The organism is Streptomyces vinaceus, from assembly GCF_008704935.1.
Classification (GTDB): Bacteria; Actinomycetota; Actinomycetes; order Streptomycetales; family Streptomycetaceae; genus Streptomyces; species Streptomyces vinaceus.
Window position 1 is genome coordinate 3,250,125 of sequence record NZ_CP023692.1, and the last position, 112,894, is coordinate 3,363,018.

At 72.2% G+C, this 112,894-nt stretch carries 101 protein-coding genes and 1 pseudogene (1 of these 102 running past the window's edge); 56 read left to right on the forward strand and 46 right to left on the reverse strand.

The features are described 5' to 3' along the window. Window positions 1–10 precede the first annotated feature (10 nt). Complete coding sequence (locus CP980_RS14410) at window positions 11–880, forward strand: helix-turn-helix domain-containing protein (RefSeq protein ID WP_150528319.1); 870 nt, start codon at window positions 11–13, stop codon at window positions 878–880. Then, window positions 877–1,122, forward strand: coding sequence for a DUF397 domain-containing protein (locus tag CP980_RS14415; protein ID WP_150528320.1), 246 nt, complete (start codon window positions 877–879; stop codon window positions 1,120–1,122). Before CP980_RS14410 ends, CP980_RS14415 begins: the two co-directional genes overlap by 4 nt. 347 nt (window positions 1,123–1,469) lie before the next feature. Here the strand turns inward: CP980_RS14415 and CP980_RS14420 are convergent, their stop codons facing one another. The 3 genes from CP980_RS14420 to CP980_RS14430 form a co-directional block, all read right to left on the reverse strand. Next, on the reverse strand, window positions 1,470–2,333 hold the full coding sequence (locus CP980_RS14420; protein WP_150528321.1) for an AraC family transcriptional regulator: 864 nt from the start codon (window positions 2,331–2,333) through the stop codon (window positions 1,470–1,472). A 490-nt stretch (window positions 2,334–2,823) separates the two neighbouring features. After that, window positions 2,824–3,504: an alpha/beta fold hydrolase gene (locus CP980_RS14425; RefSeq protein WP_132759672.1), complete on the reverse strand. Its 681-nt coding sequence runs from the start codon at window positions 3,502–3,504 to the stop codon at window positions 2,824–2,826. Window positions 3,505–3,544: 40 nt separating this feature from the next. Further along, window positions 3,545–5,284 (reverse strand): AMP-dependent synthetase/ligase, encoded by a 1,740-nt coding sequence (locus CP980_RS14430; RefSeq protein ID WP_150528322.1) that lies wholly within the window; start codon window positions 5,282–5,284, stop codon window positions 3,545–3,547. Window positions 5,285–5,431: 147 nt separating this feature from the next. On the opposite strand from CP980_RS14430, the gene CP980_RS14435 reads away from it, so the two are divergent. The 3 genes from CP980_RS14435 to CP980_RS14445 all read left to right on the forward strand — a co-directional run bounded on the left by CP980_RS14435 (window position 5,432) and on the right by CP980_RS14445 (window position 8,589). Continuing rightward, window positions 5,432–6,442, forward strand: a complete 1,011-nt coding sequence (locus tag CP980_RS14435; protein WP_132759670.1) for an AraC family transcriptional regulator — start codon at window positions 5,432–5,434, stop codon at window positions 6,440–6,442. A 137-nt stretch (window positions 6,443–6,579) separates the two neighbouring features. Then, the gene (locus tag CP980_RS14440) at window positions 6,580–7,725 is read left to right on the forward strand and encodes a lipase family protein (RefSeq protein WP_132759669.1); all 1,146 of its coding nucleotides are present in this window, start codon (window positions 6,580–6,582) and stop codon (window positions 7,723–7,725) included. Between the two features lie 66 nt (window positions 7,726–7,791). Then, window positions 7,792–8,589 (forward strand): maleylpyruvate isomerase family mycothiol-dependent enzyme, encoded by a 798-nt coding sequence (locus tag CP980_RS14445; RefSeq protein WP_150528323.1) that lies wholly within the window; start codon window positions 7,792–7,794, stop codon window positions 8,587–8,589. Between the two features lie 105 nt (window positions 8,590–8,694). Here CP980_RS14445 and CP980_RS14450 read toward each other — a convergent pair whose 3' ends face one another. Next, window positions 8,695–9,126 carry a MarR family winged helix-turn-helix transcriptional regulator gene (locus tag CP980_RS14450; RefSeq protein WP_132759668.1) on the reverse strand — a complete coding sequence of 144 codons (432 nt, stop codon included), beginning with the start codon at window positions 9,124–9,126 and terminating at the stop codon, window positions 8,695–8,697. A 134-nt stretch (window positions 9,127–9,260) separates the two neighbouring features. Here CP980_RS14450 and CP980_RS14455 point away from each other — a divergent pair, with 134 nt between their 5' ends. Beyond that, entirely contained in the window at window positions 9,261–9,707 is a 447-nt protein-coding gene (locus tag CP980_RS14455; protein WP_132759667.1) for a GlcG/HbpS family heme-binding protein, read from the forward strand. Between the two features lie 75 nt (window positions 9,708–9,782). Here CP980_RS14455 and CP980_RS14460 read toward each other — a convergent pair whose 3' ends face one another. Beyond that, a complete protein-coding gene (locus tag CP980_RS14460) occupies window positions 9,783–11,651 on the reverse strand; it encodes an AMP-dependent synthetase/ligase (RefSeq protein ID WP_150528324.1) in 1,869 nt (622 codons plus the stop codon). Window positions 11,652–11,844: 193 nt separating this feature from the next. Between CP980_RS14460 and CP980_RS14465 the strand changes: the two genes are divergently transcribed. The 3 genes from CP980_RS14465 to CP980_RS14475 all read left to right on the forward strand — a co-directional run bounded on the left by CP980_RS14465 (window position 11,845) and on the right by CP980_RS14475 (window position 14,993). Continuing rightward, the gene (locus CP980_RS14465) at window positions 11,845–13,464 is read left to right on the forward strand and encodes an ABC-F family ATP-binding cassette domain-containing protein (RefSeq protein WP_132759665.1); all 1,620 of its coding nucleotides are present in this window, start codon (window positions 11,845–11,847) and stop codon (window positions 13,462–13,464) included. Between the two features lie 230 nt (window positions 13,465–13,694). Then, window positions 13,695–14,720, forward strand: a complete 1,026-nt coding sequence (locus CP980_RS14470; protein ID WP_132759664.1) for an NHL repeat-containing protein — start codon at window positions 13,695–13,697, stop codon at window positions 14,718–14,720. A 15-nt stretch (window positions 14,721–14,735) separates the two neighbouring features. Beyond that, entirely contained in the window at window positions 14,736–14,993 is a 258-nt protein-coding gene (locus CP980_RS14475; protein ID WP_150528325.1) for a hypothetical protein, read from the forward strand. Window positions 14,994–15,026: 33 nt separating this feature from the next. Here the strand turns inward: CP980_RS14475 and CP980_RS14480 are convergent, their stop codons facing one another. Further along, the gene (locus CP980_RS14480; protein ID WP_229907151.1) at window positions 15,027–15,872 is read right to left on the reverse strand and encodes a helix-turn-helix domain-containing protein; all 846 of its coding nucleotides are present in this window, start codon (window positions 15,870–15,872) and stop codon (window positions 15,027–15,029) included. Window positions 15,873–16,376: 504 nt separating this feature from the next. On the opposite strand from CP980_RS14480, the gene CP980_RS14485 reads away from it, so the two are divergent. Genes CP980_RS14485 through CP980_RS14500 form a run of 4 tightly spaced genes read left to right on the forward strand, consistent with a single transcriptional unit; the run spans window position 16,377 to window position 19,077 of the window. Beyond that, window positions 16,377–16,805, forward strand: coding sequence for a hypothetical protein (locus CP980_RS14485; protein ID WP_229907150.1), 429 nt, complete (start codon window positions 16,377–16,379; stop codon window positions 16,803–16,805). After that, window positions 16,802–18,193, forward strand: a complete 1,392-nt coding sequence (locus CP980_RS14490; protein ID WP_150528327.1) for a hypothetical protein — start codon at window positions 16,802–16,804, stop codon at window positions 18,191–18,193. The genes CP980_RS14485 and CP980_RS14490 overlap by 4 nt, the downstream gene beginning before the upstream one ends. After that, window positions 18,190–18,507 (forward strand): hypothetical protein, encoded by a 318-nt coding sequence (locus CP980_RS14495; protein WP_150528328.1) that lies wholly within the window; start codon window positions 18,190–18,192, stop codon window positions 18,505–18,507. Before CP980_RS14490 ends, CP980_RS14495 begins: the two co-directional genes overlap by 4 nt. Window positions 18,508–18,564: 57 nt before the next feature. Then, the gene (locus CP980_RS14500) at window positions 18,565–19,077 is read left to right on the forward strand and encodes a hypothetical protein (protein WP_150528329.1); all 513 of its coding nucleotides are present in this window, start codon (window positions 18,565–18,567) and stop codon (window positions 19,075–19,077) included. Window positions 19,078–19,139: 62 nt separating this feature from the next. Here CP980_RS14500 and CP980_RS14505 read toward each other — a convergent pair whose 3' ends face one another. The 5 genes from CP980_RS14505 to CP980_RS14525 all read right to left on the reverse strand — a co-directional run bounded on the left by CP980_RS14505 (window position 19,140) and on the right by CP980_RS14525 (window position 23,478). Further along, the gene (locus CP980_RS14505; protein WP_150528330.1) at window positions 19,140–20,459 is read right to left on the reverse strand and encodes a dicarboxylate/amino acid:cation symporter; all 1,320 of its coding nucleotides are present in this window, start codon (window positions 20,457–20,459) and stop codon (window positions 19,140–19,142) included. A gap of 302 nt (window positions 20,460–20,761) precedes the next feature. Continuing rightward, window positions 20,762–21,028, reverse strand: coding sequence for a DUF4229 domain-containing protein (locus CP980_RS14510; protein WP_051696588.1), 267 nt, complete (start codon window positions 21,026–21,028; stop codon window positions 20,762–20,764). 141 nt (window positions 21,029–21,169) lie between these two features. Then, window positions 21,170–21,691, reverse strand: coding sequence for a GNAT family N-acetyltransferase (locus CP980_RS14515; protein WP_150528331.1), 522 nt, complete (start codon window positions 21,689–21,691; stop codon window positions 21,170–21,172). Window positions 21,692–21,786: 95 nt separating this feature from the next. Continuing rightward, window positions 21,787–22,950, reverse strand: a complete 1,164-nt coding sequence (gene mqnE, locus CP980_RS14520) for an aminofutalosine synthase MqnE (RefSeq protein WP_099890050.1) — start codon at window positions 22,948–22,950, stop codon at window positions 21,787–21,789. Window positions 22,951–23,022: 72 nt separating this feature from the next. Then, window positions 23,023–23,478 carry an Lrp/AsnC family transcriptional regulator gene (locus CP980_RS14525; RefSeq protein WP_030161227.1) on the reverse strand — a complete coding sequence of 152 codons (456 nt, stop codon included), beginning with the start codon at window positions 23,476–23,478 and terminating at the stop codon, window positions 23,023–23,025. Between the two features lie 138 nt (window positions 23,479–23,616). On the opposite strand from CP980_RS14525, the gene CP980_RS36375 reads away from it, so the two are divergent. Continuing rightward, a complete protein-coding gene (locus CP980_RS36375) occupies window positions 23,617–23,751 on the forward strand; it encodes a hypothetical protein (RefSeq protein ID WP_268257432.1) in 135 nt (44 codons plus the stop codon). Here CP980_RS36375 and CP980_RS14530 read toward each other — a convergent pair. Continuing rightward, on the reverse strand, window positions 23,748–24,434 hold the full coding sequence (locus tag CP980_RS14530; protein ID WP_132759654.1) for a UbiX family flavin prenyltransferase: 687 nt from the start codon (window positions 24,432–24,434) through the stop codon (window positions 23,748–23,750). The two genes, CP980_RS36375 and CP980_RS14530, sit on opposite strands and share 4 nt — an antisense overlap. 152 nt (window positions 24,435–24,586) lie before the next feature. On the opposite strand from CP980_RS14530, the gene CP980_RS14535 reads away from it, so the two are divergent. Next, window positions 24,587–25,117: a rhomboid family intramembrane serine protease gene (locus tag CP980_RS14535; RefSeq protein WP_150530224.1), complete on the forward strand. Its 531-nt coding sequence runs from the start codon at window positions 24,587–24,589 to the stop codon at window positions 25,115–25,117. 15 nt (window positions 25,118–25,132) lie between these two features. On the opposite strand, the gene mqnP is transcribed toward CP980_RS14535, so the two are convergent. From mqnP to CP980_RS14550, 3 genes are read right to left on the reverse strand one after another with little or no spacing between them, the layout of a single operon-like run. Continuing rightward, complete coding sequence (mqnP, locus tag CP980_RS14540) at window positions 25,133–26,053, reverse strand: menaquinone biosynthesis prenyltransferase MqnP (RefSeq protein ID WP_132759810.1); 921 nt, start codon at window positions 26,051–26,053, stop codon at window positions 25,133–25,135. Then, the gene (locus CP980_RS14545) at window positions 26,053–26,529 is read right to left on the reverse strand and encodes a hypothetical protein (RefSeq protein ID WP_150528332.1); all 477 of its coding nucleotides are present in this window, start codon (window positions 26,527–26,529) and stop codon (window positions 26,053–26,055) included. The genes mqnP and CP980_RS14545 overlap by 1 nt, the downstream gene beginning before the upstream one ends. Further along, a complete protein-coding gene (locus CP980_RS14550) occupies window positions 26,526–27,983 on the reverse strand; it encodes a menaquinone biosynthesis decarboxylase (protein ID WP_132759652.1) in 1,458 nt (485 codons plus the stop codon). The genes CP980_RS14545 and CP980_RS14550 overlap by 4 nt, the downstream gene beginning before the upstream one ends. A gap of 90 nt (window positions 27,984–28,073) precedes the next feature. Here CP980_RS14550 and CP980_RS14555 point away from each other — a divergent pair, with 90 nt between their 5' ends. Both CP980_RS14555 and CP980_RS14560 read left to right on the forward strand, forming a co-directional pair. Continuing rightward, window positions 28,074–28,370 carry a PLD nuclease N-terminal domain-containing protein gene (locus CP980_RS14555; protein WP_132759651.1) on the forward strand — a complete coding sequence of 99 codons (297 nt, stop codon included), beginning with the start codon at window positions 28,074–28,076 and terminating at the stop codon, window positions 28,368–28,370. A 12-nt stretch (window positions 28,371–28,382) separates the two neighbouring features. After that, window positions 28,383–29,147 (forward strand): YqjF family protein, encoded by a 765-nt coding sequence (locus CP980_RS14560; RefSeq protein WP_150528333.1) that lies wholly within the window; start codon window positions 28,383–28,385, stop codon window positions 29,145–29,147. Between the two features lie 32 nt (window positions 29,148–29,179). Here CP980_RS14560 and CP980_RS14565 read toward each other — a convergent pair whose 3' ends face one another. Next, the gene (locus CP980_RS14565) at window positions 29,180–29,551 is read right to left on the reverse strand and encodes a cupin domain-containing protein (protein ID WP_132759649.1); all 372 of its coding nucleotides are present in this window, start codon (window positions 29,549–29,551) and stop codon (window positions 29,180–29,182) included. Window positions 29,552–29,637: 86 nt separating this feature from the next. Between CP980_RS14565 and CP980_RS14570 the strand changes: the two genes are divergently transcribed. Together CP980_RS14570 and CP980_RS14575 are read left to right on the forward strand one after the other, a co-directional pair. After that, window positions 29,638–30,105, forward strand: coding sequence for a MarR family winged helix-turn-helix transcriptional regulator (locus CP980_RS14570; protein WP_373312924.1), 468 nt, complete (start codon window positions 29,638–29,640; stop codon window positions 30,103–30,105). Between the two features lie 31 nt (window positions 30,106–30,136). After that, on the forward strand, window positions 30,137–30,607 hold the full coding sequence (locus tag CP980_RS14575; protein ID WP_229907149.1) for a hypothetical protein: 471 nt from the start codon (window positions 30,137–30,139) through the stop codon (window positions 30,605–30,607). A 502-nt stretch (window positions 30,608–31,109) separates the two neighbouring features. Here CP980_RS14575 and ccsB read toward each other — a convergent pair. The 7 genes from ccsB to hemL all read right to left on the reverse strand — a co-directional run bounded on the left by ccsB (window position 31,110) and on the right by hemL (window position 38,720). After that, window positions 31,110–32,225 carry a c-type cytochrome biogenesis protein CcsB gene (gene ccsB / locus CP980_RS14585; protein ID WP_150528334.1) on the reverse strand — a complete coding sequence of 372 codons (1,116 nt, stop codon included), beginning with the start codon at window positions 32,223–32,225 and terminating at the stop codon, window positions 31,110–31,112. Beyond that, window positions 32,222–33,919, reverse strand: a complete 1,698-nt coding sequence (gene resB / locus CP980_RS14590) for a cytochrome c biogenesis protein ResB (RefSeq protein ID WP_150528335.1) — start codon at window positions 33,917–33,919, stop codon at window positions 32,222–32,224. The genes ccsB and resB overlap by 4 nt, the downstream gene beginning before the upstream one ends. Before the next feature lie 13 nt (window positions 33,920–33,932). Continuing rightward, the gene (locus CP980_RS14595) at window positions 33,933–34,640 is read right to left on the reverse strand and encodes a cytochrome c biogenesis CcdA family protein (protein WP_373312931.1); all 708 of its coding nucleotides are present in this window, start codon (window positions 34,638–34,640) and stop codon (window positions 33,933–33,935) included. A gap of 76 nt (window positions 34,641–34,716) precedes the next feature. Continuing rightward, window positions 34,717–35,310, reverse strand: coding sequence for a TlpA family protein disulfide reductase (locus tag CP980_RS14600; RefSeq protein WP_132759643.1), 594 nt, complete (start codon window positions 35,308–35,310; stop codon window positions 34,717–34,719). Between the two features lie 90 nt (window positions 35,311–35,400). After that, window positions 35,401–36,639: a polysaccharide deacetylase family protein gene (locus tag CP980_RS14605; protein ID WP_150528336.1), complete on the reverse strand. Its 1,239-nt coding sequence runs from the start codon at window positions 36,637–36,639 to the stop codon at window positions 35,401–35,403. 75 nt (window positions 36,640–36,714) lie between these two features. Then, on the reverse strand, window positions 36,715–37,389 hold the full coding sequence (locus CP980_RS14610) for a histidine phosphatase family protein (protein ID WP_099890064.1): 675 nt from the start codon (window positions 37,387–37,389) through the stop codon (window positions 36,715–36,717). Next, the gene (gene hemL, locus CP980_RS14615; protein WP_099890065.1) at window positions 37,386–38,720 is read right to left on the reverse strand and encodes a glutamate-1-semialdehyde 2,1-aminomutase; all 1,335 of its coding nucleotides are present in this window, start codon (window positions 38,718–38,720) and stop codon (window positions 37,386–37,388) included. The genes CP980_RS14610 and hemL overlap by 4 nt, the downstream gene beginning before the upstream one ends. Before the next feature lie 305 nt (window positions 38,721–39,025). Between hemL and CP980_RS14620 the strand changes: the two genes are divergently transcribed. Beyond that, window positions 39,026–39,463, forward strand: coding sequence for a hypothetical protein (locus CP980_RS14620; protein WP_030161262.1), 438 nt, complete (start codon window positions 39,026–39,028; stop codon window positions 39,461–39,463). Between the two features lie 101 nt (window positions 39,464–39,564). Here CP980_RS14620 and CP980_RS14625 read toward each other — a convergent pair whose 3' ends face one another. Both CP980_RS14625 and CP980_RS14630 read right to left on the reverse strand, forming a co-directional pair. Next, window positions 39,565–40,668, reverse strand: coding sequence for a serine hydrolase domain-containing protein (locus CP980_RS14625; protein WP_229907148.1), 1,104 nt, complete (start codon window positions 40,666–40,668; stop codon window positions 39,565–39,567). Window positions 40,669–40,759: 91 nt separating this feature from the next. Continuing rightward, a complete protein-coding gene (locus CP980_RS14630; protein ID WP_150528337.1) occupies window positions 40,760–42,202 on the reverse strand; it encodes an FAD-binding oxidoreductase in 1,443 nt (480 codons plus the stop codon). Between the two features lie 77 nt (window positions 42,203–42,279). Here CP980_RS14630 and CP980_RS14635 point away from each other — a divergent pair, with 77 nt between their 5' ends. The 3 genes from CP980_RS14635 (at window position 42,280) to CP980_RS14640 (ending at window position 44,397) form a co-directional block, all read left to right on the forward strand. After that, window positions 42,280–43,524: a TDT family transporter gene (locus CP980_RS14635; protein ID WP_150528338.1), complete on the forward strand. Its 1,245-nt coding sequence runs from the start codon at window positions 42,280–42,282 to the stop codon at window positions 43,522–43,524. 104 nt (window positions 43,525–43,628) lie between these two features. Next, a complete protein-coding gene (locus tag CP980_RS35110) occupies window positions 43,629–43,790 on the forward strand; it encodes a hypothetical protein (protein ID WP_167535830.1) in 162 nt (53 codons plus the stop codon). Between the two features lie 13 nt (window positions 43,791–43,803). After that, window positions 43,804–44,397: a disulfide bond formation protein B gene (locus CP980_RS14640; protein ID WP_123513173.1), complete on the forward strand. Its 594-nt coding sequence runs from the start codon at window positions 43,804–43,806 to the stop codon at window positions 44,395–44,397. Window positions 44,398–44,442: 45 nt separating this feature from the next. Here CP980_RS14640 and CP980_RS14645 read toward each other — a convergent pair whose 3' ends face one another. Then, window positions 44,443–45,342, reverse strand: a complete 900-nt coding sequence (locus CP980_RS14645) for an NADP-dependent oxidoreductase (RefSeq protein ID WP_150530226.1) — start codon at window positions 45,340–45,342, stop codon at window positions 44,443–44,445. A gap of 155 nt (window positions 45,343–45,497) precedes the next feature. On the opposite strand from CP980_RS14645, the gene CP980_RS14650 reads away from it, so the two are divergent. Next, entirely contained in the window at window positions 45,498–45,917 is a 420-nt protein-coding gene (locus CP980_RS14650; protein WP_099890070.1) for a winged helix-turn-helix transcriptional regulator, read from the forward strand. Between the two features lie 42 nt (window positions 45,918–45,959). Continuing rightward, window positions 45,960–46,700, forward strand: coding sequence for a Mut7-C RNAse domain-containing protein (locus CP980_RS14655; protein ID WP_123517022.1), 741 nt, complete (start codon window positions 45,960–45,962; stop codon window positions 46,698–46,700). A 17-nt stretch (window positions 46,701–46,717) separates the two neighbouring features. Here the strand turns inward: CP980_RS14655 and CP980_RS14660 are convergent, their stop codons facing one another. Next, on the reverse strand, window positions 46,718–47,140 hold the full coding sequence (locus CP980_RS14660) for a hypothetical protein (RefSeq protein ID WP_229907147.1): 423 nt from the start codon (window positions 47,138–47,140) through the stop codon (window positions 46,718–46,720). Between the two features lie 221 nt (window positions 47,141–47,361). Here CP980_RS14660 and CP980_RS14665 point away from each other — a divergent pair, with 221 nt between their 5' ends. Both CP980_RS14665 and CP980_RS14670 read left to right on the forward strand, forming a co-directional pair. Continuing rightward, window positions 47,362–47,697 carry a YnfA family protein gene (locus CP980_RS14665; protein WP_132759637.1) on the forward strand — a complete coding sequence of 112 codons (336 nt, stop codon included), beginning with the start codon at window positions 47,362–47,364 and terminating at the stop codon, window positions 47,695–47,697. 87 nt (window positions 47,698–47,784) lie between these two features. Next, window positions 47,785–48,567, forward strand: a complete 783-nt coding sequence (locus CP980_RS14670; RefSeq protein ID WP_150528339.1) for an SDR family NAD(P)-dependent oxidoreductase — start codon at window positions 47,785–47,787, stop codon at window positions 48,565–48,567. 64 nt (window positions 48,568–48,631) lie between these two features. Here CP980_RS14670 and CP980_RS14675 read toward each other — a convergent pair whose 3' ends face one another. Both CP980_RS14675 and CP980_RS14680 read right to left on the reverse strand, forming a co-directional pair. Continuing rightward, window positions 48,632–49,675 carry an MBL fold metallo-hydrolase gene (locus CP980_RS14675; RefSeq protein ID WP_150528340.1) on the reverse strand — a complete coding sequence of 348 codons (1,044 nt, stop codon included), beginning with the start codon at window positions 49,673–49,675 and terminating at the stop codon, window positions 48,632–48,634. 124 nt (window positions 49,676–49,799) lie between these two features. Continuing rightward, window positions 49,800–50,993 (reverse strand): RtcB family protein, encoded by a 1,194-nt coding sequence (locus tag CP980_RS14680; protein ID WP_150528341.1) that lies wholly within the window; start codon window positions 50,991–50,993, stop codon window positions 49,800–49,802. A gap of 182 nt (window positions 50,994–51,175) precedes the next feature. On the opposite strand from CP980_RS14680, the gene CP980_RS14685 reads away from it, so the two are divergent. From CP980_RS14685 to CP980_RS14695, 3 genes are all read left to right on the forward strand, one after another. Continuing rightward, window positions 51,176–52,036, forward strand: a complete 861-nt coding sequence (locus CP980_RS14685) for a DUF3558 domain-containing protein (protein WP_229907146.1) — start codon at window positions 51,176–51,178, stop codon at window positions 52,034–52,036. Window positions 52,037–52,213: 177 nt separating this feature from the next. Then, window positions 52,214–52,990, forward strand: coding sequence for a DUF3558 family protein (locus tag CP980_RS14690; protein WP_099890076.1), 777 nt, complete (start codon window positions 52,214–52,216; stop codon window positions 52,988–52,990). A 128-nt stretch (window positions 52,991–53,118) separates the two neighbouring features. Next, window positions 53,119–54,531 carry a DUF2637 domain-containing protein gene (locus CP980_RS14695; RefSeq protein WP_150528342.1) on the forward strand — a complete coding sequence of 471 codons (1,413 nt, stop codon included), beginning with the start codon at window positions 53,119–53,121 and terminating at the stop codon, window positions 54,529–54,531. Between the two features lie 87 nt (window positions 54,532–54,618). On the opposite strand, the gene lysS is transcribed toward CP980_RS14695, so the two are convergent. After that, window positions 54,619–56,358 carry a lysine--tRNA ligase gene (lysS, locus tag CP980_RS14700; protein WP_132759632.1) on the reverse strand — a complete coding sequence of 580 codons (1,740 nt, stop codon included), beginning with the start codon at window positions 56,356–56,358 and terminating at the stop codon, window positions 54,619–54,621. Window positions 56,359–56,539: 181 nt separating this feature from the next. On the opposite strand from lysS, the gene argS reads away from it, so the two are divergent. Further along, the gene (gene argS, locus CP980_RS14705) at window positions 56,540–58,312 is read left to right on the forward strand and encodes an arginine--tRNA ligase (RefSeq protein WP_132759631.1); all 1,773 of its coding nucleotides are present in this window, start codon (window positions 56,540–56,542) and stop codon (window positions 58,310–58,312) included. A 156-nt stretch (window positions 58,313–58,468) separates the two neighbouring features. Here the strand turns inward: argS and CP980_RS14710 are convergent, their stop codons facing one another. Then, window positions 58,469–58,741, reverse strand: a complete 273-nt coding sequence (locus tag CP980_RS14710) for a DUF1876 domain-containing protein (protein ID WP_030864490.1) — start codon at window positions 58,739–58,741, stop codon at window positions 58,469–58,471. Between the two features lie 1,476 nt (window positions 58,742–60,217). Between CP980_RS14710 and CP980_RS14715 the strand changes: the two genes are divergently transcribed. Beyond that, window positions 60,218–60,568: a hypothetical protein gene (locus CP980_RS14715; RefSeq protein ID WP_132759630.1), complete on the forward strand. Its 351-nt coding sequence runs from the start codon at window positions 60,218–60,220 to the stop codon at window positions 60,566–60,568. 527 nt (window positions 60,569–61,095) lie between these two features. On the opposite strand, the gene CP980_RS14720 is transcribed toward CP980_RS14715, so the two are convergent. Then, window positions 61,096–62,625 (reverse strand): FAD-binding oxidoreductase, encoded by a 1,530-nt coding sequence (locus CP980_RS14720; RefSeq protein WP_150528343.1) that lies wholly within the window; start codon window positions 62,623–62,625, stop codon window positions 61,096–61,098. Window positions 62,626–62,860: 235 nt separating this feature from the next. Here CP980_RS14720 and CP980_RS35560 point away from each other — a divergent pair. The 9 genes and pseudogenes from CP980_RS35560 to CP980_RS14770 all read left to right on the forward strand — a co-directional run bounded on the left by CP980_RS35560 (window position 62,861) and on the right by CP980_RS14770 (window position 72,117). Continuing rightward, a pseudogene (locus CP980_RS35560) lies at window positions 62,861–64,020 on the forward strand (dihydrofolate reductase family protein). 87 nt (window positions 64,021–64,107) lie between these two features. Next, window positions 64,108–64,689 (forward strand): NADPH-dependent FMN reductase, encoded by a 582-nt coding sequence (locus CP980_RS14735; RefSeq protein ID WP_099890082.1) that lies wholly within the window; start codon window positions 64,108–64,110, stop codon window positions 64,687–64,689. A 67-nt stretch (window positions 64,690–64,756) separates the two neighbouring features. Further along, entirely contained in the window at window positions 64,757–66,046 is a 1,290-nt protein-coding gene (locus CP980_RS14740) for an MFS transporter (protein WP_150528345.1), read from the forward strand. 109 nt (window positions 66,047–66,155) lie between these two features. After that, entirely contained in the window at window positions 66,156–66,770 is a 615-nt protein-coding gene (locus CP980_RS14745; protein WP_123513193.1) for an NAD(P)H-dependent oxidoreductase, read from the forward strand. After that, window positions 66,767–67,570, forward strand: a complete 804-nt coding sequence (locus CP980_RS14750; RefSeq protein ID WP_308439438.1) for an arylamine N-acetyltransferase family protein — start codon at window positions 66,767–66,769, stop codon at window positions 67,568–67,570. The genes CP980_RS14745 and CP980_RS14750 overlap by 4 nt, the downstream gene beginning before the upstream one ends. Window positions 67,571–67,718: 148 nt before the next feature. After that, complete coding sequence (locus CP980_RS14755; RefSeq protein ID WP_099890085.1) at window positions 67,719–68,114, forward strand: YybH family protein; 396 nt, start codon at window positions 67,719–67,721, stop codon at window positions 68,112–68,114. 31 nt (window positions 68,115–68,145) lie between these two features. Then, window positions 68,146–68,793, forward strand: coding sequence for an NAD(P)H-dependent oxidoreductase (locus CP980_RS14760; RefSeq protein ID WP_123513195.1), 648 nt, complete (start codon window positions 68,146–68,148; stop codon window positions 68,791–68,793). A gap of 191 nt (window positions 68,794–68,984) precedes the next feature. After that, a complete protein-coding gene (locus CP980_RS14765) occupies window positions 68,985–70,565 on the forward strand; it encodes a class I adenylate-forming enzyme family protein (protein WP_150528346.1) in 1,581 nt (526 codons plus the stop codon). Between the two features lie 91 nt (window positions 70,566–70,656). Beyond that, window positions 70,657–72,117 carry an MFS transporter gene (locus CP980_RS14770; RefSeq protein ID WP_132759626.1) on the forward strand — a complete coding sequence of 487 codons (1,461 nt, stop codon included), beginning with the start codon at window positions 70,657–70,659 and terminating at the stop codon, window positions 72,115–72,117. 201 nt (window positions 72,118–72,318) lie between these two features. Here CP980_RS14770 and CP980_RS14775 read toward each other — a convergent pair whose 3' ends face one another. From CP980_RS14775 to CP980_RS14815, 9 genes are all read right to left on the reverse strand, one after another. Beyond that, window positions 72,319–73,530 carry an NAD(P)/FAD-dependent oxidoreductase gene (locus tag CP980_RS14775; RefSeq protein ID WP_150528347.1) on the reverse strand — a complete coding sequence of 404 codons (1,212 nt, stop codon included), beginning with the start codon at window positions 73,528–73,530 and terminating at the stop codon, window positions 72,319–72,321. Between the two features lie 38 nt (window positions 73,531–73,568). Then, window positions 73,569–75,017, reverse strand: a complete 1,449-nt coding sequence (locus CP980_RS14780; RefSeq protein ID WP_150528348.1) for an FAD-dependent oxidoreductase — start codon at window positions 75,015–75,017, stop codon at window positions 73,569–73,571. Further along, the gene (locus CP980_RS14785; RefSeq protein WP_150528349.1) at window positions 75,014–77,317 is read right to left on the reverse strand and encodes a molybdopterin oxidoreductase family protein; all 2,304 of its coding nucleotides are present in this window, start codon (window positions 77,315–77,317) and stop codon (window positions 75,014–75,016) included. Before CP980_RS14785 ends, CP980_RS14780 begins: the two co-directional genes overlap by 4 nt. Next, on the reverse strand, window positions 77,310–78,728 hold the full coding sequence (locus CP980_RS14790) for an MFS transporter (RefSeq protein WP_132759622.1): 1,419 nt from the start codon (window positions 78,726–78,728) through the stop codon (window positions 77,310–77,312). Before CP980_RS14790 ends, CP980_RS14785 begins: the two co-directional genes overlap by 8 nt. A 22-nt stretch (window positions 78,729–78,750) precedes the next feature. Beyond that, window positions 78,751–80,193, reverse strand: coding sequence for a nitrosuccinate lyase (locus CP980_RS14795; RefSeq protein WP_150528350.1), 1,443 nt, complete (start codon window positions 80,191–80,193; stop codon window positions 78,751–78,753). Further along, the gene (locus CP980_RS14800) at window positions 80,190–82,178 is read right to left on the reverse strand and encodes an FAD/NAD(P)-binding protein (protein ID WP_132759620.1); all 1,989 of its coding nucleotides are present in this window, start codon (window positions 82,176–82,178) and stop codon (window positions 80,190–80,192) included. The genes CP980_RS14795 and CP980_RS14800 overlap by 4 nt, the downstream gene beginning before the upstream one ends. Window positions 82,179–82,273: 95 nt before the next feature. Further along, window positions 82,274–83,890: a class I adenylate-forming enzyme family protein gene (locus CP980_RS14805; RefSeq protein WP_099890094.1), complete on the reverse strand. Its 1,617-nt coding sequence runs from the start codon at window positions 83,888–83,890 to the stop codon at window positions 82,274–82,276. Window positions 83,891–83,987: 97 nt separating this feature from the next. Further along, the gene (locus tag CP980_RS14810) at window positions 83,988–84,530 is read right to left on the reverse strand and encodes an SRPBCC family protein (RefSeq protein WP_132759619.1); all 543 of its coding nucleotides are present in this window, start codon (window positions 84,528–84,530) and stop codon (window positions 83,988–83,990) included. Between the two features lie 164 nt (window positions 84,531–84,694). After that, on the reverse strand, window positions 84,695–85,675 hold the full coding sequence (locus CP980_RS14815; protein ID WP_150528351.1) for an NADPH:quinone reductase: 981 nt from the start codon (window positions 85,673–85,675) through the stop codon (window positions 84,695–84,697). Between the two features lie 225 nt (window positions 85,676–85,900). Here CP980_RS14815 and CP980_RS14820 point away from each other — a divergent pair, with 225 nt between their 5' ends. From CP980_RS14820 to CP980_RS35115, 8 genes are all read left to right on the forward strand, one after another. Beyond that, a complete protein-coding gene (locus tag CP980_RS14820; RefSeq protein WP_150528352.1) occupies window positions 85,901–87,073 on the forward strand; it encodes a 3-deoxy-7-phosphoheptulonate synthase in 1,173 nt (390 codons plus the stop codon). Window positions 87,074–87,092: 19 nt separating this feature from the next. Then, complete coding sequence (locus CP980_RS14825; protein ID WP_099890098.1) at window positions 87,093–87,863, forward strand: 2,3-dihydro-2,3-dihydroxybenzoate dehydrogenase; 771 nt, start codon at window positions 87,093–87,095, stop codon at window positions 87,861–87,863. A 78-nt stretch (window positions 87,864–87,941) separates the two neighbouring features. Further along, window positions 87,942–88,565 (forward strand): isochorismatase family protein, encoded by a 624-nt coding sequence (locus CP980_RS14830; RefSeq protein ID WP_132759617.1) that lies wholly within the window; start codon window positions 87,942–87,944, stop codon window positions 88,563–88,565. Beyond that, window positions 88,562–90,493, forward strand: a complete 1,932-nt coding sequence (locus tag CP980_RS14835; protein ID WP_150528353.1) for an anthranilate synthase family protein — start codon at window positions 88,562–88,564, stop codon at window positions 90,491–90,493. The genes CP980_RS14830 and CP980_RS14835 overlap by 4 nt, the downstream gene beginning before the upstream one ends. A 132-nt stretch (window positions 90,494–90,625) precedes the next feature. After that, window positions 90,626–91,648 (forward strand): 3-oxoacyl-ACP synthase III family protein, encoded by a 1,023-nt coding sequence (locus CP980_RS14840; RefSeq protein WP_132759615.1) that lies wholly within the window; start codon window positions 90,626–90,628, stop codon window positions 91,646–91,648. Window positions 91,649–91,718: 70 nt separating this feature from the next. Then, entirely contained in the window at window positions 91,719–92,543 is an 825-nt protein-coding gene (locus CP980_RS14845) for an arylamine N-acetyltransferase family protein (protein WP_132759614.1), read from the forward strand. A 16-nt stretch (window positions 92,544–92,559) separates the two neighbouring features. Further along, window positions 92,560–94,176: an FAD-dependent monooxygenase gene (locus CP980_RS14850; RefSeq protein WP_150528354.1), complete on the forward strand. Its 1,617-nt coding sequence runs from the start codon at window positions 92,560–92,562 to the stop codon at window positions 94,174–94,176. A gap of 212 nt (window positions 94,177–94,388) precedes the next feature. Then, the gene (locus tag CP980_RS35115) at window positions 94,389–94,565 is read left to right on the forward strand and encodes a hypothetical protein (protein WP_165937387.1); all 177 of its coding nucleotides are present in this window, start codon (window positions 94,389–94,391) and stop codon (window positions 94,563–94,565) included. 101 nt (window positions 94,566–94,666) lie between these two features. Here CP980_RS35115 and CP980_RS14855 read toward each other — a convergent pair whose 3' ends face one another. Further along, window positions 94,667–97,573, reverse strand: coding sequence for an AfsR/SARP family transcriptional regulator (locus CP980_RS14855; RefSeq protein WP_308439437.1), 2,907 nt, complete (start codon window positions 97,571–97,573; stop codon window positions 94,667–94,669). A gap of 548 nt (window positions 97,574–98,121) precedes the next feature. Between CP980_RS14855 and CP980_RS14860 the strand changes: the two genes are divergently transcribed. After that, complete coding sequence (locus CP980_RS14860; protein ID WP_167535831.1) at window positions 98,122–99,303, forward strand: IS701 family transposase; 1,182 nt, start codon at window positions 98,122–98,124, stop codon at window positions 99,301–99,303. A gap of 78 nt (window positions 99,304–99,381) precedes the next feature. Here CP980_RS14860 and CP980_RS14865 read toward each other — a convergent pair whose 3' ends face one another. The 4 genes from CP980_RS14865 to CP980_RS14880 all read right to left on the reverse strand — a co-directional run bounded on the left by CP980_RS14865 (window position 99,382) and on the right by CP980_RS14880 (window position 106,060). Beyond that, complete coding sequence (locus tag CP980_RS14865) at window positions 99,382–100,581, reverse strand: MFS transporter (RefSeq protein ID WP_150528357.1); 1,200 nt, start codon at window positions 100,579–100,581, stop codon at window positions 99,382–99,384. Between the two features lie 70 nt (window positions 100,582–100,651). After that, window positions 100,652–102,037, reverse strand: coding sequence for an ATP-grasp domain-containing protein (locus CP980_RS14870; protein ID WP_167535832.1), 1,386 nt, complete (start codon window positions 102,035–102,037; stop codon window positions 100,652–100,654). Between the two features lie 76 nt (window positions 102,038–102,113). After that, entirely contained in the window at window positions 102,114–102,665 is a 552-nt protein-coding gene (locus CP980_RS35120) for an NADPH-dependent FMN reductase (RefSeq protein ID WP_165937384.1), read from the reverse strand. Beyond that, the gene (locus CP980_RS14880; RefSeq protein ID WP_229907500.1) at window positions 102,662–106,060 is read right to left on the reverse strand and encodes an ATP-grasp domain-containing protein; all 3,399 of its coding nucleotides are present in this window, start codon (window positions 106,058–106,060) and stop codon (window positions 102,662–102,664) included. The genes CP980_RS35120 and CP980_RS14880 overlap by 4 nt, the downstream gene beginning before the upstream one ends. Before the next feature lie 420 nt (window positions 106,061–106,480). On the opposite strand from CP980_RS14880, the gene CP980_RS14885 reads away from it, so the two are divergent. The 6 genes in view from CP980_RS14885 to CP980_RS14910 are tightly spaced (at most 38 nt apart) and all read left to right on the forward strand, a layout consistent with a single transcriptional unit that may run on beyond the window. Beyond that, window positions 106,481–108,358, forward strand: a complete 1,878-nt coding sequence (locus CP980_RS14885) for a WD40 repeat domain-containing protein (protein ID WP_132759608.1) — start codon at window positions 106,481–106,483, stop codon at window positions 108,356–108,358. Beyond that, window positions 108,355–109,050, forward strand: coding sequence for a GTP cyclohydrolase II (locus CP980_RS14890; RefSeq protein WP_132759607.1), 696 nt, complete (start codon window positions 108,355–108,357; stop codon window positions 109,048–109,050). The genes CP980_RS14885 and CP980_RS14890 overlap by 4 nt, the downstream gene beginning before the upstream one ends. Further along, window positions 109,047–110,024 (forward strand): formylglycine-generating enzyme family protein, encoded by a 978-nt coding sequence (locus CP980_RS14895; RefSeq protein ID WP_132759606.1) that lies wholly within the window; start codon window positions 109,047–109,049, stop codon window positions 110,022–110,024. Before CP980_RS14890 ends, CP980_RS14895 begins: the two co-directional genes overlap by 4 nt. Next, entirely contained in the window at window positions 110,021–111,166 is a 1,146-nt protein-coding gene (locus tag CP980_RS14900; protein ID WP_150528360.1) for a pyridoxal-phosphate dependent enzyme, read from the forward strand. Before CP980_RS14895 ends, CP980_RS14900 begins: the two co-directional genes overlap by 4 nt. Next, window positions 111,150–111,893, forward strand: a complete 744-nt coding sequence (locus CP980_RS14905; RefSeq protein WP_150528361.1) for a class I SAM-dependent methyltransferase — start codon at window positions 111,150–111,152, stop codon at window positions 111,891–111,893. Before CP980_RS14900 ends, CP980_RS14905 begins: the two co-directional genes overlap by 17 nt. A 38-nt stretch (window positions 111,894–111,931) precedes the next feature. Next, on the forward strand, window positions 111,932–112,894 hold the 5' portion of the coding sequence (locus tag CP980_RS14910) for an isopenicillin N synthase family dioxygenase (RefSeq protein ID WP_150528362.1). Its footprint extends 36 nt past the window's final position; the window shows 963 of its 999 coding nt (coding positions 1–963); it begins with the start codon at window positions 111,932–111,934; its stop codon lies beyond the right edge, outside the window.

Below are 112,894 nucleotides of genomic sequence, written 5' to 3' on the forward strand. Positions count from 1 at the left end.
GGTTCAGCCTATGAACGACCTGTCAGACCGCGAGGAACAGCCGGAGCGACCGGTGGAGGTCGACGGCACGGCGTACCTCTTCAAGGCACTCGGCAAAATCATCAAGGTGCTGCGAGAAGCGGCCGGCCTTCAGCAGAAGGAACTGGCAGCGCGGGTACATGTGGGAGAGGACCTCGTGTCCTCCATCGAGCGGGGAGTACGGACTCCCCAGCCCGACTTCCTGGAGAACGCCGACCGCGCCCTGGGCGCGGGAGGCGTCCTGCGGGCGGCGATCCCGGAGGTCCGGGAGGCACTGAAGCGGGCACGGACGCGGCATCCGGACTGGTTCCGGAAGTTCGCGGAGGCGGAGGCGCAGTCGGTTGCGCTGCATTACTACGGCGTGCAGGCCATCCCCGGGCTCCTCCAGACCGAGGCGTACGCGCGAGCTGTGTTCAGTCATCGCCGACCGGTACTCGATGAACAGACCATCGAGAAGCGGGTCGCCGACCGGCTGGCGCGGCAAGCGATCCTCGATCGTTGGCCCGCCCCGACATTCAGCTTCGTCCTGGAACAGGCGCTTCTCGAACGTCCCACCGGTGGCCGGGCGGTGCACTCGGTACAGCTAGGCCGACTACTGGAAGTCGGTCGGCGGCGCACCGTACATCTCCAGGTGATGCCCATGGATCGTGAGGAACACCCCAGCCTGGACAGTTCGTTCACGCTCCTGCGCCCCAAGGGGCGCAACGAGGTTGCCTACACCGAGACTTACGGGCACGCCAACATCATCACCGACCCGGAACAGGTACGGATCTACAGCGAGCGCTATGGCATCATCCGGGCACAGGCACTCACGCCACACGAGTCCCTAACCTTGATCGAGAAAATGCTGGGAGAACCATGAACACCACCGACCTGGACTGGTTCAAGAGCAGCTACAGCAGCGGCGAGGGCGGTGAGTGCCTCGAAGTCGCCTTCACCTGGCGCAAGTCGAGCCACAGCGACGGCGAGGGCGGCCAGTGCGTCGAGGTCGCCGCCTGCGCCCACGCCGTCCACGTCCGGGACTCCAAGGTGACGGCCGGGCCCGAGCTGGCGGTCGCGCCCTCGGCCTGGGCCTCGTTCCTGGGCGGGGTCACCGGAGCCTGAGCTCCGGCCAATCGGCATCAGAGGAAGTCCGGGGGTTTCCCGGCAGTCCACTGTCCTTCCGTGTCGGTCCGGGCCGTCAAGGGCGCTCCCTTCGGTCGCGTCGCTGCGCGATGGCCTTCGGCCACCCTTGACTGCCCGGCCCGCCCCGGAATGCCATAAGACTGCCGGGAAGCCCCCGAAGGAACGGTCAGGGGGACAGTCATGCACACGGCCCCGCCAGAGATGCCGGCCGGGACTCCCGACCATCCGCGCCCCCTTCCACGGCACCACCAGGCACGGCCGGGACGGGGGGCGCGCCGGATCGCCACGTGCTCCGCTCGGCATGGCGTCTGGCGGCCGTCCGGGGCTCAGCCGTTCTCGGGCTCGACGGGGAGCCAGAGTTCGGCCTCCGCCTGGGTGTGGTCCGGTGACGGGCGGATGCGGAGGATCTCCGGGCCGGGGCGGCTGCGGTAGGGGTTCGACGGGAACCATTCGGTGAAGACGTCGCGCCACAGCTCCTGGATGGCCAGCGGCATCGGTCCGGAGGTGTTGAAGACGGCCCAGGTGCCCGCCGGGACGGGCAGGGCGGTCTCGTCCTGCGGGGCCTCGGTGGTGATCACGCCGTGGTGGTAGTCGAGCTCGGTGCCCTCGGCCCGGCTGGGGTCCAGGTCGTCGCAGACCGCGACGATGCCGTGCGGCTCCTGGTCCGAGAGCTTCTCCAGGCGCTCCAGTGTCTGCGGGTCGATCGCGCGGACGAAGTTCATGATCGCGTGATTCGGTCCCGCGTGCACCAGGGGTACGCGGGCCTTCGGCCCGGCGACGACAAAAGCCGGCTTGTCCACGATGCGGTAGCGCATGCTGCTGCTCCCTTCGATGGTGAGGCGGAAGGCCATCCGGGACTGGGAGCTCAGCGTGGCGCCGGTGCGGCGGGCCTCGCCGGGGCCGATGCCGTGCATGGCGCGGAACGCCCGCGCGAACGCCTCGCCCGAGCCGTACCCGTAGCGCACGGCGATGTCCAGCAACGTGTCGCGTCCCGCGAGCACTTCGGCGCCCGCGAGGGTGAGCCGACGACGCCGTACGTACTGCGACAGCGGCATCCCCGCCAGCGCGGAGAACATGCGGCGCAGGTGGTACTCCGAGGTGGCCGCGATCCGCGCCAGCTCGTCCACCTCGATCTCCTGGTCGAGATGGCGCTCGATGTGCTCCATGGCCTGGTTCAGCCGCTCCAGCATGCCCGGTGTCCTTCCTCTGTACGACCATCACGCTAGGCACCGCCCACCGTGCCGGACCCGACATCCTGTGCCCGATCCGGTCGGGTGCGCTCCCGGCCCCGGACGATCGCCGGACGCCATGCCGACAGGAGCGCGTAGCGATCGACCGCGCCCCCCGTCATGGCCGGGGCTGGTGGTGCGGGGAAATGGGGGGTGGCTGAACGGGAGGTGCTGATCGGCATCTCTGACGGGCCGCTCCTGGTCACTTGACCTCCCGGCCATTCCTTCGGGGGCTTCCCGGCAGTCTTATGGCATTCCGGGGCGGGGCGGTCGGTCAAGGGTGGCCGAAGGCCATCGCGAAGCGACGCGACCGCAGGGAGCGCCCTTGACGGACCGACCCGACACGGAAGGACAGTGGACTGACGGGACGCCCCCGGACCCTCCCCGACCCCGCCCCACGGGACCCCGCCCCGACCCGCCTCCCCACCAGCCGGGCCGGTTCGGCTGCGCCCTACCCTGCCGCCCCGGCCAGGATCCGCGCGAGTTCCGCCGGCTGCGAGAACATCGGCCAATGGCCCGTGTCCACCCTGACCAGGGTCCAGCGCTCGCCCTCCAGGAGCGCGGTGACGGCCGGGCCCGGGTCCTCGCCGTCCAGCAGGCACTTCACGTACAGCGCGGGGAGCTCGGAGAGCGGGCCCTTCAGCTCCGCCGGTTCCGTCAGGGTCGCGCCCGGGTGGGGGGTCGCGCCCCTGACGATGCGGCTGATCTGCTCCTCGTCCAGCCCCTGCCCGGCGCAGTCGCCGGCGGTCAGCGGCGGCCAGAAGCCGTCGTGGGCGGCGATCTCGTCCGCCACCGGCCAGCCGTCGGAGAAGGACCGGCCGTCCACCGGGACGTTGGCGTCCACGAACACCACTCGCCTCAGCCGGTCGCCGATCCGCTCGGCGGCCTGGCCGACCGGGATGCCCGAGTAGCTGTGGCCGACCAGGACCACGTCCCGCAGGTCGAGGCGTTCGACCTCGTCCACGACGTCCCGGACGTGCGTCTGCTGTCCGGCCGGTTCGCCGCTGCGTTCGGCCAGGCCGGACAGTGTCAGCGGGTGGACTTCGTGCCCCGCCGCGCGGAGCGGCGCGGCCACCGCCTCCCACGCCCAGGAGCCGAGCCATGCGCCTGCCACGAGTACGTAGTTCGCCATGGCGGCACCGTAGCGGCCCCCACTGACAGCGCTCCCGGTCTCAGTCCCCGTACAGCGCGTCGATCTCCGCCGCGTAGCGCTGCGCCACCGCCGTGCGGCGCAGCTTCAGGGTCGGGGTCAGGGTGCCCGCCTCGATGGTGAAGTCCTCGGGCAGGATCCGGAAGGCGCGGATGCGGGCCGGGCGCGAGACCGTGGCGTTGGCCTGGGTGACCGCCTCCTCGACCAGGGCGCGGACGGCGGGGTGGGCGGCCGCGCCGGCCAGGTCCAGGTCGAGGCCCTCGCGCCGCGCCCAGGCCGCGATCTCGTCCGCCTCCAGGGTGATCAGGGCGACCGGGTGGGGCCGGCGGTCGCCGATGAGGACCGCCCGCGAGACGTACCGGGAGCGCTGTACGGCGAACTCGACCTCCGTCGGGGTGATGTTCTTGCCCGCCGAGGTGATGATCAGCTCCTTCTTGCGGCCCGTGATCGACAGGAACCCGTCGGCGTCCAGCTCTCCGAGGTCCCCGGTGTGCAGCCAGCCCTCCGCGTCCAGTGCCCGCGCCGTCGCGGCCGGGTTCGCGTGGTAGCCCGGGAAGACCATCGGGCCGCGGACCAGGATCTCGCCGTCCTGCGCGATGCGGACCTCGCAGCCCGCGATGGGCCTGCCGACCGTGCCGTGGCGTGCGGCGCCCGGGTGGTTCAGGCTGATCAGCCCGGCGGTCTCGGTCATCCCGTAGCCCTCGTAGATGGCGATCCCGCAGGCCCGCAGGAAGTCCAGGGTCGCCGGGGCGATGGGCGCGGCGCCGGTCACCGCCTGGTTCAGCCGGCCCCCGAAAGCGCCCCTGACCAGCGAGTACAGGTTCTTCTCCGCCTCCTCCCAGGCCGGCCGGTCGGACTCCGGCAGCCGCCCTTCCGCCGCGAGCAGCCCGATCCGCACCGCCTCCCGGAAACGCTCCGCGCCGCCCTCCTGGGATTCGGCCATCGACAGCACCACCGAGTGCACCTTCTCGAACAGCCGGGGCACGGAAGGGAGATGGGTGGGCCGTGCCTCGGCCAGCTCGGACAGCACGTCCTCGATCCGGCCGCCGAAGTAGCAGAGCTCCCCGCCCTCCATCAGGGTCGTGAACTGGATCAGCTGGGCCAGCACGTGGGCCAGCGGCAGGTACAGGTACGTGGAGTCGCCCGGCCCGCCCTGGATCAGCGGGAGCGTCGCGTCCTGGATGGCGCCCATGTTGCCGTGCGTGAGACGGCAGCCCTTCGGCAGGCCCGTCGTCCCCGAGGTGTAGATGATCGACGCGTCGGCGTCCGGGGTCACCCGCCGGGCCCGTTCCAGGAGTTCGGCCTCCGGCGCCCGCTCCATGTCCGCCAGTGCGTCCATCCGTACGACGGCGCGCAGCGCGGGCAGCTTCGGCCGCAGCGCCTCCACCCGGTCCGCCTGGGCCGCGTCGTCGCAGACGACGGCCACCGCCTCCGCGTCGGAGAGGACCCAGGCCAGCTCCTCCTCCCCCGCCGTCGGGTAGACGGGTACGAGGACGGCGCCCGCGGCCAGCAGCCCGAAGTGGGTGTACGTCCACGCCGGCCGGGTCTCGGCCAGGACCGCCACCCGCTCGCCGGGCCGGACCCCCAGACCGATCAGCGCCCGGCCAGTGCGCCGTACGCGCTCGCGCAGTGCGGCGTACGTGACGGTGGTCCAGCCCCCGCCCCCGCCCCCGTCCCGGTGGCGCAGGGCGGTCTCGCCGCCGTACCGCTCCGCCGCCCACTCCGTGAACACCGCCAGCGTCTCCGGTCGCACAGCGTCCATCGCGTTCGCCTCCCTGGGGTCCGTACGGCGTACGGCGTACGGCGCACGTACGTCCGACCGACGCTAGGCAGCCAAAGCCCCCGTGCGACATGACCGGAAGCGTCACGACCCCTGACCCCAGCGCTCATCCGGGCTACCGTCGGAGCCATGGGGAGGCGGACGATCACCGTGCACCATGTGCGTGCCGTGCTCGCGGGGGCGGCGCGCGGCGGCATCGACACGGTGCCGCTGCTCCAGGAGGCGCAGATCCCGCCGCTGCTGCTCGGGGACGACCGGGCGCGGGTCACGCCGGCGCAGTTCGCCCGGCTGTTCCGGGCGTTGTACCGGACCACGCAGGACGAGTTCCTCGGCCTGTCGGCGGTGCCGAGCCGCCCGGGCACGTTCGCGATGATGTGCCACGCCTCGCTGGGCTGCCGGGACCTCGGCGCGGCGGTGGAGCGCGCCGCGACCTTCTACGGGCTGTTCCCGGGCGGCCCGGAGCTGCGGCTGGAAGTGAGCGGCGCCGAGGCGCGGTTCACGGTGCGCAACGACTTCGCGCGGGACGAGGAGCGGTTCCTGACGGAGTGCGTGCTCGCCATCTGGCACCGGCTGAGCAGCTGGCTGATCGGGCGGCGGATCCCGCTGGCGCACGCGGCGTTCGCGTATCCGCCGCCGCCGCACGAGGCGGAGTACGAGATCCTGTTCGACTGCCCGGTCCGCTTCGGGGCGGACGGGACGGGGGCCGCCTTCGACGCGCACTGGCTGGCCGCACCGCTCGTACGGGAAGAGGCGGAGCTGGACGCGATGCTGCGGCGGGCCCCCTTCGACCTGCTGTCGCGGCCGGAGTACGGGACGACGGTCGCCGAGCAGGTGCGCCGGGCCCTGGCGGGGCAGCTGCGGACCTCGCCGCGGCTGCCGGCGCTGGGCGAGGTGGCGGCGCGGCTCGCGGTGTCCCCGGCGACGCTGCGGCGGCGGCTCCAGCAGGAGGGCACCTCGTTCCAGCAGCTGAAGGACCACGTCCGGCGGGACGCGGCGATCGCGGGACTGGCCGAGAGCACCGAGCCGATAGCCGAACTGGCGGCCCGCCTCGGCTTCTCGGAGGACACCGCCTTCCACCGCGCGTTCCGCCGCTGGACGGGCACGACCCCGGGCGCGTACAGGATCGCCTCGGGCGGCTGAGGCGGGCCCGGTGCGCGTGGCGGTGCGAGGCCGGGTCAGGAAAGGTGAGCTACGCGGTCAGCGACGTTCCGACCGGTCGGTCACTACGTTCTCCTCACCCACCCCCCGCACGAAACGTTTCGTTGGGAGAGCCGCCCATGCGTTTGCGAATCCCCGTGTCCGTGGCCGCACTGGCCCTGTCGCTGCTGACCCCCGCCACGGCGTCCGCCGCCGCGCCCGAGGCCGGCCGGCCGGGGGACGTCGTCGATGTCGCCCCCTCCGCCTTCCATCCGCTGCCCGGGCAGCCGACCGGCACCAAGGCGTGGAAGATCCACTACCGGTCCACCACCGCCGACGGCGTCCCGAACACCGTCTCCGGCACCGTGATCGTCCCGCAGGACGGCCGGACCGGCCCGCGGCCGCTCGTCACGTACGCCGTCGGCACCGTCGGCATGGGCGACTCCTGCGCACCGAGCAACAACCTCCCGTACGGCACCGCCATGGAGGCCAACCTCATCCAGCAGCTCACCCTGCGCGGCTGGGCCGTGGTCGTCACCGACTACGAGGGGCTCGGCACGCCGGGGGTGCACACGTACACGGTGGGCCCGTCGGCCGGGCGGGCCGTGCTCGACGCCGCCCGCGCCGCCACCCGCCTCCCCGGAGCGGGGCTGTCGGCGGACACGCCGGTCGGGATCATGGGCTACTCCCAGGGCGGCCAGGCCAGCAGCTGGGCCGCCGAGCTGCAGGGCTCGTACGCCCCCGAGCTGAACGTGAAGGGCACGGCGACGGGCGGGGTCCCGGCCGACCTGATGGAGGTGGCCGACTTCAACAACGGCTCGTACGGCTCGGGGCTCATCTTCATGGCGGCGGCCGGGCAGGACGCGGCCTTCCCGGAGCTGCGGCTCGACTCGTACCTCAACCCGGCGGGCAAGGCGCTGGTGGCCGGGATGCGGGAGAACTGCGTGGCGATCGACGCCATCGCGGGTTCCTTCAAGCGGATCTCCGACCTGACGACCCGCAACCCGCTCGAACAGCCGGACTGGCAGGCCCGGTTGAACCAGAGCCGGCTGGGGCGGACGGCGCCGGCCGCGCCGGTGTACCAGTACCACGCGCTCGGCGACGAGCTGATCCCGTACGCGGTCGGGCGGCAGCTGCGCTCGGAGTGGTGCGCGAGGGGCGCGGACGTGGAGTGGCAGACCATCTGGGTCGGTGAGCACGTCAGCGGCGTGATCACCCACTCGGTGGCGGCGGGGAACTGGCTCGCCGACCGCTTCGCGAACCGCCCGACGCACGGCGACTGCTGAGGGACCGGCAGGCGGGGCCGTGAAAACCTCTGTCCGCCCGCCGGAGCACGGTGATAGACATCCGGCGTGGAAAAGAATCTTGAGTTCTCCGACCTGCTGCGACTGATCGACGAACGGTCGACCGCCTTCCGCGCCGCGGCCGCCGCCGCGCCCGGTCTCGACGTACAGGTGCCGACCTGCCCCGAGTGGACGCTGTTCGATCTGGTGAAGCACCTGGGTGGGGGAGACCGTTTCTGGGCCGCCATAGTCGGCGCGGGGCCCGCAGACGCTCCCCCGGCCGGTGCCGCCGCCGCGCGCGCGGCTCTGGAACTGCCGCGGGAGCGCGAGGCCCTGCTGGCCTGGCTGGCCGCGTCGACGCAGCTCTTGCTGAGCGCCCTGCGCGAGGCGGGACCGGAGAGCGGCTGCTGGGCGTGGTGGAGTGGCGTGCAGACGCCGCGGACGGCCGGCGGAGTCGCCCGGCACCGGGTCCAGGAGACCGCGGTGCACACCTACGACGCCCTGCTCGCCGGGGGCGCCCCGCAGCCGCTGCCGGCCGAGGTCGCGCTCGACGGTGTCGAGGAGTTCCTCTTCACCTGCGTCGCGACGCGCAGCGCCTGGCCGCACGAGCCCGCTGCCTTCGACTTCCACGCCACGGAGGGCCGCTCCTGGCGCCTCACGGTCGACGGCGACGGCGCACGCTCCACCCGCATCCCCGCACCCAGCGCCGAGAGCGGCGAGAACGCGGACGCAGCCGGCGTCTCCGTCCACGGCACGGCCAGCGAGTTGATCATCTACTTGTACGACCGCATCCCCGCCGGCTCCTTGCGCGTCGAGGGAGACGCAGGGCTCCTCGACCTGCTCCGCGCCTGGGAGCCGGAGGAGTAGGACGAGCGGGGGCGGCCGGCCGCACCTCGCCCCGCCAGGACACGACTCTTCGCCCCGGACCCCGGACCCCGGACCCCGAGCCGCTGAGACCCCGGACCCCGGGCCTCAGCGGCCCGGGGTCTCCGCGTTGCGGACGATCCGGGCGAGCAGCTCCCGTACGGCGGCGGTCTCGGCCTCCGAGAGTCCCTCGGCCAGTCGGGCGTCCAGCTTCGCGACCAGCGCGTCGGCCTGCGCGAACACCTCCGCGCCCCGCTCGGTCAGCCGGATCTCGATGAGCGTGCCGTGGATCGGGTGCGGGGTGCGGGCGATCAGGCCGCGGGCCTCCAGCCGGCTGAGCAGGCTGTTCATCGTCTGCGGGGTCACCGAGAGCTTGCGCGCGAGCTCGGCCGCGTTGATCCCGGGGTTGTCGCTGAGCACGGCCAGCGCACCCTGCTGAGCAGCGGTGATCCCGGCCTCGCGCACCGCGGCCTCCTTGGCGGCCTGCGTGATGCGCTCGGCCTGCTTGATGTGGATCAGCAGCCGCTCGGAGTAGTGCATGGGGCGAGTGTAAGAGCGGGCGCCGGTGTGGGGCCAGTAACCACCAATCCATCAGCCAGCTTGCAGATAGCTATAAGCATGCTGTTAGCTACAAGCGCACGAACTCCTGCCCGTCTCACCAAGGGGATACCGCCATGACTGCTGTCCGCACCCGCCCGGCCCTCGGCAACGACCTCGCGCGCGCCATCGTCGACGCCGCCCTGGCCGCCGCCCGGGAGACGGAGCTCAAGTTCGCCATCGCCGTCGTCGACGAGTCCGGCCACCTCAGCGCCTTCGCGCGGATGGACGGTTCGGGCCTGATGACCATCCAGATCGCCCAGGACAAGGCCTACACGGCTGCCGCCTTCGGCCTGAGCACCACCGACTGGCACGAGTTCGTCGAGAACGACGCGCAGCTCGCGCCGGGCGCCCGCACCGGGATCGACCGCCTGGTCACGTTCGGCGGTGGCCTGCCGATCGTCGTCGACGGCCAGCTGGTCGGCGGCATCGGCGTCTCGGGCGGCCACTGGTCGGACGACGTCAAGATCGCCGAAGCCGGCCTCACCGCCGTCACCGCGATCACCGCCGCCACCGCCGGTTAGCCGTCCCGGGCCGGGGGGTGCCGGGGGTGCCGGGTGCCGGGGCACCCCCGGCCCCCCGACACCCCGCCCCCGCCCTTACGCCTTGCGGTACAGGGCGTCGATGTCCTGCTCGAAGGCGCGGGCCACAGCCGCGCGCTTCAGTTTCAGGGACGGGGTCAGGTGGCCGCCCGCCTCCGTGAACTCCACCGGCAGTACCGCGAAGCGGCGTATCGACTCCGCCCGCGAGACCAGGCGGTTCGCCTCGTCCACCGCGCGCTGAAGGTCCGCCCGCAGCTCCTCGTCCCGTACGAGCTCGCGCAGCGGAACGCCCGTCTTCTTGTGCATCTGCCGCCAGTGCGCCAGCCCCTCGGGCTCCAGGGTGATCAGCGCGGTGATGTACGGCCGGTTGTCGCCGGTCACCATGCACTGGCCGACCAGTGGGTGGGCCCGCAGCCAGTCCTCCAGCGGGGCCGGGGCCACGTTCTTGCCGCCGGAGGTGATGATCAGGTCCTTCTTGCGGCCGGTGATCGTCAGGTAGCCCTCGCCGTCCAGCTCCCCTATGTCCCCGGTCGCGAACCAGCCGGCGACCGCCTCCCCCGAGTTCCAGTACCCCGCGAAGACGTGCCGCCCCCACAGCAGCACCTCCCCGTCGTCCGCGATCCGCACCGCGGTGCCGGGCAGTGGCCACCCCACCGTCCCGAGCCGCGGTTTCAGCGGCGGGGTCACGGTGCTGGCCCCGGTCGTCTCGGTGAGCCCGTACCCCTCGAAGACGTCGATCCCGGCGCCCGTGTAGAAGGCCGCGAGCCGGCGCCCCAGCGGGGAGCCCCCGCTCAGGACGTACCGCACGCGCCCGCCGAGCGCCGCCCGGATCCGCCGGTACACGAGCGGGTCGTACAGCGCCCGGGCCGCGCGCAGGCTCACCCCCGGGGTCCGGCCCGGGGCGATCTCCCCGTACTTCTGGGCGATCCGCGCCGCGCGGTCGAACGACGAGGCGCGGCCCATCCGTTCGGCCGTCGCCCGGGCGGTGTTGTAGACCTTCTCCAGTACGTACGGGATGGCCAGCAGGAACGTCGGCCGGAACCCGGCGAGGTCGGCGAGCAGGTCCTCGGTCCGGATGCTCGGCGCGTGCCCGAGCTTGACCCGCGCGCGCATGCACCCCACCGCCACCATCCGCCCGAACACGTGCGAGAGCGGCAGGAAGAGCAGCGTCGAGGCGGCCTCCGTGGTCGCGGACTTGAAGACGGGGTGCAGGAGCTCGACCGCGTTGTCGACCTCGGCGAAGAAGTTGGCGTGCGTGATGACGCAGCCCTTGGGCCGTCCCGTCGTCCCCGAGGTGTAGATGAGCGTGGCCACGGAGTCGGGCGTACGGACGGAGCGGCGCGCGTGCACGACCGCGTCGGGCAGGTCCTCGCCGGCCTTCACCAGCCGCGCCAACGCGCCCGTGTCGAACTCCCACAGGTGCGCCAGCCAGGGCAGGTTGGCCCGCTCGGCGCTGATGATGCGGGCCTGCGCGGTGTCCTCGACGGCGCAGGCCACGGCCCCGGAGTCCTGGATGATCCAGCGAGCCTGGAGCGCGGACGAGGTCGGGTAGATCGGTACGGTGACCAGCCCGGCGGCCCACGCCGCGAAGTCCAGCAGGGTCCACTCGTAGGTGGTCCGGGCCATGATCGCGAGCCGGTCCCCCTCGCGCAGCCCTTCCGCGATCAGGCCCTTGGCGACGGCCGTCACCTCGGCGGCGAACTCGGCGGCGGTGACGTCGCGCCAGCTGCCGTCGCGCTCCTTGCGGGCGAGCACGGCCTCGCCGGGGGCCTCGCGGGCGTTCAGGTACGGGAGGTCCCCCAGCGATCCGCTCACCGGTACTTCTGCCAGCGCGGGCACCGCGGCCTCGCGCACCACCCCGTCGACGACGGTCAGCGCGGGCGGTACCAGTGCGGGCGGTACCTGCTGGTGCGGCACGGCTTCCACGGCGGTCTCCTCGACTAGCCTCCAGGGTTACCGCCGGTAATTTACGCAGGGGTAACCACGCTGACCAGCCCCTGCGCCCCCTTTGGTCGAACCCAACCGACTCCTCCACACCCCCCGCACCACCCGCACCGGTCCCCCGCGCGCACCGAAAACGCGTTGTGCCGCGGACGCGGGCCAGGCAGGGTTCACGCCCATGGGACATCTCGAAGCCTCGCACCTGGAGTACTACCTGCCCGACGGGCGTGTGCTGCTCGGTGACGCCTCGTTCAGAGTCGGTGAAGGTTCGGTGGCGGCCCTCGTCGGCGCCAACGGCGCGGGCAAGACGACGCTGCTGCGGCTGATCTCGGGCGAGATCCAGCCGCACGGCGGAACGATCACCTCCAGCGGCGGCGTCGGCGTGATGCACCAGTTCGTCGGCTCCGTACGGGACGAACGCACGGTCCGCGACCTGCTGGTGTCGGTGTCGCAGCCGCGGATCCGGGCGGCCGCGGCCGCCGTGGACGCGGCCGAGCACCTGATCATGACGGTGGACGACGAAGCCGCGCAGCTGAAGTACGCGCAGGCGCTCAGCGATTGGGCCGAGGCCCGCGGGTACGAGGCCGAGACCGTCTGGGACATGTGCACGACGGCCGCCCTCGGCGTGCCGTACGACCGCGCGCAGTTCCGCGAGGTGCGCACGCTTTCGGGCGGCGAGCAGAAGAGGCTCGTACTGGAAGCGCTGCTGCGCGGGCCCGACGAGGTGCTCCTGCTGGACGAGCCGGACAACTACCTCGACGTCCCCGGCAAGCGGTGGCTGGAGGAGCGGCTGCGCGAGACCCGCAAGACGGTCCTGTTCATCTCCCACGACCGGGAGCTGCTGGCCCGTGCCGCGCAGCGGATCGTCGCGGTGGAGCCCGGCCCGGCCGGATCCGACGTATGGGTGCACGGCGGCGGCTTCGCCACCTTCCACGAGGCGCGGGAGGAGCGCTTCGCCCGCTTCGACGAGCTGCGCCGGCGCTGGGACGAGAAGCGCGCCCAGCTGAAGCGGCTCGTGCAGGACATGCAGCAGTACGCGGCGCGCAGCGACGAGATGGCCTCGCGCTACCAGGCGGCCAAGACCCGGCTGCGCAAGTTCGAGGAGATCGGTCCGCCCCCGGAGCCGCCGCGCAAGCAGGACATCCGGATGCGCCTCCAGGGCGGGCGGACGGGCGTACGGGCGGTGGTCTGCGAGGATCTGGAGCTCACGGGTCTGATGAAGCCGTTCTCCCTGGAGGTCTTCTACGGGGAGCGGGTGGCGGTCCTCGGCTCGAACGGCTCGGGCAAGTCCCACTTCCTGCGGCTGCTGGCGGGCGATGACGTCGCCCACACCGGCACCTGGAAACTGGGCGCGCGGGTCGTTCCCGGCCACTTCGCGCAGACGCACGCGCACCCCGAGCTGATGGGGCGCGCCCTCGTCGACATCCTGTGGACGGAGCACGCCAAGGACCGGGGCGGGGCGATGTCGGCGCTGCGCCGGTACGAGCTGGAACGCCAGGGGGACCAGCCCTTCGACAAGCTGTCGGGCGGCCAGCAGGCCCGGTTCCAGATCCTGCTGCTGGAGCTGGCGGGCACCACCGCGCTGCTCCTGGACGAGCCGACGGACAACCTCGACCTGGAGTCGGCGGAGGCGCTCCAGGAAGGGCTGGAGGCGTACGAGGGCACGGTGCTGGCGGTGACGCACGACCGCTGGTTCGCCCGCTCCTTCGACCGCTACCTGGTCTTCGGCTCGGACGGGGTGGTGAGGGAGACCGCGGAGCCGGTCTGGGACGAACGCCGGGTCCAGCGGGCCCGCTGAGCGGCTCGTACGGGACCCGCTCGGCCTGCACGGGACGGAACTCCGCGCCCCCCGGCCACCCGCTCGCCCCGGGCTCCGGCCGAGACGGCCGACCGGCCCCAAGCCGTGCCCCGAGCAGGCGATCTTCCGGCCGCGGCGGCCGTGGCTGCCACCACTTGGCACCGTTCCGGCATCACCTCTTCCTTGTGTGCCGCGTTCCCCGGCACCCAGCGCCGCCCAAGGAGAGGCCCATGTTCCGACTACCACGCCTGGCCACCACCGCCACCGTCGTCGCCGCCGCCTTCACCCTGCTCGCCCCGACCGCCGCATCGGCCGGGGAGGCGACCCTGTCCGATCCGCGCACGGTCGCGCACTTCAACTACTCCGCCGGTGAGACCCCTGACAACATCGCCCTCGAACCCGACGGCTCCGCGAACCTGACCCTGTCCTTCGCCCGGAAGGTCGTACGCGTCGACAAGCACGGGTCCTCCCGGCTCCTCGCGGTCCTGCCGGAGGTCGCGAACACGGCGCCCCGGTTCGGCGGGCCCGTGGTGCTGGGAATCGTGCGCGCCAAGGACGGCACCCTGTACGTCAACTACGCGACCGGGACCAGCCAGACCGGCATCTGGCGCATCGGTCCCCACGGGGGCACTCCCGCCCAGATCGCCCAGCTCCCGGCCGACTCGCTCCCCAACGGCCTCGCCCTCGACGAGAAGCTCGGCGTCTTCTACGTGGCCGACTCCACCCGCGGAGTCGTCTGGCGCGTCCCGCTCAAGGGCGGAACGGCCACGACCTGGGCGGCGGGCACCGCGCTCCAGGAACTCCCCGGCGGATTCCTCGGCGCCAACGGCATCAAGGTCCACAACGGCGCCGTCTGGGTGTCCAACACCGACCGCCAGACCTTGCTGCGCATCCCCGTAGGCCGCGACGGCGGCGCCGGCACGATCGAGACCAGGGCGACCGGACTCGTCAGCATCGACGACTTCGACTTCACCGGACAGGACGACACGGTCCTCGCCGCGCTCCAGGACGACGAAGTCGCGCTGGTCCGCCCGAACGGCACCCACGCCATCGTCCTCACCTCCCCGGACGGCCTGTCCAGCCCGACGGCGGTGGCGGTGCTGGTGAAGCACGACGAAAAGGATCCGAAGGACAATCCGAAGGACAAGCAGCGGAAAGAGGAGGCGACCGTCTACGTGACCAGTTCCTCCTACTTCCACGCCGTCGCCCCGGACCCCAACCTCCTCACGGCCCGCCTCGACCGCGACAGCGACTGACAAGGAGCTTCCGCCATGCCCCCTCCCCAGGCCGGCGAGTCCGGCTGCGATCTGATGAAGCGCCTCGCGACGGACCTCAAGGCGAGCATCCACAATTCCGAGACCCACGCGGCCGGGATCAGGGCCAGGATCACCGAGCTGGAAGCACAGGCCGATCCGGACCAGGGCCAGATCAGCGCCCTCAAGCAGGCGCTGGACGTCCTCCTGAAGAAGATCGAGGAGGAGCGCGCTTCCCTGGCGGAGCTGGAGGTCGTGATCAGCGAGAACTGCTAGGACAGCGGCGGTGGCCGCCCGGCCCGGGCCGGATCAGGCGGCGGCGCGGGGTTCGGGGGGCGGGCAGTCGCGGCAGCGGCCGGGGTGGGGGGAGCGGAAGGCCCGCTCGCAGCCGTCGCAGGTCTGGAAGGGGTCCGGGCGTCTGATCGGCCTCGTCGCCGGGGCGGCCGGCAGGTGGGGCGGGAGCAGCGCCTTGAGCCGGTAGGCGAGTACGGATGCGGGGCTGCGCAGGGGTTCCGGGAGGTTCGCCGACAGGGCCACCCCGATCGCCTCGGGGTCGGCCCCGCGCTCCAGCCAGGCCGAGACGCCGGGTGCGAGGCGGCGTACGTCGCGTTCGGCCAGCAGGAGCCGGGGATCGTGGCGGCGCAGCCCGGCGAGCAGGGCGGCCGCGCCGGGGTGCACGCGCGGCGCCGCCGCCTCGGGACCGGCGCTCCCCTGCGGCTCCGGCCGGGGATCCGGCTCCGGCCCGTGGGCCGGGTCCGGCGCGGGGTCCGCGTCCGGCGCGGGGCCCGGGTCCGGTACGGGGTCCGGCTGCGGCTCCGGCCCGGGGTCCGGCTCCGGTACGGGCTCGTGGTTCGGGGGCGGGGGCCCGTGGTCGTCGGAGGGTGGCGGCCCGTCCGTACCGGCCGGCGGCTTGTTGTACGAGTACGTCCGCGTCACCACCCGCCCGGTCTCCAGCCGCTCGCGCCGCCGCTCCAGGTAGCCGTGGCGTTCCAGCTCGCGCAGGGCGGAGCTCATGCGCATCTCGCCCTCCGGGAACCGGGCCACCAGGGCCCTGATGCCGACCGGGGCGCCTTCCGGGAGCGACTGGATGTACGCCGCCACCCCGATGGCCGTCGCCGACAGTTCGCGGTGCTGGAGGAGGTGGTTGCCGACCACGGTGAAGTGTGTCGCGTGCGACGTGTTGACGTGGATGACACCGGATCGGGGGGTCCCGGCGCGAACTCGGGACGAGGCGCGCGAGGGCGCGCTAGGGTGCTGAATAGCCACGGGAAGCAGTCACTTCCTAAGATGGTCAGGCCCTCGACCGGGATTGCCGTCCCGCCGGGGGCCGTCTCATGTCTGCGGTTGTCGGGGCGAGCATATGCCCGCCAACCATCCCGAAATCCAGCCCAGTTGGCACGGTTCACCCGACCGAGCGACACGGGCGGGTGGGGTGGGTTCGGTTGGTTCTCCCCCCGGTTCTTTGGGTCTTCATGCGTCCGATCTCGCCGTGTCGCGGCGGATCGCGACGCGGTACCGGGCGGAACCGGGGCCCGGGCCGTGTCGCGGATGTCCGGGATGCGGCAGCCCGCTGGAACCGTCCGCTCCTCTTTTCACGTCCCTCATGAACATGATCAGTCGAATCTGATCATGTCCGGTCATCAACTACCCCGGGGACACATGTCGTTCGATGCGGAATGGGCCCAGCACAAGGCCGCCGCCCTCGCGCAGCAGCCGTCACCCTCGATGCGCCTCGACCATGCGGGCAGCGGTGGGTCGGGCAGCCTCGTCGCCGGGGCGCAGTCCATCAACGGCAACGCCAACCTGCTGATCGAGATCGCGGCGCTGCTCCACGAGGGGCGGCCGGACGGGGACGCGAGCACCATGGCCCGCGCCCCGCGCGCCCACGCCGACGTCTCGACGCAGGCCCTGCGCTTCGCCCGCTTCGCCGACGACCAGTTCAAGGACACGATCAACCTGTTCGCCGCCCTGGCCACCAAACTCAAGACCACCGGCACCGGCTTCGCGCGGGTGGACGACGGCACCGCCCGCTCCTTCCTCGACGCCCTCCTCGACGGGGGCCGGTACGTGAAGCCGGAGTCGAAGTGAGCCTGAGCCACCGCAAGGACGTCGAGTTCCTGGAGGAGTGCAATCCGGCACTCGTGGAGCGCAACGCCGCCGAGTTCCGGCGGCTGCGGGACCTGCTGGTGCAGGCCGAGGAGCCGGCGCGGCGCGCCGAGACCGGTACGCAGTGGCAGAGCGACGGCAGCCACACGTACACCTCGCGGCTCTCGGAGGCGCGGCAGCTCGTCCTGCACATGGCCGAGGGGTACGACAAGGCGGCGAGCGCCCTGCACGCCTACGCCGCCGCCCTGACGACCGCCAAGTCGCACTACGGGAACGGCAAGCGGGCCGAGCGCAAGCTGGCGGCGCTCATCGCGACGAAGGGCACGGCGATCACGCGGACCGCGCAGGAGGCGGAGCCGATGTGCCAGTGGGAGGACATGCGGGCGACGACCGGCGTCATGGACTTCTTCGCCGAGCTGACGATGGACGTGGACGACATCCGGGAGGAGGCCGACCGGCTGCACGACGACGCGGGCGGCAGCTTCCACCTGGCCGGGTCGGCCGAGGCGGAGGCGCGGAGCGTGTGCGTGCACGCGCTGAAACAGGCGTACGAACTGCTGCCGGAGTTCAAGGTCAAGGGCGGCGGGGGCGGGGTCGACGTGTACGCGGCGATGGCCGACATCCGGCGCGAGGCGGCGCAGGCCCGTACGAACCCCCTGACGCACCTGCCGGGCAGCGGCCCGAAGAAGGAGATGACGGGGCCGGTGGGCAGCGAGCCGGTCTCGCCCGAACTGCGCGACATCCGGATGCGGGTGGCGGGGCTGCCGGCGGCGGACGACAACTACTGGGACCCGCCGCAGTCGGACGAGGGGCGGGCGGAGTGGATCCGCAACAACAAGGAGATCCTGCGGGCGGCCGCGCAGCGGGCGGGGCTGCCGGAGGAGATGGTGGCCGGCATCGCGTGGAAGGAGGTCGGCGGCCAGCCGGGGATCTTCGACGACGGCGTGGACTTCTTCCGCCGGGCCGCGGACGCGCCGTGGGGGCTGAGCCCGGTCACGGCCGAGAACCTGCCGGACCGGGCGGGCGGCAAGCCGGACGAGACCTCCTTCGGCCCGATCGCGGTGCAGCTGCGGCGCGGGGCGGAGGTGCTGGGCTACGACCCGGAGCACCTGACGGACCAGCAGCGCAACGTGGTGAAGTCCGCGCTCCAGGACCCGAAGCAGAACGCGTTCATCGCGGCGGGGTTCCTGGCGCAGATCAAGGAGGAGACGGGGTACGCGAACGTCCCGGCGGACCGGCTGACCGAGGCGCAGATGCAGGAGATAGCCGCCCGGTACAACGGCGGCCCGTACTGGGAGTCGAAGAAGGCGCAGGACTACGGCGATGATTTCCGCAACAACCTCGGCAACGTGAAGAAGGCGATGCGATGACGTACGGCCGGGAGAGCATCGACCTCCCCGAGGACCGGGGCTGCCTCCGATGGGTCCTGGGCGTCCCGCTCGGACTGATCCACGTCCTCAACGCCGTCGCCGTCTTCGCGGCCCTGTACGCCGGCCCGCAGGGCGAGTGGGACGACCAGGGCTACGCGGGCGTCGCGGCGATGTGCCTGATCTCGATGTCCCTGAGCGCGCTGGGCCTGCTCATCACCCTCGTCCCGGCCGTCCGCCGCACGATGGGCCTGTGGTGGCTGGCCCCACCCCTGATCCTCGGCCTAACGGCCCTCATCCGCACCGAAACCCTCTGACACCATCGCCCGACGGACAGAAAAGTTCCGCAGGCTCGGACGCAACGGGGATGCGCGGTGAGTGGAGTGGGGTGGGGGATGCGGCGGGCCGGGCTCGTGGGGTGCGTCGTCGGGGTCGCCGCCCTGCTCGGTGGGTGCTCCGGGGCCGGCGGGGGGCGGGACATCCGGGACGCGCCCTCGTGGGAGGAGGGCGCCACCGTGGAGTCCGTCGCGCAGACCCTGCGGGTGCACGTACCCCCGACGGCGACCGATGCCAGGGCCGCCCACCAGAAGGGGTTCCAGGACGACGGGCTGATCCTCGCGTTCGTCGTGCCGGCGGGTGAGGTGGACGGGTTCCTCGGTCAGCTCCGGCCGGAGCGCCCCCTGCGGCTGCGCGAACAGCCGTGGGCCGCCGAAGGGAAGCCGGCGACGCCCTTCGCGCGCCTCGGGCTTCCGGAGCCCGAATCGCTCGCGAACGTGCGGGAGGGGCAGGTCTGCGCACCCTGCGGGGACGAGCTGGAGTGGTTGAAGGTGGCCGTGGCACCGGTCGACGACCGGAGCAGCCGGGTCTACCTGCGCGGGGCCGACTGAACGCCCGGCGCAGAACGCGGCCCCCGCCCGGACGGGGGCGGGGGCCGCGGGGTGGGTGGCGGTTACGCGGCGACCGGGACCGGGGTGCGGTCGGCGGCCGGCTCGTCCAGGGGGGAGGACGAGGCCGTCTCGTAGGCCTTCTTGTCCAGGATCCCCTCGCGGGCCGCGACCACGACCGGGACCAGGGCCTGGCCGGCGACGTTGGTGGCGGTGCGCATCATGTCGAGGATGGGGTCGATCGCCATCAGCAGGCCGACGCCCTCCAGGGGCAGGCCCAGGGTGGAGAGGGTCAGGGTCAGCATGACCGTGGCGCCCGTCAGGCCGGCCGTGGCGGCCGAGCCGACCACCGAGACGAAGGCGATCAGCAGGTAGTCGGTGACCGTCAGCTGGACGTCGAAGATCTGCGCGATGAAGATCGCGGCGAGCGCCGGGTAGATCGCGGCGCAGCCGTCCATCTTCGTCGTCGCGCCGAACGGGACGGCGAAGGAGGCGTACTCCTTCGGGACGCCGAGGCGCTCGGTGACCTTCTGGGTGACCGGCATGGTGCCGACCGAGGACCGGGAGACGAAGGCCAGCTGGATCGCGGGCCAGGCGCCCTTGAAGAACTGGATCGGGTTGACCTTGGCGACCGTGGCCAGCAGCAGCGGGTAGACGCCGAACATCACGAGCGCGGAGCCGACGTACACGTCCGCGGTGAAGGTCGCGTACTTGCCGATGAGTTCCCAGCCGTACGAGGCGATCGCGGTGCCGATCAGGCCGACGGTGCCGATCGGGGCGAGGCGGATGACCCACCACAGGGCCTTCTGGAGGAGCTCCAGGACGGACTCGGCGACGGTGAGGATCGGCTGGGCCTTGTCGCCGAGCTGGAGGGCGGCGATACCGGCGACGGCGGCCATGAAGACGATCTGGAGCACGTTCAGCTCGGTGAACGGCGTGATGACGTCCGTCGGGACGATGCCGGTCAGGAAGTCCAGCCAGGAGCCGGTGCGCTTGGGCAGCTTGCCGTCCTGCGGGGTGAGGCCGGTGCCGGCGCCCGGGTTGGTCAGCAGGCCGATCGCGAGGCCGATGCCGACGGCGATCAGCGAGGTGATCATGAACCAGAGCAGCGTGCGCGAGGCGAGGCGGGCGGCGTTGTTCACCTTCCGCAGGTTGGTGATCGACACCAGGATCGCGAAGAAGACGAGCGGGGCCACGGCCAGCTTCAGCAGCTGGACGAAGATGTCGCCGACCTGCTCAAGGGTCTTGGCGAGCCAGCTGACGTCCTGGCTGCGCGCGAGCCAGCCGAACAGGACGCCGAGCACGAGGCCGGTGACGATCTGGGCCCAGAACGGGAACTTGAAGGAGGCCTTGGCGGGGGCCTGAGGGGTCGCGGACACGGACACACTCCGGGGGTGATGCGCAAAGAAGGGGGAAGAGGAAGAACGGCGTGGGCTCAGCGACAGCCACAACAGGCCGCGGACACGCGGCGGCAGAGGTCGACGTGCAGGCGCGCCACGAGCGGGACGCTCGCGGTCATCTTGTGCGCAACTGTGGTCAACATGTTTAACACGCTAACACTTTCCCTTTGAGGATCTCAAAGGTGCACTTTGAGTCAGTGGGTGCCGCGCCCTCCGGAAACGCCGAACCGCCCCGGCGCACGGGAGAGTCCGTGCGCGGGGGCGGTTCGGCGTGTGAGGAAGCTAACTCAGGCGCGGGCGGCGTCGTCGGCCGCGTCCTCCTGGGAGCGGTTCGCGGCGAGCTTCTCCTTCGCGCCCGCGACGCGACCGGAGATCTGCGCGGACATCTCGTCGCGCTGCTTGCGCAGCAGTACGAAGGAGAGCGGCGCGGAGATCACGAGGGCGAGCAGCACCACCCAGGCGGGGTTGGCGTCGCCGAGGCCGGCGGGCACCCAGCCCACGTTGACCAGGACGGCGACCAGGACGAGGCATCCGACGAAGATGCCCAGCCGCATCGCGGTGTAGCGGATCGTCGCGCTCGGCTTGAGGGACACGGTGACCCCTTCTCTCTCGTCGGTACTCGTGACACGTACTCGGTCGTCGTCTGCGTGCCCGTCCAGTGAAGCACGCCGCGACTGCGGACAAACCCGCCGGGGTCAGTGCAGCGGCAGCAGCATCGTGATGTCGTCGCGGTCGTCGCCCGGCGCCACCCGGATCGCGCCGGGGACGCGGCCGACCTCCTTGTAGCCGCAGGCCGCGTAGAAGTGCTCCAGCCCCATGCCGCCGCGGCAGGACAGCCGGATGGCTTCGACGCCCTCCATCGCGCGGGCGCAGTCGGCGGACGCGGCCATCAGCCGGCGGCCGTGTCCCCGGCCCTGACGGTCCGGATGGACCATCACCGTGTGGAGCCAGATCCAGTGCCCCATCAGGGCGTGCCGGTTGAGCCCGAGGAAGGCGACGGCGGCCAGCCCGTCCTCGTCGTGGCCCACCAGGAGCCGCATCTGACCGTCGGCGATCATGCCGAGCTGCTTGATCAGCTGGGGGCGGATGTCGTCCCGCACGACGGGCGGGACGAAACCCACGGCTCCGCCGGCGTTGGACGCGTCCGTCCACAGGTCGAGGAGGGCCTCGTGCAGCGCCGTGTCGATCTGCGGATCCAAGGTGAAGGTAAGGGTCATTGCGCCAGAGTATCCATTACTCGATCGGCTGGTCCAGCAAAAAGCGCCCCGGTCCGGCATACGGACCAGGGCGCTTCGGGTGCGAGGGCAGCGCGTCAGACGCGCATCGCCTGCGGGGTCTCGCGCAGGGCCGCGTCCGGGCCGGGGTACTCGCGGATGATCTCGTAGCGCGTGTTGCGCTCGACCGGGCGGAAGCCGGCCTCGCGGATCAGCTCCAGCAGATCGTCACGGCCGAGCTTGTTCGGCGTGCCGTAGTTGTCCGCGTCGTGCGTGATCTTGTACTCGACGACCGAGCCGTCCATGTCGTCCGCGCCGTGCTGGAGGGCCAGCTGGGCGGTCTGCACGCCGTGCATGACCCAGAAGACCTTCACGTGCGGCACGTTGTCGAAGAGGAGACGGGAGACCGCGAAGGTCTTGAGGGCCTCCGCGCCCGTCGCCATCGTCGTACGGGCCTGGAGCTTGTTGCGGACCTTGCCGTCCTGCATGTCCACGAAGTCGTGCTGGTAGCGCAGCGGGATGAAGACCTGGAAGCCGCCGGTCTCGTCCTGGAGCTCGCGCAGCCGCAGCACGTGGTCCACGCGGTGGCGCGGCTCCTCGATGTGCCCGTAGAGCATGGTCGACGGGGTCTTGAGGCCCTTGGAGTGCGCCAGGCGGTGGATGCGCGACCAGTCTTCCCAGTGGGTCTTGTGGTCCACGATGTGCTGGCGGACCTCCCAGTCGAAGATCTCCGCGCCGCCGCCGGTGAGCGACTCCAGACCGGCCTCGATCAGCTCGTCCAGGATGTCGGAGGCCGACATTCCGGAGATCGTCTCGAAGTGGTGGATCTCGGTCGCCGTGAACGCCTTCAGCGAGACGTTCGGCAGCGCCTCCTTCAGGGCGGAGAGCGAGCGCGGGTAGTAGCGCCACGGCAGGCTCGGGTGCAGGCCGTTGACGATGTGCAGCTCGGTGAGGTTCTCGTTCTCCATGGCCTTGGCCAGGCGCACGGCTTCCTCGATGCGCATCGTGTACGCGTCCTTCTCGCCCGGCTTGCGCTGGAACGAGCAGTAGGCGCACGACGCGGTGCACACGTTCGTCATGTTGAGGTGGCGGTTGACGTTGAAGTGGACGACGTCGCCGTTCTTGCGCGTACGCACCTCGTGGGCGAGGCCGCCCAGCCAGGCCAGGTCGTCGGACTCGTAGAGGGCGATGCCGTCCTCACGGGTCAGCCGCTCGCCGGAACGGACCTTCTCCTCCAGCTCACGCTTGAGCCCAGCGTCCATCGGCCGGTCGCCTCCTCGGTTGTCCATCTGTCTGTCCTGCCGCCTGCCTTACCCGACCCCGCAACCGTACTCTTAGCCCTCCTCGGGCAGGTCCCCGACCCGGTTCTCCCACTTCGTGGAGAGCACGATGGTGGTACGGGTGCGGGAGACACCCTTGGTGCTGGAGAGCTTGCGGATGATCCGCTCCAGCCCGTCCACGTCGCCGGCGCGGACCTTGAGCATGTACGAGTCGTCGCCGGCGATGAACCAGCAGTCCTCGATCTCCGCCAGGTCGCGCAGGCGGCGGGCCACGTCCTCGTGGTCCGCGGCGTCGGAGAGGGAGATGCCGATGAGCGCCGTGACGCCGAGGCCGAGCGAGGCCGCGTTGACGGTCGCCCGGTAGCCGGTGATGACGCCGGCCGATTCGAGCCGGTTGATCCGGTCGGTGACGCTGGGGCCGGAGAGGCCGACGAGCCGGCCGAGCTCCGCGTACGAGGCACGTCCGTTCTCACGAAGTGCCTGGATGAGCTGCCTATCCACCGCGTCCATATACCTGGAGCCTTCCATTATTCGGCGATCCCGCAAGTTTACGTATAGAATCAAAGGCGCACAGGGTCAACACCCTGTGAATCTTTCAACAGATCGGCGATGATCTCGCTGATCTGACGACATCAGGAGTGGTTCACCGTGTACACGATCGAGATGGCCTACGCACACATGCGACAGCTCCAGGAGCTGGCCAACCGATCCCGCACCGACCAGCCCGCCGCGGCCCACCGCGTCGACCGGACCCGCAAGCTGCGCACCGACAAGAAGCGCTAGTCACCGCTTGCCTCCCGGGGGCGGGACGCTCCACCGAGCTCCCCCTCCCACCTGCGGTACAGCCGGTGCGGCACCCCTGCCGCATCGAGCACCCGCCCCGCGACGAAGTCCACCAGGTCCTGGATGTGCGTCGCACCCGCGTAGAACGCCGGAGAGGCGGGCAGCACCACTGCGCCCGCCTCGTCCAGCGCCACCAGATGCTTCAGCGTCTGCCCGTTCAGCGGGGTCTCCCGCACCGCGACCACCAGTCGGCGCCGCTCCTTGAGCGTCACGCTCGCGACGCGCTGGAGCAGGTCCTTCGACAGCCCGAGCGCCACTCCCGCCACACAGGCCGTGGACGCCGGCACGATCAGCATCCCCTTCACGGGATACGAGCCCGAGCTCGGCCCGGCGGCCAGGTCCCCGGCGCTCCAGTGGCGGACGTCGTCCAGTTCCGGCCGTGCGAAGGTCGCGGGCTTGCCGTCCGCCCCGCGCTCCAGCCAGGCGGCGAGGTCGTCCCGCCAGTGCGCGTCGCGGAACGCGATACCGGTCTCGTCGAGGAGGGTGAGCCGCGAGGCGCGGCTGACCACGAGGTCCACGCTCTCCCCCGCCGCCAGCAGCCCCCGGATCACCGCCGCCGCGTACGGCGTCCCGGACGCCCCGGAAACCCCGACCACCCACGGGGTGCGCTTGCCGTCAGTCATACCTCCGAGACTATCCGGCCACCGGCGGACGACGCTGAGTAAGGTGTCCCGAGCGTCGACAGCGGGGGGATCAGGACGTGGCCGAAATACAGGCGGGCGTACGGCCGGCCGACTGGAGCCGGACGGAACGGGCCAAAGCGGCCGCGAAGCTGATGCTCGGCTGGGTGGGCCTGCTGTGGCTGATCGAGGTGGTGGACCTGGCCACCGGGCACGCCCTGGACGCGTACGGGATCGTTCCGCGCACCGTGGACGGGCTGACCGGGATCCCGCTGGCCCCGTTCCTGCACTTCGGCTTCGACCACGTGGCGTCGAACAGCGTGCCGCTGCTGGTGCTGGGCTTCGTCGCCGCGCTGAGCGGGATACGGCGGTTCCTGGCGCTGTGCGCGGTGGCCGTGGTGGTGGACGGACTCGGGGTGTGGCTGGTCTCCGGGTCGAACACCGTGACGGCGGGCGCCTCGGGGCTGATCTTCGCCCTCTTCGGCTACCTGCTGGTCCGCGGCTTCGTCGAGCGGCGGCCGCTGGGCGTGCTGGTGGGCGTGGCGATCGCCGCGTACTGGGGGGCGGGGATGCTGACGGGCATCCTGCCGACCGACACGACGGTCAGCTGGCAGGGCCACCTCTTCGGCCTGCTGACGGGCATCGCCGCCGCGTACCTCTTCACCCGGCGGGCGGTCCGGGCGTAGCCCCGGCCGGACCCGCTAGAGGGTGAGGCCGCGGGCCACCAGGTCGGCCAGGGCGCAGGCGAAGAGGGCCATGCCGATGAAGCCGTTCACCGTGAAGAAGGCGCGGTTCAGGCGGGACAGGTCGTGCGGCTTCACGATCGTGTGCTCGTAGAGGAAGGCGGCGACGACGACCACCAGGCCGCACCAGAAGAAGGGGCCCGCGTCCGTCGCCAGCGCGTACCACGCCAGCAGGGCCGTGGTCACCACGTGCGCGCCGCGCGCGCCCCACAGGGCCGCCGGGACGCCGAAGCGGGCCGGGACCGACTTCACGCCGTCCGCGCGGTCCGCCGCCACGTCCTGGCAGGCGAAGATCAGGTCGAAGCCGCCGATCCACACGCCCACGGCCAGGCCCAGGATCACCGCGTCCCAGGACCACTGCCCCGTCACCGCCAGCCAGGCGCCCACCGGCCCCATCGCCTGGGCCAGGCCCAGGATCGCGTGCGGGAAGTTCGTGAACCGCTTGCCGTACGGGTACACCACCATCGGGACCACCGCGACCGGCGCCAGCGCCAGGCACAGCGGGTTCAGCAGCGCCGCCGACCCGAGGAAGACGGCCAGCGCGATCCCGGCCCCGGTCCAGGCCGACCGTACGGAGACGGCGCCCGTGACGAGCTCGCGGCCGGCGGTACGGGGGTTGCGGGCGTCGATCTCCCGGTCGATGATCCGGTTGGCGGCCATCGCGAAGGTCCGCAGCCCGACCATGCAGACGGTGACGAGCAGCAGCTCGGTCCAGTGCATGGAGCGGTCGAGCTGGAACATGGCCGTCAGCGCCGCGATGTAGGCGAAGGGCAGCGCGAAGACCGAGTGCTCGATCATCACGAGCCGCAGGAACGCCTTCACCTTGCCGGGTGCCTGCGGGGCGGAACCGGGGCCGATGACTCCGTCGGCGGTGGTCATCATGCGAGGGCTCTCCGGAAGTCTTCGAGGCCGGCCAGGAGTTCCGCGGCGGGGAGCGGGCCCAGCTCCAGGGTCTGGGGGGCGGCGGCGCCGTCCTCCTCGTCCACGGGCGGGGTGACACGGGCGGTGACCAGCCAGTCGGCGCCCGAGGGGCGGGCTTCGAGGCTCAGGAAGTTGCCGGCCTCGGCGGTGAAGGGCTCGGCGGCGGACAGGGCCCGCTGCAGCTGCTCCGCGAAGGCGTCCGCCTCCACGTCCCGCGCGCCGGGCAGTTCGAAGCCGTCGCCCTCGCCGTCCACCTCGTACATCAGCGCCCAGACGTCACCGGCCCCCACGAACTCCTCCGGGCTCACGCCCGCCTCGCGGGCGGCGACGAGCACGCCGGGCTGGGTCGGGTCGATCTCCGGGCGCACCAGGGCCACGTAGGCCTCGTGGGTGCCGATGTGCAGGTCCGGGCCGCCGACGGCGATCGGGCTCACAGGCCGTACTCCTTCCAGCGGCGGTCCACCAGGGCCGCCGTCGCGGGGTCGGACTCCACCATGTCGGGCCAGCCGCCGTCGCGGGTGTAACCCTCCTCGGGGAGCTTCTTCGTCGCGTCGATGCCCGCCTTGCCGCCCCAGAACTGCTGGTACGAGGCGTGGTCGAGGTGGTCGACCGGGCCCTCCACGACGGTGAGGTCGCGGGAGTAGTCCGTGTTGCCGAGGGCCCGCCAGGACACCTCGTGCAGGTCGTGGACGTCGCAGTCGGAGTCCACGACGATGATCAGCTTGGTCAGCGACATCATGTGGGCGCCCCAGATGGCGTGCATGACCTTCTGGGCGTGCTTGGGGTACTTCTTGTCGATCGAGACGATCGCGCAGTTGTGGAAGCCGCCCGACTCGGGCAGGTGGTAGTCCACGATGTCCGGGACGATGATCTTCAGCAGCGGGAGGAAGAAACGCTCCGTCGCGCGGCCGAGCGGACCGTCCTCGGTGGGCGGGCGGCCGACGACGATCGACTGCAGCAGCGGGCGCTTGCGCATCGTCACGCAGTCGATCTTCAGGGCCGGGAAGGGCTCCTGCGGGGTGTAGAAGCCGGTGTGGTCGCCGAAGGGCCCCTCGGGGAGCATCTCGCCCGGCTCCAGCCAGCCCTCGACGACCACCTCGGCGTTGGCCGGGACCTGGAGCGGGACGGTCTTGCAGTCGACCATCTCGATCCGCTTGCCCGCGACGAACCCGGCGAAGAGGTACTCGTCGATGTCGCCGGGCAGCGGCGCGGTCGACGCGTACGTCACGGCCGGCGGGCAGCCGAAGGCGATCGCGACCGGGAGGCGCTCACCGCGCTTGGCGGCGACGGCGTAGTGGTTGCGGCTGTCCTTGTGGATCTGCCAGTGCATGCCGATGGTGCGCTTGTCGTGGCGCTGGAGGCGGTAGAGGCCGAGGTTGCGCACGCCGGTCTCGGGGTGCTTGGTGTGCGTGAGGCCGAGGTTGAAGAAGGACCCGCCGTCCTTGGGCCAGGTGAAGAGGGCCGGCAGGGCGTCGAGGTCGACGTCGTCGCCGGTGAGGACGACCTCCTGGACGGGAGCGGACTCGCCCTTCACCTTCTTCGGCGGCACGTGCACCATCGAGCCCAGCTTGCCGAAGGCCTCGCGCACGCCGATGAACCCCTGCGGGAGCTCCGGCTTGAGCAGGCCGCCGATCTTCTCGCTGATCTCGCCGTACGACTTGAGGCCGAGGGCCTTCAGGAGGCGGCGGTCGGTCCCGAAGACGTTCATGGCCAGCGGCATCGCCGAGCCCTTGACGTTCTCGAAGAGGAGGGCGGGACCTCCCGCCTTGTTCACTCTGTCGACGATCTCCCCGACCTCCAGGTACGGGTCGACTTCGGCCTTGATGCGCTTGAGGTCGCCCTCTCGCTCCAGAGCCCGGAGCAGCGAGCGGAGATCGTCGTAAGCCATAGGGGCCAGTATCCGTCACCGGCTAGCCTGGGAGTGTCACCGGGGCCCGAGGCGGGTCCCCCGTCACTGCTGGGGAGTCGGTCCCACACCGTGCTGCGCTATCTGCCGTTCCTGCTGATCATCGCGCTGACCATCTACGCCTTCATCGACTGCCTGAACACGCCGGAGGAAGAGGTCAAGCACCTCCCCAAGGTGGTGTGGGTCATCATCATCCTGCTGTTCTCGATCGTCGGACCGGTGGTGTGGCTGTTCGCGGGCCGGCAGCGTTCCGCGCTCGGCGGCGGCCGCGCGCGCCGCACCCAGTGGGTCGCCCCCGACGACAACCCGGAGTTCCTGCGCTCGCTGGGCGAGGACCGCGACAAGGACCGCGACAAGGACAAGGACTGACGGCGGAACCAGGTGAGTGATCCGCACGACGGAGCCGGGTCCGCACCGGTCGAACCGGTGACACCCGAGCCGCCGCACCCGCTGCGCAGGACGCTGCTCCACCAGTCCTGGCTGGACGTGGCGTTCGTGCACTGGGCGGTGGCCCCGGAGTCGGTGGGCGGGCTGCTGCCCCGCGGCGTCCGTCCCGACGTGTACGAGGGCTGGACGTACGTGGGTCTGATCGCCCTGCGGATGCACCGGGTCGGCTGGCTCGGACTGCCCGGCGTGCCGTACTTCGGCACCTTCCCGGAGACGAACGTGCGCCTGTACTCGGTGGACGAACGCGGCCGCCGCGGCGTGGTCTTCCGGTCGTTCGAGGCGTCGCGGCTGCTCCCGGTGCTCGTCGCACGCCTGGGATTCCGGCTCCCCTACATGTGGGCCGAGATGTCGGTCCACCGCGAGGGCGACGGCGTCGACTACACCACCAGGCGCCGCTGGCCGCGACCGGGGGGCAGCGGCGGAGCGCACGCGCGACTGGGTCTGCGCGTCGGTGCGCGGATCGCGGAGCCGAGCGGGCTCGAAGACTTCCTCACGGCCCGCTGGGGCATGCACAGCGACCGGCACGGCAGGACCCGCTACCTCCCGAACGCCCACCCGCGGTGGAGACTGCACCGCGCCGAGTTGCTGCACCTCGACGAGAACCTGATCACTGCGGCCGGACTGCCCCGCCCCGCCGCCCCGCCGGTCAGCGTCCTGTTCTCACCCGGAGTCCCCGTCCGCTTCGGCGCTCCCGCGTAGAGCCGTTGCGGCCTCGGCGGCCGGAACCGCCCTCACCGGGCCCAGGGCAGGACGCGGGGTTCCGCTTCCCCCGGGACCGTGACCAGGGCGTCCGAGCACATCGCGACGTGGGCCTCGGCCGCCTCCGAGGCGTGGACGCGGCGCAGTACGTGCGGCGGCAGGACCAGGGTCTCGCCCGCCGCGGCCTTCTGCGTGCGGCCGGCCGAGGTGACCTCCAGGCTGCCCGCGGTGACGGTCCAGATCTGTTCGCGGTCGACGGAGTGCTCCGGGCCGGATGCGCCGGCGGCCATGGCGACGCGCCAGGTGCTGAGTTCGGCGCTGCCCCGGCTGGGCGCGGCCAGGCCGGTCATGACCGCGTTGGGGGTGGTGATGACGTGGTCGGCCGAGGTGGTGATGGTGTGCATGCCGAGATCCCTCACTTCTGAGTCAAGCCGCTTTACTTAACTCCACGAGTAAAGCAGCTTGACCCAGTCGTGTCACCATGTTTTCCGTGACGAGAGACGAAGACACCGGCATCGAGCTCGGCTTCCTGCTCGGCCTCGGGTTCCAGCTGCTGATCGGCGAGTTCACCCGGCGGCTCGACGCGGCCGGGTACGGCGATCTGCGGCCCGCGCACGGCATGGCCTTCCAGGTGCTCAAGGGGGGCGGGGCCACCGGCACCGAGCTCGGCGAGCGGCTCGGGGTGACCAAGCAGGCCGCCGGGCAGCTCGTGGACGACCTGGAGAAGCGGGGCTACGTACGGCGCGAGCCGCACCCCGGGGGCGGCCGGCGCAAGCTGGTGGTCCTGACCCCGGCCGCGGAGGAGCACCTCGCCGTCGCCGGACGGGTCCTGCACGAGCTGGAGGACGAGCTCGGCGCCCGCGTCGACCTCCCCGCCCTGCGCCGGGAGCTCACCGGCCTGCTGCACGCCCTGGGCGGGGACGGAGCGCTTCCGCCGCTGCGGCCCGTCTGGCATTGAACGCGTTCAAGGCTGCTGCAAGAATGGGCGGATGCCGAGGAACAGCGGGGGGCCGCGGGTCGTCGACACGGTCCTGCGCAATCTGCTCGCGTACGGGATCGCCGTCGCCGCCCTGCTCGCCGTGGCCGGCGGCAACCCGCACGCCGCCCGCTCCACCCCCGCCGTCTACGACGCCCGCACCGACGAGATCGTCGGCACCTGGCGCTGCGTCGAGGGCACCGAGGTGGTCTTCCGGGCCGACGGGACCGCCGCCGTCACCCTCCTCAACGGGCAGGAACGGGACTACGACCACGGCTGGCGCCTGTCCGGAACCGGCACCTGGAAGCTCATCAGCCGCGAACCCGCCGGGTGGAACTACGGCCAGCACGTGCGCCTGCGCCTGCCCGACCTCTACAAGTGGACCTTCGAGCTGCGCCGCGACGACCGCCAGACGCTGGAGCTGTACTTCTTCTACGGCGATCCTGACGCCCGCAGCGCCTACGTCCTGGAGAAGGACCCGTAGGAGGCGCGCAGCTCCGCCCAGCGGGCGTCGGTCCACCGGGACCAGTCCGTCGGACGGCCCTGGAGGGCCGATTCCAGCAGCTCGAAGTGGTGGTGCCAGGCAGTCGAGGCGCTCCTCGTCCGTCCCGGCCCGCTCGTCCAGGAAGCGGATCACGGTCGAGTCCGTGCCCACCACCTCCAGGTGGAAGCGCATCCGGCCGTACTCGCCCACCGTGTACTCGACGACCCGCTCCACGTCCCAGGCCGTGACGTGGCCGGAGACCGTCGCCCCGCCGTTCAGCCAGTGCAGCGTGACGGCCCCGCCCAGCCTGCGCTCCAGTACGTCCGCCGCGGCCAGCCAGCCGCGCAGCCCGTCCGCCGTGGTCAGGGCGGGCCACACGGCCTCGTACGCGCTCGGCACGTGGACCTCGAAGCGCAGCAGCCAGCGGCCCTCGCCGCGGCTCTCACTGGTGGCATGGATCACCGGTGTCGGCCTCATGCCACCAGCGTCCCACTCCTGCGCGTCAGACGCCCGCGTAGGAGTGCTTGCCGCTGAGCAGGATGTTCACGCCGTAGTAGTTCCAGATCCAGCAGGCGAAGGCGAAGAGCGCGAGGTACGCGGCCTTGCGGCCCTTCCAGCCGGCGGTGGCGCGGGCGTGCAGGTAGCAGGCGTACGCCACCCAGGTCACGAAGGACCAGACCTCCTTGGGGTCCCAGCCCCAGTAGCGGCCCCAGGCGTCGCCTGCCCAGATCGCGCCCGCGACGATGGTGAAGGTCCACAGCGGGAACACGGCCGCGTTGATCCGGTACGAGAACTTGTCGAGCGAGGCCGCCGAAGGCAGCCGCTCCAGCACGGAGGAGCGGAAGCTCCCCACCGTGCGGCCCTGCTCCAGGTGGCTCTCGTAGGAGTCGCGGAAGAGGTAGAGCACCGCGCCGGCCGCGCCGATGTAGAAGACCGCGCCGCAGAAGATCGCGGTGGAGACGTGGATCCACAGCCAGTACGAGTGCAGGGCCGGGACCAGCTGGTCGCTGGCGGTGTAGAGCCAGGTGGTGGCGATGCCGAGGTCCAGCAGGACGGTGGTGACCAGGATCAGGCCGAGCCAGCGGACGTTCTTCTTCAGCGCCAGGAGCGCCAGGTAGGCGCCGACGGCGACGGTGGAGAAGGTCACCGAGAACTCGTACATGTTGCCCCAGGGGGCCCGCTGCACGGACATCGCGCGGGTCACGACGCCGCCCGCCTCGATGACGAAGGCCAGGGTGGTCAGCGAGACCGCGATCCGGCCGTACAGGTCGCCGTTCTCGGTACCGCCGGCCGCGCCGGGACCGTCCGGGACGTCGCGGGTGCCGGCGGCGGAGCGGGTGACGACCTTCGGCTTGTCGAGGACCGCGGTGCCCCCGGTTTCACCGGAGCTGCGCGCCCCCTTCTGGCGCACCTGGACGGCGGGGCCCGCGGCGGCCGCGGCCCCTGCCTTGGCGCCGGTCAGCGCCGCGGCCGTACGGCCCACCTTGCTGCGGCTGCCGAAGGTCCACTCGGCGATGTGCGCGAAGAAGGCGAGCATGTAGACCGCCATCGACGAATAGATCAGGTAATTGCTGATCTGCGCCAAATTCTCGTTGACTTCGGCTGCGAGCGGCGTCATCCGCGCTCCCCTTCGACAGGTTCCTTGACAGGTTGGTCGGGCGCCGTGGGCGCCTGCTGGTGGAGGGCGGCGGCGAGCTGCCCCAGCTCCTCCGGGAGCTTGGCCGACTCGCTGCGGCCGAGGCCGGCCATCTCGACGACGGTCACGCCGTCCTTGCCGGCGACCGCCCGCACCCAGACCCGGCGGCGCTGGATGAACAGCGACGCGGCCAGGCCGCCGATCGCGGCGATCGCGCCCCCGAGGGCGAGGCCGCTGCCGGGCTGGCGGGTGATGGAGAAGGTGGCCCAGCGCTCGATGCCCTCGAACTTCACGGTGCCCGCGCCGTTCGGGAGCTCCATGGTCTCGCCGGGCAGCAGCCGCTTCTTGAACAGCTGCCCCTCGGGGTCCTTGAACTCCTGCATCTTGGAGGTGTTCAGCTGGTACACGTTCTGCGGCAGGCCCGAGTCCACTCCGAGGCTGCCGTGGTAGGCGCTGAGCGCGAGGACCGGGAACTTCAGGTCGGGGAACTGGGAGAGCATCGTGCCCTTGCCCTCGCCGGCGAAGGTCGGCACGAACATGGCGTTGAAGCCGAGCTGCTCCTTCCGGCCGTCCTTGTCGCGGTAGCCGTCCGGCACCTTGACGGCGCCGGAGGAGCTGAGGTTCGCATCGAAGGGCAGCATCGGCACGGCGTCCTTGTAGATCACCTTGCCGGTCGGGTCGGTCACCGAGATGACCGGCGCGTAGCCGTGGCCGAGCAGGTAGACCTTGGAGCCGTCGACCTCCATCGGCTTGTTGACCTGGATCTCGCGCTTCTGCGGGGCGCCGTCCGCGCCCTCGCTGAAGGTCACGTACGCCTTGAAGTCGCGCGCCGTGCCCTTCTGCGGGCCGCTCTCCTCGTACGTGGCGTCGAACTTGTCGAGCGTGAACGAGAAGGGCGACAGGTCGTCGGGGTCGAACCAGCTGCCGTACTTGAAGTCGTCGTACTGGGTCAGCGTGTTCGCGAAGCCCTTGCCGCGCAGGACCAGCTTGCCGCCCTCGGACTTGAACAGCTGGCCCCAGGCGAACGCGATCAGCATCACGATCAGGGCGACGTGGAAGAGCAGGTTGCCCGCCTCGCGCAGGTAGCCCTTCTCGGCGGCGACGGCGGAGGTGCCCGCCTCGGTACGGAACCGCCTGCCGCCGAGGATCGTCCTCGCCTGCGCGAGGACCTCGTCGGGGGACTTCTCCGTACGCCACGTCGCGTACGCGGGCAGCCGGTCGAGGCGCCTGGGGGCGCCGGGCGGGCGGCCCGTGAGCTGGCCGACGAACTGCCAGCTGCGCGGGACGATGCAGCCGATCAGCGAGATGAACAGCAGCAGGTAGATCGCGGAGAACCACACCGAGCTGTAGACGTCGAAGAGCTGGAGCTTCTCGGCGAGCGGCACCCAGAAGGAGTGGTCGGCCTTCCACTGGGCCACCTTCATCGCGTCGACCTGGTTCTGCGGGACGAGCGAGCCGGGGATGGAGCCCAGGGAGAGCAGGAAGAGGAGGATCAGCGCCACCCGCATGGAGGTGAGCTGCCGCCAGAACCAGCGGATCCAGCCGATCACGCCGATGCCGACGGGACCGCCGGTGTCCTCCGCGGGGGCGGTGGACAGCTGCGCGCCGGCGGCGGCGTCCGCCGCTTCCTCGGACGGGTTCGGCGCCTCGGTGGACGCCTTGTCTGTCGTACTCATGTCCGTGTAGTCCTCAGATCCCCACCGTGAAGCCTTGGGTCCAGATGCGCATGTCGTCGACGATGCCGGCCCACAATCCCGTGACGAGCAGCAGCCCGGTCAGGACCAGCATGCCGCCCCCGATCCGCATCACCCACGCATAGTGCTGCTTCACCCAGCCGAAAGCGCCGAGCGCCTTGCGGAAGGCGATCGCGGCGAGGATGAAGGGCAGGCCCAGTCCCAGACAGTAGGCGACGGTCAGCAGCGCGCCCCGGCCGGCACTGGCCTGGTCGAGGGAGAGCGTGCTGACCGCGGCGAGGGTCGGGCCCATGCAGGGGGTCCAGCCGACTCCGAAGAGCACGCCGAGCAGGGGCGCGCCGATCAGGCCCGCGGTCGGCTTCTTGTGGAAGCGGAACTCCCGCATCGTCAGTCCCGGGATCAGGCCCATGAAGAAGAGGCCGAGAACGATCACCAGGCCGCCGAGGATCCGGGAGATGATGTCCCGGTTCGCCTGGAGCGTGCCGCCGAAGTAGCCGAAGAGCGCGCCGGTCGAGACGAACACCGCCGTGAAGCCGAGGATGAACAGGCCCGCCCCGGCCAGCATCCGGCCGCGCCGGGCCTCGGCGAGGTCGGCCCCGCTGATGCCGGTCACGTAGGAGAGGTAGCCGGGGACCAGCGGGAGCACGCAGGGCGAGAAGAACGAGACGAGTCCGGCGAGGACCGAGATGGGCAGTGCCAGCATCAGGGCCCCGTCGAGGACCGTCGCGTTCACGCCGGTCGGCTCGGCGGCCAGGGTGAGGAGCTCGGGGACCACTCGGTCACTGCTCCGCGAGCACGGGGTCGATCATGGAGCGCAGCTGCTGCTCGCTGATCGCGACGAGTGTGCGGGCGGCGACCCTGCCCTGCTTGTCGAGGACGATCGTGGAGGGGATGGCCTGCGGGTTGAGCGTGCCGGCGGGGAAGCGGAGCAGCAGCTTCCCGTCCGGGTCGTAGAGGCTCGGGTAGGTGATCCCGAAGTTCTCCTCGAAGGAGGCCGCGTTCTGCTTGCTGCTGTCGCGTGTGTTGATGCCGACGAACGCGACGTCCTTGCCGGCGTCGGCGAGCTCCTTCGACACCTTCGCGAAGTTCGGGGCCTCGGCGCGGCACGGCGGGCACCAGGAGCCCCACACGTTGAGGACGACGACCTTGCCCTTGAGGGACGTGGTGTCGAGCGTCTTGCCGTCGACGGTCTCGCCGTCCAGCTTGGGGGCCTCGGTGCGCGAGCCCTGGGCGACGGTGGAGATTCCGGCGGTGCCGGTCACGTAGTTGCCGCCGGCGGAGCCGTTCGGCTTGCCGTCGTCGTCGCACGCCGACAGGGTCAGAGCGCCCGCGAGGGTCACCGCGGTGAGCAGGAGAGCACGGCCAATTCTCATGTGAAAAGTTTCGCATGAGCGATTTGCGGATCTTTCCCGCCCCCCGGGGGTGCACTGAGCCGCTGGTCAGGCGGTCCGCCGGGGGAACGGTCAGGCTGCGGAGAGGTACGCGTTCCAGCCGCCGGCCGGAGACTGACCCGGGGCCAGCTCCTGGAGCTTGGCGAGCAGCTTGGGGTCCTGTACGTCGATCCAGTCGGTGAACTGCCGGAAGGAGACCAGCCGTACGTCCTTTTTGTCCGACATGCCCTTGAGGGCTTCCTCCACGGCATCCATGTAGATGCCGCCGTTCCACTCCTCGAAGTGGTTGCCGATGAACATGGGCGCCCGGTTCGTCTCGTACGCCCGCCGGAAGCCGCCGAGGTAGGAGCCGGTGGCCTGGGTGCGCCAGGCCGGGTAGTTGGAGGTCATGCCCCGGGTGGTGTTCTTCGACTGGTTGGCGAGGATGTTGTAGTCCATCGACAGCACCTCGAAGGAGTGCCCGGGGAAGGGCATGGACTGCAGCGGCAGGTCCCAGACGCCCGACCGCTTCACCGGCCACACCTGGACGCCGCCGGGCGAGGAGGCGTCGTAGCGCCAGCCCAGCTTCCGGGCGACGGGCAACAGGTTGTCCTGGCCGAGCAGGCAGGGGGTGCGGCCGCCGACCAGTTCCTTGCGGTAGTCGAAGGGCAGCGGCTCGATGTCGGTGAAGCCGGTGTTGGTCCGCCAGCCGGTGACGAAGGACACGGCCTGGTCGATCTCGCTCTGCCAGTCGTCCGGGCTCCAGTGGGCCACGGAGCCGGAGCCGCCGCAGAAGTGGCCGTTGAAGTGGGTGCCCACCTCGTGGCCGTCGAGCCAGGCCTGGCGCACGCAGCCCAGGGTGTTGCGGACGTTCTCGTCCTTGAGGTAGCCGATGTCGGAGGCCCCGACGGGGTTGTTCGGCGGCTTGTAGAGGTCCTTCTTCGACTCGGGCAGGAGGTAGAGGCCGGAGAGGAAGAAGGTCATGGCCGCGCCGTGGTCCTTGGCCAGTTTGAGGAAGCGCGGGAAGAGGCCGTTGCCGATCTCCCCCGCCCCGTCCCAGCTGAACACCACGAACTGCGGTGGCGTCTCACCCGGCTGGAGCGGTACGGGTGCGGCCGGCTGGTGGGGCTGCGGGCCGGTGTCGGCGGTGGAACCGTCACCGATCGGCCGGATGGCGGCCGCGGAGGGGGAGGTGCCGGGGCCACCGGGGGCGGGGCGGCCCGGGCGGTCGTCGGCGCCGCAGCCGACGACTCCGGCCGCGACCGCCGCCGCACCGAGCCCGAGCACTCCCCTTCGGGTGAAGTCGCGCGTCGTCCTACTCGCATCGCTCATGAATAGTCACATAAACGGACTTTTCAGCGAAGTCGAGGTCCGCCGCGGCGTTTCGCCTACGACTTGTACGACTTTTTAGGCGCCGAACGCCTTCGACTTGCCCTTCACGGGCTTCGCACCCGCGAGCAGGTGCGCCGGGACCAGGTCCCGGGCCGGCTCGCTGTAGCCCACCGACACCAGCCGGTCGTCCTCGTACGTGAACGACGTGAGCGAGGCCAGCGTGCACTGCCGGCGCCGCGGGTCGTGCCACAGCCGGCGCTTCTCCGCGAAGCTGCGCACGATCCAGATCGGCAGCTGGTGGCTGACCGCCACCGCCTCGTGGCCGCGCGCCGCGTCGCGCGCCGCCTCGATGGCGCTCGTCATCCGGACGACCTGCTCCACGTACGGCTCGCCCCAGGAGGGCTTGAACGGGTTCGTCAGGTGCTTCCAGTTGGCGGGCTTGCGCAGCGCGCCGTCGCCGACGCCGAAGGTCTTGCCCTCGAAGACGTTCTCCGCCTCCAGCAGCCGCGCGTCGCTCGCCACGACCAGCCCGTGGCTCTTGGCGACCGGCGCCGCCGTCTCCTGCGCCCGCTCCAGCGGGGAGGAGACCACGTACGTGATGTCACGGTTCTGCAGGTGGTCCGCGACGCGCTCGGCCATCTCCCGGCCCAGCTCGGAGAGGTGGTAGCCGGCGCGGCGCCCGTACAGGACCCCGTCCGGGTTGTGCACCTCTCCGTGGCGCATCAGGTGGACGACGGTGATCTCGCTCATGCGGTGGCCTCCGGGGTGGCCTGCGCGGCGGCGCGGGCGGCGGCGGGGAGCGCGGCAGCGATCCGCTCGACCGCCCGCTCGTCGTGGGCGGTGGAGACGAACCACGACTCGAAGGCCGACGGCGGCAGGTAGACGCCCTGCGACAGCATCGAGTGGAAGAAGCCGTTGAAGCGGAAGGACTCCTGCTTCTTGGCGTCGTCGTAGTTCTTGACCTCGTCCTCGGTGAAGAAGACGGAGAACATGTTGGACGCGGTCTGCAGCCGGTGCGCCACGCCCTCCTTGGCGAGCGCGTCCGTGACCAGGCCCTGGATCTGCGCCGAGACCGCGTCGACCTTCTCGTACGCGGCCGCGTCGAGCAGACGCAGCTGGGCGAGGCCGGCGGCGGTGGCGACCGGGTTACCGGAGAGCGTGCCCGCCTGGTAGACCGGGCCGGCCGGGGCCAGGTACCCCATCACGTCGGCGCGGCCGCCGAAGGCGGCCGCCGGGAAGCCGCCGCCCATGACCTTGCCGAAGGTCATCAGGTCGGGCTTGACCCCGTCCACTCCGTACCAGCCGGCGCGGGAGGTGCGGAAACCCGTCATGACCTCGTCGGAGATGTACAGCGCGCCGTTCTCGCGGCACAGGTCCGCGAGGCCCTGGTTGAAGCCGTCCGCCGGGGTCACGACGCCCATGTTGCCGGGCGCGGCCTCCGTGATCACGCAGGCGATCTCGCCGGGGTGCGCGGCGAACGCCGCCCGTACCGCTTCCAGATCGTTGTACGGCAGCACGATCGTGTCGCCGGCCTGCGCGCCCGTCACGCCGGGGGTGTCCGGCAGCGCGAAGGTCGCCAGACCGGAACCGGCGGCGGCCAGCAGCGCGTCCACGTGACCGTGGTAGCAGCCGGCGAACTTCACGACCTTGGCCCGGCCCGTGAAGCCGCGCGCCAGGCGGATCGCCGACATGGTCGCCTCGGTGCCCGAGGACACCAGGCGGACCTGCTCCACGGGCTCGATGCGGTCGACGATCTCCTCGGCGAGCGCGACCTCGCCCTCGCCGGGCGTGCCGAAGGAGGTGCCGCGGGCGACGGCGGCCTGGATGGCCTCCACCACGGCCGGGTGGGCGTGGCCGAGAATCATCGGTCCCCACGAGCAGACCAGGTCGACGTACTCGCGGCCGTCGGCATCGGTCAGGTACGGACCGGTACCGGACACCATGAACCTGGGCGTTCCACCCACGGCGCGGAACGCGCGCACCGGAGAGTTCACGCCGCCAGGCGTCACGAGGGACGCGCGGTCAAAGAGAGTCTGCGAGACTTTGGCTTCATACGGGTACGGGTAGCTCACACCAGCCATGGTCTCATCAGGCCGCGACTGACTTGCGGACGGGCGTTTCACCGCGCCGCCCCGGGGGAGGTCACTGCCATGATGATCAGGCTGCGTGGCGGGGGCCGCGGGGCCGGGGCAGGCAAGACCAGTCGGGTGGAGATATGCAACGCGGTGGTGGACCGGGCGAGGGTACGGACGGCCTCGACCCGCAGCGCGCCCGCGAGGCCCGCGAAGCCCGCCGACGGGGCAAGCACCGGCGCCGGGCCGCGGACGCGGCCGATCCGGTACCGGCGCCGCTGGAATCCCCCGACGGCCTGCCCAAGGGCCGCGGCATGGGCGTGACGTACAAGTACTTCGGCGCGCCCGACGGCGCGACGGCCGCCCGGGTCCCGGTCACGATGCGGCCCGAGGAGCTCGGCGGGGACGAGCTCGGCATGGGCGGCCTGTTCACCAAGATCAAGCCGGAGACGGTGGCCGCGATGGTCCTGACCGGCATCGAGGGCATACCCCTGCACAAGGTGCCCCCGCTGGAGCTGGTCGTGCTCCACCCCGACTACGCGGTGGTCAAGCTCCCGATGACCGTGGTCGACCCGCTGCGCGGGATCGGCGAGGAATCGGTCGGCGCGGCGGCCTTCATCTGGTCCACCGTCCCGGACCGGGGCGGCCCGCGCGACGCGTTCAACGTCTACCAGCTGCTCCACGAGTGGCAGGACTTCTCGCACCGGCTGCACGAGGCCGGGCACCAGCCGTACTGCCTGGTCTGGCCGTGATCCGGCCGTAGTCCGGTCCTGGTCCACCCGTGGCCGGCCCGGGTCCGGCCGTGGTCCGGCCTTGGTCCGCCTTGGTCCGGCCGTGGTCCGGCCCACGAGGGCTACCCCGCCGCGAGCATCTTGTGGGCCTGCTCGCGCAGCGGCGTGATCCGGATCCGCGCCGCGGCGCCGTTGTGGACGGCGTTGGTGACGACGACCACGTACCGGCCCGTCGCGGGGGCGAGGTGCAGGCTCGTACCGGTGAACCCGTAGTGGTAGGCCACGCTTCCGCCCGCTCCCAGGACCCAGCCCAGGCCTCGCTGCACCCCGGGCTCGATCTCCGCCTGCGGGACCAGGCTCATCCGGAACCACTGGCCGAGCGGGGTCTCGCGCCCGGCGAGCAGGTGCTCGGCGTACGTGGCGAGGTCGGCCGCCGTCGCGAACACCCCGGCGTGGCCCGCGGTGCCGCCCATGATCGCCGCGTTCTCGTCGTGGACGGCGCCCCAGAGCCGGTCGTGGCCCTCCTGCCGCTCGGTCGGCGCGACGCGGGACTCCTGCCTGACCGGCCCGTACGCGGTATCGTCCATGCCCAGCTCCGCCCACAGCTCGCGGGCGAGCTCGTCCAGCGGCCGGCCGTGGACGTGCGCGAGGGCCAGCCCCAGGAGGATGTAGCCGCGGTTGATGTAGCGGTGCGTGCCCGGGAGGTTCTCCATCAGCTCGTGGCAGATCAGCTCGTGCAGCGGGCGCTCGGTCAGGTCGTAGAGGTCGAAGCGGGTGGCGGCGCGCAGGCCCGAGGTGTGGGAGAGCAGCTGCCGTACGGTGGCCTCCCCGCTGGGCATCGCGCCCTCCATCGGCGGCAGGAACTCCCGTACCGGCGCGTCCAGGTCGAGCAGGCCCGCGTCGAGGGCGCGGCCGACCAGCGGCCAGGTGGCGGTGACCTTCGTCAGGGACGCGATGTCGTAGACGGTGTGCTCGTCGGGCGCGGCGGGGCCCGTGAACGGGGAGACGACCCCGGCCGACAGGACGGCCCGGTCGCCGGCCGCCGTACCGCAGACGACGACACCGCCCGGGGTGGCGCCGTCCTCGACGATCTCGTGCAGCACGCCGTTCAGCACGGCCCGGTCCGCGGGGTCGACCGCGTCCGTCGGGTTGACCGCGTCCATGGGGCCCGTCGGGTTCTTCGGGTTCACGGGGTTCACGGGGTTCACGGGGTTCACGGGGTTCATCTACGCCTCCGGGTGACGGTGGTGGTCCCGCCACCCAGCGTGGCCATGCCACCGCGCCAGTGCCCGTAGCCGCGCCGGAGGTGACCGCAAGCTATCGGCCGGGCCCCGGCGGGATGTTCTGGTTGAGGCGGAACACGTTCCCCGGGTCCCACTGCGCCTTCAGCGCCCGCAGCCGGTCCAGCTTCCGCTCCCGCGCACCGTACGCCTGGCGCACGCGCTGCTCGCCCTCGTCCATGAGGAAGTTCACGTACACGCCCGCGTGGTACGGCTCCATCGCGGTCCAGAACTCCCGGACCCACCCGCACTCCTCGGCGAAACCCCCGGGCGTGTCCCGGATCCCGTTGATGTTCAGCATGTGGCCCAGGGATCGTCCCGCGGCCGCCGTGTCGTCCTCGCCGACCCGGGCGACCGCCCCGCCCAGCTGGAACAGCGGGAACCCGCTCTGCGGCGAGACGATCCGCCCCGCGTACCGCGCCATCGTGTCCAGGGCGCCGTCGTCGAGCCGGTCGAGGCCGCAGCCCCGGAAGTAGTACCACCAGCCGTGCGGGAACGAGGCGTCGAACATCGCCTGGTGCGCCAGGTACGGCTTCGGCCGGCACAGGTCGAGCAGCGGCCGCCCGAACGCCCGCATCGGCCGCATCACTTCCTCGCCCGCGGCCGCCTCCCCCACCCAGCAGGCGATCACCATCACCACCGGCCGGCCGTGCAGCTCGGCCGGGATCGCCGGCGACGCCGGGGCCTTGCGGTGGATCACGATCGTCGTCAGCTCGTCCGGCGCCCCCGCGATCCACTCCCGGTAGAACCGCATGACCTGCGGCGAATCCTCCACCGGCCACAGCACCGGCCCGGCGAGCACCGTGGGACCGACCGGATTCAGCCGGAACGTGAACTCCGTGACGATGCCGAAGTTCCCGCCCGCCCCGCGCATCCCCCAGAACAGCTCCGGCTCGTGCGCCGCGTCGGCCGTGAGCCGCTCCCCGGCAGCCGTGACCAGGTCCACCGACAGCAGCTGGTCCACGCTCAGCCCGTACTTCCGGCTCAGCCAGCCGATCCCGCCGCCGAGGGTGAGCCCCGCGACACCGGTGTGCGTCACGATCCCGGACGGCACCGCCAGCCCGAACGGCTGCGTCGCCGCGTCGAGCTCACCGAGCAGCGCGCCCGCCTGGACACGAGCCGTACGGGCCTCCGGGTCCACCCGGACCTCCCGCATCGGCGACAGGTCGATCACGACGCCGCCGTCGCAGACCGAATGCCCGGGGAAGCTGTGTCCGCCGCTGCGCACGGCCACCGCCGTGCCCGTCTCCACCGCCCACTTCAGCGCCGCCACCACATCGGCCGAACCGGTACAGGGCGCGATCAGGGCGGGATGCCGGTCGACGGCGCCGTTCCAGATCCGCCGGCGCTCCTCGTACGGGGCGTCCCCGGCCCGCACCAGACTGCCCCGGAAGGAGCGGGCCAGCCGGTGGTACGCGGCGTCGTCCAGGCGGACCGGTGCGGGTGCGGGTACCGGTGCCGGCGCAGTCGATGCACCCATGGGACGAGTCTTCCACCGCGCGGACACCCGGGCCAGCCGGCGTTGCGGGGGAGATCGTCCCGGGTCACGGTGGGCACATGGCCGCGCCCCCGCCACCGCCTCCGTCCCCTTCCCCGCTCCCCGTCAGCCTGATCCGGCACCTGGGCCCCAACTGGTACGCCGGCGTGATGGGCACCGCCATCGTCGCCAACGCGGGCGTCGCCCTGCCCGTGCGCGTCCCCGGGCTGCACACCTTCAGCCTGGTCTTCTGGGTGCTGTCCGCCGTCATGCTGGCCGTCCTGCTCACCGCCCGCGCCCTGCACTGGGCCCGCCACCCCGACCAGGCCCGGGACCATCTGCTCGACCCGGCCGTCGCCCCCTTCTACGGCTGCCTCTCCATGGCCCTGCTCGCCGTCGGCGGCGGCACGCTGCTCGTCGGCAAGGACCTCATCGGCCTCCACGCGGCCGTGGTCACCGACGCCGTCCTCTTCGTCGCCGGCACGGCCATCGGGCTGCTCGCCGCCGTCGGCATCCCGTACCTGATGGTCGAGAGCCACCGGATCCGGCCCGGCAGCGCCTCACCCGTCTGGCTGCTCCCGGTCGTCGCCCCGATGGTCTCCGCCGCGCTGGGCCCGCTGTTGATCCCGTACCTGCCGCCGGGCCAGTGGCAGGCGGCGCTGCTGCTCGGCTGCTACACGATGTTCGGGCTGAGCATGCTGGCCACGCTGGTGCTGCTGCCCATCGTCTTCGGCCGGATGGTGACCGGCCCCCGGCTGCCGCTCGTGCTGACCCCGACGCTCTTCCTGGTGCTCGGGCCCCTGGGGCAGTCGGTCACGGCCGCGAACAAGTTCGCCGACGCCGCCCCGGGGGTGGTGCGGTCCCCGTACGCCGAGGGCTTCCGGATGCTGGCCGTGATCTACGGGGTGCCGGTGATGGGGTTCGCGCTGCTCTGGTTCGTCTTCGCCTCCGCGATGCTCGTACGGGCCCGGCGGCTCGGCATGCGGTTCTCGCTGACCTGGTGGGCGCTGACCTTCCCGGTGGGCACCTGCGTGACGGGTGCGGAGGGGCTGGCCCGGCACACCGGCCTCGACGTGTACCGCTGGCTCGCCGTGTTCCTGTACGCCTGTCTGCTGGCGGCCTGGGCGGCGGCGGCCTCCCTGACCGTACGGGGCCTGGCGACGGGCGCGTTCGTCCCGGCGGCCGTGCCCGCCGGGACTGCCGGGGATGCCGGTGCTGCCGGTGCTGGCGGTGCGGGCGGTGCTGCCGGGGCCACTGAGGCGGCCGGGGCCGCCGGGGCCGCCGGGGCCGCCGGGGCCGCCGGGGCCGCCGCCGGGAGACCATAAAGCCCGCTTATGGCTGTATAGCCCCGATGTCCCTACCGGCGCGCAACCCCGGGGCGGAGGGTGGAACCCGAAAGCAAGAGTTCCCCCGATGAAGCTGGGACCCCATGTACACCCTCCTCTTCCTCCTCATCCTCCTGTGCGTCGTGGCAGCACTCCGGCCCTGGCCCGCCGGGGTCCGGGTGCCGCTGTGGACGGGAACGCTGATCGCCTCCCTGATCGCGTTCCTCCCCCACGTGCTCGACCACACCTTCCACATCGCCCTCTGAGGAGAAGAGCCCCGTGAACACCGCATCCACCTCGAACCGGCTCGGCCTGTGGTTCGCCCACGCCTACGTCATCGGCCTCTGCGCCACCCTGGCCGGCGCGTACTTCTTCCAGTTCGGCCTGTGGGAGTACCCCTGCCCCATGTGTCTGCTGCAACGGATGTTCTTCCTGCTCAGCGCCCTGGGCCCGGCCTGGATAATCATCCGGGCCCGCAAGGGCTCCGTCACCGCCGGGGAATGGGCCGCCGGGTGGGGCTGGGCCGTCGTCGCCGCCCTCGCCGGAAGCACCGTCTCCGCCACCCAGGTCCTGATGCACATCGTGCCCCCGGACCCCGGCTACGCCGGCGCCCTGTTCGGCCTGCACCTCTACACCTGGGCCCTGATCACCTTCGTGGGCGCGGCCGTGGCCGCCGGAGCCGCGCTGTTCCTGACCCCCCGGGCGCTGCCCCTCGACGCGGGGCTCACCTCCCCCGCCCTGCGCCGGGCCTCCACCGCCACCTCGGCGGTGCTGCTCGCCTTCGCCGCGAGCAACCTGGTCGCCTGCTTCTTCCTCCAGGGCTTCGCCTGGCAGATGCCGGGCGACCCCACCGGATACGCCCTGTTCCACTGAGCTCCGGGTGGCCCGCCGATTCCCCCCGATCGGCGGGCCGCCCGGTCAGGCGGTCGTCAGGACCAGGCGGCCGCGGGTGCCCGGCTCCGCCAGGCGGGCGTGCGCCTTCACCGCGTCCGCCAGCGGGAACGTCTGGGCGACCCGAAGGGTCAGGGCGCCCGCGTCCACCAGGTCCACCAGCTCCGCCAGGTGCGCGCCGTCCGCCGCGACCTCCTGCTCCACCACCCGGATCCCCCGCTCCGCGGCCGGGCCGGCGTGCGGACGCAGTCCCACGTAGACCCCGCCGTCGCGGACGAAGCCGAGCGCCGGCTCCCCCAGGACGGCCGCGTCCACGACCCCGTCCACCGGCGCGGCCGGAGCCGAGCCGCGCGGGACGAACTCCGTCGCGCCCAGCGACCGTACGAACTCCTCGTCCCCCTCCCCCGCCAGGGCCGTCACCACCAGCCCGGCCCGAACCGCGAGCTGCACCGCGAGGGCGCCGACCACGCCCGCGGCCCCGGTGACCAGCACCGCGGACCCCGGAGCAAGCCCCAGCAGCCCCACCGCCCGGGCGGCGGTCAGCCCGCTCAGCGGGAGCGCGGCCGCGGCGGCGTCGTCCACGGTGGCCGGAGCGGCCGCCACCGCCGAGGCGTCGAGCACCGCGTACTCGGCGTGCGTGCCCAACGGCTTGACCGGCCCGTAGTGCAGTGCGACCACCCGCTGCCCCGCCGACCAGCCGGTGACCCCGGCCCCGACCTCGTCGATCTCGCCCGCCACGTCCCAGCCGAGCCCGAGCCGCGTCCCGGCGCCGCCGAAGACGCCGACGCGGACGGCGCCGTCCACCGGGTTCACCCCGGCCGCCGCGACCTTGATCCGGACCTGGCCGGCGGCCGGGCGCGGGACCGGCACCCGGGCGATCTCCACCTGCTCCGGCCCGCCGAAGGCGTTGACGACGGCCGCCCGCATGGTCTTCACGGTCTGCGCGTTCTCGCTCATGGTCTCTCCCCGAATCGGTCGGCTGCGTTCACTCGTTCCTGCCGAGCACTAACCTAGGGAGAGGTACTCTCCTTTCGTAAGTACGTACTTCAAGGTGCGTACCCGACCCGGAAGTGGGGCACCCGATGGCCACCCGTACCGCCGCGACCCGCCGCGAAGAGGCCCGTCACGCCTACGACGCCTTCCTCAAGGAGTGCCCCACCAGCCAGCTCCTGGCCCGGATCAGCGACAAGTGGGTCGGCCTCATCGTCGCCGCGCTCGCCGGGGCCGAGGACAACTCCATGCGCTACAGCGACCTCGGCCGCAAGATCCCCGGCGTCAGCCAGAAGATGCTCACCCAGACCCTGCGCTCCCTCGAACGCGACGGCCTCGTCACCCGCACCGTGACCCCCACCGTCCCCGTCCGCGTCGACTACCGCCTCACCGGACTCGGCAGCAGCCTCGCCTGCCTGCTCACCTCCGTGAAGCAGTGGGCCGAGAACCACTTCGACGAGGTCGACGCCCACCGCACCGCCTACGACGGGGCCACCGCCGCCACCGCGTAATTCGGCCGCACCGGGCGGGCCCGCGATGGCATGCTGGGCAGCGTGAACGGACCCGGCATTCAGCTCACCCTCGCCCCCGAACTGCGCCTGTTCGCGCCGCCCAGCCGGCGCGCCGACCGCGTACCGACCGCCACCGACGGCGCCTCCAGCATCGGCCACGTCGTCGAATCGGCCGGCGTGCCGCTCACCGAGGTCGGCAGGCTCCTCGTCGACGGGCACGAAGTGCCCCTCTCGTACGTGCCCGGCGCCGGCCAGTCCGTCGAGGTCTTCGGCGTCGACCGGCCCCAGCGCATCCCCGGCGACGCCCCCCTGCGCTTCCTCCTCGACGTCCACCTCGGCACCCTCGCCCGCCGCATGCGCCTGCTCGGCGTGGACACCGCGTACGAGAACGAGGACATCGGCGACCCCGCCCTCGCCACCCGCTCCGCCGCCGAGCGGCGCGTCCTGCTCTCGCGCGACCGCGGACTGCTGCGCCGCCGCGAGCTGTTCGCCGGCGCGTACGTCTACAGCGACAACCCCGACGAGCAACTGCGCGACGTACTCGGCCGGTTCGCCCCCGCCCTCACCCCCTGGACCCGCTGCACCGCGTGCAACGGGCCGCTGCGCGAGGCCGACAAGGAGAGCGTCGGGGACCGGCTGGAGAGCGGGACGCACCGCTCGTACGACGTCTTCGCCCAGTGCACGGCCTGCGAGCGCGTCTACTGGCGCGGCGCCCACCACGCACGGCTGGAGCGGATCGTCAGCGAGGCCGTCGAGGAGTTCGGCGGCGTGGCCACCCCGTAACGGCCGTACGGAGCAGGTCAGAAGGCGTACGAGTCGCCCGTGTCCAGCGCCAGCACCGCGTGCTGGTTGTTGGACACGTCGCGGTCGGACGCCCCGCCGTTCCACCAGGTGTCGATCCGGACCACCACCTCCGGCACCGGCTCCTTCAGCTCCAGCAGCAGCCCGACGTGCCGGCCGCGCCCGTGCAGGGGCAGCGCGCCCGTCTCGCACACCACCTCGCGCAGCCCGGCCCGCGCGCAGCCCTGCGCCAGCTCCTGCCGGTCCGCGAGGTCCGCCGACAGCCGCACCCGCAGCGTCGCGTTGGCCAGCGCGGCCGGCCCCTCGTTCTGCGGTACGACCCACACCCGCAGCCGCCCCTGCGACAGGGACACCCGCCCGTGGTAGGCCACGTCGGCCTCGGGGCCCCTCCGGGCGATCGCCCCCGCCTCCGTCGCGGACACCGCTGACACTCCTGACACCCCGGGCACCCCGAGCACCAGCAAGCCCGCCACCACCACACTCCGTACGGCACCACGGCGCACCGCCACCACCTCCACGCGCGGAGGCTAGCCAGCACCGCCCCCGCGCAGTCGGACCATCACACGAACGAGGGCGCGCCCCTCGCCCAACCGGCGGGCGCCGCCGGCCCGGGCCCGCGGACGGTCTGCGTACGCTTCGAGCCATGCTGATCGCCCGCTCCGTCGCCCTGTTCGCCCTCGCCGCCGTCCTGGAGATCGGCGGCGCCTGGCTCGTCTGGCAGGGGGTGCGCGAGCACAAGGGCTGGGCCTGGATCGGCGCCGGGGTCATCGCCCTCGGCCTCTACGGCTTCGTCGCCACGCTCCAGCCCCAGGGCGACTTCGCCCGCGTCCTCGCCGCGTACGGCGGGGTCTTCGTCGCCGGCTCCCTCGTCTGGGGCGCCGTCGCCGACGGCTACCGCCCCGACCGCTGGGACGTCATCGGCGCCCTCGTCTGCCTCGCCGGCATGGCGGTGATCATGTACGCCCCGCGCGGCCGCTGAGCCCCGCCTATGCTGGCGGGTATTCGTCCGTACGAACGACCGAACCACCGCACCACCAGACCACCGGAACGACCGAGGAGCCCGCAGATGAGCACGGCCAGCGCCACCGCCACCCGGACCGCCGTAGTCACCGGCGCGAGCAGCGGCATCGGCGCGGCCACCGCCCGACAGCTCGCCGCCGCCGGCTACCACGTCCTCCTCACCGCCCGCCGCAAGGACCGCATCGAGGCCCTCGCCGCCGAACTGACGTCGGCCGGCCACTCCGCGGCGGCCCACGCGCTGGACGTCACCGACCGCACGGCCGTCGACGCCTTCGCGGCCTCCCTCGACCGCTACCCCTCCGTCGACGTACTGGTCAACAACGCCGGCGGCGCCATCGGTGCCGAGCCCGTCGCCACCGGGGACCCGGCCGACTGGCGCACGATGTACGAGGTCAACGTCATCGGCACCCTCAACCTCACCCAGGCCCTCCTGCCCGCCCTCATCGCCTCCGGCGACGGCACGGTCGTGGTCCTGTCCTCCACCGCGGGCCACGCCACCTACGAGGGCGGCGCCGGCTACGTCGCCGCCAAGAACGGCGCCCGCGTCCTGGCCGAGACCCTCCGCCTGGAGATCGTCGGCGAGCCCGTCCGCGTCATCGAGATCGCCCCGGGCATGGTCAAGACCGAGGAGTTCGCGAAGACCCGCTTCCGCGGCGACGCCGAGAAGGCCGAGAAGGTCTACGCGGGCGTGGCCGCCCCCCTGACCGCCGACGACGTGGCCGACACCATCACCTGGGCCGTGACCCGCCCCAGCCACGTCAACATCGACCTCCTGGTGGTCCGCCCCCGCGCCCAGGCCTCGAACACGAAGGTCCACCGCGACCTGTAGGCACCCCCGCAACCCGGCCGGGACCTCCACGTGCCCGGGCCTCGCCGTGCACCAACTCCCGCCGTCAGTCACCGAGTCGGAGCGGAGGCCGGGACCAGGGGGCGCCGGGGGCGGCGGACTCCGGGCGCAGCCCGAGCGCGTGGAGCTGGTTGACCGCCATCATGGCGAGGAACAGCGCGTTCGGGTTGGCGCCGCCGCCGCCCGTGGAGGCGAAGGCCTCCGCGTACCGGGAGGTGAACTCGTCCGGCCGGACCGGGGCGCTCCCCGCGACCGCCCCGAGAGCCGCCGACTGCAGGGCGGTGGCCTGCTCCAGCAGACCGTCCAGGAACGGCACCGCGGCCTCGGCGCCGCGGCGCACCGCGAAGGTGTGCCCGTCGGTGAGCACCTCGGCCTCCCCCTCCTCGAAGAGGAGGGCCACGGAGCCGAGCGTGGTCTGGATCTTGAGCTGGTCGGCGTCGGCCATCGCGCCGCAGGCCCCGTTGCCCTCGTCGGACAGGTGCAGGACCCCGCAGTCCCTCAGGTGCACGATCACGTGCCCGGCGCAGTGGCCCTGGGTACGCAGCACACGGACCGCGCCGTCGGCGAAGGTCCAGCCGGTGAAGCGCGCCGAGCCGATCCGGATCCGCTCCAGCGGGCGCTCCTCGTAGGTCCGGGTGACGGCCGCGAAGGGCCGGTACGGCCGGAAGAGCGACACCAGCGCGGGCCCGGCCACCGCGGGCTCGGGCAGCGGCGCCATCCCCTGGACGCGCTCGAAGGCCCGCACCCAGTACGCGTCCGGGTCGCGCATCTGGTCGAGGTCGGGAGCGGGCACCCAGTGCTCGGCCGCCGCGCCGAGCTCATCGGCGAGGTCGTTGTTGGCGACGTGGTCGGGATGGCCGTGCGTGGTCAGGACCAGCACTCGGGACCAGGGCCCGACCCGGTCCGCCGCCTCCCGCAGGGCGGCCCGGAACGTGCCGGTCACGCCGGTGTCGACGACCACGAGGGTCTCCCCGGCCCGGTGCACGAGGGCGTTGCCGACGTCCGGCTGCCCCCGCTCGACGTCCAGCTCCTGTCCGAGGACCAACACGGTCCGCCCGTCGATCCCGACCAACTCACCGAGCCCGGTCATGGAACCTCCCGCGGTCTCACCACCCCAGCCCGCCAAGCCCCCCTCCCACCCAACGTACGCCGCCCCGCACCCGCTGTCCCCGCGAGGCCTCCGGGGGAAGGCGGGCCGCGCCGGGCGGGGCCGCTCAGCCCTTGATACAGATGACCTGCTTGAGCTTGGCCACGACCTGGACGAGGTCCGTCTGCTGGTCGATGACCTGCTCGATCGACTTGTACGCGCCCGGGATCTCGTCGACCACTCCCACGTCCTTGCGGCACTCGACGCCCTTGGTCTGATCCGCCAGGTCCCGCGCCGAGAAGCGCTTCTTCGCGGCGGTCCGGCTCATCTTCCGACCCGCGCCGTGCGAGGCCGAGTTGAACGACTTCTCGTTGCCGAGGCCCTTCACGATGTACGAGCCCGTCCCCATGGAGCCGGGGATGATCCCGTAGTCGCCGCTGCCGGCGCGGATCGCGCCCTTGCGGGTGACCAGCAGGTCCATGCCGTCGTACCGCTCCTCCGCCACGTAGTTGTGGTGGCAGCTGATCTCCCGGTCGAAGGAGACCTTCGCCTTCCGGAACTCGCGGCGGATGACCTCCTTGAACAGGCTCATCATCACGGCGCGGTTGTACTTGGCGTACTCCTGGGCCCAGAAGAGGTCGTTGCGGTACGCCTCCATCTCGGGCGTGGCGGCGAGGAAGACCGCGAGGTCACGGTCGACCAGCCCCTGGTTGTGCGAGAGCCCGCGGGCCACGTTGATGTGGAAGTCGGCCAGCTCGTTGCCGATGTTGCGCGAGCCCGAGTGCAGCATGAGCCACACCGAACCGGAAGAATCTACGCAAACTTCACAGAAGTGATTGCCTTGGCCGAGGCTCCCCATTTGCCGCATCGCCCGGTCCCGCCGGAACTTCACCGCGTCCGCGATGTAGTCGAACCGCTCCCACAGGTCCCCGAAACCGGCGCCCGTGAAGCCGTACAGGCGGTCCGGGTCGACGGGGTCGCGGTGCATGCCCGCGCCCACCGGGATGGCGCGCTCGATCTTCGAGCGGAGGGGGGAGAGGTCGCCCGGGAGGTCGTTCGCCGTCAGGGACGTCTTCACCGCCGACATGCCGCAGCCGATGTCCACGCCCACCGCCGCCGGGCACACCGCGTCCTTCATCGCGATCACCGAGCCGACCGTGGCGCCCTTGCCGTAGTGGACGTCCGGCATGACGGCCAGGCCCTTGATCCAGGGGAGGCCCGCGACGTTGTGCAGCTGCTGCATCGCGCTCGCCTCGACCGACGCGGGGTCGGCCCACATCCGGATCGGGACCTGCGCTCCCGGTACCTCTACATACGACATACGACTCAAATCCCCCGAATACGCAAAAAGTATCGCTCTCAGTCCCGAACCAGACAGGGGACCGGCGCCGGCACCGGCGTGTGCGATAGACATTGTGTTCATCCGCGTCCAAAGCGCGGCAACGCAATTTTCCTGACCGACGGGCCGCCGGGCCGACGGCCGGTCGAAGGGGGCCAGTGGACGTGCAGCGCAAGGCGGTACGGCAACGACGGCGTGTCCTGCCGGGCATCGCGATGCTCGCCGCGCTCGTGGCCGGCGCGACCGGCCTGACCGGATGCACCAGCGACGGCGGCGTCGGTTCCGACACCGACTCCAAGGCGGGCGACAGCAGTCCCGCGCCCGCGCCGGCCGGCAAGTACCGCAGTCTGCCCGCGCCCTGCAAGGCCGCCGACAGCAAGCGCCTCAGGGCCATGCTCCCGGCCGGGGACAGCCTCACCGACGAGCAGCGCACCCAGCTGTACGCCGGGGTCGCGGACACCTCGTACGACGGGGACCGGCACGTCGGCTGCCGCTGGACGGCGCAGTCGCCCGAGGAGACCCGGCTGCTGTCGGTCGGCTTCGAGCGCGTGGTCTCGTACGACCGGACCCTCATGAGCGACGACGACAAGGCGCGGCAGGTGTACGTGCGCCGGCTGACCGACGCGCACCTGCCGTTCCCCGGTCCCGCCACCACCCCCACCGCGAGTACGGGTGCCGCTACGACGGCGAGCCCGAGCGCGCCCCCGCCGCCCGCCGGCGGGCAGCCGTCCTCCCCGGGGGCCGGCAGTCCCTCCCCCTCCTCCTCCGCGCCGCCGCCCGAGCTCGGCTCCCGGGTGCTCGAAGGGCTCGGGGCCGAGGCGTACATCGAGGACAAGCTGAGCGCGGCGGGCGCGAGCGCGGCGCAGGCGCGGACCGTGCGGATTGTGTTCCGCACCTCGAATGTCATCGTCACGGTCGAGTACGTCGTACAGCCCGCGCTGCCCGGTACGGTGCCGCCGAGCCCCGAAACCCAGGACAAGGCACGGCAGTTGGCGCAGGCGCTCGTCGAGCGTTTCAACGAGTGAGCGGGGGCGCGCGGGGCTCGGCGTGACGGCGCGCACAGCAGGCGCGCGCCGGGTCGGGCTACCGTTGTCCGGGTCCCGCGCCCGCCCACCGAGCCCGAACCGAGTCCGAACCGAGCCCGCTCCGAGCCCGCACCGCGTCCACGGAACGCGCCCCACAACGTACTGACTGAAGGAACCATGCACCGATCTGCCTCGCGCCTCACTCGCGTTCTCGCCTGCGCAGCCGTCCCGGTGATCCTCACCGTCGCCGGCTGTTCGTCCGACTCGGGCAAGGACTCCGGTTCGGGCGGCGACAAGAAGCCCGCCGCTTCCTCGTCGGCCAAGCCGAGCGGCAAGGCCTCGGCCGCCCTGGAGAAGGCGGCGTTCGCCGCGCTGCCGGACCCGTGCAAGGCGATCCAGTCGAAGACGGTCGAGACCCTCGTCCCGGAGGCGAAGGACAAGAACGGCACCGCGACCAAGTCGAACGACCTGGCCTCCCGCGCCAGCTGCTCCTGGAACGGCCTGGACGAGGACGGCCTGAAGGGCTCGCAGTACCGCTGGCTGTCGATCTCCCTGGTCCGCTACGACTCGCACTCCTCGCTCGGCGGCGCGAACAAGCGCGCCGAGGACCAGCTGGGCAAGCAGGTCGAGACGGCGAAGGCGACCGAGGGCGCGACGAACGTGAAGGTCGAGCCGGCGGGCGGGATCGGCGACCAGGCGTCGTCGATCGTGTACGGGGTGAAGAAGGAGGTCGACTTCTTCAACACGACGATCGTGGCGCGCACGCAGAACGTGGTGATCACGCTGGACTACAACGGTGCGGCGTACGAGGGTGCCGGCGCTCCGGATCAGGCCAAGCTGCTCGAAAACGCGATCGCCGCGGCGAAGGAAGTCGTCGCCTCGGTCGGCGCCGCCAACCAGCAGCAGTCGCCGCAGCAGCAGCCTGAGCAGCAGGCTTCTCCCTCCGCGCAGTAGTCGGCGGCGGGTCCGGGAGGCGCGGCGGGCGGCGCGGCCGACGCCGAACGGGAGGCTGACATTCAGTCACCCGTGCGGTCACCCGTACGCTGTGCCTGCCGTAGCTCGACAAGGGGAGGGGATCGCGGGTGGCCGCGATGCAGCTGACTCGTACGCACCGGATACTCATCGGCGTCGTGGTCGCAGGAGCCGTGGTGATCGCGGGGATCGGTTTCGCCGGTTCGTACGCGGCGGTCCGCGCGCTCGCCCTGCAGAAGGGGTTCGGGAACTTCTCGCTGGTGTTCCCGATCGGCATCGACGCGGGCATCTGCGTACTGCTCGCCCTGGACCTCCTCCTGACGTGGATCCGTATCCCGTTCCCGCTGCTGCGCCAGACGGCGTGGCTGCTGACGGCGGCGACGATCGCGTTCAACGGCGCGGCGGCCTGGCCGGACCCGCTGGGCGTGGGCATGCACGCCGTGATCCCGATCCTGTTCGTGGTCACGGTGGAGGCGGCCCGGCACGCGGTGGGCCGGATCGCGGACATCACCGCGGACCGGCACATGGAGGGCGTGCGGATCACCCGCTGGCTGCTGTCGCCGGTGCCGACGTTCAAGCTGTGGCGCCGGATGAAGCTGTGGGAGCTGCGGTCGTACGAGCAGGCCGTCGGCATGGAGCAGGACCGGCTGATCTACCAGGCCCGTCTGCAGGCCCGGTACGGGCGGGCGTGGCGGCGCAAGGCCCCGGTCGAGGCGCTGATGCCGCTGCGGCTGGCCCGGATCGGCGTGCCGCTCGCGCAGACGGCTCCGGAGGGTCTGGCGGCGGCGGGCATCGACCCGATGCTGCTGCCTCCGGCGGCTGCGGGCGCTGCGGCCGCGGCCGCGGCGGCTCCCGCGGCTCCGGCCCTGGAGGCGGCGGCCGTGCAGGCGGCTGTGCAAGCGTCGGCCGTGCAGACGTCGGTGCAGGAGGCCGTGCAGGAGGCCGTGCAGGCGGGCCCCGACCCGCAGGCGGCGCGGCCCGCCACCACCGCCACCCCGGCCCCGGCCCCGGCTCCGGCTCCGGCCGCGGCGGTGGCGGTGCCCCCGGTGACGCACGCCCCGCCGCCCTTCGCGGTGGACCCGACGGCGATGCCCGCGGCGCACGACAGCGCCTGGTTCGCGGCGCCGCTGGCCCCGCAGGCGGCGTACGAGGGCGGCTACAACCCGCAGTACGTGGAGGGGCTGGAGCCGACCCCGGTCATGCCCCCGACCGGCCCGGACGAAGAGCAGGCCCTGGGGCAGGTCCAGGAGCAGCAGCTTCCGGCTCCCCGCCCCGAGATGCGGCCGGAGGCCGGTGAGCCCGTCTCCGACATCGACGAGGCGAAGTTCACGGAGGCGGCGTACGAGGTCTTCCGGACCTACATCGAGGAGAACGGCAAGCTCCCGAGCCCCGAGCAGGTGGACATATACCTCTCGGACCGCCACGGGATCAACCATCCGCTGGCGTTCAGGACGATCAGCCGGCTGATGCCGGAGCTGAAGCAGCGCTACCAGCGCGATCTGGAGAACGAGCACATCTCCTAGCCGCCGCGGCGGCGGTACGCGCGGACGGCATGCGCAAGGGCCCGCACCCCGAGGGGTGCGGGCCCTTGCGCGTACTTGTCGGGCGGCTCAGACGGCCAGCAGCTTGCGCACCCGGTCCGCGCCGACGGCGAGGAGCAGCGTGGGCAGGCGCGGGCCGGTCTCCCGGGTCACGAGGAGGCGGTACAGCAGGGCGAAGAAGGTGCGCTGGGCGACCTTGAGCTCCGGGGTCGGCTTGGCGTCGGGCTCCAGGCCGGCCATCACCTTCGGCACGCCGTAGACGAGCGTGGTCAGCCCGTCGAGCGACCAGTGCGAGTCGAGCCCGTCCAGCAGCAGTCGCAGCGACTCGCGGCCCTCGTCGTCGAGGGAGGACAGCAGCTCGGTGTCGGCGTCCTCGCGCACGAGCGTGCGCTGGTCGGCCGGGACCTGGGTGGTGATCCAGTTCTCGGCGCGGTCCAGCCGCGGCCGTACCTCGTCCAGCGAGGTCAGCGGCTGCGAGGGGTCGAGGTCGGCCAGGATGCGCAGGGTCTGCTCGTCGTGCCCGGCGGTGATGTCCACGACCGACGCGAGCGTGCGGTAGGGCAGCGGGCGCGGGGTGCGCGGAAGCTCGTGCGAGGCGACGCGTACGGCACGGGTGTGCGCGGCGGCGTCGGCCGGCAGCACCGAGCCGTCGGCGACCTTGGCCTCCAGCTTGTCCCACTCGTCGTAGAGCCGCTGGATCTCCTGGTCGAAGGCGATCTTGAAGGACTGGTTGGGCTTGCGGCGCGCGTACAGCCAGCGCAGCAGCTGCGGTTCCATGATCTTCAGCGCGTCGGCCGGGGTCGGGACCCCGCCCTTCGAAGAGGACATCTTGGCCATGCCGCTGATGCCGACGAACGCGTACATCGGTCCGATCGGCTGCTCGCCGCCGAAGATGTGCACGATCTGGCCGCCGACCTGGAACGAGGAGCCGGGCGAGGAGTGGTCGACGCCCGAAGGCTCGAAGATGACGCCCTCGAAGGCCCAGCGCATCGGCCAGTCGACCTTCCAGACGAGCTTGCCGCGGTTGAACTCGCTGAGCTTGACCGTCTCGGTGAACTCGTCCTCGGTGCAGACGTACGTCATCTCGGTCGTCTCGTCGTCGTACGAGGTGACCTTGGTGAAGTCCTTGCCGCACTGACCGCAGTAGGGCTTGTACGGGAAGTAGCCGCTCTCGCCGGCGCTGCCGTCGTCCTCGGCGGCGGCGCCGGAGCCCTCGGCGGCCTCCAGCTCGGCCTCGTCGACCTGCTTCTGCTGGGGCTTCTTGCCGCCCGGCTTCTGCTTGGTGCGGTACTGGTCGAGGACGGCGTCGATGTCGCCGCGGTGCTTCATCGCGAACAGGACCTGCTCGCGGTACGCGCCGGAGGTGTACTGCTCGGTCTGGCTGATCGGGTCGTACTCGACGCCCAGCTCGGCCAGGGCCTCGACCATGGCGGCCTTGAAGTGCTCGGCCCAGGTCGCGTACGCCGAGCCGGCCGGGGCCGGGACGGAGGTCAGCGGCATGCCGATGTACTGGCCGTAGGTCTCGGGGTCGACGCCGGGGATGCCGGCCGGGACCTTCCGGTAGCGGTCGTAGTCGTCCCAGGACAGGACGTGGCGGACCTCGATGCCGCGGCGGCGGATCTCGTCCGCGACCAGGTGCGGGGTCATGACCTCGCGGAGGTTGCCCAGGTGGATCGGGCCGGAGGGGGAGAGTCCGGACGCGACGACGACGGCTTTGCCCGGGGCTCGGCGCTCCGCCTCGGCGATGACCTCGTCCGCGAAACGGGAGACCCAGTCGGTCTCGGTGCTGCTCTGGGCGCTCTGAGCCACGACACGTCCTTCTATCTCGAATGCTGGCTTCTCGCCATTCTCCCAGACGGAAGCAGCCCCTCCGAGGTTGCCTGCGACGCCCCTTTATCCCGGGAAACGGGACGCCCCCGCGTGGGATACTCGGGGCTTGTCGGAACAACCAAGTGCAGCTTCAGGCACGACCTCACAGGAACGGCAGCTCATGGCCTCGGTCCCTTCCCTCGCTTCCTCCGTCAACCAGCGCGTCGCGGACGCCCTTGCCTCGGCCCTGCCGGAGGCCGGTGGCGCGGACCCGCTGCTGCGACGAAGCGACCGGGCCGACTTCCAGGCCAACGGCATCCTGGCGCTCGCGAAGAAGGCCAAGGCCAATCCGCGCGAGCTCGCGACGACCGTGGTCGGGTCCATCCCGACCGGTGACCTGATCGCGGACATCGAGGTCTCGGGCCCCGGCTTCCTCAACATCACCGTCGCCGACCGGGCGATCATGGAGACCCTCGCCGCCCGCGCCGGCGACGACCGCCTCGGTGTCCCGTACTCCGCGAACGCGGGCACGACGGTCATCGACTACGCGCAGCCGAACGTCGCGAAGGAGATGCACGTCGGCCACCTGCGGTCCGCCGTGATCGGCGCCGCGATGGTGGAGATCCTGGAGTTCACGGGCGAGAAGGTGGTCCGGCGCCACCACATCGGCGACTGGGGCACCCAGTTCGGCATGCTCATCCAGTACCTGCTGGAGCACCCGCACGAGCTGGACCACAAGTCGGACGCGGAGGTCTCCGGCGAGGAGGCCATGTCCAACCTGAACCGCCTCTACAAGGCCTCGCGCGCGCTCTTCGACTCCGACGAGGAGTTCAAGACGCGGGCGCGGGCGCGGGTCGTCGACCTCCAGGCGGGCGACGAGCAGACCCTCGCCATGTGGCAGCGGTTCGTCGACGAGTCGAAGATCTACTTCTACTCCGTCTTCGACAAGCTGGACATGGACATCCAGGACCCGGACGTGGTCGGCGAGTCCGGCTACAACGACATGCTCGTCGAGACGTGCAAGCTGCTGGAGGACTCGGGCGTCGCCGTCCGCTCCAACGGCGCGCTGTGCGTGTTCTTCGACGAGTACAAGGGCCCGGACGGCAACCCGACCCCGCTGATCGTCCAGAAGTCGGACGGCGGCTTCGGCTACGCCGCGACCGACCTGTCGGCGATCCGGGACCGCGTGGGCAACCTGAAGGCGGACACCCTGCTCTACGTGGTCGACGCCCGCCAGTCGCTCCACTTCAAGATGGTCTTCGAGACGGCCCGCCGCGCGGGCTGGCTGAACGACGAGGTCAAGGCCGTGCAGCTGGCCTTCGGCACGGTCCTCGGCAAGGACGGCAAGCCGTTCAAGACCCGCGAGGGCGAGACGGTCCGGCTGGTGGACCTCCTCGACGAGGCCGTGGACCGCGCGACCGCCGTGGTCCGGGAGAAGGACAAGGAGCGTGGGTTCCTCAGCGAGCAGGAGATCGTCGAGAACGGCGTCCAGGTCGGCATCGGCGCGGTCAAGTACGCGGACCTCTCCACCTCCGCCGCGCGCGACTACAAGTTCGACCTGGACCAGATGGTCTCGCTGACCGGTGACACGTCCGTGTACATCCAGTACGCGTACGCCCGGCTCCGGTCCATCCTGCGCAACGCGGGCGACCGTTCCCCGGTCGCCCACCCGGAGCTGGAGCTGGCCCCGGCCGAGCGCGCGCTGGGCCTGCACCTGGACCAGTTCGGCGAGGTCATCGCCGAGGCGGCCGCGGAGCACGCCCCGCACAAGGTGGCCGCGTACCTGTACCAGCTGTCCTCGCTGTGCACGACGTTCTACACCGAGTGCCCGGTGGTGAAGCCGGAGCCGGAGCTCGTCGTCGGCGAGAACCGCCTGTTCCTGTGCGACCTGACCGCCCGGACGCTCACGAAGGGCATGTCCCTCCTGGGCATCCGCACCCCCGAGCGCCTCTGACCCCGTTCGCGGGGCTCCTGTTCGCGGGGCTCCTGTTCGCGGGGCTCCGCTCCGCACGATCGGCCTTCCCGCCGTAGCGACGGCAGGGGGAGGCCGATCGTGAACGGTCCACAGGGTGTGCACGGCTCATGGCCGGCGCGCGCCGCGCACGCGGGGTCAGTGGCTGATCGGGTAGGAGTGCCGGCCCGTCGCCTCGTCGATCTCTGAGTGGGCCTTCTGCAACATCTGGGACGCGAGATCCATCAGCGCGCGAGCGCCGGCGATCTCTTCCCCGACCCGCAGCTGCTCCGGGTCGGAGGGGTGGCGCATGGCGTAGCCGTGCGCCCTCATCTCGGAGCCGTCACCGAGCCTGACCATGGCCGCCGCGCTGGTGCGGTGGCCTTCCTCGGTGAATTCGAGCTCCACGTGCCACCCGACGAGTGTGGGCATGGTGCATCACCTCCAGGGGTCACCCTGCCTCCAGGGTGCGCCCGGCCCGCCGGGAGCGCGAGCGGGGGCTTGGGGGGGCGGGAGCCCCGACTCGGGGTCGGGGAGGCTGGGCGGGGTGTTGGGGGCGGGACACGGCTGGCCGGGGTCGGGGAGGGTTCGGGGGCGTCCCGTCAGTCCACTGTCCTTCCGTGTCGGGTCGGTCCGTCAAGGGCGCTCACTTCGTTCGCGTCGCTTCGCGATGGCCTTCGGCCACCCTTGACCGACCGCCCCGCCCCGGAATGCCATAAGACTGCCGGGAAGCCCCCGAAGGAATGGCCGGGAGGTCAAGCGACGGATGAAGGCCCCCTGAGATGCCGACCAGCACCTCCCGTTCAGCCACCCCCCATTTCCCCGCACCACCAGCCCGGCCAAGACGGGGGGCGCGGTCGATCGCTACGCGCTTCTCACGTCTCAGCGACTGACGACCGCCTGTGGCCGGACATAGGCCGCCCAGACGGAGTCCGTGGATGGCCATGTCGGCGTCTGCGGCCTGTTCCTGGGTGAAGAGCGGGCCGGCCTTGGGTGCAGAAGGAGACCAGTGGGACGGACAAGAGGTCGAACGGGACGGATACGGGGTCGACCGGACGGTCAAGAGGCCCAGCGGGGTGGACAAGAGGCCCAGCGGGGCGGGCATGAGGCTGAACGGGACGGATGAGGGGCTCGGCGGGGCAGGCGAGCGGCCTGGCGGGGGCGGAATGAGGCCCATGGGGGCGGACAAGCGCCCGGCAGGGGCGGAATGAGGCGGTGAGGGGGCGGAATGTGGCGGTGAGGGGGTGAGTCGGAGCCTGATGCCGGACTTTCCAACCTCTCAGTCAGGCACGGCCCCTTGCAGGCCTCGATCGGCCACCAAAAGGGACAAACAACCCGCTGTCGCAGGCCGGGAGACATCCGGATCCGTCGTAGGCGGCTTATGTCCGGCCACAGACGGTCGTCGGACGCTGTGCCGAGAGGAGCGCGTAGCGATCTGGCGCGCCACCCCGCGCTACATGCGCATCTCATCGCTGCCGGGTGCAGGTCAGGGGCTGCCAGGGCGCGGGATCGGCGTCCCTGACGCGGGCATGTGCATGGCTGTCCCCCTGACCGTTCCTTCGGGGGCTTCCCGGCAGTCTTATGGCATTCCGGGGCGGGCCGGGCAGTCAAGGGTGGCCGAAGGCCATCGCGAAGCGACGCGAACGAAGTGAGCGCCCTTGACGGCCCGGACCGACACGGAAGGACAGTGGACTGCCGGGAAACCCCCGAACCCTCCACAACCCCGCCCCACGGGGCCCCGCCCCCCATACCGCCCCGCCGTCCCGACCCCGGCCGTCGGGGAACCGCCCCCCACCCCGCCCCGCCGTCCCGACCCCGCTCGTCGGGGTACCGCCCCCACCCCCGATACCTAGCGGCCTGAGTAGCCGCGCTCATGTGCGGGGCTCCGCGCGGCGGTTGACTGCCCGTATGGATCAGGGCCACGACACCTCCCCCGACCGGTGCGCCTTCGTCGCGCCGCTGCTCTCCAGCCTGCTGACGCTGCCGATGGGGCTCCTCGCGTTCTTCTCCGTCGGGCTGTCTCCCATGGCCTGCGATTCCTGCGGGGACGCCGCGAGCGACCGGTTCGACGCCTCGTACGGGCTCGCCTTCCCCGTCTTCGTCACCGGCCTGCTGCTCGTCCTCGCCGTGCTGGTGGCCGGCTGGGCGCTGCCCTGGCAGCGGCGGAACGCCGCCCGGCGGGTCGGGTTCGCGTTGCTCGCCCCCGCCGTCGTCGTCCTCGACTACGTCGTGTTCGCCTCCATCGTCGACTGGCCGTAGGGCGCGCCGGGAGGCCCAGCGGCTCGTTCGAGGCGACACTCTCCGACCGGGGGCCCGGAAGGTCGTCGAAGGTCGTCGTGGGCTTCGGTGATCCCGGGCCGGTGCTCGCGCGGCTGGAGCCCGGGGACCAGGTGACCGCCGGCCATGCCACCTTCGCCCGTCTGGGTGGCGGCCGCGGCCCTCGGGGCCGGTTTCGCGATCGCGCTGGCGGCCGGGCTCGGCGGGCGGCAGCCGTGGCCTGGCGCTCCCTCGGGCTGCCGTTCGCGGCGTACGCCGCGGTCCGGCTCCACCGGTACCGGCTGCGGCAGTTGGTCCCCATGGGGCGGAGTGACAGATTCCTCTCCCGCTCCGTGATCCCGCGCCCCGCCCCCGCCTACGCTGCCCGGCATGGGTGGGGACAGGAAACCGGGATGGTGGCGGCTGTGGTCACGGATCTGGCGGTCCGGGCCCCCCGCCGGGTCCGCGCGCGTCTGGCCGCTGCGCTGACCCGGCGGGGGTTCCCCACGCGGAACCGCCCCGTGCCTCGCTCAGTCGATGCCCTGCGCGAAGCGGAAGAAGCGGTTCGGGTCGTAGGCGCGCTTGACCGACCGCAGCCGCGTGTAGTTCCGCCCGTAGTAGGCCTCGCGCCAGTTGGTCAGCGCCGGGTCCATGTAGTTCTGGTACGACTGGTGCAGCGAGGCCGTGTACGGCTCCACCGTGTTGAAGCCCCTGTCGACCCAGGCCTGGCCCCGGTCCTTGTCCTCCTGCGTGAGGTTCGGGCTGGTCAGGCCCACCGAGTAGCCGGCGTTGAAGAGCGAGTCGCGGTGCACGAAGGCGGTGGCCGTCGGGGCGACGTCGTTGACCTTGCCCGCGTAGGCGAACAGGCCCAGGAAGCGGAACTGGCCCGGGCGGAAGTCGGCCGTGAAGGCCGCCAGGGCCGCCTCGGCGTCGGCGCGGGTCCAGCCGCGGGCGAAGAAGTTGTTGCGGCCCAGCGAGTAGTTGTCGCGGGTCAGCTGTGCCTCGGGCGAGTACCCGATCCGGTGGCACTGGTCGACGGTCTTCGTCCCGCAGCCGAAGACGTTCATCATCGCCTCGCGGTACGGCGCTTCGACGACCGTACGGGAGGTGGTGGGCCGGCCGACGGCCGCGACGAGCTGGTCGAGGACCCGGTCGGCGTCGGCCTGCGGGCCGGCGTAGCCGCCGGTGAGGACGACGTACGGCTCGGTGCCCTGCGGGGCGTCGGTGGAGAGCAGGAACAGCAGCTCCGCGGAGAGCTCCCGGGGCGCGGTCGCGATCCAGTCCTGCCAGGCCAGGATCACCTGGACGGCGTCCGACCAGGCGAAGTTGAGGTTGTACGTGGTGAGCGAGGGGATCTGGACCGGCTGCACCTCAAGGTCGGTCACGACGCCGAAGTTGCCGCCGCCACCGCCGCGCAGGGCCCAGTACAGGTCCGGGTTCTCGTTCTCCGAGGCGCGCACCGTACGGCCGTTGGCCAGGACGACGCGGGCCGAGACCAGCCGGTCGGCGCCCATGCCGAACTTGCGGGTGGCGTAGCCGAGGCCGCCGCCCTGGAGCCAGCCGCCGACCGCGACGGTGGGACAGGTACCGGCCGCGACCTGGATGCCGTACGGGGCGAGGGAGTTGAGGACGTCGACGCCCTGGCTGCCCGGGCCCAGGTGGACGGTGTCGCCGGGGCGGACGTGGTTGAGCTTGGAGACGTCGATGACCAGGCCCGGGGTGGTGGAGTAGCCGGCCTGGCTGTGGCCGCCGCTGCGCACCGCGGGGGCGAGGCCGTAGTCCTGGGCGAAGCGGATGCACGCGGCCACGTCGGCTTCGCTGGTGCAGTAGGCGATGGCCTGCGGGTGGATCGCGTCGAACTGGGCCAGCTGGAGCTGCTTGGCCGTCTCGTACGTGGCGTCGCCCGGCAGGACGAGCCGGCCGGACAGGCGGCTCTGGAGGGTCTTCCACGGGGTGGCGCCGGCAGCCTGCGCCAGCATCAGGCCACCGGTTCCGGCGGTCAGTGCGGCGGCCGCCCCGACGCTGGCACCTGCGCGTATGAGCGAGCGTCTGCTGAGCACGTGAACCACACTCCGTTCTGTCCTGGCATGCAGGACACAGCTTTCGGTCGAGTGCGTGCAGCCTCGGTCAGGAACGCACGGTTCCCGCCACGCCTATCCGGAATCCGTCAGTACCCGGCGGTGGCCGGGCGCCGAGCTGACGGAGTCGGCCCGCGGCCGGGAGGTCGGCCGGGGCGCACCGCCTACCGTGACGCCCCGACCGACGAGCCGGGGTGCAGGGAGGGGTGACGTCCGTATGGGCGGTGCGCGCAGGCCGTACGTCCTGCTGTCCGCGGCGATGAGCGTGGACGGGCGGCTCGACGACGCGGGTCCCGAGCGGCTGCTGCTGTCCTCGCCGGAGGACTTCGACCGGGTGGACGCCGTACGCGCCTCCTGTGACGCGCTGCTGGTGGGCGCGGGAACCGTACGGAAGGACGATCCGCGGCTGCTGGTCGGCGATCCCGGGCGCCGGGCGGGCCGGGTGGCGCGCGGCGAGCCCGCGGATCCGCTCAAGGTCACCGTCACCGCCTCGCCCCGGCTCGATCCCGGGCTGCGTTTTTGGCACTGCGGTGGCGAGAAGCTGGTGTTCACCGTGGACGCGAGCGCGGGGCCGCTGCGCGCGGCGCTCGGCGGCCTGGCCGAGGTGGTGAGCACCGGGCCGGAGCTGGACTGGGCGCGCGTGCTCGACCTGCTCGCGGCGCGCGGTGTGGGGCGGCTGATGGTGGAGGGCGGTACGTCCGTGCACACGCAGCTGCTGGCCCTGGACCTGGCCGACGAGCTCCGGGTGGCCGTGGCCCCGCTGCTGGTGGGCCAGGAGGGCTCGCCGCGGCTGGTGGGCGGGGCCGAGTTCCCGGGCGGGCCCGCCGCCCGGATGCGGCTGCTGGACGCGCGGGTGGCCGGCGACGCCGTCGTACTGCGCTACGCGCCGAAGGAGCGTGTGCCGTGACCCCGCTGTACCTGTCGGACGAGGAGTGGATGCGCCGGGCAATCGCCCTGTCGCGGCGGTGTCCGCCCAGCCCGGGTGCGTACTCGGTGGGCGCGGTGCTGGTGGACGGGGCCGGGATGGAGCTGTCGTACGGGTACAGCCGCGAGGGCGATCCGAGCGTGCACGCGGAGGAGTCGGCGCTGGCCAAGCTGGTGCCCGGCGACGCCCGGCTGCGCGCGGCGACGCTCTACTCGACGCTGGAGCCCTGCTCGGAGCGGCGTTCGAGGCCGACTCCGTGCGCCGCTCTGGTGATCGGTGCCGGGGTGCGCCGGGTGGTCGTCGCCTGGCGGGAGCCGGCGCTGTTCGTGGCGGCGTGCACGGGCGTGGCCGAGCTGCGCGCCGCCGGGATCGAGGTCGTGGAGCTGGCGGGGCTGGCCGGTCGGGCCCGGGCGGTCAACGCGCACCTGTGGGCGGCGGGCCCGGGAAGTTGACGTACTCGTGGCTGCGGCGTTGTCCGTGCGGCTCGCGGCGCAAAAAGTGGGCACCGCTAGCTCGCACTCATCCGGAGGTATTTTTCAATGTCTGAGCCGCTCCGCGTCGCAGTCATCGTCGCAAGTGTCCGTGACGGCCGGTTCGGCCCGGTCATCGCGAACTGGTTCACCGGTGTCGCCCGTGAGCGGCAGAACCTTGAGATCGACGTGATCGACCTGATCGAGCACGACCTGCCGAACCGGCTGTCGCAGTCGCCGGACCTGGAGGTCCAGGCCGTGCTCTCGGGCGTTTCGCCGCGTCTGGCCGCCGCCGACGCGTTCGTCGTCGTCACCCCCGAGTACAACCACTCCTACCCGGCGTCCCTCAAGTCGCTGATCGACTGGCACACCACCGAGTGGCACGCCAAGCCGGTCGGCTTCGTCGGCTACGGCGGCCTCGCGGGCGGTATGCGCGCCGTCGAGCACCTGCGCCAGATCTTCGCCGAGACCCACTCGGTGACGGTCCGCGACACCGTCGGATTCCACGGTCCCTGGGGCCAGTTCGACGAGCAGGGCAACCTGATCGACCCGACCGAGGCGGAGGCCGCGGCCAAGACCCTGCTCGACGCGCTGGAGTGGTGGGGCACCGCGCTCAAGGACAAGAAGGCCCAGCAGCCGTACGGCAGCTGATCGCCGAACCGCCACCTCGCCCGGACCGGCCCACCCTCCCGGGGTGCACCGCAGCCCTGGAGGAAAGATGAGCCTGCGCACGACCCCCGCACAGCCCACCGCCCCGCACCGGGTCGCGTTACGCGGCGGCGCGGACCGCCCCGCCTCACCCGAGGCGGGGCGGTCCGTCGCACGCGTGGTCGCGGCCATATCCCTGCTCGGGATGCTGGTGGTGGGCCAGCTGTACGTGGCGATCCCGCTGCTGCCCGACATCGGGCGGGCCTGGGGGGTGGACCAGGCGTCGGCCACCTGGGCGACGTCCGCGTACGCGGTGACGTACGCGATCATCTCGCTGTTCAGCGGGGCGCTGGCCCGGCGGTTCGGCACCCGGGCGGTGCTGGTGGCCGGGGTGAGCGCGCTGGCGGTGGTGACGGCCTGCGTGCCGCTGGCGGATTCCTTCGGCGTGGGGCTGGCGCTGCGGGCCGGGCAGGGCCTGTTCGCCGGCGTGTACGTCCCGCTGGTGTACGCGTACCTGAACACGCACGTACCGGCGTCGAAGCTGCCGACCGCGCTGACGATCGTCTCCGCCTGCATGGCGGGGACGATCGTCGCCGGTCAGGTGGAATCGCAGCTGCTGGCCGCCGCCGTCGGCTGGCGGGGCACGTTCTGGGTGACCGCGCCGCTGCTGCTGGCGGGTGCGCAGGTGCTGCGCCGGGTGCTGGCGCCGGTGGATCCGGCGCGGGCCAAGGGCGGCGCGGACACCGGGGCCGCCGGGGGCGCCGCCTCGCGGGCGGCCCGCGGGGCCACCCGGCGGATGTGGCTGCGGCTGCTGCCCCTGTACGTCGTCGGGATCACCTGCTCCAGCACCATGACGGCCATCTACACGAGCGTGCAGCTGTACGGGCCTGCCTCGCTGGTCGGTGACGGCCAGGCGATGCTGACGCTGCGGGCCACGGCGATCCCCGCGCTGGTGCTGGGCGTCCTGCTGTCGCCGCTGCTGGGCCGGATCCCGGCGCGGCCGCGCGGGGCCGGGGCGTTCGCCGTGGCGGCGGCGGGGATCTGCGGCGCCGGGCTGTTCGGCGGTACGGCCGCCGGGCTGGCCGGGGCGCTGTTCGTGTTCATGCTGGGCCTGGCGGCGATCGGCCCTGCCGTGGTGCAGGAGATCGGCGCGCTGTCGGGCGCGGCCCACGGGGTCATGGCGACGGCCCTGTACGGGTTCACGCTCAACATCGGCGGCGGGGTGGGGGCACAGGTCCCGCTGGCGTTCGGCGAGGTCAGGGGCGTCGGGCTGTTCATGTCGGCGCTGCTGGCCGGCTGCGTGGTGCTGCTGGTGGCGACCGGCCGCCGGCGGCGGCGCGCCGCGTACGTGACGGACTAGAGCCGGCGCCCTCGGCGGGGCGCCGGGCACGGAACAGGATCAACTCAAAGGCCCCGGCAGTCGAAAACCGGAAACGAGCGGGGGCGGTCGAAAGGGAGTGCATCTCGTCATGACGAACATCGCTGTCATCTACTACTCGTCCACCGGCTCCACCTACAAGCTCGCCGAGGCCGCCGCCGCGGCGGCCGAGAAGGAGGGCGCGGAGGTCCGCCTGCTGCGCGTCGCCGAGATCGACCCGAACGGCGAGGCCGCGCGCCGCGACGGCGCCTCGGACTTCCAGAACGCCACCAAGGACGTCCCCGTGGTGACCCTCGCGGACCTGGAGTGGGCGGACGGCATCCTCATCGGCACCCCGGTGCACTTCGGTCTCGCCGCCCCGCAGCTGATGCACTTCATCAACTCCACGTCGAAGCTGTCGATCGAGGGCAAGCTGCTGAACAAGGCGGTCTCCGCTTTCGCGTCCGGCTCGGCGGCCCACGGTGGCCAGGTCTCCGCGATCCTCGCCCTGCACAACGCGATCACCCACTGGGGTTCGCTCATCGTCTCCACCGGTTCGACCGACCCGGTGCTGTACAAGCCGAAGAACGGCAACCCGTACGGCGCCTCCGCCGTGGTCGGCGGCAACCCGGGCCAGGTCCCGGAGGAGAACCTGGAGGCCGCGGCCTTCCAGGCGCGCCGTACGCTGGAGGTCGCCGCTGTGGTCAAGACCCTGGACGCCCGGTGATCGACAACGGGCTCGCCACGGCGTATCTGGCCCGGATCGGCGCGTCCCGCCCCGCGAAGGCCGATCTGGCGGCGCTGGCCGAGCTGACGGAACGGCACGTGCTGACCGTGCCGTTCGAGAACCTCGACTACCACCTCGGCCAGGAGATCCACCTGGACGAGCGGGTCGTCGACAAGATCGTGCACCAGGGCCGCGGCGGTGCCTGCTACGAGGTGAACCCGGCCTTCGGGCTGCTGCTGGAGGCGCTCGGCTTCCAGGTGGAGATCCTCTCGGCGCGGGTGCACCGCCCGGGCGGGCTCGGCGCTCCGCTGGGCCACCTGATGCTGCGCGTGAGCGTCGACGGGTCGGCGTACCTGGTGGACGTGGGCTTCCGGCGCAACGCGCGCCGGCCGCTGCTGCTGGGGACCGAGGCGGTGCAGTACGACCCGCAGGGCGCGTTCGCCTTCGGGCCGGAGCGGGAGGGCGAGTTCGACCTGTTCCTGGACGGCGAGCCGATGTACCGGGTGGACGGCCGGGCGCGTGAGCTGGGCGAGTTCCGGCCTTCGCTGTGGTGGTTCCGCACCTGCCCGGACTCGCCGTTCATGCAGGACGTGTTCTGCTCGCTGCCGACGGTCGAGGGCCGGATCACGCTGAAGGGCCACACCCTGACCAAGCGCGTCCACGGCGAGTTCACCGTGGAGCACCTGGCCGACGACACCGAGGTGTTCGAGGCCTACCACAAGCACTTCGGCATGACGCTGGACCGGCTGCCCGACGAGCCGGTGCGCCCCGCGGGCACGCCCGGTATCGCCGTCGAGTAGCCGCGGGTCCCCACCCCGCGTGCCATGTGCCCGCTTCCCCACCTCGCCTCCCCCACGCGTGCCACCGGATCCCCCCACTCCCCCACGGTGCGCACCCCACCTCCCCCGCCTCCGCCAGGTACCTCCTTCCCCCCTCCCAGGAGTCACCATGACCACACTCGTCACGGCACCGGCCGAACTGCCGAATGCGTTCCTGCGCGCCTTCAACGCCCGCGACATGGAGGCGATCGACCGCCTCTTCGAGCCCGGGGCGGTCCGCGTGCTGACCCCCGGCGAGGTCGTCACGGGCGAGGGCCGGCGCGACGCGACCCGCAGCTTCATGGCGCTCGGCATTCCGATGAAATTGACGGTGCGCCACTGCTATGAATACGACGACTTGGCGCTGCTGCTGTGTGACTATCTGATCAAGGGCGTCAAGCCGGACGGAACTTCCGTCCTCCACGAAGGCACGGCCACGGATGTGGTGCGCCGCGGTGCGGACGGCTCCTGGCGCTATGCCATCGACAACCCGCCGGGAATCGACCGCGAAAGCGCGAAGCCCTGAATCCCACAAGACAAGAGAGATTGAAGAGCCGATGACCAACGTCGCGATCGTCTACTACTCGGCCACCGGAAACATCCACAAGCTCGCGGTGGCAGCAGCCGAGGCCGCCGAGAAGGCGGGCGCGCAGGTCCGTCTGCGCCGCGTCGCCGAGATCCAGGAAGCCACCATCGCGCCCAACTTCACGGAGTGGACCGAGGCGTTCCAGGAGCACGTCGGCGGCAGCAGCCGCGAGGTCGAGATCGCCACGCAGGACGATCTCGACTGGGCCGACGCGGTCATCTGGGGCACCCCGGGCCGCTACGGCGCCATGGCCGGCCCGCTCAAGCACTTCATCGACCAGACCTTCGAACTGCACGCCCGGGGCGGCCTGAAGAACAAGGCCATGTCCTCGTTCACGTCCACGGGCACCCAGCACGGCGGCCAGGAGTCGACCGTCCTGTCGCTGTCGAACGTCTTCTACCACTGGGGCGCGATCATCGTGCCCCCGGGCGTCACCGACCCGATCATGGTGGCGCCGAGCAACGGCAACCCGTACGGCGTGAGCGCCACCTCCGGGCTCCAGGCCGTCCCCGGCCTGCTCGCCCAGAACGTGACCGAGGACAACCTCAAGGCGGTCGGCTACCAGACCGTCCGCACCCTCCAGGTCGCCGAGGCCCTCAAGCAGGGACTGGGGAACTGACCCACCTCTGCGACCAGTAGGAACAGCAACGCACCGGCACCGGAAAGGCCCGTAGCGGGAGCATCCGCTACGGGCCTTTTTCCGCGCGCACCACAGTGAATTCCCGCCATTTCCCTGGCTCGAATCCGCCGAGCTGACACAGTCAAACAACCGCCATTGGGTCCGGGCATTCTTGGTGAGAACTTGAACACATGCTCCGGATTCCCAAGAACAAGACGCCGCTCTACCTCGGCCTGGTGGCCGAGGAGGCTGCCGCCCAGTTCGGCGCCAACACCATCACGCTCGACCGCACCATGGACGCCCTCCCCGAGGTCGGCCAGGTCCTGACGGTCGCCCAATTCGCCGACCTGATCGCCGAGATGGCAAACCGCCTGTGGGCCAGTGGTATCCGGCCCAGCGAACACGTCGTCATCCACAAGACCAACAACTTCGACATCACCCTCTTCGCGTGCGCCGCGGCCCGCATCGGCGCCGTCCCGGTGATGCTCTCCGCGCACCTCGACGGAGAGACCATCAACGCGCTGCTGCAGCGGCTGCCTTCGCCGACGCTGCTGACGGACGCCGCGAAGCTGACGGGCTCGCTGGCCGCGTCGCCGCTCGCCGAGCTCACCGCGCGGGTCATCTCGGTCACCGAGCCGGTCGAGGGCGCGATCTCGCTCTCCGACCTGGCCGGCGCCCCCGAGCGCTCGGCGGTCACGCTGCACCCCGACTCGCACGCCATCATGACCCACACCTCGGGCACCACCGGCATCCCCAAGCTCGTGGTGCACTCGGCCCGCTCGATCGGCGCCCGCTACCGCTGGCAGAACATCCCCGTCAGCCTGCTGCGCCAGCGCGAGCCCATCCTGATGCACGTCTCCTACGTCCACTCGCGCATGTACCCCGGCATCGCGTCCATGATGCTGAACAACAAGCCGATGGTCTTCCTGGACGACGCCGAGCCGGCGAAGGTCGCCGACGCGATGGTCAAGTACCGTCCGGGCGTCTTCGAGACGCACCCGAACTCCTTCCTGGAGTGCGAGTCGATCCTCGACGACCCCCGCAAGCCGTTCAAGACGGTGCGCTTCTACAACTCCACCTTCGACGCCATCCACCCGGGCACGATGGACAAGTTCCTGCGGGCCTCGGAGCGCAAGAACCCCGTCTTCCTCCAGGTCTACGGCCAGAGCGAGTGCGGCCCGCTGGTCGGCCGCCCCTACACCCGCAAGACCGTCATGCAGGCCGACGGCCGCTGCCAGGGCTACTCCACGCCGGGCATCACCAAGTACCGCCTGGTGTCCCGCAACGGCAAGCCCGTCACCCGCGACAACCCCGGCTACATCGACGTGCAGACCTCGGGCCGCGCCCTGACCTACTACGGCGAGGCCGAGCGCTTCGAGAAGCAGCTCGACGGCGACTGGTGGCGCGGCGGTGACATCGGCTACCGCACCAAGTGGGGCTGCCTGCACCTGCTGGACCGCGAGGTCGACCAGATCCCGACGATCCACTCGACCCTGGAGGTCGAGGACACCGTCCTGCACCGCCTGCCCGAGCTCACCGAGCTCATCATCGTGCCGGGCCCCGACCAGGAGCCCGTGCCCGTCGTCTGCACCAAGGACGACGCACCCCTGGACCTGGCCCGCTGGAAGCGCGCCATCGCGGACCAGTCCGCGATGGCCGACCCCATCCAGATGAAGCTCGGCGAACTGCCGCGCACGGCCACCGCCAAGATCAAGCGCCTTGAGCTGGCCCGCCGGCTGGCCGACCAGGTGACCCACGAACTGGCCTCCTGACCAGGCGCTGCCCCGGACTCCACCGCACTGCACCGCACCGCACACCAGGTACGACCATCGACCCCCGACCCGACCCCGGGAGCTGTACACCATGTCAACGACCCAGAACCAGGAAGGCCGGCGCAAGCACCTCGGCCTCACCCTGGCGCTGCTCGCCTTCGCCCAGCTGATCATCTCCATCGACTACAACATCGTCTACGTGGCCCTGCCCGACATCGGCAGCGGACTCGGCTTCTCCGCCCAGACCCTGCAGTGGGTCGTCAGCGCGTACGCCGTCGCCTTCGGCGGGTTCCTGCTCCTCGGCGGCCGCGCCTGCGACCTGTTCGGCCCGCGCCGCATGTTCGTCCTGGGCCTCGCCCTCTACGCCGGCTCCTCCCTGCTCGGCGGTCTCGCCGGCAGCCCCGAGGTGCTGATCGCCGCCCGCGCGATCCAGGGCATCGGCGGCGCCTTCCTCTTCCCGGCGACCCTCACCCTGGTCTCCACCAGCTTCGCCGAGGGCAAGGAGCGCAACCGCGCCTTCGCCGTCTGGGGCACCGCCGGTGGTAGCGGCATGATCGTCGGCTCGCTGCTCGGCGGCGTGCTCACCCAGTCCCTCGGCTGGGAGTCGGTCTTCTACGTCAACGTGCCGCTGGCCGGCATCGCCGCCCTGCTCGCCTTCCCGCTGATCAAGCCGGACGCCGCCCGCAACACCAGCCGCAGCTTCGACCTGCTGGGCGCCCTGACCTCCACGGTCGGCATCACCGCGATCGTCTTCGCCCTGGTCCAGGGTCCCGAGTCCGGCTGGGCCTCCTCCGAGGTCCTCGGCGCCCTCGCCATCGGCGTGGTCCTGCTCATCGCCTTCTTCGTCATCGAGAAGAAGTCCGCGGACCCGCTGCTGCCGCTGTCGCTCTTCAAGAACCGCAACCTCACCACCGCGGTGGGCGTGACCTTCTTCTACATGGCCACCTTCGGCACCCTGCTGTACTTCCTCACCGTCTACTTCCAGGGCGTCCACGGCTACAGCCCGCTGGAGACCGGCGTCGCCTTCCTCGTCCCGATGGTCGCCATCGCCATCGGCGCCCAGACGGCCGGTGGCCTCGCCACCAAGTACGGCATCCGCGCCATCATGGTCAGCGCCATGGTCATCGGTGTCATCGGCACCGCGATCGTCGGCGTCACCATGGCCACCGACGCCTCGTACTGGGCCCTCGTCCCCGGCCTGGTCATCATGGGCCTCGGCCAGGGCGCCGGCTACACCCTGATGTTCGGTGCCGCCGCCATCGGCGTCGCCCCGGAGGACCAGGGCATCGCCTCCGGTGTCGCCTCCACCACCCAGCAGATCGGTGGCGCCGTCGGCCTCGCCGTCCTGGTCGCCATCGCCAACTCCGGCCTGGAGGGCCAGACCGGTGAGGCGCTGCGCAGCGCCACCACCGACGGCATCCAGAAGGCGGTCTTCATCGCCGCGGCCGGCATCGTGATCACCGGCCTGATCGCCCTGGGCCTGAAGAAGCCCGAGCAGAAGGCGCAGACCGCGCCCGCCGCCGAGCGCGAGTCACAGACCGCCGGTGTCTGATCCGGCAGCCTGACGCACCGCACGGCGAAAGCCCCCACCCGGCCGGGTGGGGGCTTTCGCCGTTGCCCCGTCGCGCGGGTCGCGCCGTCGTGTCGCTGCGCCGGTCCGCCGTACGCGGTCCTCGGCGGGCCCGGTCCCGGAAAGGCCGCCGGGGGTGTCCCGGAGTCGGGACACCCCCGGCGGCACGGGGTCGGGCAGCGTCTAGACCGAAGCCAGCAAGGCCTCCGCGGAGTCGGGGAGTTCGCGCCCCAGGAGGGACCGCAGCCGCGGGTAGGCCGTCGCGTCGCCGGCCAGGATCCCGCCGAGGAGGCTGTCCCCCGCCGAGTCGAGGACCAGCTTCGCGTACGCCTCCCCGCCCGCGGATTCCCGTACGAACTCCAGCGCGCCCGGGGTCTGCGCGTGGGCGTCCCCGAAGGAGGCGACGTCGACGCCCATCAGCTTGAGCTTCGTGGACATGTCGGCGCCCGGGAAGCGGGCCGGGCCCTCGCCGAGCAGCTGGGCGACGACGGCCTCCGCCATCCGGTAGCCCGGGGCCACCAGCCCGTAGCAGCGGCCCTCGACGGCCGCGCACTCCCCGACGGCCCACACGTGCGGGTCCGGGGTGCGGCAGTGGTCGTCGACGAGGAAGCCGCCGCGCTCACCGCGCGGCAGGTCCGCCGGGCCGGCCAGGCAGTCCTGCGGCCGTACCCCGGCGGAGAAGACCACGAGGCCCGTCTCGATCGACGTGCCGTCCGCGAAGACCAGACGGGCCACCCGCCCGTCCTCGCCCGCCTCGATGCGGCTCGTCGCCACGCCCAGGTGGGTGGTGACGCCGAGCCCGGTGACGAGCCGGTCCAGGACGCGGCCGCCGCCCTCGTCGACCTGGACGGGCATCAGCCGCGGCGCCATCTCCACGACGTGCGGGGAGAGCCCCAGCAGGCGCAGGCCGTTGGCGGCCTCCAGGCCGAGGAGGCCGCCGCCGATCACCACGCCGGTGGTGGTGCGGGCGGCGGCCTCACGGATGGCGTCGAGGTCGTCGAGGGTGCGGTAGACGCAGGCGCCGGGCAGCTCGCGGCCGGGGACGGGCGGGACGAAGGGCACCGATCCGGTGGCCAGGACCAGTGCGTCGTACGCGGTGCGGCGGCCGTCCTCGGTGGTGACGACGCGGGCCACGCGGTCAATGCCGACGGCCCTGGTGGAGGTGTGGAACTCCACCAGGGCGTCGTCGAACAGGGCCGGCTTCACGAGGCTCAGCTCGGCCGGGGTCTTGTCGTCGAGGGCGGACGAGAGCCTGACCCGGTCGTAGGCGGGGTGTCTCTCCGCTCCGAGGACCACCACCCGCCAGCTTCCGTCCGGGTCGCGGGAGCGGAGCTCCTCGACGAGCCGGTGGCCGGTCATGCCGTGGCCGATGACGACGAGGGTACGGGTGGTCATACGGGATTCCTTTGCGGGGTGAGGGCCGCCGCGCCGGGTCAACTGCCGGTCGTGGCAGGCGTACTGGAGGCCAGGGAGGTGCAGAGGGACTCCACCTGGCGGGCGCAGCCACCGCAGCCGGTCGTCGCGCGGGTGGCGTCCGCGAGCTCGGCGAGGCCCTGCGCCCCTGCGTGCCAGGCCCGGGTGAGGTCCTGGTGCGTGACGTTGTTGCACAGGCAGATGACGGTCTCGGGCGTGATCTCCTCGGAGCCGGCTCTGGCCAGGCGGGGAGCCCGGCCCAGGAGCAGGCTGAGCCGGTCGCGCGGGACGGGCGCGTCGTGGACGTACAGCTCGGTCGTGGTGGCGATGGCCCGGTCGAAACCGAGGAGGACCCCGGCGGTGATGTGTTCACCGGTCAGCTCCAGGCGCGCGTAGCGGCCGTTCGCCGGATCGTTGAGGGTGATCGTCTCGTCGGAGGGGGCGCGGCCCGGCATGCCGAGGACCACGAGGCCGGGGCCGGCGATGCGGGGGCGCAGGACGCGGCGGGCGGGGGCCACGCCGCGGGCGCCGGAGGCGAGGTGGCGTGCCAGGGCCTCGGCCTGGGCCCAGCCGGAGGCGAGCGATCCGCCGCGGTTGCCGCGGTGCTCGGCGCAGTCGCCCAGGGCGTGGATCAGCGGGTCGTCGGTGCGCATGCGGTCGTCGACGACGATGCCGGTGCGGACGGCCAGTCCGGCGGTGCGGGCCAGGCCGGTCTCGGGAAGGACGCCGGTGCACAGCAGCAGGGTGTGGGCGGGCAGGGCGGTGCCGTCGGCGAGAGCGAGGGTGCCGGGGGCGCCCTCGGTGGCGGGGGTGTAGGCGGTGGCGGGGCTGCCGGCGACGAGTTCGACGCCGGCGGCGGTGAGCCGGTCGCGTACGAGGGCCCCCGCGGCCGCGTCGAGGAGGTGGTCCATCGGCCAGGGGCGGGGGTGGACGAGGGTGACGGGGCGGTTCTTCAGGGCCAGCGCGAACGCGGCTTCGACGCCCAGGGATCCGGCGCCCAGGATGGTCACGGGCGTACGGGCGGCCACGACGGCCGGGTCGGTGAGCCGGGCGCAGTCGGCGAGGGTGCGCAGGACGGCGACCCCGGCGGCCGGGCTCCCGTCGGGGGTGCGCAGGCCGGGCAGGTCGGGCAGGAGCGGGGTGGCGCCGGTGGCCAGGATCAGCCGGGCGTACGGGAAGACGTCCCCGTCCGCGGTGTGCACGCGGCGGCGGAGGCGGTCGATGCGGACGGCGCAGACGCCGGTCAGGATCGTGGTGTCGCCGGGCGGAGGGGGCAGTTCCATCGCCTCGACCGGCAGGCTGCCGTCGAGGGCGGAGGTGAGCAGGGCGCGGTGGTAGGCGGGGGTGTCCTCGGCGCCGAGGACGGTGACGGGGTCCTCGCAGCCGAAGTGGCGCAGCCGGTCGAGGACCTGGTGGGCGGCGGGGCCGTTGCCGATGACGAGGATCGGCGCGGTGCGGTGCGTGGTCATGGGCGGGCGTCCTGGAGGAGTGCGGGGCCCTGGCCGGTGGCGGGGCGGGATGCGGAGGCGAGCACGGTGTCGACGCCGTCGTCCCCGAAGCCGTCGCCGCATCCGTCCTCGGTGCCGTCCTCGATGCCGTGCCCGATACCGTCGTTCGCGGCGTCCGCCTCGGGGAGTTCGAGCTCCGCCGGTTCGATGCGGACCGCGCACACCTTGAACTCGGGCATGCGGCTGCGCGGGTCGAGGGCGTCGTTGGTGATCAGGTTGGCCCGTCCGTCGCCCGGGAAGTGGAACGGCAGGAAGACGGTGTCGGCGCGCAGGGTCGGGTCCAGGCGGACCCGGGCCAGGGTGGTGCCGCGCGCCGAGCTGACCCGGGCGTGGCCGCCGTCGGTCAGGCCGGCCCGGGCGGCCGTGTCGGGATGCACCTCGACGTGCGCCTCGGGGGCGGCGGCGGTCAGCTGGGGCACCCGGCGGGTCTGCGCCCCGGACTGGTACTGGGCCAGGACCCGGCCGGTGGTGGCGTACAGGGGGTGCTCGGCGTGGGCCTCCTCGGCGGGCGGCCGGTGCTCCACCTCGGCGAAGCGGGCCCTGCCGTCGGGGTGGGCGAAGCGGTCGAGGAAGAGCCGGGGGGTGCCGGGGTGGGCCGCCTCGCCGTCGGGGGTCCCGGGGCAGGGCCAGTGCAGGGCCTCTCCCGCGTCGAGGCGTTCGTAGCTGATCCCCGAGTAGTCGGCGGGGCCGCCGCGGGAAGCGCGGCCCAACTCCTCGAACACGGCGCGGGGTTCGTCGGGGTAGCGCTCGGGGAGGTCGCCCAGCCGGGTGGCGAGGGCGCGCAGGACGGCGAGGTCCGAGCGTGCTCCGGGCGGCGGGTCGAGCAGCCGCCGCCGGCGCAGGACGCGTCCTTCGAGGTTGGTCATGGTGCCCTCCTCCTCGGCCCACTGGGTGACGGGCAGCACCACGTCGGCCATGCGCGCGGTCTCGGAGGGCACGAAGTCGGCGACGACGAGCAGGTCCAGGGAGGCGATGCGTTCGGCGACGCGGTCGGCGCGCGGGGCGGAGACCACCGGGTTGGCGCCGAAGACGAGCAGGGCGCGCGGGCCGGTGTCGGTGCCGAGGGCGCTGAGGAGTTCGTAGGCGCTGCGGCCGGGACCGGGGACGGCCTCGGGGTCGACGCCCCAGACCCGCGCCACGTGGGCGCGGGCCGCCGGGTCGGTGATCATCCGGTAGCCGGGCAGCTGGTCGGCCTTCTGGCCGTGCTCGCGGCCGCCCTGGCCGTTGCCCTGGCCGGTGAGGCAGCCGTATCCGCTGCCCTCGCGGCCGGGCAGGCCGAGGGCGAGGGCGAGGTTGATGAAGGCGGCGACGGTGTCGGTGCCCTTGCTGTGCTGTTCGGCGCCGCGCCCGGTCAGGACGTACGCGCGCCGGGCGGCGGCGAGCATCCGTACGGCCTCGCGCTGGTCGCTGACGGGGACGCCGGTGACCTTTTCGACGCGCTCGGGCCACCAGGAGGCGGCGCGCTTCCAGGCCGCTTCGAAGCCGGCCGTGCGCCGGCCGACGTAGTCCCGGTCGGTGTGGCCGTCGACGACGAGGATGTGCATCAGGCCGAGGGCGAGGGCCAGGTCGGTTCCGGGGCGCGGCTGGAGGTGCAGGGCCGCCCGGGCGGCGGTGGGGGTGCGGCGCGGGTCGATGACGATCAGCTGGGCGGCGCCGAGGTGGCGCATCAGCGGGGGCATCGTCTCGGCGGGGTTGGCCCCGGCGAGCAGGACCACCTCCGCGGCGCCGAGGTCGGTGACGGGGAAGGGGAGTCCGCGGTCCAGGCCGAAGGCGGCGTTCCCGGCGGCGGCCGCCGAGGACATGCAGAAGCGGCCGTTGTAGTCGATCTGGCTGGTGCCGAGGGCGAGACGGGCGAACTTGCCGAGCAGGTACGCCTTTTCGTTGGTGAGTCCACCTCCGCCGAACACGCCGACCGCGTCGGGTCCGTGCTCGGCGCGGATCCGGGCGAGGCGGGCCGCCACGGTGTCGAGGGCGGTGTCCCAGTCGGTGGGGCGCAGGGTCCCGCCGGCGTCGCGGACCATCGGGGTCCGGATCCGGTCGGGGGTGGTGAGCAGGGCGGGGGCCGTCCAGCCCTTCTGGCACAGTCCGCCGCCGTTGACGGGGAAGTCGGGGTCGGGCCGGACGTCGGCTCCGCCCGCCGGTTCGTCCCGGCTCAGCAGGGTGCCGCACTGCAGGGCGCAGTAGGGGCAGTGCGTCCGTACGGTCCCGGCGCCGACCGCGTCGGCGCCGGGACCTGGACCGGGGCGGATCCCGTCAGACATGGACGTTCTCCGGGCGGGGGGCGGCGGCCGCCTCAGTGGGCTGCTGCCGCGGGGCGACCGGGGCGCCGGCCCGCTCACGGCGTACGTACACGGTGAGGACGACGGCGGCGCAGAGCGCGTAGTAGGCGAGGAAGGACAGGAAGGCGGGGGCGCCGTCGCTCGCGCCGCCGCTGTAGGCGCCGCGGAAGGCGAGGTTGATGGCGACTCCGCCGAGCGCGCCGATCGCGCCCGAGATGCCGATGGCGGCGCCCGACAGGCGGCGGGCGGCGGCGAAGGCGCGGGTGGCGTCCTCGCCCTGGACGATGCGGGCCTCGGCCTGGCGGGTGAAGGCGGCGGGGATCAGCTTGTAGGTGGAGCCGTTGCCGATGCCGCTGAGGACGAACAGGGCGGTGAATCCGGCGATGAAGAGGGGCAGGGAGTCGCGGGCCGAGGCCAGGAGCAGCACCCCGGTGCCGATGCCCATGCCGGCGAAGGTCATGAGGGTGATGCGGGCGCCGCCGAACCGGTCGGCGAGCCAGCCGCCGAAGGGGCGGGAGAAGGAGCCGAGCAGCGGGCCGAGGAAGGTGTACGAGGCCGCCTGGAGCGGGGTGGAGCCGAACTGGGTCTGCAGGACCAGGCCGAAGGCGAAGCCGTATCCGATGAACGAGCCGAAGGTGCCGATGTACAGGAGCGAGATCAGCCAGGTGTCGCGCTGGGCGAGCGCCTCGCGCTGGGCGCCCGGGTCGGTCCGTACGGTCGCGATGTTGTCCATCTTCAGCGCGCAGACGACGGAGACGACCGCGATGAGCGGCAGGTAGAAGGCGGCGATGTACGCGGGGTGGGTGTCGCCCGCGGTGGAGATGACGAGCAGGCCCAGCAGCTGGACGGCGGCGACGCCGAGGTTGCCGCCGCCCGCGTTGAGACCGAGGGCCCAGCCCTGGTGGCGGCGCGGGAAGAAGCCGGTGATGTTGGTCATGGAGGAGGCGAAGTTGCCGCCTCCGACCCCGCCGACCGCGCTGATCAGCAGGAACACCCACAGCGGGGTGCCGGGGCGCTGGATGAAGACCACGGTGAGCGTGGCGGGGACCAGCAGGATCGCCGAGGCGAAGACGGTCCAGTTGCGGCCGCCGAAGCGGGTGACGGCGTAGCTGTACGAGGGGCGCAGGAGGGCGCCGACGAGCGTGGGGGTGACGACGAGGAGGAACTTCTCGTCGGGTGCGAAGCCGAGTCCGATCCTGGGCGTCATGAACAGCACCAGGACCGACCACATGCTCCAGACGGAGAAGCCGATGTGCTCGGAGACGACGGACAGGTAGAGGTTGCGCCGGGCGATGCGCTTGCCGCCCCGCTCCCAGAACTGCTCGTCCTCGGCGTCCCAGTCCTCGATCCAGCGCCCCTTGGCGGATCGCGTGGCTGCTCTCGCGGCACTCATGACCTGGTTTCTCCCTTGTCTGTCAGGCGGTTGATCCGGGTGGTGGCGACTGCGGGTCCGGCTGGGGTACGCCGGCCAGCGCGCGGTCGACGAGGGCGCCGGCGGCGCCGCTGTACCCGGCCGGGTCGCACAGCCGGGCGATCTCGTCCCGGTCCAGTCCGTGGCCGGACATCGCGGCGAGCACGGTGCCCAGGGGCTGCCCGCCGTCCGCGGCGGCGGTCGAGGCCTCGGTCAGCAGCTGCTTGGCGGCGGCCTTGCCCAGGTGCGGGGCGAGGCGGGCCGCGATGCGCTCGGAGACCACCTGGCCGCCGGTGAGGTCGAGGTTCTCGCGCATCCGCCCGGGCCGGACCTCCAGTCCCTCGGCGAGTTCGACGGCGGTGTGGGCGGCTCCGCCGGCCAGCCGCAGGCATTCGCGCAGCAGCTGCCATTCGGCGTGCCAGACGCCGGCGGCCCGCTCGTCCTCGGTGACCAGGCACTGGGTCAGTCCGGCGGCGATCACCGGGACCTGGAGGGCGGCCGCGCGGATCAGCGTGGCGAGCACCGGGTTGCGCTTGTGCGGCATGGCGGAGGAGCTGCCGCGGCCCGCCGCGGTGGGTTCGGCGACCTCGCCCACCTCCGTGCGGGTCAGCGCCTGCACGTCGACCGCGATCTTGCCGAGGGCGCCGGCGGTGAAGGCCAGCGCGGCGGCGAGATCGGCGAACGGGGTGCGCAGCGCGTGCCAGGGCAGCACGGGTCGGGCCAGTCCGGTCTCGGCGGCGAAGGCGTCGACGAGACGGTCGAGATAGGGGTTCTCGGTGTCGGCCGCCACCTCGGGGCGGTCGATGTCGGCGTATTCGAGGTAGCCGGCGAGCGTGCCGGCGGCCCCGCCGAGCGAGACGGGCAGTCCCTCGTCCAGGACGCGGGCGAGCCGGGCGTCGGCGTCGAGGACGAGGGCCCGCCAGCCCGCGGCCTTGAGGCCGAAGGTCGTGGGTACGGCGTGCAGGGCCAGGGTGCGGCCCGGCATCAGGGTGTCGCGGTGGGTGCGGGCGAGGCCCGCCAGGGCCTGCGCGGTCCGGGCGAGGTCCGCCCGGATCAGGCGCAGGGCCCTGGCGGCCACCAGCATGGCGCCGGTGTCGAAGATGTCCTGGCTGGTGGAGCCCCGGTGGACGTAGTCCGCGGCCTTCGGGTCGATGGCGCGGACCTGCGCGGTGAGGGCCTGGACCAGGCCCACCACCGGGTTCGCGGTCTCCCGCGAGGCGAGCGCGAGGGCCCTCAGGTCGAACCGCTCGGCCCGGGCGGCTTCGGTGATGGCGGCCGCGGCTTCCTCCGGGAGGGTGCCGAGGCCCGCCTGGGCCCGGGCCAGGGCGGCCTCGGCGTCGAGCATGGCCTGGAGCCACGCCCGGTCGCCGACGGCCGCCTCGACCGCGGTGCCGGCCCGTACCGGAGACAGCAGGCCGGCGTCCTCGAGAAGGCCCTCGCCGGTCATACGATCACGCCGGGCAGGGTGTCGTCGGCGGGCTGGTCGGCCACCGCGCGGATCCCCGCCGGCAGACTCGCCACCGGAGGCAGGGCCAGGACGGCTCGGGCGATCGCGTCGGAGTCGCCGAGCGTCACCGAGTCCACGCCGGGCCGGATGCCGGCCGCCGTGACCCAGTGGACGGACTCGGTCGGCACCCCGTAGGCGAAGCGGCGCGCGTGGGCGGTGCCGCGGGCGTCGATGAGCCGGTACGGGCGCTCGGTGACCGCGAGGCCGCCGGTCTGGTAGCCGCCCTGCTCGCCCGAGATGACGTACGGCTTGGCCTGGTCCGTGTCCAGCAGGTGCTGGAGCAGCGGGTCGGAGGTGCGCCGCAGGTCGGGCTCGGGCAGCCGGGACTCGATGAGCACCTGCGCCCTGATCTGCGGGCCCGGCACGGACGTGGACGCGGCCACGAACGTCTGGGCGTCGGTGTCGATGCGGACCTGGGTGCCGGGGCCGGTGACCGTCAGGATGCCCGCCTCGATGAGGGCGATCATCTCCTCGATGCGGGTGGCCGGCGGACCGATGGAGAGGAAGCCGTTGAGCGGGGTGTACCAGCCCTCCAGGTCGTCGCGGTGCGAGTCGCCGTCGAGGCCGCCGTGGTCGACGGCGAGCCGGACCTCGTTGCGCAGGTCGCGCAGGACGTCCAGGGCGGACTTGACCGGGCCGCTCAGATTGCCCTGGCGGGCGGCGGCGACGTCGGCCGCGAGGTACTCCACCAGCCATGCCTGGAAGTCGTCGCGGTCGGCGAACTGCCGGTCGCCGTAGGGGACGGAGAGCTTCTCCCAGCTCCAGTGCTGCTCCTCGGGGATGTCGTACTCGGCGAGCAGCCAGGAGCGGCCCTCGGCGTCCTCGGTCTCCAGGTACCGCTCGGTGAACGCCTCGCGCTCCTCGGGCCGGCCGTTGGCGGCGAGCAGGGCGCCGTAGTAGACGCTCTCGACCTCCAGGGAGATGAAGGGCCACAGGTCTTCCTTGAAGGTGACCTTGCCGCCGGCCGCGGCGCGCTCGCGCAGGGCGCGCACGTAGTCCGGGGTCAGCAGCTTGGGGAAGTAGCGCCCGTACGCGCCCTTCTCGTTGTCGCCGCGGGCGTGGTACGGGATGCCGCGCCGCGAGAAGGCGTACAGGCGGGGCTCCTGCCCGGACGGCTGGTAGGTGAGCTTGCCGTCCTCGTCGCGGACGAAGGTGCCGCCGCGGCCGTGGCTGAACAGCGCCATGTAGTCGAAGAAGTTCAGGCCGAGGCCGCGGACGAGCACCGTCTGGCCGGGCTTGATCGCCGCGAGGTCCTTGTCGGCGGGGTTGCCCGGCGTCAGGTAGGTCAGGTAGTGGATGCGCGCCAGGGATGCGGTGCGCGCCTCGCGCGGGGTCAGCCGGGCGGGGACGTGACCCTGGGCCAGGATGATGGCGTCGAGGTCGTTGAGGCGGGTGCCGTCCTGGAGCCGGACGCCCTGCGGGCCGCCGGAGATGCCGAGGGTGTCGGCGATGGCCACGGCGCGCGAGCGGTGGACGTGGACGGTGACGTGCTTGGGGGCGCCGACGATGACGCGCTGGAAGCACTCGCTGAGGTAGTTGCCGTAGAAGGCGCGGGTGGGGTAGGTGTCCGGGCCCATGGCCGCGGCCTCTGCGAGGGTGCCCTCGTCGTAGTCGCCGAACTGGCCCAGTACCGAGAGGGACTTGGCCCACTCGAACAGGGTCGGCCCGGGCTCGATCGGACCGTCGATCTTGCAGCTGTCGTCGGTGTAGACGGTGATCTGGCAGGCGACGGTGTTCATCAGCAGGTGGCGGGACTGGCCGGAGCGCCAGACCTGGCCGGCGCCGGGCGCGGCCGGGTCCACGACGTGGATGGCCACCGAGTCGTGGACGGGGTTCTCCCGCTCGTTGGCGACCAGGCGCTCGACGACGGACAGGCCTCGGGGACCTGCGCCGACGACGGCTATCTCAACGGACGAGCTGCTCATGCGTGTTCTCCGATGCTGTGGGGATGCAGGGTGGGAGCCGGATCTGCGCGGAGGTGGGCCGGGCGCGGTGGCGCCCCGGGGCTCACCGGGGGCACTCAGGCGGCGTCTGCTTCGACCTCGGTTCCGGTTTCGGCTGCGCCTTCGCCCGCGCCGTCCGACCCGCCGGCGACCAGCCGGGCGAGTTCGAGGCGCTTGATCTTGGTGGTGGCGGTCTGCGGGACGTCCTGGAGACGCCACTGGACCGGCGCGGCCAGCTTCGGCAGCCCGATGACCGCGGACTTCCACGCGATCAGGTCGAGCGGCTTGTCGTCGCGCGTGCAGACGACGGGGACCGGGACGCCGTCGGCGCCGGGGATGATGATGACCTCGATCAGCTCGTGGAGCCGGGTGAAGAGCTTGTCCTCGATCTCCAGGGTCGAGCCGATGCCCGGGATCTCGTCGACCTCGCGGTCGAGCAGGTGCAGGCAGCCCCACTTGGTGCGGTAGCCGAGGTCACCCATGCGCCACCAGCCGTCGTTCACCTGCTTCTCCCAGCGCTCGTGCTCGGAGTGGTAGGTGATGATGCGGCCGTCGGACTTGATCTCGATGAAGCCGGGGTTCGTCTTGGTGACGGGGTTGCCGTCGCGGCTGACGACGCGGACGCCGGTCATGCCGGGGAAGGGGGAGCCGACGCAGCGGCCGTCGAAGTCGGCGCCGCCCTTGCGGGTGTAGGTGCGGGCCGCGATGGGGCCGACCTCGCTCTGGCCGTAGGCCTGGGCGAAGAGCGCGTTCTTCCGCTTGCTCGCCTTGAGCAGGATGCTGACCGTGCGCGGGTGGATCGCGTCGAAGGTCGAGCTGAAGTACTTGACGTTGGCGAGGGGGCCGCGGGGGTCCTCGGCCAGCGCCTCCCAGCGCAGGAACGTGTTGGGGTGGGCCTCGATGAACCCGGGCGGGACCTGGGCGAAGATGTCGCCGACGGTCTCCGGGTCGTCCTCCTTGAGCACGATCAGGGTGTGGCCCTGGAGGATCGAGATCGGCATGGCCGTGAACATCCGGGAGTGGACGAACGACACGTGGACCGCGACCGGTTCGCGCTTGGGGACGGCCGAGAAGACCGTGGCCTGCGGTCGGTAGCGGGCCTCGAAGGTGTGGCCGGTGTGGACGGCGAGCTTCGGGGTACCGGTGGTGCCCGAGGTGTGCGTGATCAGGGTGGGGTGGTCCGGCGGCATCGGGATGGCCGGGACGCGGGTGACACCGGCGAGCGAGGCCAGTTCGGTGGCCTGGTCGTAGGAACCCTTGGTCAGCAGCACCGCGGCCGTGATGTCGAAGATCTCGGCCGGCAGGTTGTCCTCAAGCTTTTCCTGGTCGGTGATCAGGAAGGGCTGGTCGATGCGGCGTACGAGCGTCGCGACCGTCTCGCCGTCCAGCTTGGGGGACAGCAGGGCCGGGATCGCGCCGATGCGGGCGATCGCGCAGGCCAGCAGCGAGATGTCGAAGCCGTCGGACTTGTGCACGACGACGTGGTGGTTGGGCCGTACGCCGACCGACCACAGGCGGGAGGCGAAGTCGTCGATCAGGTCCGCGAGTTCGGTGAAGGTGGGGCGGCGCCCGAGCTGCGGGGCGATGTCCAGGTCGTGGTCCATGACCACGAGGCCCGCGGGGGTGCGGGCGGCCGCTCGGTCGAAGAGCGTACCCAGCCGGATGCCCTTGTTTCCTATGCGCTGGAGAAGCATGGCCTCGTTCTCTCAAGAGTGTCTTCGATGGCGTACGGGGAGTGGGCCGGCACCGGGAGGGAAGCCGGTGCCGGCGTCCGGGTGCGGCAACGCGGGCTCAGCGGCCTTCGACGACGTCGCGGATGCGGGCGAGGGTGGCGTCGAGGTCGCCGACGAGCTTCTCGGTCCAGTCCGTGATGAACTGCTTGCGCTGGACCTCGTCCAGGTCGGCGACGATCTTGTGGATGCCGGCGGTGGCCTTGCCCATCCGGAAGTGGTGCACGAGGACCGAGCCCTGCTGCGCCGGCTCGATGTCGAAGCCCCAGATGGACTCCTGGTCCTCCTGGGCGTGGGTCAGCATCATCCAGCGGAAGGTGCGGCCGGGCTCGGCCGCCGTGACGCGGGCCTCGGTGTACCAGGTGCCGCGGACCAGCGGGGCCCAGCCGACGACGTCCTCGGCGCGCAGGTTCTCGCCGCGGAAAATCGCACCGACGGTGGAGGGTTCGCCTGAAATCCACTCGCCGCCCATGCATTCCGGGCTCCACTCGGCGCTCCGGGTCAGGTCGCTGACGACGTCGTAGATCTCCTGCGCAGTGGCCGCGACGGGAATGTCCGCGCGAACCTCGAAAAGCGGGGTCGAGTCGATGATGGAGTTCGTCATGGCTGAAATAATGCTGCTCGCCCAATCACCGCTCAAGACGCTTATCACGGGTCCATCAGGTCTTTTACCCGTGTATTACGCAACAAAAATAAAGACATGCGGGAACGGCGCTGCGACAAAAATTCCGCAGCGCCGCCGGCAGTTTTTTCCCGCAGCTTTTTCCGTCAGGAACGCGCGCGCAGTACCAGCTTTCCCGTCACCTTGCCCTCGTCCAGCAGGCGGTGCGCCTCGGCCGCCGCCGACAGCGGCAGCACCTCGGTGCCGCGCGGCCGCAGCAGTCCGGCCGCCGTCAGCTTGTTGACGTGGGCGGCGGCGGCGGCGAGCCGGCCAGCGGTGGCGTGCGAGATCGCGAAGCCGCGGACCGAACAGTCCTTGAGGTAGAGCGGGCCCACGGGCAGCACGGGGCGGGTGCGCATCCCCGACAGCAGCACGATCCGGCCGCGGCTGGCGAGCAGGTCCACCGCGGTCTCCAGGTCGTTGCGGGCGGAGGTGTCGACGTGGATGTCCACCCCGTCCGGGGCGAGCTCGCGGACCCGGCCCGGCACGTCGGGGTCGTTGTAGTCGATGACCTCGGCCGCGCCGAGCTCCCGTACGTAGTCGAAGTCGCGCGGCGAGGACGTGGCGATGACCCGGGCTCCGGCGTGCGCGGCCATCGTGACCAGGGCACTGCCCACGTTGCCCGCGGCGCCCAGGACCAGCGCGGTGTCGCCGGCGGTGATGCCGCCCTGGTCGAAGAGGGCGAGGTAGGCCGTGACGGCCGGGTGCGCGAGGGCCACCGCGTCGACCGGGTCCACCCCCTCGGGCAGCGGGTAGAGCCGCTCGGCCGGGACGACGGCCTGCTCCGCGGCGGCGCCCTGGCGCCCGTCGTGCCCGAGGCTGTTGCACCAGACCCGGTCCCCCGGCGCGAAGCGGTGGGCGACCGCCGGGCCGGCGGACAGCACGGTCCCGACGAGGTCGCGGCCGATCACGAAAGGGAAGTCGAGCGGGGTGCGCCAGGCACCCGAGCGGACGAAGGTGTCGACGTGGTTGACGGAGACGACGTCGACCTCGACGAGCACGTCGGACGGCCCCGGCTGCGGAGCGGGCAGCTCACCGAAGCGGATGAGCTCCGCGGGACCCAACTGTTCGATATAGGCGGCATGCATGGTTCGGATTCTGTTCGCAGCGGCCGCCGCGGGAAACCCCGTGCTGCTTTTCAATCAGGTGTGACTTCTGAGCCAGGATGCGGCTTTGTCAGGTGCGGCCACCCCACCTGACGGAGTGACTATCGGCCGGTGGGTGCCATCCGAATAACCCAGCAGCATCGATAATCCGCCACCCCTCAGTTCTGCCCATGCGCCAGACTTGGGCCCATTTCCTGGGAGTTTCCTGTGGTTACAGCTTCACTCACCGTCAGAAAAGCATCAGCCCTACAGCAGCCCGACTGGGCCGATTTTCCTGAATTGACCAAAGTGAAGGACGATCTTTCCCAGCGTCCCGCACTGGTCAATGCCGGAGACGTCCGCCGCCTGCGTTCCCACCTCGCGCGGGTGGCGGCGGGCGAGGCCTTCGTCGTCCAGGCGGGCGACTGCGCCGAGGACCCGGCGGAGTGCGACGCCGGCTACATCGCCCGCAAGTCCGCCCTCCTCGACATGCTCGCCGGCACGCTCAAGATGATCACGCACAAGCCGGTGGTCCGGATCGGCCGCCTCGCCGGCCAGTTCGCCAAGCCGCGCTCGCGCCCGACCGAGATCGTGGACGGCGTCGAACTGCCGGTCTACCGGGGTCACATGGTCAACGGCCCCGAGGCCGGCCTGGCCGACCGCCTGCCCGACCCCTTCCGCCTGCTCGCCGGCTACCGGTCCGCCGCGCAGGCCATGGCCCACCTCGGCTGGACCGACCCGGCCCGCCGCTCCGGCATCTGCCCGCCGGTGTGGACCAGCCACGAGGCACTGCTCCTCGACTACGAACTGCCGATGATGCGCTGGGACGAGGAGGGCAGCCCGCTGCTGACCTCGACCCACTTCCCGTGGATCGGCGAGCGCACCCGCCAGATCGACGGACCCCACGTGGACATGCTGGCCGGGGTCGTCAACCCCGTCGCCTGCAAGGTCGGCCCGTCGATGGAGCCGGAGGAGCTCATCGAGCTCTGCCGGCGCCTTGACCCCTGGTGCGAGCCCGGCCGCCTCACCCTGATCGCCCGCATGGGCGCCGACCTCGTCGCCGAGCGCCTGCCCGCGCTGGTGGACGCGGTACGGCAGGCCGGACACCCGGTGATCTGGCTGACCGACCCCATGCACGGCAACACCTTCTCCGCCCCCGGCGGTCACAAGACCCGGCTCGTCGAGACCGTCGTCAAGGAGATCCAGGGCTTCCAGGCGGCCGTGGCCCAGGGCGGCGGCGTGGCGGGCGGACTCCACCTGGAGACCACCCCGGACGACGTCACCGAGTGCGCGACCGCCGAGGACCAGCTGCACACGGTCGGAGACAAGTACACGAGCCTGTGCGACCCCCGCCTCAACCCGAACCAGGCCTACGCCGTGGTGACGCAATGGCGAGCCTGAACCAGCAGGGAGATTGGACATGGAGAACAAGGTCGCCCTCGTCACAGGAGCCGCGGGAGGCATCGGTCTTGCCGTAGCCCGCCGGCTCGCCGAAGAGGGCGCGACGGTGGCCGCGGTCGACCGGGACGCCGACCGGCTGCGGGAATCGGTGGAGAAACTGGTCGCCGACGGGCTGGACGTCCACGCCCACCCGGCCGACGTCACCGTCACCGCGCAGGTCGAGGCCGTCGTCGACGCGGTCGAGACGGAACTGGGCCCGCTGGACTTCCTCGTCAACACGGCCGGGATCCTGCGCCTGGGCGAGGTACGGGACTTCAGCGACGAGGACTGGCTGCAGACCTTCGAGGTCAACGTCAGCGGCGTCTTCCGGCTGTCCCGCGCCGCCGTCAACCGGATGATCCCCCGCAACCGCGGGGCCATCGTCACGGTCGCCTCGAACGCCTCCGGCACCCCGCGCACCGCCATGGGCGCGTACGGAGCCTCCAAGGCCGCCGCGACCATGCTCACCAAGACGCTCGGCCTGGAGGTGGCCAAGCACAACATCCGCTGCAACATCGTCGCCCCCGGCTCCACCGACACGGCGATGCTCGCCTCCATGTGGGAGGACGAGCAGGGCCCCGCGAGGACCATCGCGGGCAGCCCCGAGTCCTTCAAGGTCGGCATCCCGCTCGGCAAGCTCGCCCGGACCAACGACATCGCCGAATCCGTGATCTTCCTGCTCTCCGACCGCGCGGCGCACATCACCCTGCACGTCCTCACCGTGGACGGCGGAGCCACGCTCGGCGCGTGAGCCCGGCCCCGCCGCTCCCGCCCACCCCATCCACTCCTGCGCACCCCTTTTGAGGAACAGACATCCGAGAGGACAGTCATGGCCGGCATACCGACCATCGAGCCCTATCCCCTCCCGACCGCGGGAGACATTCCCCCGTCCGTACCGCAGTGGACCTTCGACCCTGACCGGGCCGTACTGCTCGTCCACGACATGCAGCGCTACTTCCTCGCGCCGTTCCCCGACGCGCTGCGCGCCGAGCTGACGGACAACGCCGTCCTGCTGCGGGAGCACTTCAAGGCCCACGGCGCCCCCGTCGCCTACACCGCCCAGCCCGGCGGCATGACCCCCGAGCAGCGCGGGCTGCTCGCCGACATCTGGGGCCCGGGGATGCGTACGACGCCCGAGGACCGCGAGGTGGTCCCCGCGCTCGCGCCCGCCCCCGAGGACTGGGTCTGCACCAAGTGGCGCTACAGCGCCTTCTTCAACACCGACCTGCTGGAGCGCATGCGCGCGGCCGGCCGGGACCAGCTCGTCATCTGCGGCGTCTACGCCCACGTCGGAGTGCTGACCACGGCCATCGAGTCCTTCAGCCACGACATCCAGACCTTCCTGGTCGCTGACGCGACCGGCGACTTCAGCGAGCTGGAGCACCGGCTGGCCATCGACTACGCGTCCAAGCGGTGCGCGGTCGTCACCACCGCCAAGGAGATCGCGGGATGACCTCACCCCTGCTGGCCCGCATCCTGGGCCCCAACCCACCCCCCTTCGCCCTTCTCTACCGTCCCGAGGCCACCGGTCCCGGAATCCTCGACGTGATCATCGGCGAGAGCGCCACCGTCGACTCGCTGGCGCATCTCCGTGCGTCAGGTGCCGCGGACGGAGCGGACGGAGCGCACGGACGGACCACGTCGGCCGGGCCGGCCGCGGGCGGCGCCCGGCACGAGGTGCTCGCCCTCGTCCCGTACCGGCAGATCTCCGAGCGGGGCTTCGCCGCCCCCGAGGAGGACACCCCGCTGGTCGCGATGACCGTCACCGGACAGGAGCGGATCTCGCTGGTCGAGGCGCTCGCCCGGATCCCCGACCTGCCGATCGAGCTCGAAGGAGGAGCGTTCGACGTCTCCGACGAGGAGTACGCGGACACCGTGCGCCGGGTGATCGCCGACGAGATCGGCGAGGGCGCGGGCGCCAACTTCGTCCTGAAGCGGTCCTGGACCACCGGCATCCGCGCGTACTCCACCGGCCACGCCCTGACCCTCTTCCGGCGGCTGCTGGAGCGCGAGTCCGGGGCGTACTGGACCTTCGTCGTGCACACCGGCGAACGCACCCTCGTCGGCGCCAGCCCCGAGCGGCACGTCAGCCTGCGCGAGGGCACCGCCGTCATGAACCCGATCAGCGGCACGTACCGCTACCCGGCGGCCGGGCCCTCGCTGCCGGAGGTCATGGACTTCCTCGCCGACACCAAGGAGGTCGACGAGCTCTACATGGTGGTGGACGAGGAACTCAAGATGATGGCCCGGATCTGCGAGGGCGGTGCCCGCGTCGACGGCCCGTACCTCAAGGAGATGGCCCGCCTCGCCCACACCGAGTACTTCATCGAGGGACGCAGTACGCGCCCCCCGGAGGAGATCCTGCGCGAGACCCTGTTCGCCCCGACCGTCACCGGCAGCCCGCTGGAGAGCGCGGCCCAGGTGATCGCCAAGTACGAGCCCCGGGGCCGGGGTTACTACAGCGGCGTGCTGGCGCTGATCGGCCGCGACGAGCAGGGCGGCGACGCCCTCGACTCCTCCATCCTGATCCGCACGGCCGACATCGGCGCCGGCGGCGAGGTCCGCATCGGGGTGGGCGCCACCCTCGTACGCCATTCCGATCCCTGGTCGGAGGTGGCCGAGACCGCCGCCAAGGCGGCCGGGCTGCTCGCGGCCCTCGAATCGGGGGGCGGCAAGACCCGCTTCGCCACCCATCCCACCGTCCGCGCGGCCCTGGAGGACCGCAACCGCACCATCGCCGGCTACTGGCTCAAGGAGGACCAGGACCGGGCGGCCGTCGATCCGGAGCTGGCCGGCCGGACCGTGCTGGTGATCGACGCCGAGGACACGTTCACGGCGATGATCGCCCGCCAGCTCGACTCCATCGGGCTGGACGTGACGATCCGCCGGTACGACGAGCCGTACTCCTTCGACGGACACGACCTGGTGGTGATGGGCCCCGGCCCGGGCGACCCCCGGGACGGGGCCCACCCCAAGATCGCCCACCTGCGCACGGCGATACGGCACCTGCTGGACGAGCGGCGGCCCTTCCTGGCCGTCTGCCTCAGCCACCAGGTGCTCTCCACGGCGCTCGGCTTCGACCTGGTCCGCCGCAGCGAGCCCAACCAGGGCGTGCAGAAGGAGATCGACTTCTTCGGCAGACCCGAACGGGTGGGTTTCTACAACACCTTCGCCGCCCGCTCGCTCGGCGATTCGGCCGTCGTGCCCGGTGTCGGGCTCGTGGACATCAGCCGGGATCCGCAGACCGGCGAGGTGCACGCCCTGCGCGGGCCGCACTTCGCCTCCATGCAGTTCCACGCGGAGTCGGTGCTGACACAGAACGGACCGCGCATCACCGGGGACCTGCTGGCCTCGCTGACCGCGCGGATGCTCGCCGCCTGACGCGGCGCGGGGCGGTCCGGCATGCCCGGACCGCCCCGCGGCCCCGTACCTGACAAGGTCCCGAAGACGCCGTTGTCGGCATTTCCGCGGGACGGAACCATGAGTTTCACGCAGTGTTGAGGAGTCGTAGAAATGATCACGACGGGAAATCACGGTGCGCGCAATGCTTTTTCGGTGGGCGTGCTCGGTACGGGGTCGTACGTACCGGCTCATGTCGTTTCCAACGAAGAAGTCGGAGCGCCGGCCGGAGTCGATCACGAATGGATACTCGGCAAGACGGGAATACGCGAGCGGCGTTGGGCGAAGCCCGATGAAGCAACATCCGATCTCGCGGTGATCGCGGGCCGGGCGGCGCTGGAGAGCGCCGGCATCCGCGCCCGGCAGCTGTCGTTCATCGTGGTGGCGACGTCCACCCCCGACCAGCCCCAGCCGCCGACCGCGGCCGTGGTCGCCGCCGAACTCGGCGCCGACCAGGGCACGGCCGCCTTCGACGTCAACGGCGTCTGCACGGGCTTCCTGTTCGCCCTGGCCACGGCCCAGGGCATGCTCGCGTCCGCCACCGGCGAGGGCTACGCCCTCGTCATCGGCGCCGACGTGTACTCCCGGATCCTCAATCGGGAGGACCGGCGTACCACGATCCTGTTCGGTGACGGCGCCGGCGCCGTCGTCCTCGGCCCGGCGGCCGGGGAAGGGCGCGGCGTCCTGGCGAACCGGCTGGCCAGCTTCGCGGCCGACCGCCACCTCATCGAGGTCCCCGGCGGCGGCAGCCGCATTCCGACCACCGCCGAAACCCTCGCCGAGGGACTCCAGTACTTCACGATGAACGGCCGCGGCGTCCGCGATTTCGTCGCCGCGAACGTCCCTCCCGCAATCGACGCATTCCTTTCGGAAAACGACCTCACACCCGCGGACATCGCGCACTTCGTTCCGCACCAGGCCAACGGGCGCATGCTCGAAAACCTCTCCGAGGAAATCGGCGTGGGCACCGACCGCACCTGGACGACGTACGAGAGGTACGGCAACACCGGCTCCGCCTCCGTCCCGATCACCCTCGACCGCGCGGCGCGCTCCGGCCGGCTGGCCGACGGCGACCTGGTCCTGCTCGCGGGCTTCGGCGGCGGCATGGCCCTGGGTCTGTCGCTCATCCGCTGGTAGCCCCTCCCCCCGAGGACCCCCCTCCCCGCCCTCCCCCGTCCCGGGGGGCGACACCCTTCAAGGAGATTCCATGCTGGACGCAACCCCGATCGACGACGCCCGGGTCGACGCCTACCTCACCCGGATCGGCGCGAGCCGGCCCGCGCAGCCCGACCTGGCCGGCCTGCGCCACCTGGCCGAGCGCGCCGTGCTGTCGGTCCCGTTCGAGAACCTCGACTACCACCTCGAAGGCCGCGAGATCCACATGGACAAGCGGTCCGTGGACAAGGTGGCGATCGACAACCGCGGCGGCGGCTGCTACGAGGTCAACCCGGCGCTCGGCTTCGTGCTGGAGGCCCTCGGCTACGAGGTCGACATCCTGCCGGGCCGCGTGCACCGCCCGGAGGGCGTGGGGCCGTTCCTCGGCCACCTCGCCCTCAAGGTCACCATCGGCGACGACGCCTACCTCGTCGACACCGGCTTCGGCCGCAACAGCCGCTTCCCCCTCGACTGGAACAGCCGTGAGGTCCAGAGCGACCCGCACGGCGAGTACCAGCTCAAGGACGTGGAGGACAAGCCCGGCACCGTGGACCTGTGGCTCGGCGGCCGCCCGCTGTACCAGGTGGTCGAGACCCCGGTCCGCATCGAGGACTACGCCCCGTCGCTGTGGTGGTACCGCACCGCGCCCGACTCCTCCTTCATGCAGGCGCTGTTCTGCTCCATCCGCACCGAGAACGGTCTGGTGACCCTCAAGGGCCGCCACCTGAACGTCGTCGACGGCGACCAGCGCTCGAAGACCGTCCTCCAGGACGACGCCGAGGTCATCGCCGCGTACAAGACGCACTTCGGCATCAGCCTCGACCGACTGCCCACCGAGCCGGAGAACTCCATCACCACCGGCGTCCGCACCGACTGAGAGAGTCCCAGAGGCCATGGCTGACCTGATAGCCGGCGAGAGCCGGCCCACGAGAGAGGGCGAAGCGGTACCCGCCGCCGCCGGGGCGTCCGACCTGGACGTCCTGGTGGTCGGGGCCGGCCCCACCGGCCTGCTGACCGCCGTCGAACTGCTGCGGCGCGGCATCCGGGTCCGCGTGATCGACCGTGCCGTCGAACCCATGCTGACCCCCAAGGCCCTGTCCGTCTGGCCGCGCGCCCTCGACATCCTGGAGGACACCGGTCTGGGCGGCGTGGTCGACGAGGAGTCCGTACGGATCAACACGCTGAGCTACTTCTCCGAACGGCGCCCCCTGGCCTCCTTCGGGTTCTCGGACGACCTGGCGTGCCGCACCCTGCCCCAGCACGTCACCGAGCGGCTGCTCACCCAGCGGTTCGAGGAGCTCGGCGGCAAGATCGAGCGCGGGGTGCGGCTGCTGGCCCTCGACGGGCTGGACTACTCCGGCCGGATCGAGGCCACCGACGGCGTGACGGCGGTGCTGGAGACCCCCGAGGGGCTGCAGCGGCTGAAGGTGCCGTTCGTCGTCGGCGCGGACGGCGCCGGCAGCGCCGTCCGGGGCCAACTCGGCGTCGGATTCGAGGGATCGACGTACGAGATGGCGTTCGCACTCATCGATGCCCGCATCGATGGGTACCTACCTCCGGACGAGTGCCACTTCTACCAGTCCGCCAACGGCGCGCTGGTGATCGTGCCCATCCCGGGCGGGATCTTCCGGTTCCTGTCGGTGATGCCCCAGGGCGGCGGCGAGGTCGACGTCCCGATGATGCAGGCCGTCATCGACGAGCGCGGGCCCCGCGGCGTACGGATCAAGGAGGCGGTTTGGAAGGCCGTGTTCCGGGTTCACGCCCGGCGGGCGAGCGAGTTCCAGCGCGGCCGGGTCTTCCTGGCGGGCGACGCCGCCCACGTACACAGTCCGGCCGGCGGGCAGGGCATGAACAACGGCCTCCAGGACGCGCACAACCTCGCCTGGAAGCTGGCCGCGGTGATCCGGGGCGAGTCCCCCTCCTCGCTGCTCTCCTCGTACGGCGAGGAGCGTGCGGAGGTCACCCGGCAGCTCGTGCGGGACACCGACTTCCAGACCAGGGCCTGGCTGTTCAAGTCCAGGGCCACGGTGGCGGCGCGCGACGCGGCGTTCCGGCTCCTCGACCGGACCGGGATCGTCTCGGAGTTCTACGCCCCGGTAATGGCCGGCCGCCGGCTCTCCTACCCGCCGGTCCGCGACACCCAGCAGCCCTCGGGCTGGACGGGCTGCCGCGTACGGCGTTCCCTGCCCGGCGCACTGGAGGTCGGGGCGGTCTTCCCGCGCCGTCTGGCACTCGCGTACGGGATCTCCGGAGCGGACGCCGACCCGCACGGCTGGAACTTGGCGGTCGTCCCGGACGGGAACAGGGCCTGGGAAGAGGAATTGGGCCACATCGTGGCGCAATGGCCACTGTTGCGGCAAGTGACGCTTCGGCGCCGCGACGCCGCCCCGCAGGCCGGATGTCGCTCCGCGGGGTTCTACCTGATCCGGCCGGACGGTCATATCGCCGCTCACGGCCATGCGCGGGATCTGGGACGACTCGAAGCGGAACTCCGACTCTCCTTTTCTTGAATGGCAATCCACCGATATCCGAACGGCGATATTCGGCCAATCAAATACCGGATAGCCCACCGGTTTCCTCGTTAGACTGCCCGTTCCCGTTCCGTTCCCATACCACCGCCCACTCAAGCGGGAACGGAGAGGGACTGGAGCAGGAAGCCCCGTTGCGAATCTCTGTCACGTCGAAAGCGACACGGGATTTCCAAACACACAAGGGGTTCGAAATGCGCGGCAAGTTCGCTGGTCTGGTCGGTATCGTCGCCCTCGCCCTCACCCTCGGCCTGGGTACGGCGGTCGAGCAGGACCACACCGACGGGACCAAGGGCCACTCGGTACTGGCCGAGGACAAGGGCCCCGGCGTCGCCCCCACCAACCCCCCGGTGCCCCCGAAGGGCATCTGACCAGCTCCCGCCGCGCACACAGTGGGCCCCGTCCGGTACCGGACGGGGCCCACTGTTCTACGGTCGTGCCGCGCGGCGCCCGCCGCGCGCCCGCGCCCCGCTCAGGAGGTGCGGCGCCCTTCCGGCGGCACCCCCATGGCATCGAAGAGCAAGTCGGCTCGCTCCCGGTACTCGGCCGCGGTCGGCCGGCCGAGCCGTTCGGCCGCGGCCGCCATCCCGTCCAGCGCGTGGGCCATCTCGACGCGGTAGCCCATCCCCTCGGCCACGTCGAGCGCCCGCTCGTGCAGCCGCAGGGCCTCCTCGTACCGGCCGTTGCGGCCGTGCTTGAGCGCCAGGAGGTTGTCCACCCGCGAGCGCCGCTGCGCCGAGGTCCGGGGGCTGATCAGTTCCAGGGCCCGGTCCTCGTGCTCCTGCGCCCGGCGGGCGTCGCCCAGCCGGTCGCTCACGTCGGAGGAGACGGCGAGCGCGAGGACCAGGTTCTCTTCCATGGCGGAGGCGCTCAGTGCCCACGACCGCGTCACACTGTCGTGGGCGGCCTGGAAATCGCCCTTGCCGATCTGGGCCAGGGCCAGGCTCGTCCACGCGGTGACCTCCACCCCCGGAGAGGGGTAGGCCCGGCAGATCTCGATGACCTTGCGCAGGGCATCGGCCGCCTCGTCGTGGCGGCCGAGCGCCAGGCAGACGGTGCCGAGCGTGTTGAGGTCCTCCGCCTGCTGCTGGACGAGACCGGCGCCGTCCCCCTTCTGGAAGGCCCGTACCGCCTCGGTCGTGTAGCCGTACGAGCTCGCCAGGTTCCCCAGCGCGTAGTGCGCGAGACCGAGCAGTCCGAGGCACACGGCCTCGTCGTCCAGACCTCCGGCCTTCCGGGCCCAGTCGAGTGCCTCCTCCGCCGCGTCCACGGCCTCGGGGAACCGGCCCAGCCTCCAGCGCGCCACCCCGAGGTTGTTGAGGGTCTGGCAGATGAGCAGGGGATCGCCCATGTTCCGCGTCGCGATGAGGCCCGCCCGGCACACCGACTCGAACTCCACGAACCTTCCGCGCAGGTTCAGGTGGAAAGACGCGTTGCGGGCCAGGGCGAACACCAGCTGTGGGCGCTCCTCGTGGCCGCCCCGGGCCAGGAGGGTCTGGATGCCCGCCGACTCCCGGTCGAACCACTCCAGGGTGCGGTCCTCGCGGCGCATCGGCGGCAGCGCGTACGCGGGACCGGGCGAGTCCACGTCCATGCTGCGGCGGGTGGGGAACAGCAGCGTGCACGCGGCCTCGGTCGCCGCCGTGTAATAGCCGAGCAGCCGGCCGTCGGCCTCCCGGGCCTCGCGCCCGCTCCTGCCCTCGCCGAGCGAGAGCGCGTACGTGCGCACCAGGTCGTGGAAGGCGTACCTCCCCGGGTCGTTCTGCACCAGCAGGTGCATGTCGAGGAGGTCCTCCAGCATGTCCTCCGCGTCCCGGACCCCGGTCTCCAGCAGGGCCGCGGCCGAATAGACGTCGACCTCGGCGCCCGGGTGCAGGCCGAGCAGGCAGAACGCGCCCTGGAGCTCGGGCTCCAGGGCCTTGTACGACAGGCTGAGCGTGGCGGCCACGCTGCGCTCGCCCGCGCTCAGCTCGTCCAGCCGCCGGGTCTCGTCCTCCAGCCGCTCGACCAGGTAGCGCACGGTCCAGCGGGGGCGGTTGCGCAGGCGCGCCACCGCCAGCCGCAGGGCCAGCGGCAGGTGACCGCACAGCTCGGCGAGTTCGGCGGCGGCCTCCGGCTCCCTGGCCACCCGGTCGTCGCCGAGGATGTCGGCGAGCATCGCCCGGCTCTCCTGCGGCTCCATCACCCCCAGCGAGATCCAGTCCGCCCCGTCCAGGTCGAGCAGCCGGGCCCGGCTGGTCACCAGTACCAGGCATTCGGCTGCGGACGGGAGCAGCGGCAGCACCTGGCCGGCGTCGAGGGCGTTGTCGAAGAGCAGCAGCAGGCGCCGGCCCGTCAGCGTGGCCCGCCACAGGCCGATCAGGCCCGCCTCGTCGTCGGGGATGCTGTCGGCCGCCACCCCGAGGGTGCGCAGCAGGCCCGAGAGGGTGGCGGCCGGCCGCTGCGGCTTCTCACCGGGGGTGAAGCCGCGCAGGTCGGCGTAGAGCTGCCCGTCCGGGTACTCCTCGGCGAGCTGGTACGCGGTGCGCACCGCCAGCGAGGTCTTGCCGCAGCCGCCCATGCCGTCGATCGCGACGACCCGGGGTCCTTCCCCCGCGTCCTGCCGACACGCATCCAGGACCTCGGCCAGCTCGCGCTCGCGGCCGGTGAAGTCGGGGATGCCTGGCGGCAGGGTGCAGGGGGCCCCGTGCAGCGAGGCGAGGGTCGGGAAACGGCTGCTCCCCAGTCCGGGAGGCTCCGATCTCGGGGCGTCCGGACCGGCCGCCTCCGGGGACTGCGGCGCGGGCGGGGCGGCCACGGACACCGGCCGGGCGGCCGGGCCCGCGAGTTCGGGGGAGGCGCGCAGGATGTCCTCGTACAGCTTGGTGAGCTGCGCGCTGGGGTCTATGCCGAGTTCCTCGACGAGCAGTTCGCGGACCTTGGCGTACTCGGCGAGCGCCTCGGCCTGCCGCCCGGAGCGGTACAGGGCCAGGATCAGGTGGCCGCGCAGCGATTCCCGCAGCGGGTGCTGGGCGATGAGGGTGCGCAGGTCGCCGATGAGTTCCCCGGACTCCCCCAGCGACAGGCGCAGTTCGAAGAGCTGCTCGGCCGCCCCCAGCCGGCGTTCTTCCAGTACGGCGCCCGCAGCCTCGACCACCGGGCCGCCCGCGCCCGACATCACCGGGCCGCGCCACAGCGCCAGGGCGGCGCGCAGTTGGTCGGCCGCCTCCTGGGACTGGCCCACGGCGACGGCGCGCCGGACCTGCTGTATGTGGCCGTTGAATTCGAGCAGGTCGAGCTGCTCGTCCGTCACCTGCACGCGGTAGCCGGGACCGTCCGTGACGATCAGCTTCCCGCCCCCCGGGATCCGACGCCGCAGGTCGGCGACGGCCTTGCGCACCTGATGGGAAGCGGTTACCGGAGGTTCCTCATCCCATACCGCCTCCACAAGGCGGACAACCGGGACAATATTTCCCGGTTCGAGCAGCAGGGTGGCAAGAACTCGTTCGTAAATTTGACCGCCGAGCTTTAACCGATCTCCTGCCGTCCACCCTTCAAGTGGTCCGAGAATGTTGAAACGCACCTGGCTTTCCACAGAATTCGCCATGGCCTCCTTGCCCATCCCCCTCAATGCCCCCTGCTGAAGAGCCTTCCCCAGGATCCTAAGAGCTTCCGGGAGGAAGCGGTAGCGAAGAGGGAACGAAGCGGGAACGGCTCCTCGCACAGTTGCGTCCTGACTCGGACTCAGGAGCAGCGATGAAGACTTTCGGCCTCGGCGCCAGCCGGCGGACCGTGCGCCGCGCGGCGAACCATTCCGGCACCCGGCCTGCCGCCGCGCACAGCGCCTACCAAGCACCTGTAGCCGCCCCTCCGGCACAGGACCCCCACTCCCCACCCGCCATACCGTCGACCACGACGGCCGACCACAGAGCGCAGATCGTCGAAGCGATGATCTCGGAGCTCGCACCGCAGCTGTTCATGTCGCTGCGCCGCAGCGACCAGCGCGCCCGCGGCGAGCAGTACCTGCGGGGACTGCTCTACGCGGAAGGGCGCAAGTCGATCCGCAACATGGCCGGAGTCGTCGGCGGAGCCGGCACCGAGCAGTCGCTGCACCACTTCATCAGCGAATCCACCTGGAACTGGGCCCCGATGCGCGCGGCGCTCGCCCGGCACGTGGAGCAGACGGTCCAGCCCAAGGCCTGGGTCATCCAGTCCATGCCGATCCAGAAGGCGGGCGAGCAGTCGGCGGGGATAGACCGCCGGTTCGTCCCGGAGCTCGGGCACTCCGTCCACGGCCAGCACTCCTTCGGCCTGTGGATGGCCTCGGAGACGATGAGCACGCCGGTCAACTGGCGCCTGTACCTCTCCCCTTCCTGGCTCCAGGACGAGGAGAAGCGCCGCCGGGCCGACATCCCCGACTGGGTGGACGAGGAGTCCCCGGGCGAGTGCGCCACGGCCTCCGCCCTCGAACTCCTCGCCTGGGGCGACGTGGAGCGCCGCCCGGTGGTGCTGCCCTCCCGCGACTTCGTCAGCAGCGCGGTGCTCAGCCGCTTCCACGCCGCGGGAGTTCCCGTCATGGCCCGGATGCGGCCCATGGACCAGCTGCGGGTCGCCGACACGGCCATGCCCGGGTACGGCGCCGGACCGATACCGCTGTCCGACATGCTCCAGCACGTACGCGGGCTGCGCCGGCCCGTCGAATGGCTGGACCCCTCGTCGGGGACGCCCGTCGTACGCAGCACCCTGGTGGCGGGCATACGCGTCGAGCTGCCGCAGCCGCGCCGCTCGCCGGCCGGTCCGCAGCAGTGGCTGCTGATGGGCGAGTGGACCAACCGCAACGGCCCGCCCAGCGAGTTGTGGCTCACGGACCTCACCACCACCTCGCTCGACGGGCTGATGCGGCTGGCCAAGCTCAGCCGGCGGACGGCCTTCGACAGCGCCGTCACCGGGGAGCGGGCCGGCCTGCGCGATTTCGCCGGCCGCTCCTTCAAGGGCTGGCACCGTCACCTCACGCTCGCCTCGGCCGCCCACAGCGTCGCGATCGGCGCCGACCACGCCGCTGGCCGCACTCGGGCGGAGAATTCGTCCGACACTCCGTCGCGGAACCGGCCGCTGCGGCAGATGGGCTGAGGCGTGTCGTCCGAGGATGACGGTACGCCGAGCAGAGGGGAATGTTCGGGGCCCGCTCCCATGCTCCCTCGGCCCGCCTCACGCGGGGCTTCCCGCGGTCTGCGGCGACTTCCCGGCGGCCGGGGCCGGCTGCGGGACACGCATCGCGACCAGGCCGACGGTGGTGAAGTAGAGGGCCCAGCCGAGCCAGGACCAGCCGCCCCAGCCGACGGAGGTGGTGATGAGAGGGGGCCCCACGACGGTGGTGACGGCGAAGCCGAGGTTGAAGGCGGCGAGGTAGCCGGTCTTGCGGCCCTCGGGGATGTGCAGCAGGGCGACGCCGGTGGCGCCGGACATGATGTACAGCTCCCCGAGGGAGAAGAGCAGCGCGGCTGCGACCACCAGGGCCAGGTTCGTGGTCGCGTCGCCGAACGCCGTCAGCGGTACGACCCCCGCTGCCAGAGCCGACAGCAGCCCGCCGCGCCGCATCATCCTGCGGGCCGTGCGGAAGTCGTCCGACCCCTTGCTGATCCGGACCTGGAGGGCGACGACGACGGCGGTGTTGAGGACCTGGACCAGGGTCACGGTCCAGGTGGGGGCCTGCGTCTGCTGGACCACCCACAGCGGGACCCCGAGTCCGAGGACCAGCGCCGACATGGTCAGGGCGCCGTACAGGACGGTGATGCGCAGGAAGGCCCGGTCGCGCAGGACACTGCCGCGTGAGGGGCCGCCCCGCGCGGCCCCGGCCGGGCGCCCGCCCTCGTCCAGGGTGCGGCAGACGGCGGCGCAGCCGATGAACAGGACGGCGGAGAGCACCATCACGGCCCGGTAGGCCCAGGCCTCGTCGATCGCGATGGCCGCCCCGGAGGGCAGCGCGCCGGCCGCCATGCCGGCGTTGCGCAGCGACCGGAGCCGGGCGAGCGCCCCGACCGCCTCCTCGTTGCTCGCGCGGGCGATCAGGCCCGATTCGATCAGCGGGCTGATGCCCCGGCTCAGGACGCCCGCGACCGCCGAGGCGAGCAGGGCGGAGACGAAGGAGGAGGACACGGCCAGCGCCAGGAAGGCCGCGGCCCGGACCAGGAACAGCACGGTGAGCACCGTACGGGTGCCGAAGCGCTCGGCGGCCCGCGCGATGGGCATGGCCCCCAGCAGCGAGGTGATGCCGGCGATGCCGAGGACCAGCCCGATCTCGGCGTTGGGCAGTTCCACGGCCTTGTGGAAGAAGAGGACGGACAGGGACAGGTACATCCCGAGTCCGACGGCGTCGGACAGTCCAGTGGCGTAGATGCGTTTCCTCATCGAAGCGATCCCCACGTCATGAGTAGGCGGGATTGCGGAGTCGGGCGGGGCAGGGGGTGTGGGTCCACGGCTATGTGGCCCGGGCCAGGGCGGACTCGGGCAGCGGCTCGGGCAGTGGCTCGGGCCCGGGCAGCGGCTCGGGCCCGGCCGGTGCGCCGGCCTCCCGCAGTTCGATGCCGAGGGCCCGCTCGATCCGGCCCGCGAGCTCCAGGGCCGCGGCGGGCGTCGGCGCGCCCAGCATGAACGTCGCCAGGTGCAGGGTCCGGTCCCGGCTCGCGGACTGGCCCACCTCGAACCTCGGTCGCACGTAGGCCAGTTCGGGGTGGGCCGCCATCAGCTCCGGTACCGGGGTCTGGGCGGTCACCCGCCATTCGCCGGCCGGGATCGGGACCATCCTCACCAGGGCCGTCCGCGTGAACCGCGCCGCGGTGTCCGGCGCCAGCCCCAGTGCGCTGCGGCCGATCTGCTCGGCGTAGTCGTATCCCGCGCCGACCTCGAACATGACCGGCATGGGGCCGCCCGCACGGGCGTTGACCTCGATGACGCGCGGCCCGTCCGGGGTCAGCGCGATCTCCGTGTGCACGGCCCCCGTGGTCAGCCCGATGGCCCGGATCGCCCGGTCCGCGCAGTCGACGACCGCCGCCTGGACGGCCGCGTCGAGCCTCGACGGCATCGACGCGCCCTCCTCGGCGTAGCCGTGGCGCAGCCGGATCCGGTCGGAGACGGCCAGGTGGTGCCGCTCCCCGGCCGCGAGGAGCGATTCGACGCTGCAGTACGCGGCCCAGCCGCTGTCTCCGTCCGCCTCCAGTGCGAGACGCTCCTCCAGCAGGAAGACGTCCTCGCTCTGGAGGAAGGCCGAGACGGTGGCCCGGCCGTCGCGGTACGCCTCGACGAGTTCCCCGTACGTGCGGACCAGCCGCACGCTCTGGCTGCCGGCGCCGAGCGAGGGCTTGAAGACGGCCGGCAGGCCGATGCTCCGGGCCGCCTCCGCCAGATCGGCCTCCTCCCGGATCTCCGCGAACCGCGGTGAGGGCACGCCGTGTTCGGCGAAGACCTGCCGCTGGCGGGACTTGGACTGGGCGATGCCCACCGCCTCGGGGGTGTTGCCCGGCAGCCCGAGGCGTTCGGCCAGCTCGGCCTGCGGCCGCAGCAGCAGCTCCGAGTAGGTGACCACGCCCGACAGCGGATACCGCTCGTGGAGGGCGAGGCCGACGGTCACGGCGTCGTCGAGGTCGGCCGCGGTGAGGAACTCGCCGCGCAGCGCGCGTGCGGCCCAGTCGGCGCGCACCGGTTCCGGGTCGCCCCAGGCCGCGATGTGGACGACGGAGACGGCCGGGCCGATCCGCGCGAGGGAGTCGAGCGCCGCGGCGGGCGGATGGCCGCCGATCCCCGAGATCAGCAGCAGGTGCGGCTGGTCCTCGGGGCCGGCGGGCGGGCGGGCGGAGCGGGGGGTCATGGCGCGTCCTTTCAGGTGACGGGCTTCGCTTCGCGGATACGGTGGTCGGGCATCGGGGGGCCGGCGGCTCCGCGCGTCATCGGCCGGCGAGGGCCGCCGGGAGCCGGCGGGCGGAGCGGAACGAGAGCAGTTCGCCCACCATCCGGTCCATCCGTATGTGCAGCTCCTCCAGCGGGACCCCCGGTGTGAAGTCGCTTCGGGCGGAGGCCACATGGGTGGGCACCGCCCACCCGCCGAGCGCCCTGACCACCGCCCGCATCTGGTCGCAGGCGGTGCCCGCGCCACGCGGTCCGCCGCCCGCGGCGATCAGCCCCACGGGCCGGTCGGCCAGCGCGTCGCCGGTGAGGTGGTCCAGGGCGTTCTTGAGCAGCCCGCTGTACGAGCCGTGGTAGACCGGCGTGGCGAAGACGGCGCCGCTCGCCTCGGCGACGCGGGCGCGCAGGGCCGCCGTCTGGCTGTACGGGGGCGGGTCGTCGTAGTCCTCGATCCGGTGGCGTCCGGGGAACTCCACGCTCAGGTCGAGGAGTTCGTACGCCGCCCCGGCCGCCCCGATCCGCTGGGCGGCCACCTCCAGGACCCGGCGCGAGACCGAGTCCGCGGAGGCGCTGCCGAGGATGCCGAGTATCACCGCCCGGCCCCCGCCGACCCGGGCTTCGGCTCCAGCCCGATCACCAGGCGCACCTCGTGCTCCGCGCGCGAGACCAGCCGGCGGACCTCCTCGTGCGAGTCGTGGGTGAAGACGTACGTACAGGCGCCCGTCCCCGAGAACGGCTGCGGCGGGACCACGTCGCCGATCCGGTACGGCACGTTGCGGTAGTACGCGTCCTGCGCGACCGCCGAGTCGTCGAAGTCCAGCAGCATCCCGCCGACCGTGAAGTGCACGGTCCAGCCGGCGTACGCACCCACGGGCGCGATGCGGCCGGCCCTCGGGTCCAGCCCCACGTCGGTCAGGACCTTGGCGTGGAAGAGGTCGACGCCGGTCGTGGCCAGGAAGGCCTGGCGGATGCCCGCGCCGCCCGGGCGGCCCGCCACCTCGCAGAAGGTGAAGGACCCGGCCTCGTCCAGGAAGGCCTCCAGGTGCAGCACCCCGGCCCTGACCTGCCAGGCGTCGACGACCCGGCCGAGCAGCTCGCGGGCGGCCGCGCGCACGGCGGGGTCGGCGACCGTGATGGAGGAGAGCGGCTCCACCCGGGAGACGGCCAGGGTGTCGCTCACGTACCGGGAGACGTCCCAGATCACCTCGCCCTCGTGGACGACGGCGTCGATGTGGCACATGTCGCCCGCCACGAACCCCTCGCACAGGTGGGTGCCGGGGGCGAACTCCTCGCGCACCCACCGCTCGACCTGCCGGGCGTCGGTGAGCACCGACACCCCGTACGAGCCCGAACCGTCCCGCGGCTTGACCACGACCCGCCCGTGCCGGGCGAACAGATCGGTGACGTCCTCGGGGGTGTGGATCAGGTGCCCCTCGGCGGTGGGGATGCCGGCCCGCCGGGCGATGCGCTTCATCACCGCCTTGTCCACGAACTTGCGCGCGGTCGCCGGGTCGCTGCCCGGCGTGCCCAGGCGGGCCCGCAGCTCGGCGGCCGGCTCCAGCAGCCGCTCGGAGACGGTGGCGACCCGGTCCACCGGGTACAGCGCGTGCACCGCGCCCGCCAGGACCCGTACCCCGTCCGGGTCGAACACGTCGGTCCGGGCGGCGAAGTCGGCGGCGCCGCCCTGGGTGCCGCCCGCGGCCGAGCTCAGCACGCTGAGCCGGAAGCGGTCCGGGTCCAGCAGCGGCGAGCCGTCGTCGCGGGTCCACACCCCGGGCCCGATCCGGTCCAGCAGCAGGACGTGCGTGCGGTCGGCCGGCTCGGTCTTCCACAGCAGCGAGCGCTCGATCCGGGCCACCGCCTGCTCCGCGCGGACCGTGTCCGGCGCGGCCGCGGTGTACTCCAGCCTGACCACCGGCCCGCTGTGGACGCCCTCCCGGTCGAGGGGGGTCCGTACGAAGGCCACCTCGGGCCGGTCGTACAGCTCCTCGGCGCCGGTCGCGGCGACCACGCGGAAGCGGCCCGGCCCGGTCAGGAGGTGGCGCTGCACGGCGACCCGCCCGGCGTCGGGCAGGGCGGCGGACACCGGCCGGCCCAGGGCGCTCTCGGCGGCGGCCGCCACCAGGCTCCGCCGGTGGGCCGCGTCGTAGAGGTCCAGGACCTGCCGGTCGAAGCCGGGCAGGACCAGCGGGCGGGTGTTGCGCGCCCCGAAGACGATCCGGGCCGGTCCCTCGATCGCCGCCTCGCGCACGGCCTCCACGGTGCGGGCCAGCAGCCGCGCGGGCACCGGACCGGCGGTCAGGCGGCGCTCGGTGCTGCCGTCCTCGGCGGCCTGGTCGCCGCTCTCGTCGATCACGGCGAGCACGTCCACCCGGCCCCCGGCGGCCGCGAGGGCCAGCACGGTGTGCACGGGATCGCTGACGAAGGCGAGCTCCTCCAGCAGCCCGTCGAGCTCGCCGAGTTCCTCGCTGCGCGGCTCGTCCGCCCGGCCGGCTCCGGCGGCCAGCGCGCGCAGTTCGCGCGCCTCGCGTTCGTAGGCGCCCGACCAGGACAGCACCGCGGCCACCGCGGCGCCCTCGTGCGCCGCCAGGAACCGCGCGCGCACCTCGTCGAAGGTGAGCTCGTCGCGCCGCAGTACGGTCAGCCGCGCGGTCACCGCGCCGGCCGCGGCCACGATCCGCTCGACCGGGTCGTCCCCGTCGAGCAGCAGCACCACGTGCTCGCCGCCGACGCCACCGCGCTCCGGGCCCGCCGGCCCGGCCCCGGGCCGCTCGGCGGCGACCGGCTCGATGCGCAGCGACTCCTGGACCTGGGCCGCGGCCTCCGCGGCGGTCCGCACGGCCGTCGCCGCGTCCGCGCCGCGCACCATCACGTACCCGAACCGGTCGTGGTTGGTGCCCAGCGCCGGCACCCGGTCCCCGGGTCCCGCGGTCACCTGGCAGTCGACCACCCCGGCGGGCAGTTCCCGGGGCCCGGGAGGCGTACCGCGCACGATCCCTTCCTCCCGGCTCCACAGGGCGCGCAGCGCCACGGTCGCCACCGGCGGGGCCGCGTCCTCGACCGGCGCACCGGTGGCGAGGGCGACCAGGTCGCGGGCGATCGAGCGGTCCAGGGCCAGCGACATCTGCCGGGTCACCACGTGCCCCGCGATGCGGCCGTTGACCTCGATCAGCTCCGGGCCGGTCGGCGTGAGGAGCAGCTCCACGTGGAGCGCGCTCGCCCGCACGCCCAGCGCCTCGACGGCGTCCAGGACGAACCGCCGCGCGGCGCCCATGCCCGGGAAGCGGGCCGGGAAGTGCCCGCCCAGCTCGGCGGTGGTCCCGGGCGCCGCCGGGACCCGCTCGGCGAAGCCGTACAGGACCACGCGCCCGTCCTGGACGAGCAGTTCGGCGCTGACGTGGCGCCCGACCGCGTACTCCTCGACGAGCGCTACGGGCCGCTCGCCGCCCTCCTCGTCACCGGTCCCTCCGGTGGGGGCGCCGCCGTTCCCGTCCGCGACCCGCAGCACCTCGGCCAGCCCGGCGGCGGCCTGCTCCCGGGTCCACGCCACGGTGACCCCGACCGAGTACCGGCCGGACGTCGGCTTGACCACGCAGGGCAGCCCGATCTCGTCGACCGCCGCCAGCCCCTCCTCCTCGGTGACCGCCCGGCGCCAGCGCAGACTGCCGATCCCGGCCTTCCCGAGCCGTTCCCGTACGGCCGACTTGTCGCCGAGCAGCCGGGCCGCCTCCGGTGACTCGTGGGGCAGGCCCAGCTCGCGGGCGAACCGCGCCGCGCCGTGCAGGAGGTTCTCGTCGCGGCAGATGACGCCGTCGACCGGGTGGGGGCCGAGCCGTCCCCGCAGCCGGGCGGCCAGATCGTGGCCGCCGGACAGGTCCGCCAGCTCCACCACCCGCGCCGCGCGCTCGATCAGCTCGAACCCGGCATTGGCGCGGTAGGCGTCCAGGCGCTCCGTGACGAAGGTGACCTCGATACCGTCGTCGGCCATCTCTGCCACGACGTCAAAGCCTCTGACGTATGCCGTCTCCAACAGAACAACATGCATGAGCTCAGCCCCTTGAGTCCTCTTCTCACCGAAGCATCAAGGGGAGACGAACGAAGGGCAAGCGGCAGTCGCATAATGCCGCTCACTCCATCACCTCTTCCCGTTCCATTCCCGTCCCGTTCCCGTTTCGCTCCCGATGCGATCCCGCCCCGATTCCGCCTGGACCCACCACGACCTGCGATGACACGTCAAGAAGAAGAATTCGAATCCATCAGGTTCGAAGACTTCCCACATTGCCGGACGGTATTTCGCCGCCCTTTACGGAGCCCATTAGCGTGAATGCCGGGAAACTGGACACCCGTATCCCCCACCCCCGCCCTTCAACCCGATCTTTCCGGCTCCGAAGCAAAGGACAGAGACAGCGTGCGCACCATCTCCATCCCGAAATCGGGGACCGGACATTCGGCCCCGATCACCCACGTGGCCTTCAGTCCGGACGGTTCCCGCCTCGCGACCTCGTCCTACGACGGAACCGTCATCGTCTGGAACACCGCCGACCCCGCCCACCCCGCGGAGACCGCGACGCTGCGCCACCGCCGCCTCGTCAACTCCTCGGCCTGGAACCCCGCCGACCCGACCCTGCTCGCGACGGCCTCCGCCGACAAGACGGTCGGCATCTGGCGCGTCCCCCAGGAGGGCCCGGCCACGCTCGTCAACGTCCTGGCCCGGCACACCGACGACATCAACTCGGTGGCCTGGCTGCCCGACGGCGAACGCCTGATCTGCGTCTCCGAGGACGGCCGCGCCACCCTGTGGTCCGTACTCGACGGCACCTTCCTCACCGAGGTCGGCTCCCACGAGGCGCACTGCATGATGGTCTCCGTCAGCGCCGAGGGCCTGGCCGCCACGGTCGGGGAGGACGGCCTGGTCGCCGTCAGCGACCCCGCCGCCGCCCCGGGCTCCGGCCCCGCCGCCACCCGCAAGCGCCACTACGACTCCTCCATCGAGGGCTGCGCCTGGTCCCGGGCCGGCGACCTCCTCGCCGTGGCCCGCGACGACGGCCGCGTCGACCTGCTGACCCGCGAGCTGGAGCACGTACTGACCGTCGAGGTCTCCAGCTCCGCCGCCCGCGCCGTCGACTGGGCCGAGGACGACTCCGCGTTCGTCGTCGGCGCCTACGACGGCTCCCTGCACTGGTTCGACCGCTCCGGTGAGCGCCGGCACACCGTCGCCGACCTCCGCGTGTGGCCGCGTTCCGTCGCCGCCGCGCAGGGCCTGGTCGCCGCGGGCTCCTTCCGCAACGCCCCGCACCTGTACGACATGGCCACCGCGGCCGAACTGTCCGGACCCGACCGCGCCACCCACGGGCCCAACGCGCTGGCCGCGCGCGGTGACGAGCTGCTCATCGGCGGGGACTCCGGCACCGTCTTCGCCGTCCGCATCGAGAACGGCGCCCAGAGCCGGGCCACCCCCATCGAGCTCACCGACGGCCCGATCCTGTCCCTCACCACCGACGGCGACACGATCTACGCGGGCACCTACTCCGGCCACGTCATCCGCTACGACGGCACCCGCACCTCCAGCGAGTGCCTCGGCGCGCCGATCCCCTCCCTCACCGTGGACGGCGGCCGGCTGATCGCGGGCACCTACAACGGCGAGTTCCTCGTCGTGGACCCGGCCACGCTGCGGCTGGAGGAGCGCATCGAGGCCCACGGCGGGTCGGTGAAGTCCCTCGCCCCGATCCCCGGCGGCGGCTTCCTGTCCGCCGCCACCGACCGGACCATCGAGGCGGGCACCGCGCGCGGGCGCACCAAGCTGTGGGAGCACGGCAACCTCGTCAACGCGGTCTCCGGGCTGCACGGCCCCGCCGGCTCCGTCGTCGCCAGCGCCTCCCGCGACCACACCGTCAAGGTCGGGCGGGTCACCCGTACCGAGGACGGCGGCTGGAGCACCGGCGCGCCGCAGACGCTGCTCGGCTCCGACGAGTCCGTCAAGTGCGTCTCGCTGCTGGGCGACACCGCCAGGCCCACCGTCCTCGCCGGCTCCTACGACTTCAACCTCTACTGCTGGCAGGTCGACTGGGCCGACTCGGCGGGCACCCTCGCCTCCGGCCGCGTCCTCGCCGGGTTCGCCCAGGGCCTGTCCTGCATGTTCCAGCTCGCCGACGGGCGGGTGGCCGTGGCCGGCTGGGACGGCCGGATCGTCTTCGTCGCCGTGGACGAGTACGGCGCCCACATCCAGCACACCCTCCACATCGACGACATCGCGCAGAGCGCCGACCGGAAGCAGGTGGCCGCATGACGACCTCGGCCGAGACACCGCAAGCCGTCACGGAAGCCGCCCCGGACGCCGTCACCACGGCCTTCCCCGGGACGATCCCGGCGGCGGTCCGGGCCCGCGTGCCCGTCACCCTCTCCCGCGTCCGCGACCGCAGCGCCGACCTCGTCACCTTCCACCACCTGCCCGACCCTGGGGAGCACTTCGCCGTCCTCGTCCCCGCCGCCCCCACCGACACCGCGCCGCCGCTGGTACGCCTGCACAGCGAATGCCTGACCGGCGACGTCCTCGGCTCGGCCCGCTGCGACTGCGGCCCCCAGCTCGACGAGGCACTCCGCGCGATCGCCGACCACGGCGGAGCCGTGCTCTACCTGCGCCAGGAGGGCCGTGGCATCGGGCTCTACAACAAGCTCGACACCTACGTCCTCCAGTCGCAGGACCACGACACCTTCGCCGCGAACCGCATGATCGGCCGCGGCGACGACGAACGGGACTACGCGGCCGCTGCCGCGATGCTCCACGCCCTCGGCCTGACCCGGATCCGCCTGCTCACCAACAACCCCGACAAGGTGCGGGAGCTGCGCACGCACGGCATCGAGATCACCGAGGTGATCCCCACGGGCGTGTACGTCACCGCGGAGAACTCCCGCTACCTGTCCGCCAAGGCCGAACTCGCCGGCCACACCATCGCCCTGCTCCAGGAGGCCGCGGCATGACACTCTCACTCGAAGACCTCGCGGACTCCCCGCACTTCAAGGAGCACGCCGGCCTCGCCGACCCCGGCAGGCTGCACCCCGCCCGGCTGCCCGGCACCACCCCCGACGAGCTCGCCGCCGCCGTGGAGGACCCGGAGCTGCCGACCGCCGAACGCCTGGCCGCCGGCCACGTGCTCGGCCTGCTCGGCGACCCCCGCATCCCCTCCCCCACCTCCGGGGCCGGCCCCGCGACCCGCCACGTGCCCGGCGGCCGGATCCGCATCGGCCTCCCCGCCGACGAAGCCGGGTACGTCACCAACGCCTGGGCGCACGTGGGCGTGGAGGAGTCCTGGATCCTCAAGGAGTGCCCCGAGCACACCGTGGAGATCGCCGACTTCTGGATCGCCACGTACCCCGTGACCAACGGCGAGTACCGGGCCTTCCTCGCCGACACCGGCCTGGAGGAGCGCCCCACCACCTGGTACCTGGGCGCCTACCCGTGGGACCGCTCCAACCACCCGGTGGCCGGCGTCCGCCCCGAGCACGCCGACGCCTACGCCGCCTGGCTCACCGAGCGCACCGGACACCCCTGGCGGCTGCCCGCCGAAGCCGAGTGGGAGCACGCGGCCAAGGGCCCCGAGGGCCTGCCCTACCCCTGGCCCGGCGGCTTCGACCCGGAGGCGGCCAACACCCGCGAGTCCGGCGTGCACACCACCACCCCGGTCGGCGCGTTCCCGGCCGGCCGCTCCCCGTACGGCGTCCACGACATGGGCGGCAACGTCGAGGAGTTCACCGCCGACGAGTACGCGCCCTACCCCGACGGCCCCTACGTCGCCGACCATCTGGTGCAGTCCATGGGCAGCTACCGGATCGCCCGCGGCGGTTCCTTCGCCCGCTTCGGCGACCTGACCCGCACCCGGCGCCGCCACGGCGCCTTCCCCGGGCCGCTCTACCCCGTCGGGTTCCGCCTCGCCACCAGCGAGCAACCCTCATGACGACCGCCGTCCGCCCCGGGCCGAAGCTCGCCGTGGCCGCCGGCCCGGGCCCCGCCCCCACCCCTGGCACCACGGGCACCACCGGTAGCACCGGCACCACCGGCACCACCTTCCCCGACATCCGGCGCGTCCTGGCCGACCGCGCCCCGTCCCTGGCCGACCTCACCCGGGCCTTCGCACCGCTGGAGGCCGAGGCCCACCGGCTGCTGCCCCGGCTCGCCGCCCTGCGCCCCGGCATCGGGGACACCCCACTCGTCCCGGTGCCCAGCCGGGCCGGACGGGGCACGGTCTGGCTCAAGACGGAGGCCGCCAACACCTCCGGATCCGTCAAATCCCGTACGGCGTACGCCCTGTTGTGCGCCGCGGTCGCTTCGACCGGCTCCCCCCGGATACGGCTGGCCGAGTACTCGGGCGGCAGCCTCGCCGTCGCCCTGGCCGAGCTGTGCGCCCAGCTCGCACTGGACCTGCACCTGGTGGTCCCGTACGGGGCCTCCCGGCGGCTGCTGGACCAACTGCGCCGCCACGGCGCCGAGATCACCACCGCCCCCGAGGGCACCGGCTTCCTCGGCGCGATGGACGAGGCCGTCCGCGTGGCCGAACGCGAGGACCGGCACCTGCTGCTCCAGCACTGCGCCGCCGTCGGCGCCGCCCTGCACCGCGAGCACACCGGCGCGGAGATCATCGGGCAGCTCGCCGGCTACGGGGTCGAACCGGTCGCCGTGACCGCGGGCGTCGGCACCGGCGGCAGCCTGGCCGGCGCCGCCATGGCCCTGGGCAGCGCCTGGCCCGACTGCCGCCCCGTCGCCGTCTTCCCCACCGAGGCCGTCTACGGCGACGAGCGCGCACCCGACGGAGCCCCCCGCATGAGCGGCACGGGCGGACTGGGCCACGGCCTGCGCCAGCCCCTGCTCGCCGCGTTCCCCGAGGACTTCTTCGGCTTCACCGCCGTCGCCCATCCGCAGGCCGTCCAGGCCATGCGCCACCTGCGCCGGGAGCACGGCATCGCCGTCTGCGGCAGCGGGGCCGGCGCATGGCTCGCCGCCTCGGTGGAAGTCGACCAAGGCCCGAGAGGGCGCAACGCAGTCGCGGTCGTCGCAAGCCGCGGAACAATCGAGGAGTGGGAGCATGCCGCAGGATCGTGACATCCAAGGACGGGACACCCAGGGCCGCGGCTCGTCCGCCGTCCTGACCGCCGCCGGCCGCAGTGCCGGGCACGCGGAACGCAACTACTGCGGCTACCGGGAGGTCGTCCGCAACTCCTTCAAGCAGTGGTACAAGAACAACCGCGACTCCTGGTCGGGCACGACCACCAACGACCGCGTCACGCACTTCGCGGTCGCGGCCGCCCCCACCGACGACCAGCAGCCGGGCTCCGGCCCGGCCCGCGTCCTGGACATCGGCTGCGGACGCGGCCTGCAGACGGCCTCCCTCGCCGAATGGCTGGAGGCCGAGGTCACCGGCCTCGACCTGCTCGACGTATGGGACACCCCCGAGGTCGCGCACGGCTCGATCCGCTTCCACCAGGGCGACTTCCTCGCCTTCCGGGCCGAGGGCCTCGACCTGCTCGTCGACAACGGCTGCCTGCACCACCAGCGGCGCGAGGACTGGGCCCCCTGGGTGGAGCACGGCCGCAAGATGCTGCGCCCGGGCGGGGTCTGGGTGGTCAGCGTCTTCCTGAGCCCCGACGGGGAGATCACCCCGCACCCGCTCGCGGACGGGCGGCTGAACTGGTGGCTCACCGAGGAGCTCGTCACCGAGCTCTACGAGGCGAACGGCTTCCGCTTCACCGGCCGCCTGGAGATCGACCGCCACTTCGAGTACGAGGGCCACCAGCTCAAGTACCTGACCCTGTCCTTCGTCGCGGTCTGAGCGGCGCGGGAGGAGAGAAGAAAGAGGAGGGACCGGAGATGCTCAAGGAGATCGCACTCGACGCCCAGGGCGACGACCAGCACGTCCGAAGCGCCCTGCGCGACGGCTTCTTCCTGGTGCGCAACACCGTGCCGGAGACCCTGCTGGACGAGGCGTACGCCATGCTCGGCGCGTTCTTCGAGCTGCCCGCCGAGGTCAAGGCGGACTGCCGGGTACCCGGCGCCAACGGGCAGTCCGGATACCTCCCACCCCTGGTGGAGCGGGGCGAGAAGGGCCGTACCCCCGACTGGAAGGAGCTGTTCCACTGGGGCGCCCCGCTGCCCTCCACGCACCCGCTGCGCGAGCGCTACCCCGCCCGCTACCCGCAGCCGTACTATCCCGACCACCTGATCCCCGGGATCGGCTCCGCCTTGAGCGAGCTCCACCTGAGGATGTCCCGGTTCCAGCTCGACGTGGTCCGCCGGCTGGCCGGGGCGCTCGGCGCGAGCCCCGGCTACTTCGAGGAGATGCTGGAGGACGGCCCCGTCGTCAACCGGGCCACCTGGTACCCGCCGATGGAGCAGGCCCCGTCCGCGGACCACGTCTGGATGGTGGAGCACCAGGACTTCGACCTGATCACCGCCCTGCCCCGGGCCACCGCCGCCGGACTCGAAGTCCTCATCGACGGCGAGTGGACCTCCGTGGAGGCACCCGAGGGCTACACGGTCCTCAACGTCGGCATGGTCCTGGAACGGCTCACCGGCGGCCTGGCCCGCGCCACCGTCCACCGCGTCGTCGCCGCACCCGGGCAGGGCGGCGGGCGGCTCTCCATCGTGCAGTTCTGCCACCCCACCCCGTGGACGGTGCTCTCCGCGCTCCGCGGCGTCACGGTGGACGGCGAGCCCGACCGGTACCCCGCCCTGACCGCGCAGGACCTGTTCCAGCGCACGATGTACCGGATCAACCGGCTGGACTCCCAGCGGACCCCGCACGCCCGGCCCGCGCGGCAGACCAAGCACGCC

Coding starts and splice junctions, on each gene's coding strand:
- CP980_RS14780 (WP_150528348.1), bottom strand. CDS start 75,017: ATGACCACGCACCGCACCGCGCCGATCCTCGTCATCGGCAACGGCCCC.
- CP980_RS14635 (WP_150528338.1), top strand. CDS start 42,280: ATGGCCGCGCCCCCGCCACCGCCTCCGTCCCCTTCCCCGCTCCCCGTC.
- CP980_RS14905 (WP_150528361.1), top strand. CDS start 111,150: ATGCCGCAGGATCGTGACATCCAAGGACGGGACACCCAGGGCCGCGGC.
- CP980_RS14605 (WP_150528336.1), bottom strand. CDS start 36,639: ATGAGCGATGCGAGTAGGACGACGCGCGACTTCACCCGAAGGGGAGTG.
- CP980_RS14865 (WP_150528357.1), bottom strand. CDS start 100,581: ATGAGGAAACGCATCTACGCCACTGGACTGTCCGACGCCGTCGGACTC.
- CP980_RS14770 (WP_132759626.1), top strand. CDS start 70,657: ATGTCAACGACCCAGAACCAGGAAGGCCGGCGCAAGCACCTCGGCCTC.
- CP980_RS14610 (WP_099890064.1), bottom strand. CDS start 37,389: ATGAGCGAGATCACCGTCGTCCACCTGATGCGCCACGGAGAGGTGCAC.
- CP980_RS14880 (WP_229907500.1), bottom strand. CDS start 106,060: ATGGCCGACGACGGTATCGAGGTCACCTTCGTCACGGAGCGCCTGGAC.
- CP980_RS14815 (WP_150528351.1), bottom strand. CDS start 85,675: ATGCATGCCGCCTATATCGAACAGTTGGGTCCCGCGGAGCTCATCCGC.
- CP980_RS14795 (WP_150528350.1), bottom strand. CDS start 80,193: ATGACCGGCGAGGGCCTTCTCGAGGACGCCGGCCTGCTGTCTCCGGTA.
- CP980_RS14565 (WP_132759649.1), bottom strand. CDS start 29,551: ATGCACACCATCACCACCTCGGCCGACCACGTCATCACCACCCCCAAC.
- CP980_RS14495 (WP_150528328.1), top strand. CDS start 18,190: ATGACGTACGGCCGGGAGAGCATCGACCTCCCCGAGGACCGGGGCTGC.
- CP980_RS14620 (WP_030161262.1), top strand. CDS start 39,026: ATGGGCGTGACGTACAAGTACTTCGGCGCGCCCGACGGCGCGACGGCC.
- mqnE (WP_099890050.1), bottom strand. CDS start 22,950: ATGGACGCTGGGCTCAAGCGTGAGCTGGAGGAGAAGGTCCGTTCCGGC.
- CP980_RS14755 (WP_099890085.1), top strand. CDS start 67,719: ATGACCACACTCGTCACGGCACCGGCCGAACTGCCGAATGCGTTCCTG.
- CP980_RS14850 (WP_150528354.1), top strand. CDS start 92,560: ATGGCTGACCTGATAGCCGGCGAGAGCCGGCCCACGAGAGAGGGCGAA.
- CP980_RS14470 (WP_132759664.1), top strand. CDS start 13,695: ATGTTCCGACTACCACGCCTGGCCACCACCGCCACCGTCGTCGCCGCC.
- CP980_RS14600 (WP_132759643.1), bottom strand. CDS start 35,310: ATGAGAATTGGCCGTGCTCTCCTGCTCACCGCGGTGACCCTCGCGGGC.
- CP980_RS14790 (WP_132759622.1), bottom strand. CDS start 78,728: ATGAGTGCCGCGAGAGCAGCCACGCGATCCGCCAAGGGGCGCTGGATC.
- CP980_RS14630 (WP_150528337.1), bottom strand. CDS start 42,202: ATGGGTGCATCGACTGCGCCGGCACCGGTACCCGCACCCGCACCGGTC.
- CP980_RS14510 (WP_051696588.1), bottom strand. CDS start 21,028: ATGCGGCTGGGCATCTTCGTCGGATGCCTCGTCCTGGTCGCCGTCCTG.
- CP980_RS14515 (WP_150528331.1), bottom strand. CDS start 21,691: ATGACCCTTACCTTCACCTTGGATCCGCAGATCGACACGGCGCTGCAC.
- CP980_RS14525 (WP_030161227.1), bottom strand. CDS start 23,478: ATGGACGCGGTGGATAGGCAGCTCATCCAGGCACTTCGTGAGAACGGA.
- CP980_RS14475 (WP_150528325.1), top strand. CDS start 14,736: ATGCCCCCTCCCCAGGCCGGCGAGTCCGGCTGCGATCTGATGAAGCGC.
- CP980_RS14415 (WP_150528320.1), top strand. CDS start 877: ATGAACACCACCGACCTGGACTGGTTCAAGAGCAGCTACAGCAGCGGC.
- CP980_RS14675 (WP_150528340.1), bottom strand. CDS start 49,675: ATGACCGGGCTCGGTGAGTTGGTCGGGATCGACGGGCGGACCGTGTTG.
- CP980_RS14900 (WP_150528360.1), top strand. CDS start 110,021: ATGACGACCGCCGTCCGCCCCGGGCCGAAGCTCGCCGTGGCCGCCGGC.
- CP980_RS14485 (WP_229907150.1), top strand. CDS start 16,377: ATGTCGTTCGATGCGGAATGGGCCCAGCACAAGGCCGCCGCCCTCGCG.
- CP980_RS14440 (WP_132759669.1), top strand. CDS start 6,580: ATGCGTTTGCGAATCCCCGTGTCCGTGGCCGCACTGGCCCTGTCGCTG.
- CP980_RS14420 (WP_150528321.1), bottom strand. CDS start 2,333: ATGCTGGAGCGGCTGAACCAGGCCATGGAGCACATCGAGCGCCATCTC.
- CP980_RS14665 (WP_132759637.1), top strand. CDS start 47,362: ATGCTGATCGCCCGCTCCGTCGCCCTGTTCGCCCTCGCCGCCGTCCTG.
- CP980_RS14465 (WP_132759665.1), top strand. CDS start 11,845: ATGGGACATCTCGAAGCCTCGCACCTGGAGTACTACCTGCCCGACGGG.
- mqnP (WP_132759810.1), bottom strand. CDS start 26,053: ATGACCACCGCCGACGGAGTCATCGGCCCCGGTTCCGCCCCGCAGGCA.
- CP980_RS35110 (WP_167535830.1), top strand. CDS start 43,629: ATGTACACCCTCCTCTTCCTCCTCATCCTCCTGTGCGTCGTGGCAGCA.
- CP980_RS14835 (WP_150528353.1), top strand. CDS start 88,562: ATGACCTCACCCCTGCTGGCCCGCATCCTGGGCCCCAACCCACCCCCC.
- CP980_RS14550 (WP_132759652.1), bottom strand. CDS start 27,983: ATGGCTTACGACGATCTCCGCTCGCTGCTCCGGGCTCTGGAGCGAGAG.
- CP980_RS14455 (WP_132759667.1), top strand. CDS start 9,261: ATGACTGCTGTCCGCACCCGCCCGGCCCTCGGCAACGACCTCGCGCGC.
- ccsB (WP_150528334.1), bottom strand. CDS start 32,225: ATGACGCCGCTCGCAGCCGAAGTCAACGAGAATTTGGCGCAGATCAGC.
- CP980_RS14760 (WP_123513195.1), top strand. CDS start 68,146: ATGACCAACGTCGCGATCGTCTACTACTCGGCCACCGGAAACATCCAC.
- CP980_RS35115 (WP_165937387.1), top strand. CDS start 94,389: ATGCGCGGCAAGTTCGCTGGTCTGGTCGGTATCGTCGCCCTCGCCCTC.
- CP980_RS14680 (WP_150528341.1), bottom strand. CDS start 50,993: ATGTCGTATGTAGAGGTACCGGGAGCGCAGGTCCCGATCCGGATGTGG.
- CP980_RS14840 (WP_132759615.1), top strand. CDS start 90,626: ATGATCACGACGGGAAATCACGGTGCGCGCAATGCTTTTTCGGTGGGC.
- CP980_RS14690 (WP_099890076.1), top strand. CDS start 52,214: ATGCACCGATCTGCCTCGCGCCTCACTCGCGTTCTCGCCTGCGCAGCC.
- CP980_RS14625 (WP_229907148.1), bottom strand. CDS start 40,668: ATGAACCCCGTGAACCCCGTGAACCCCGTGAACCCCGTGAACCCGAAG.
- CP980_RS14410 (WP_150528319.1), top strand. CDS start 11: ATGAACGACCTGTCAGACCGCGAGGAACAGCCGGAGCGACCGGTGGAG.
- CP980_RS14595 (WP_373312931.1), bottom strand. CDS start 34,640: ATGCTGGCACTGCCCATCTCGGTCCTCGCCGGACTCGTCTCGTTCTTC.
- CP980_RS14650 (WP_099890070.1), top strand. CDS start 45,498: ATGGCCACCCGTACCGCCGCGACCCGCCGCGAAGAGGCCCGTCACGCC.
- CP980_RS14575 (WP_229907149.1), top strand. CDS start 30,137: ATGCCGAGGAACAGCGGGGGGCCGCGGGTCGTCGACACGGTCCTGCGC.
- CP980_RS14430 (WP_150528322.1), bottom strand. CDS start 5,284: ATGGACGCTGTGCGACCGGAGACGCTGGCGGTGTTCACGGAGTGGGCG.
- CP980_RS14830 (WP_132759617.1), top strand. CDS start 87,942: ATGGCCGGCATACCGACCATCGAGCCCTATCCCCTCCCGACCGCGGGA.
- CP980_RS14860 (WP_167535831.1), top strand. CDS start 98,122: ATGATCTCGGAGCTCGCACCGCAGCTGTTCATGTCGCTGCGCCGCAGC.
- CP980_RS14810 (WP_132759619.1), bottom strand. CDS start 84,530: ATGACGAACTCCATCATCGACTCGACCCCGCTTTTCGAGGTTCGCGCG.
- CP980_RS14845 (WP_132759614.1), top strand. CDS start 91,719: ATGCTGGACGCAACCCCGATCGACGACGCCCGGGTCGACGCCTACCTC.
- CP980_RS14735 (WP_099890082.1), top strand. CDS start 64,108: ATGTCTGAGCCGCTCCGCGTCGCAGTCATCGTCGCAAGTGTCCGTGAC.
- CP980_RS14800 (WP_132759620.1), bottom strand. CDS start 82,178: ATGAGCAGCTCGTCCGTTGAGATAGCCGTCGTCGGCGCAGGTCCCCGA.
- CP980_RS14895 (WP_132759606.1), top strand. CDS start 109,047: ATGACACTCTCACTCGAAGACCTCGCGGACTCCCCGCACTTCAAGGAG.
- CP980_RS14825 (WP_099890098.1), top strand. CDS start 87,093: ATGGAGAACAAGGTCGCCCTCGTCACAGGAGCCGCGGGAGGCATCGGT.
- CP980_RS14890 (WP_132759607.1), top strand. CDS start 108,355: ATGACGACCTCGGCCGAGACACCGCAAGCCGTCACGGAAGCCGCCCCG.
- CP980_RS14740 (WP_150528345.1), top strand. CDS start 64,757: ATGAGCCTGCGCACGACCCCCGCACAGCCCACCGCCCCGCACCGGGTC.
- CP980_RS14645 (WP_150530226.1), bottom strand. CDS start 45,342: ATGCGGGCGGCCGTCGTCAACGCCTTCGGCGGGCCGGAGCAGGTGGAG.
- CP980_RS14530 (WP_132759654.1), bottom strand. CDS start 24,434: ATGACTGACGGCAAGCGCACCCCGTGGGTGGTCGGGGTTTCCGGGGCG.
- CP980_RS14745 (WP_123513193.1), top strand. CDS start 66,156: ATGACGAACATCGCTGTCATCTACTACTCGTCCACCGGCTCCACCTAC.
- CP980_RS14450 (WP_132759668.1), bottom strand. CDS start 9,126: ATGCACTACTCCGAGCGGCTGCTGATCCACATCAAGCAGGCCGAGCGC.
- argS (WP_132759631.1), top strand. CDS start 56,540: ATGGCCTCGGTCCCTTCCCTCGCTTCCTCCGTCAACCAGCGCGTCGCG.
- CP980_RS14775 (WP_150528347.1), bottom strand. CDS start 73,530: ATGACCACCCGTACCCTCGTCGTCATCGGCCACGGCATGACCGGCCAC.
- hemL (WP_099890065.1), bottom strand. CDS start 38,720: ATGGCTGGTGTGAGCTACCCGTACCCGTATGAAGCCAAAGTCTCGCAG.
- CP980_RS14670 (WP_150528339.1), top strand. CDS start 47,785: ATGAGCACGGCCAGCGCCACCGCCACCCGGACCGCCGTAGTCACCGGC.
- CP980_RS14710 (WP_030864490.1), bottom strand. CDS start 58,741: ATGCCCACACTCGTCGGGTGGCACGTGGAGCTCGAATTCACCGAGGAA.
- CP980_RS14765 (WP_150528346.1), top strand. CDS start 68,985: ATGCTCCGGATTCCCAAGAACAAGACGCCGCTCTACCTCGGCCTGGTG.
- CP980_RS14785 (WP_150528349.1), bottom strand. CDS start 77,317: ATGTCTGACGGGATCCGCCCCGGTCCAGGTCCCGGCGCCGACGCGGTC.
- CP980_RS14435 (WP_132759670.1), top strand. CDS start 5,432: ATGGGGAGGCGGACGATCACCGTGCACCATGTGCGTGCCGTGCTCGCG.
- resB (WP_150528335.1), bottom strand. CDS start 33,919: ATGAGTACGACAGACAAGGCGTCCACCGAGGCGCCGAACCCGTCCGAG.
- CP980_RS14870 (WP_167535832.1), bottom strand. CDS start 102,037: ATGACCCCCCGCTCCGCCCGCCCGCCCGCCGGCCCCGAGGACCAGCCG.
- CP980_RS14715 (WP_132759630.1), top strand. CDS start 60,218: ATGGATCAGGGCCACGACACCTCCCCCGACCGGTGCGCCTTCGTCGCG.
- CP980_RS14805 (WP_099890094.1), bottom strand. CDS start 83,890: ATGCTTCTCCAGCGCATAGGAAACAAGGGCATCCGGCTGGGTACGCTC.
- CP980_RS14425 (WP_132759672.1), bottom strand. CDS start 3,504: ATGGCGAACTACGTACTCGTGGCAGGCGCATGGCTCGGCTCCTGGGCG.
- CP980_RS14535 (WP_150530224.1), top strand. CDS start 24,587: ATGCTCGGCTGGGTGGGCCTGCTGTGGCTGATCGAGGTGGTGGACCTG.